This is a genomic window from Micromonospora sp. NPDC049359, assembly GCF_044466585.1.
Lineage (GTDB): Bacteria > Actinomycetota > Actinomycetes > Mycobacteriales > Micromonosporaceae > Micromonospora.
Genome location: NZ_JBITMW010000010.1, coordinates 57,672 through 169,842, shown reverse-complemented (window position 1 = coordinate 169,842; position 112,171 = coordinate 57,672). Strand labels below are relative to the sequence as shown.

General features: G+C 72.5%; 106 protein-coding genes and 1 pseudogene (1 of these 107 running past the window's edge). 36 read left to right on the top strand and 71 right to left on the bottom strand.

The window, feature by feature from the left end; genetic code table 11:
• The 4 genes in view from ACIBTX_RS22955 to ACIBTX_RS22940 are tightly spaced (at most 23 nt apart) and all read left to right on the top strand, a layout consistent with a single transcriptional unit that may run on beyond the window.
• Positions 1 to 945 carry the 3' portion of a FecCD family ABC transporter permease gene (locus ACIBTX_RS22955; RefSeq protein ID WP_396832982.1) on the top strand. It extends 87 nt beyond the left edge of the window, so only the last 945 of its 1,032 coding nucleotides appear in the window; its start codon lies beyond the left edge, outside the window; its stop codon occupies positions 943 to 945.
• A gap of 23 nt (positions 946 to 968) precedes the next feature.
• Entirely contained in the window at positions 969 to 1,772 is an 804-nt protein-coding gene (locus tag ACIBTX_RS22950; RefSeq protein WP_357117854.1) for an ABC transporter ATP-binding protein, read from the top strand.
• The gene (locus ACIBTX_RS22945) at positions 1,769 to 3,823 is read left to right on the top strand and encodes a penicillin acylase family protein (RefSeq protein ID WP_396832981.1); all 2,055 of its coding nucleotides are present in this window, start codon (positions 1,769 to 1,771) and stop codon (positions 3,821 to 3,823) included. Before ACIBTX_RS22950 ends, ACIBTX_RS22945 begins: the two co-directional genes overlap by 4 nt.
• Positions 3,813 to 4,403, top strand: a complete 591-nt coding sequence (locus ACIBTX_RS22940; RefSeq protein ID WP_357117848.1) for a GNAT family N-acetyltransferase — start codon at positions 3,813 to 3,815, stop codon at positions 4,401 to 4,403. Before ACIBTX_RS22945 ends, ACIBTX_RS22940 begins: the two co-directional genes overlap by 11 nt.
• A gap of 64 nt (positions 4,404 to 4,467) precedes the next feature.
• On the opposite strand, the gene ACIBTX_RS22935 is transcribed toward ACIBTX_RS22940, so the two are convergent.
• From ACIBTX_RS22935 to ACIBTX_RS22910, 6 genes are all read right to left on the bottom strand, one after another.
• Complete coding sequence (locus ACIBTX_RS22935; protein ID WP_396832980.1) at positions 4,468 to 7,680, bottom strand: S8 family serine peptidase; 3,213 nt, start codon at positions 7,678 to 7,680, stop codon at positions 4,468 to 4,470.
• Positions 7,662 to 8,180 carry a hypothetical protein gene (locus ACIBTX_RS22930; RefSeq protein WP_396832979.1) on the bottom strand — a complete coding sequence of 173 codons (519 nt, stop codon included), beginning with the start codon at positions 8,178 to 8,180 and terminating at the stop codon, positions 7,662 to 7,664. The genes ACIBTX_RS22935 and ACIBTX_RS22930 overlap by 19 nt, the downstream gene beginning before the upstream one ends.
• A 290-nt stretch (positions 8,181 to 8,470) precedes the next feature.
• On the bottom strand, positions 8,471 to 9,076 hold the full coding sequence (locus ACIBTX_RS22925; protein ID WP_357117841.1) for a bifunctional 4-hydroxy-2-oxoglutarate aldolase/2-dehydro-3-deoxy-phosphogluconate aldolase: 606 nt from the start codon (positions 9,074 to 9,076) through the stop codon (positions 8,471 to 8,473).
• Complete coding sequence (locus ACIBTX_RS22920) at positions 9,073 to 9,816, bottom strand: IclR family transcriptional regulator (protein WP_396832978.1); 744 nt, start codon at positions 9,814 to 9,816, stop codon at positions 9,073 to 9,075. The genes ACIBTX_RS22925 and ACIBTX_RS22920 overlap by 4 nt, the downstream gene beginning before the upstream one ends.
• Positions 9,817 to 9,819: 3 nt before the next feature.
• Positions 9,820 to 10,836: a sugar kinase gene (locus ACIBTX_RS22915; RefSeq protein WP_357117834.1), complete on the bottom strand. Its 1,017-nt coding sequence runs from the start codon at positions 10,834 to 10,836 to the stop codon at positions 9,820 to 9,822.
• A 94-nt stretch (positions 10,837 to 10,930) separates the two neighbouring features.
• On the bottom strand, positions 10,931 to 11,782 hold the full coding sequence (locus ACIBTX_RS22910) for a S1 family peptidase (RefSeq protein WP_357117831.1): 852 nt from the start codon (positions 11,780 to 11,782) through the stop codon (positions 10,931 to 10,933).
• 170 nt (positions 11,783 to 11,952) lie between these two features.
• Between ACIBTX_RS22910 and ACIBTX_RS22905 the strand changes: the two genes are divergently transcribed.
• Positions 11,953 to 13,140 carry a low temperature requirement protein A gene (locus ACIBTX_RS22905; RefSeq protein WP_396832977.1) on the top strand — a complete coding sequence of 396 codons (1,188 nt, stop codon included), beginning with the start codon at positions 11,953 to 11,955 and terminating at the stop codon, positions 13,138 to 13,140.
• Between the two features lie 10 nt (positions 13,141 to 13,150).
• Here ACIBTX_RS22905 and ACIBTX_RS22900 read toward each other — a convergent pair whose 3' ends face one another.
• Positions 13,151 to 13,723 (bottom strand): nucleosidase, encoded by a 573-nt coding sequence (locus ACIBTX_RS22900; protein ID WP_357117825.1) that lies wholly within the window; start codon positions 13,721 to 13,723, stop codon positions 13,151 to 13,153.
• A gap of 68 nt (positions 13,724 to 13,791) precedes the next feature.
• Complete coding sequence (locus tag ACIBTX_RS22895) at positions 13,792 to 16,584, bottom strand: Hsp70 family protein (protein ID WP_396832976.1); 2,793 nt, start codon at positions 16,582 to 16,584, stop codon at positions 13,792 to 13,794.
• A gap of 203 nt (positions 16,585 to 16,787) precedes the next feature.
• On the opposite strand from ACIBTX_RS22895, the gene ACIBTX_RS22890 reads away from it, so the two are divergent.
• Together ACIBTX_RS22890 and ACIBTX_RS22885 are read left to right on the top strand one after the other, a co-directional pair.
• Positions 16,788 to 17,480 (top strand): response regulator transcription factor, encoded by a 693-nt coding sequence (locus tag ACIBTX_RS22890; protein WP_357117819.1) that lies wholly within the window; start codon positions 16,788 to 16,790, stop codon positions 17,478 to 17,480.
• Complete coding sequence (locus tag ACIBTX_RS22885) at positions 17,473 to 18,486, top strand: HAMP domain-containing sensor histidine kinase (protein WP_357117816.1); 1,014 nt, start codon at positions 17,473 to 17,475, stop codon at positions 18,484 to 18,486. Before ACIBTX_RS22890 ends, ACIBTX_RS22885 begins: the two co-directional genes overlap by 8 nt.
• Before the next feature lie 11 nt (positions 18,487 to 18,497).
• Here the strand turns inward: ACIBTX_RS22885 and ACIBTX_RS22880 are convergent, their stop codons facing one another.
• From ACIBTX_RS22880 to ACIBTX_RS22870, 3 genes are read right to left on the bottom strand one after another with little or no spacing between them, the layout of a single operon-like run.
• On the bottom strand, positions 18,498 to 19,232 hold the full coding sequence (locus ACIBTX_RS22880; protein ID WP_396832975.1) for a class I SAM-dependent methyltransferase: 735 nt from the start codon (positions 19,230 to 19,232) through the stop codon (positions 18,498 to 18,500).
• Positions 19,229 to 19,909 (bottom strand): DUF2064 domain-containing protein, encoded by a 681-nt coding sequence (locus ACIBTX_RS22875; protein WP_396832974.1) that lies wholly within the window; start codon positions 19,907 to 19,909, stop codon positions 19,229 to 19,231. The genes ACIBTX_RS22880 and ACIBTX_RS22875 overlap by 4 nt, the downstream gene beginning before the upstream one ends.
• Positions 19,906 to 20,580 (bottom strand): glycosyltransferase family 2 protein, encoded by a 675-nt coding sequence (locus ACIBTX_RS22870; protein ID WP_357117810.1) that lies wholly within the window; start codon positions 20,578 to 20,580, stop codon positions 19,906 to 19,908. Before ACIBTX_RS22870 ends, ACIBTX_RS22875 begins: the two co-directional genes overlap by 4 nt.
• A 145-nt stretch (positions 20,581 to 20,725) precedes the next feature.
• Between ACIBTX_RS22870 and ACIBTX_RS22865 the strand changes: the two genes are divergently transcribed.
• A complete protein-coding gene (locus ACIBTX_RS22865) occupies positions 20,726 to 22,114 on the top strand; it encodes a hypothetical protein (RefSeq protein ID WP_396832973.1) in 1,389 nt (462 codons plus the stop codon).
• 317 nt (positions 22,115 to 22,431) lie between these two features.
• Here the strand turns inward: ACIBTX_RS22865 and ACIBTX_RS22860 are convergent, their stop codons facing one another.
• Positions 22,432 to 23,496: an NAD-dependent epimerase/dehydratase family protein gene (locus tag ACIBTX_RS22860; RefSeq protein ID WP_357117807.1), complete on the bottom strand. Its 1,065-nt coding sequence runs from the start codon at positions 23,494 to 23,496 to the stop codon at positions 22,432 to 22,434.
• Between the two features lie 226 nt (positions 23,497 to 23,722).
• On the opposite strand from ACIBTX_RS22860, the gene ACIBTX_RS22855 reads away from it, so the two are divergent.
• Both ACIBTX_RS22855 and ACIBTX_RS22850 read left to right on the top strand, forming a co-directional pair.
• Entirely contained in the window at positions 23,723 to 25,090 is a 1,368-nt protein-coding gene (locus tag ACIBTX_RS22855) for a molybdopterin-dependent oxidoreductase (RefSeq protein ID WP_396832972.1), read from the top strand.
• The gene (locus ACIBTX_RS22850) at positions 25,083 to 25,556 is read left to right on the top strand and encodes a hypothetical protein (RefSeq protein ID WP_357169604.1); all 474 of its coding nucleotides are present in this window, start codon (positions 25,083 to 25,085) and stop codon (positions 25,554 to 25,556) included. Before ACIBTX_RS22855 ends, ACIBTX_RS22850 begins: the two co-directional genes overlap by 8 nt.
• Here the strand turns inward: ACIBTX_RS22850 and ACIBTX_RS22845 are convergent.
• The 7 genes from ACIBTX_RS22845 to ACIBTX_RS22815 all read right to left on the bottom strand — a co-directional run bounded on the left by ACIBTX_RS22845 (position 25,523) and on the right by ACIBTX_RS22815 (position 31,288).
• Positions 25,523 to 26,230, bottom strand: a complete 708-nt coding sequence (locus ACIBTX_RS22845; RefSeq protein WP_357169601.1) for a dihydrofolate reductase family protein — start codon at positions 26,228 to 26,230, stop codon at positions 25,523 to 25,525. The two genes, ACIBTX_RS22850 and ACIBTX_RS22845, sit on opposite strands and share 34 nt — an antisense overlap.
• Positions 26,227 to 26,937 (bottom strand): GTP cyclohydrolase II, encoded by a 711-nt coding sequence (gene ribA / locus ACIBTX_RS22840; protein ID WP_357117794.1) that lies wholly within the window; start codon positions 26,935 to 26,937, stop codon positions 26,227 to 26,229. Before ribA ends, ACIBTX_RS22845 begins: the two co-directional genes overlap by 4 nt.
• 58 nt (positions 26,938 to 26,995) lie before the next feature.
• Positions 26,996 to 27,934: a lysylphosphatidylglycerol synthase transmembrane domain-containing protein gene (locus ACIBTX_RS22835; protein ID WP_357119382.1), complete on the bottom strand. Its 939-nt coding sequence runs from the start codon at positions 27,932 to 27,934 to the stop codon at positions 26,996 to 26,998.
• Between the two features lie 63 nt (positions 27,935 to 27,997).
• A complete protein-coding gene (locus ACIBTX_RS22830; RefSeq protein ID WP_357169598.1) occupies positions 27,998 to 28,822 on the bottom strand; it encodes a class I SAM-dependent methyltransferase in 825 nt (274 codons plus the stop codon).
• The gene (locus ACIBTX_RS22825; protein WP_357169595.1) at positions 28,819 to 29,907 is read right to left on the bottom strand and encodes a glycosyltransferase family 4 protein; all 1,089 of its coding nucleotides are present in this window, start codon (positions 29,905 to 29,907) and stop codon (positions 28,819 to 28,821) included. The genes ACIBTX_RS22830 and ACIBTX_RS22825 overlap by 4 nt, the downstream gene beginning before the upstream one ends.
• The gene (locus ACIBTX_RS22820; protein WP_357169592.1) at positions 29,904 to 30,302 is read right to left on the bottom strand and encodes a 6-carboxytetrahydropterin synthase; all 399 of its coding nucleotides are present in this window, start codon (positions 30,300 to 30,302) and stop codon (positions 29,904 to 29,906) included. The genes ACIBTX_RS22825 and ACIBTX_RS22820 overlap by 4 nt, the downstream gene beginning before the upstream one ends.
• Positions 30,303 to 30,304: 2 nt before the next feature.
• Positions 30,305 to 31,288, bottom strand: a complete 984-nt coding sequence (locus ACIBTX_RS22815; protein ID WP_357169589.1) for a dehydrogenase — start codon at positions 31,286 to 31,288, stop codon at positions 30,305 to 30,307.
• Positions 31,289 to 31,381: 93 nt separating this feature from the next.
• Here ACIBTX_RS22815 and ACIBTX_RS22810 point away from each other — a divergent pair, with 93 nt between their 5' ends.
• The gene (locus ACIBTX_RS22810; protein WP_396832971.1) at positions 31,382 to 32,185 is read left to right on the top strand and encodes a CDP-alcohol phosphatidyltransferase family protein; all 804 of its coding nucleotides are present in this window, start codon (positions 31,382 to 31,384) and stop codon (positions 32,183 to 32,185) included.
• Entirely contained in the window at positions 32,182 to 33,924 is a 1,743-nt protein-coding gene (locus ACIBTX_RS22805) for a sulfatase-like hydrolase/transferase (protein ID WP_396832970.1), read from the top strand. The genes ACIBTX_RS22810 and ACIBTX_RS22805 overlap by 4 nt, the downstream gene beginning before the upstream one ends.
• 92 nt (positions 33,925 to 34,016) lie before the next feature.
• On the opposite strand, the gene ACIBTX_RS22800 is transcribed toward ACIBTX_RS22805, so the two are convergent.
• The gene (locus tag ACIBTX_RS22800) at positions 34,017 to 34,610 is read right to left on the bottom strand and encodes an XRE family transcriptional regulator (protein WP_357117773.1); all 594 of its coding nucleotides are present in this window, start codon (positions 34,608 to 34,610) and stop codon (positions 34,017 to 34,019) included.
• 74 nt (positions 34,611 to 34,684) lie between these two features.
• On the opposite strand from ACIBTX_RS22800, the gene ACIBTX_RS22795 reads away from it, so the two are divergent.
• The 4 genes from ACIBTX_RS22795 to ACIBTX_RS22780 all read left to right on the top strand — a co-directional run bounded on the left by ACIBTX_RS22795 (position 34,685) and on the right by ACIBTX_RS22780 (position 40,563).
• Entirely contained in the window at positions 34,685 to 36,247 is a 1,563-nt protein-coding gene (locus ACIBTX_RS22795; RefSeq protein WP_396832969.1) for an FAD-dependent oxidoreductase, read from the top strand.
• A gap of 206 nt (positions 36,248 to 36,453) precedes the next feature.
• The gene (locus ACIBTX_RS22790; RefSeq protein WP_396832968.1) at positions 36,454 to 38,121 is read left to right on the top strand and encodes a hypothetical protein; all 1,668 of its coding nucleotides are present in this window, start codon (positions 36,454 to 36,456) and stop codon (positions 38,119 to 38,121) included.
• A gap of 123 nt (positions 38,122 to 38,244) precedes the next feature.
• Positions 38,245 to 39,006 carry a methyltransferase domain-containing protein gene (locus tag ACIBTX_RS22785; RefSeq protein ID WP_396832967.1) on the top strand — a complete coding sequence of 254 codons (762 nt, stop codon included), beginning with the start codon at positions 38,245 to 38,247 and terminating at the stop codon, positions 39,004 to 39,006.
• A gap of 162 nt (positions 39,007 to 39,168) precedes the next feature.
• Positions 39,169 to 40,563, top strand: coding sequence for a dihydrolipoyl dehydrogenase family protein (locus ACIBTX_RS22780; RefSeq protein ID WP_396832966.1), 1,395 nt, complete (start codon positions 39,169 to 39,171; stop codon positions 40,561 to 40,563).
• A gap of 5 nt (positions 40,564 to 40,568) precedes the next feature.
• On the opposite strand, the gene ACIBTX_RS22775 is transcribed toward ACIBTX_RS22780, so the two are convergent.
• The 3 genes from ACIBTX_RS22775 to ACIBTX_RS22765 form a co-directional block, all read right to left on the bottom strand.
• On the bottom strand, positions 40,569 to 41,336 hold the full coding sequence (locus tag ACIBTX_RS22775; protein WP_396832965.1) for a nucleotidyltransferase domain-containing protein: 768 nt from the start codon (positions 41,334 to 41,336) through the stop codon (positions 40,569 to 40,571).
• A 370-nt stretch (positions 41,337 to 41,706) separates the two neighbouring features.
• Positions 41,707 to 43,062 carry a hypothetical protein gene (locus ACIBTX_RS22770; RefSeq protein ID WP_357117753.1) on the bottom strand — a complete coding sequence of 452 codons (1,356 nt, stop codon included), beginning with the start codon at positions 43,060 to 43,062 and terminating at the stop codon, positions 41,707 to 41,709.
• A gap of 6 nt (positions 43,063 to 43,068) precedes the next feature.
• On the bottom strand, positions 43,069 to 43,563 hold the full coding sequence (locus ACIBTX_RS22765) for a hypothetical protein (protein ID WP_396832964.1): 495 nt from the start codon (positions 43,561 to 43,563) through the stop codon (positions 43,069 to 43,071).
• Between the two features lie 103 nt (positions 43,564 to 43,666).
• Here ACIBTX_RS22765 and ACIBTX_RS22760 point away from each other — a divergent pair, with 103 nt between their 5' ends.
• Positions 43,667 to 44,503 (top strand): copper resistance protein CopC, encoded by an 837-nt coding sequence (locus tag ACIBTX_RS22760; protein ID WP_357117746.1) that lies wholly within the window; start codon positions 43,667 to 43,669, stop codon positions 44,501 to 44,503.
• 51 nt (positions 44,504 to 44,554) lie between these two features.
• On the opposite strand, the gene ACIBTX_RS22755 is transcribed toward ACIBTX_RS22760, so the two are convergent.
• Both ACIBTX_RS22755 and ACIBTX_RS22750 read right to left on the bottom strand, forming a co-directional pair.
• On the bottom strand, positions 44,555 to 45,517 hold the full coding sequence (locus ACIBTX_RS22755; protein WP_357119380.1) for a hypothetical protein: 963 nt from the start codon (positions 45,515 to 45,517) through the stop codon (positions 44,555 to 44,557).
• A gap of 161 nt (positions 45,518 to 45,678) precedes the next feature.
• Positions 45,679 to 46,065 (bottom strand): DUF2267 domain-containing protein, encoded by a 387-nt coding sequence (locus tag ACIBTX_RS22750; protein WP_357117743.1) that lies wholly within the window; start codon positions 46,063 to 46,065, stop codon positions 45,679 to 45,681.
• 185 nt (positions 46,066 to 46,250) lie between these two features.
• Between ACIBTX_RS22750 and ACIBTX_RS22745 the strand changes: the two genes are divergently transcribed.
• From ACIBTX_RS22745 to ACIBTX_RS22735, 3 genes are all read left to right on the top strand, one after another.
• Complete coding sequence (locus ACIBTX_RS22745; protein WP_357117740.1) at positions 46,251 to 46,583, top strand: nuclear transport factor 2 family protein; 333 nt, start codon at positions 46,251 to 46,253, stop codon at positions 46,581 to 46,583.
• Between the two features lie 186 nt (positions 46,584 to 46,769).
• Complete coding sequence (locus ACIBTX_RS22740) at positions 46,770 to 47,102, top strand: STAS domain-containing protein (RefSeq protein ID WP_357117736.1); 333 nt, start codon at positions 46,770 to 46,772, stop codon at positions 47,100 to 47,102.
• Positions 47,102 to 47,527 carry an ATP-binding protein gene (locus tag ACIBTX_RS22735; RefSeq protein WP_357117733.1) on the top strand — a complete coding sequence of 142 codons (426 nt, stop codon included), beginning with the start codon at positions 47,102 to 47,104 and terminating at the stop codon, positions 47,525 to 47,527. The genes ACIBTX_RS22740 and ACIBTX_RS22735 overlap by 1 nt, the downstream gene beginning before the upstream one ends.
• Positions 47,528 to 47,539: 12 nt before the next feature.
• Here ACIBTX_RS22735 and ACIBTX_RS22730 read toward each other — a convergent pair whose 3' ends face one another.
• On the bottom strand, positions 47,540 to 49,084 hold the full coding sequence (locus tag ACIBTX_RS22730; protein ID WP_357169572.1) for a SpoIIE family protein phosphatase: 1,545 nt from the start codon (positions 49,082 to 49,084) through the stop codon (positions 47,540 to 47,542).
• A gap of 32 nt (positions 49,085 to 49,116) precedes the next feature.
• Positions 49,117 to 49,863: an alpha/beta hydrolase gene (locus ACIBTX_RS22725; protein ID WP_357169569.1), complete on the bottom strand. Its 747-nt coding sequence runs from the start codon at positions 49,861 to 49,863 to the stop codon at positions 49,117 to 49,119.
• Positions 49,864 to 50,044: 181 nt separating this feature from the next.
• On the opposite strand from ACIBTX_RS22725, the gene ACIBTX_RS22720 reads away from it, so the two are divergent.
• Entirely contained in the window at positions 50,045 to 50,422 is a 378-nt protein-coding gene (locus ACIBTX_RS22720) for a nuclear transport factor 2 family protein (protein WP_357117724.1), read from the top strand.
• 7 nt (positions 50,423 to 50,429) lie between these two features.
• Here ACIBTX_RS22720 and ACIBTX_RS22715 read toward each other — a convergent pair whose 3' ends face one another.
• From ACIBTX_RS22715 to ACIBTX_RS22685, 7 genes are all read right to left on the bottom strand, one after another.
• Positions 50,430 to 50,900 carry a molybdenum cofactor biosysynthesis protein gene (locus ACIBTX_RS22715; protein WP_357169566.1) on the bottom strand — a complete coding sequence of 157 codons (471 nt, stop codon included), beginning with the start codon at positions 50,898 to 50,900 and terminating at the stop codon, positions 50,430 to 50,432.
• 57 nt (positions 50,901 to 50,957) lie between these two features.
• The gene (gene urtE, locus ACIBTX_RS22710; protein ID WP_396832963.1) at positions 50,958 to 51,650 is read right to left on the bottom strand and encodes an urea ABC transporter ATP-binding subunit UrtE; all 693 of its coding nucleotides are present in this window, start codon (positions 51,648 to 51,650) and stop codon (positions 50,958 to 50,960) included.
• Positions 51,650 to 52,426, bottom strand: a complete 777-nt coding sequence (gene urtD / locus ACIBTX_RS22705) for an urea ABC transporter ATP-binding protein UrtD (RefSeq protein ID WP_357117715.1) — start codon at positions 52,424 to 52,426, stop codon at positions 51,650 to 51,652. Before urtD ends, urtE begins: the two co-directional genes overlap by 1 nt.
• Entirely contained in the window at positions 52,423 to 53,610 is a 1,188-nt protein-coding gene (gene urtC / locus ACIBTX_RS22700) for an urea ABC transporter permease subunit UrtC (protein WP_357117712.1), read from the bottom strand. The genes urtD and urtC overlap by 4 nt, the downstream gene beginning before the upstream one ends.
• Entirely contained in the window at positions 53,607 to 54,494 is an 888-nt protein-coding gene (urtB, locus tag ACIBTX_RS22695) for an urea ABC transporter permease subunit UrtB (RefSeq protein ID WP_357117709.1), read from the bottom strand. The genes urtC and urtB overlap by 4 nt, the downstream gene beginning before the upstream one ends.
• Positions 54,495 to 54,570: 76 nt before the next feature.
• Positions 54,571 to 55,815 carry an urea ABC transporter substrate-binding protein gene (gene urtA, locus ACIBTX_RS22690; RefSeq protein ID WP_357117706.1) on the bottom strand — a complete coding sequence of 415 codons (1,245 nt, stop codon included), beginning with the start codon at positions 55,813 to 55,815 and terminating at the stop codon, positions 54,571 to 54,573.
• 407 nt (positions 55,816 to 56,222) lie between these two features.
• Entirely contained in the window at positions 56,223 to 57,305 is a 1,083-nt protein-coding gene (locus tag ACIBTX_RS22685; RefSeq protein ID WP_357169560.1) for a substrate-binding domain-containing protein, read from the bottom strand.
• Positions 57,306 to 57,402: 97 nt separating this feature from the next.
• Between ACIBTX_RS22685 and ACIBTX_RS22680 the strand changes: the two genes are divergently transcribed.
• Positions 57,403 to 57,867: a MarR family winged helix-turn-helix transcriptional regulator gene (locus ACIBTX_RS22680; RefSeq protein ID WP_396832962.1), complete on the top strand. Its 465-nt coding sequence runs from the start codon at positions 57,403 to 57,405 to the stop codon at positions 57,865 to 57,867.
• Positions 57,868 to 57,875: 8 nt separating this feature from the next.
• On the opposite strand, the gene ACIBTX_RS22675 is transcribed toward ACIBTX_RS22680, so the two are convergent.
• The 8 genes from ACIBTX_RS22675 to ACIBTX_RS22640 form a co-directional block, all read right to left on the bottom strand.
• Positions 57,876 to 58,250: a cupin domain-containing protein gene (locus ACIBTX_RS22675; protein WP_357117699.1), complete on the bottom strand. Its 375-nt coding sequence runs from the start codon at positions 58,248 to 58,250 to the stop codon at positions 57,876 to 57,878.
• A gap of 180 nt (positions 58,251 to 58,430) precedes the next feature.
• Positions 58,431 to 59,171, bottom strand: a complete 741-nt coding sequence (locus tag ACIBTX_RS22670) for an urease accessory protein UreD (RefSeq protein ID WP_396832961.1) — start codon at positions 59,169 to 59,171, stop codon at positions 58,431 to 58,433.
• A complete protein-coding gene (ureG, locus tag ACIBTX_RS22665; RefSeq protein WP_357117692.1) occupies positions 59,171 to 59,929 on the bottom strand; it encodes an urease accessory protein UreG in 759 nt (252 codons plus the stop codon). The genes ACIBTX_RS22670 and ureG overlap by 1 nt, the downstream gene beginning before the upstream one ends.
• Positions 59,919 to 60,740, bottom strand: coding sequence for an urease accessory protein UreF (locus ACIBTX_RS22660; RefSeq protein ID WP_396832960.1), 822 nt, complete (start codon positions 60,738 to 60,740; stop codon positions 59,919 to 59,921). The genes ureG and ACIBTX_RS22660 overlap by 11 nt, the downstream gene beginning before the upstream one ends.
• Positions 60,740 to 62,443: an urease subunit alpha gene (locus ACIBTX_RS22655; RefSeq protein WP_396832959.1), complete on the bottom strand. Its 1,704-nt coding sequence runs from the start codon at positions 62,441 to 62,443 to the stop codon at positions 60,740 to 60,742. Before ACIBTX_RS22655 ends, ACIBTX_RS22660 begins: the two co-directional genes overlap by 1 nt.
• Positions 62,440 to 62,790, bottom strand: coding sequence for an urease subunit beta (locus ACIBTX_RS22650; RefSeq protein WP_357394704.1), 351 nt, complete (start codon positions 62,788 to 62,790; stop codon positions 62,440 to 62,442). Before ACIBTX_RS22650 ends, ACIBTX_RS22655 begins: the two co-directional genes overlap by 4 nt.
• Entirely contained in the window at positions 62,787 to 63,089 is a 303-nt protein-coding gene (locus tag ACIBTX_RS22645; protein ID WP_222957358.1) for an urease subunit gamma, read from the bottom strand. The genes ACIBTX_RS22650 and ACIBTX_RS22645 overlap by 4 nt, the downstream gene beginning before the upstream one ends.
• Positions 63,090 to 63,181: 92 nt before the next feature.
• Entirely contained in the window at positions 63,182 to 63,319 is a 138-nt protein-coding gene (locus tag ACIBTX_RS22640; RefSeq protein WP_357117672.1) for a hypothetical protein, read from the bottom strand.
• Between the two features lie 162 nt (positions 63,320 to 63,481).
• Here ACIBTX_RS22640 and ACIBTX_RS22635 point away from each other — a divergent pair, with 162 nt between their 5' ends.
• Entirely contained in the window at positions 63,482 to 64,303 is an 822-nt protein-coding gene (locus ACIBTX_RS22635; protein WP_357117669.1) for a hypothetical protein, read from the top strand.
• A gap of 54 nt (positions 64,304 to 64,357) precedes the next feature.
• On the opposite strand, the gene ACIBTX_RS22630 is transcribed toward ACIBTX_RS22635, so the two are convergent.
• The 4 genes from ACIBTX_RS22630 to ACIBTX_RS22615 form a co-directional block, all read right to left on the bottom strand.
• Positions 64,358 to 64,792 carry a hypothetical protein gene (locus ACIBTX_RS22630; RefSeq protein WP_396832958.1) on the bottom strand — a complete coding sequence of 145 codons (435 nt, stop codon included), beginning with the start codon at positions 64,790 to 64,792 and terminating at the stop codon, positions 64,358 to 64,360.
• 207 nt (positions 64,793 to 64,999) lie between these two features.
• Positions 65,000 to 65,572 (bottom strand): CbrC family protein, encoded by a 573-nt coding sequence (locus tag ACIBTX_RS22625; protein WP_396832957.1) that lies wholly within the window; start codon positions 65,570 to 65,572, stop codon positions 65,000 to 65,002.
• A 375-nt stretch (positions 65,573 to 65,947) separates the two neighbouring features.
• Positions 65,948 to 66,595, bottom strand: coding sequence for a hypothetical protein (locus tag ACIBTX_RS22620; protein WP_396832956.1), 648 nt, complete (start codon positions 66,593 to 66,595; stop codon positions 65,948 to 65,950).
• A gap of 74 nt (positions 66,596 to 66,669) precedes the next feature.
• The gene (locus ACIBTX_RS22615) at positions 66,670 to 67,860 is read right to left on the bottom strand and encodes an LLM class flavin-dependent oxidoreductase (RefSeq protein WP_396832955.1); all 1,191 of its coding nucleotides are present in this window, start codon (positions 67,858 to 67,860) and stop codon (positions 66,670 to 66,672) included.
• A 147-nt stretch (positions 67,861 to 68,007) separates the two neighbouring features.
• On the opposite strand from ACIBTX_RS22615, the gene ACIBTX_RS22610 reads away from it, so the two are divergent.
• The 5 genes from ACIBTX_RS22610 to ACIBTX_RS22590 are packed head-to-tail and all read left to right on the top strand — an operon-like array spanning position 68,008 to position 72,566.
• On the top strand, positions 68,008 to 68,973 hold the full coding sequence (locus tag ACIBTX_RS22610; protein WP_396832954.1) for an aliphatic sulfonate ABC transporter substrate-binding protein: 966 nt from the start codon (positions 68,008 to 68,010) through the stop codon (positions 68,971 to 68,973).
• Positions 68,970 to 69,800: an ABC transporter permease gene (locus tag ACIBTX_RS22605; RefSeq protein ID WP_357117652.1), complete on the top strand. Its 831-nt coding sequence runs from the start codon at positions 68,970 to 68,972 to the stop codon at positions 69,798 to 69,800. The genes ACIBTX_RS22610 and ACIBTX_RS22605 overlap by 4 nt, the downstream gene beginning before the upstream one ends.
• Positions 69,773 to 70,504 carry an ABC transporter ATP-binding protein gene (locus tag ACIBTX_RS22600; protein ID WP_396832953.1) on the top strand — a complete coding sequence of 244 codons (732 nt, stop codon included), beginning with the start codon at positions 69,773 to 69,775 and terminating at the stop codon, positions 70,502 to 70,504. Before ACIBTX_RS22605 ends, ACIBTX_RS22600 begins: the two co-directional genes overlap by 28 nt.
• Before the next feature lie 29 nt (positions 70,505 to 70,533).
• Positions 70,534 to 71,940, top strand: coding sequence for a selenium-binding family protein (locus tag ACIBTX_RS22595; RefSeq protein ID WP_396832952.1), 1,407 nt, complete (start codon positions 70,534 to 70,536; stop codon positions 71,938 to 71,940).
• Entirely contained in the window at positions 71,937 to 72,566 is a 630-nt protein-coding gene (locus ACIBTX_RS22590) for a hypothetical protein (protein WP_396832951.1), read from the top strand. Before ACIBTX_RS22595 ends, ACIBTX_RS22590 begins: the two co-directional genes overlap by 4 nt.
• A 92-nt stretch (positions 72,567 to 72,658) precedes the next feature.
• Here the strand turns inward: ACIBTX_RS22590 and ACIBTX_RS22585 are convergent, their stop codons facing one another.
• Positions 72,659 to 73,510 carry an alpha/beta fold hydrolase gene (locus tag ACIBTX_RS22585; RefSeq protein WP_396832950.1) on the bottom strand — a complete coding sequence of 284 codons (852 nt, stop codon included), beginning with the start codon at positions 73,508 to 73,510 and terminating at the stop codon, positions 72,659 to 72,661.
• Between the two features lie 168 nt (positions 73,511 to 73,678).
• On the opposite strand from ACIBTX_RS22585, the gene ACIBTX_RS22580 reads away from it, so the two are divergent.
• Positions 73,679 to 74,545, top strand: a complete 867-nt coding sequence (locus ACIBTX_RS22580; RefSeq protein ID WP_357117636.1) for a metallophosphoesterase — start codon at positions 73,679 to 73,681, stop codon at positions 74,543 to 74,545.
• A 147-nt stretch (positions 74,546 to 74,692) separates the two neighbouring features.
• On the opposite strand, the gene ACIBTX_RS22575 is transcribed toward ACIBTX_RS22580, so the two are convergent.
• Positions 74,693 to 75,181 carry a MarR family transcriptional regulator gene (locus ACIBTX_RS22575; RefSeq protein ID WP_357117633.1) on the bottom strand — a complete coding sequence of 163 codons (489 nt, stop codon included), beginning with the start codon at positions 75,179 to 75,181 and terminating at the stop codon, positions 74,693 to 74,695.
• Positions 75,182 to 75,244: 63 nt separating this feature from the next.
• Here ACIBTX_RS22575 and ACIBTX_RS22570 point away from each other — a divergent pair, with 63 nt between their 5' ends.
• On the top strand, positions 75,245 to 75,631 hold the full coding sequence (locus ACIBTX_RS22570) for a MerR family transcriptional regulator (RefSeq protein ID WP_357117631.1): 387 nt from the start codon (positions 75,245 to 75,247) through the stop codon (positions 75,629 to 75,631).
• A gap of 109 nt (positions 75,632 to 75,740) precedes the next feature.
• Positions 75,741 to 75,923, top strand: a pseudogene (locus tag ACIBTX_RS22565) (metallophosphoesterase); the annotation flags it as partial.
• Between the two features lie 239 nt (positions 75,924 to 76,162).
• On the opposite strand, the gene ACIBTX_RS22560 reads toward ACIBTX_RS22565, so the two are convergent.
• The 4 genes from ACIBTX_RS22560 to ACIBTX_RS22545 all read right to left on the bottom strand — a co-directional run bounded on the left by ACIBTX_RS22560 (position 76,163) and on the right by ACIBTX_RS22545 (position 79,871).
• The gene (locus ACIBTX_RS22560) at positions 76,163 to 77,374 is read right to left on the bottom strand and encodes a DUF262 domain-containing protein (RefSeq protein ID WP_357117628.1); all 1,212 of its coding nucleotides are present in this window, start codon (positions 77,372 to 77,374) and stop codon (positions 76,163 to 76,165) included.
• Between the two features lie 92 nt (positions 77,375 to 77,466).
• Positions 77,467 to 78,111: a hypothetical protein gene (locus ACIBTX_RS22555; RefSeq protein ID WP_357117625.1), complete on the bottom strand. Its 645-nt coding sequence runs from the start codon at positions 78,109 to 78,111 to the stop codon at positions 77,467 to 77,469.
• Positions 78,108 to 79,307 carry an AAA family ATPase gene (locus ACIBTX_RS22550; protein ID WP_357117621.1) on the bottom strand — a complete coding sequence of 400 codons (1,200 nt, stop codon included), beginning with the start codon at positions 79,305 to 79,307 and terminating at the stop codon, positions 78,108 to 78,110. Before ACIBTX_RS22550 ends, ACIBTX_RS22555 begins: the two co-directional genes overlap by 4 nt.
• Positions 79,308 to 79,316: 9 nt before the next feature.
• The gene (locus ACIBTX_RS22545) at positions 79,317 to 79,871 is read right to left on the bottom strand and encodes a hypothetical protein (protein WP_396832948.1); all 555 of its coding nucleotides are present in this window, start codon (positions 79,869 to 79,871) and stop codon (positions 79,317 to 79,319) included.
• A gap of 725 nt (positions 79,872 to 80,596) precedes the next feature.
• On the opposite strand from ACIBTX_RS22545, the gene ACIBTX_RS22540 reads away from it, so the two are divergent.
• Positions 80,597 to 81,745, top strand: a complete 1,149-nt coding sequence (locus tag ACIBTX_RS22540; protein WP_396832947.1) for a hypothetical protein — start codon at positions 80,597 to 80,599, stop codon at positions 81,743 to 81,745.
• 221 nt (positions 81,746 to 81,966) lie between these two features.
• Complete coding sequence (locus tag ACIBTX_RS22535; RefSeq protein WP_357169530.1) at positions 81,967 to 82,809, top strand: hypothetical protein; 843 nt, start codon at positions 81,967 to 81,969, stop codon at positions 82,807 to 82,809.
• Between the two features lie 189 nt (positions 82,810 to 82,998).
• Here the strand turns inward: ACIBTX_RS22535 and ACIBTX_RS22530 are convergent, their stop codons facing one another.
• The 7 genes from ACIBTX_RS22530 to ACIBTX_RS22500 all read right to left on the bottom strand — a co-directional run bounded on the left by ACIBTX_RS22530 (position 82,999) and on the right by ACIBTX_RS22500 (position 91,235).
• Complete coding sequence (locus ACIBTX_RS22530; RefSeq protein ID WP_357394728.1) at positions 82,999 to 84,285, bottom strand: helix-turn-helix domain-containing protein; 1,287 nt, start codon at positions 84,283 to 84,285, stop codon at positions 82,999 to 83,001.
• Entirely contained in the window at positions 84,272 to 84,451 is a 180-nt protein-coding gene (locus ACIBTX_RS22525) for a hypothetical protein (RefSeq protein ID WP_357117606.1), read from the bottom strand. Before ACIBTX_RS22525 ends, ACIBTX_RS22530 begins: the two co-directional genes overlap by 14 nt.
• A 135-nt stretch (positions 84,452 to 84,586) precedes the next feature.
• Positions 84,587 to 85,906, bottom strand: a complete 1,320-nt coding sequence (locus ACIBTX_RS22520; protein WP_363660421.1) for a helix-turn-helix transcriptional regulator — start codon at positions 85,904 to 85,906, stop codon at positions 84,587 to 84,589.
• Between the two features lie 156 nt (positions 85,907 to 86,062).
• Positions 86,063 to 86,617, bottom strand: coding sequence for an HDIG domain-containing metalloprotein (locus ACIBTX_RS22515; RefSeq protein WP_357117600.1), 555 nt, complete (start codon positions 86,615 to 86,617; stop codon positions 86,063 to 86,065).
• A 276-nt stretch (positions 86,618 to 86,893) separates the two neighbouring features.
• Positions 86,894 to 87,559 carry a hypothetical protein gene (locus tag ACIBTX_RS22510; RefSeq protein ID WP_357117597.1) on the bottom strand — a complete coding sequence of 222 codons (666 nt, stop codon included), beginning with the start codon at positions 87,557 to 87,559 and terminating at the stop codon, positions 86,894 to 86,896.
• Between the two features lie 558 nt (positions 87,560 to 88,117).
• Positions 88,118 to 90,496 (bottom strand): discoidin domain-containing protein, encoded by a 2,379-nt coding sequence (locus ACIBTX_RS22505; RefSeq protein WP_363660448.1) that lies wholly within the window; start codon positions 90,494 to 90,496, stop codon positions 88,118 to 88,120.
• A 151-nt stretch (positions 90,497 to 90,647) separates the two neighbouring features.
• Complete coding sequence (locus ACIBTX_RS22500; RefSeq protein WP_363660422.1) at positions 90,648 to 91,235, bottom strand: TetR/AcrR family transcriptional regulator; 588 nt, start codon at positions 91,233 to 91,235, stop codon at positions 90,648 to 90,650.
• Between the two features lie 117 nt (positions 91,236 to 91,352).
• Here ACIBTX_RS22500 and ACIBTX_RS22495 point away from each other — a divergent pair, with 117 nt between their 5' ends.
• The gene (locus ACIBTX_RS22495) at positions 91,353 to 92,552 is read left to right on the top strand and encodes an FAD-dependent monooxygenase (protein ID WP_357117588.1); all 1,200 of its coding nucleotides are present in this window, start codon (positions 91,353 to 91,355) and stop codon (positions 92,550 to 92,552) included.
• Between the two features lie 72 nt (positions 92,553 to 92,624).
• Here the strand turns inward: ACIBTX_RS22495 and ACIBTX_RS22490 are convergent, their stop codons facing one another.
• The 3 genes from ACIBTX_RS22490 to ACIBTX_RS22480 form a co-directional block, all read right to left on the bottom strand.
• The gene (locus ACIBTX_RS22490) at positions 92,625 to 94,478 is read right to left on the bottom strand and encodes an adenylyl cyclase (protein WP_357169509.1); all 1,854 of its coding nucleotides are present in this window, start codon (positions 94,476 to 94,478) and stop codon (positions 92,625 to 92,627) included.
• A gap of 234 nt (positions 94,479 to 94,712) precedes the next feature.
• Positions 94,713 to 95,387 (bottom strand): maleylpyruvate isomerase family mycothiol-dependent enzyme, encoded by a 675-nt coding sequence (locus ACIBTX_RS22485; protein ID WP_363660423.1) that lies wholly within the window; start codon positions 95,385 to 95,387, stop codon positions 94,713 to 94,715.
• Entirely contained in the window at positions 95,380 to 95,976 is a 597-nt protein-coding gene (locus tag ACIBTX_RS22480; protein WP_363660424.1) for a DJ-1/PfpI family protein, read from the bottom strand. Before ACIBTX_RS22480 ends, ACIBTX_RS22485 begins: the two co-directional genes overlap by 8 nt.
• A 53-nt stretch (positions 95,977 to 96,029) precedes the next feature.
• Here ACIBTX_RS22480 and ACIBTX_RS22475 point away from each other — a divergent pair, with 53 nt between their 5' ends.
• A complete protein-coding gene (locus tag ACIBTX_RS22475; RefSeq protein WP_357169500.1) occupies positions 96,030 to 96,971 on the top strand; it encodes a helix-turn-helix domain-containing protein in 942 nt (313 codons plus the stop codon).
• 140 nt (positions 96,972 to 97,111) lie between these two features.
• On the opposite strand, the gene ACIBTX_RS22470 is transcribed toward ACIBTX_RS22475, so the two are convergent.
• Positions 97,112 to 97,879, bottom strand: a complete 768-nt coding sequence (locus tag ACIBTX_RS22470; RefSeq protein WP_396832945.1) for an alpha/beta fold hydrolase — start codon at positions 97,877 to 97,879, stop codon at positions 97,112 to 97,114.
• A 110-nt stretch (positions 97,880 to 97,989) separates the two neighbouring features.
• On the opposite strand from ACIBTX_RS22470, the gene ACIBTX_RS22465 reads away from it, so the two are divergent.
• Positions 97,990 to 101,031: a BTAD domain-containing putative transcriptional regulator gene (locus ACIBTX_RS22465; protein ID WP_396832944.1), complete on the top strand. Its 3,042-nt coding sequence runs from the start codon at positions 97,990 to 97,992 to the stop codon at positions 101,029 to 101,031.
• Between the two features lie 19 nt (positions 101,032 to 101,050).
• Here ACIBTX_RS22465 and ACIBTX_RS22460 read toward each other — a convergent pair whose 3' ends face one another.
• The 8 genes from ACIBTX_RS22460 to ACIBTX_RS22425 form a co-directional block, all read right to left on the bottom strand.
• Complete coding sequence (locus ACIBTX_RS22460; protein ID WP_363660427.1) at positions 101,051 to 101,605, bottom strand: dihydrofolate reductase family protein; 555 nt, start codon at positions 101,603 to 101,605, stop codon at positions 101,051 to 101,053.
• 73 nt (positions 101,606 to 101,678) lie between these two features.
• Complete coding sequence (locus ACIBTX_RS22455; protein WP_363660428.1) at positions 101,679 to 102,245, bottom strand: hypothetical protein; 567 nt, start codon at positions 102,243 to 102,245, stop codon at positions 101,679 to 101,681.
• A 17-nt stretch (positions 102,246 to 102,262) separates the two neighbouring features.
• Positions 102,263 to 104,098, bottom strand: a complete 1,836-nt coding sequence (locus ACIBTX_RS22450; protein WP_357117562.1) for a prolyl oligopeptidase family serine peptidase — start codon at positions 104,096 to 104,098, stop codon at positions 102,263 to 102,265.
• Positions 104,099 to 105,877, bottom strand: coding sequence for an N-acetylglutaminylglutamine amidotransferase (locus tag ACIBTX_RS22445; protein ID WP_357117559.1), 1,779 nt, complete (start codon positions 105,875 to 105,877; stop codon positions 104,099 to 104,101).
• 98 nt (positions 105,878 to 105,975) lie between these two features.
• Entirely contained in the window at positions 105,976 to 108,642 is a 2,667-nt protein-coding gene (locus ACIBTX_RS22440) for a glutamate--cysteine ligase (protein ID WP_396833027.1), read from the bottom strand.
• Positions 108,643 to 108,918: 276 nt separating this feature from the next.
• The gene (locus ACIBTX_RS22435; protein ID WP_396832943.1) at positions 108,919 to 110,304 is read right to left on the bottom strand and encodes a cellulase family glycosylhydrolase; all 1,386 of its coding nucleotides are present in this window, start codon (positions 110,302 to 110,304) and stop codon (positions 108,919 to 108,921) included.
• 101 nt (positions 110,305 to 110,405) lie between these two features.
• Positions 110,406 to 111,269, bottom strand: coding sequence for a hypothetical protein (locus ACIBTX_RS22430; RefSeq protein WP_396832942.1), 864 nt, complete (start codon positions 111,267 to 111,269; stop codon positions 110,406 to 110,408).
• Positions 111,270 to 111,460: 191 nt separating this feature from the next.
• Positions 111,461 to 112,063, bottom strand: coding sequence for a dihydrofolate reductase family protein (locus ACIBTX_RS22425; RefSeq protein ID WP_357117550.1), 603 nt, complete (start codon positions 112,061 to 112,063; stop codon positions 111,461 to 111,463).
• Positions 112,064 to 112,171 lie beyond the last annotated feature (108 nt).

The following is a 112,171-nucleotide window of genomic DNA, read 5'->3' as shown; positions in this document are numbered from 1 at the left end:
GCCGCCGGGCTCTCGCTGGTCGCGATGGGCAGCGGCGACTACCCGATGGGCCCGACCGACGTGCTGCGCGCCCTGACCGGCGGCGGCAGCGTGGCGGAGCAGTTCATAGTGACCGAGCTGCGCCTGCCCCGGCTGGTCACGGCCCTGCTGGTCGGCGCCGCGCTGGCGCTGGGCGGCACGCTGTTCCAGTCGCTGGTCCGCAACCCGCTGGGCAGCCCGGACATCCTGGGCTTCACCCAGGGCGCGTCGACCGGCGCGCTGGTGGTGGTCGTCCTGGGCGGCGGCAGCCTGGCCCTGGCCGGGGCGGCGGCCGGCGGCGGGCTCGCCACCGGCCTGCTGATCTACGCGCTCGCGTGGCGGCGGGGCGTGCACGGCTACCGCCTCGTCCTGGTCGGCATCGGCGTCGCGGCGATCCTCACCGGCGTGAACGGGTACCTGCTGACCCGCGCTCCGCTGATGGACGCCGCCCGCGCGGTGCTGTGGCTCACCGGCAGCCTGGACGGGCGGGGTTGGGCCAACGCCGGGCCGCTGTTGGCCGTCACCGCCGTGCTCACGCCGCTGGTGCTCGTCGGCTGCGCGCCGGCGCTGCGGATGATGGAACTCGGCGACGACACGGCCAGCGCGCTCGGCGTGCCGGTACGGCGGACGCGCCTGATGCTGCTCGCCGCGGCGGTGCTGCTCGTGTCGTTCGCGGCGGCGGCGGCCGGCCCGGTGTCGTTCGTGGCGCTCGTCGCGCCGCACGTCGCCAAGCGGCTGACCCGCGCGCCCGGGCCGAACCTGCTGCCCTCGATGGCGGTCGGCGCGGCCCTGCTGGTCGGCGCCGATCTGGTGGCCCAGCGGGCGTTCGCCGGGCATCAGCTTCCGGTCGGCGTGGTGACCGGTGTGCTCGGCGGCGGCTACCTGGTCTGGCTGCTGGCCGTCGAACGCCGGGCGGGCCGGCTGTGACCAACTGTGAACAAGGAGCACCCATGACCTCCCGTCTTGGCGGCAGCGCGCTGACCCTCGCCTACGACCGGCGCACCATCTCCGAGAACCTCACCGTGGCGGTGCCCGACGGGTCGTTCACGGTGATCATCGGGCCGAACGCGTGCGGCAAGTCGACGCTGCTGCGCGCGCTGTCGCGGATGCTGCGCCCGAGCGCGGGCACGGTGCTGCTGGACGGTCGGGACATCCACGACCAGCCCGCCCGCAAGGTCGCCCGGACCCTCGGCCTGCTGCCACAGACGTCGATCGCGCCGGACGGGATCGGCGTCGCCGAACTGGTCGCCCGGGGGCGCTACCCGCACCAGGGGCTGCTGCGGCAGTGGTCGCGTGAGGACGAGCGGATCGTCGACGAGTCGATGGCCGCGACCGGGGTCGCCGACCTCGCCGACCGGCCGGTGGACGAGCTGTCCGGCGGCCAACGGCAGCGCGTCTGGATCGCGATGGCGCTGGCGCAGCAGACGCCGCTGCTGCTGCTCGACGAGCCGACGACCTACCTCGACATCGCCCACCAGATCGACATCCTGGACCTGTGCGCCCGGCTGCATGAGGAGCAGGGCCGTACGCTGGTCGCGGTGCTACACGACCTCAACCACGCCGCCCGGTACGCCACCCACCTCATCGCCATGCGCGACGGTCGGGTGGTGGCCGCCGGCGACCCGCGCGAGGTGGTGACCGCCGACCTGGTGGCCGAGGTGTTCGGGCTGCCCTGCCGGGTGATCGACGACCCGGAGACCGGCACCCCGCTGGTCGTACCGGCCGCCCGCCGACGCACGGCCGAACCGGCATGACGGCACGACGGTTCCGCGACCCGTGGGGCGTGCCGCACGTCCGCGCCGACGACCCGCTCGCTCTCGCGGCGGCGCAGGGTCGGGTGACCGCGTACGACCGGGCGTGGCAGATCGAGGTCGAGCGGCACCGGTCGCAGGGCACCAGCGCCGCCTTCCTCGGCGTCGACGCGCTCGGTTGGGACCGGTTCGCCCGGCAGGTCCGGCTGGACGACACCGCCCGCCGTTGTCACGCCAACCTGGACGCGGCGACCGCCGAGTGGGTGGGCGCGTACGTGGCCGGGGTGAACGTCGGCCTCGCCGCCGGGGCGGCCCGCGCGCCGGAGTTCGCCGCCGTCGGGCTCGCCCCGGGCCGGTGGGAGCCGTGGACGCCGCTCGCGGTGTGGCTGGGGCATCACATCCTGTTCGCGGGGTTCCCGGGCAAGCTCTGGCGCGAGCACGTCGCGCGGTGTCTCGGCCCGGCCGCGGTCGAGGCGTTCAACACCGACGGGCCGGCGATCGCGGGCAGCAACGGGTGGTTGCTCGCCGGTTCCCGCACGGCCAGCGGCGCGGCGCTGCTGGCCGGCGACCCGCACCGGATCCTCGAGGACCCGGGCGTCTACCAGCAGATCCGGCTGGCCTGCCCGGAGTACGACGTGGTCGGCCTGGCCGTGCCCGGTGTGCCGGGCATCGCACACTTCGGCCACGCCGGCCCGGTGGCCTGGGCCATCACCAACGCGATGGCCGACTACCAGGACGTCTACGTCGAGCGGCTGCGCCGGCACGACACGGGTGTACGGGCGCTCGGCCCGGACGGCTGGCGGGAGGCGTCCGTCCACGTGGAGACGATCGAGGTGGCCGGCGCGGACCCGGTCGACGTGGAGGTGGTGGAGACCGACCGGGGCCCGGTGATCGCCGGCGGACCGGACGACGACACGGCGCTGAGCCTGCGCTATCCGCCCCGGGTCAGCGGCGAGCTGGGCTTCGCGGCGATACCGGAGCTGCTGCGGGCCAGTAGCGTGTCCGACGTGGACACCGCCCTGCGGCACTGGGTGGAGCCGGTCAACGTGGTGCAGGCGGCCGACACCGCCGGTGGCCTGCTGCACCGGGTCGCCGGTGCGGTGCCCGTGCGGCACCCGGACAACGGCCGCCGGCCGGTCCCGGCGTGGGAGACGGCGTACGCCTGGCAGGGCTGGTACGCGCCGATGCCTCGGGCCGAGGTGGCCGACCGGGCGGTGATGGCCAACGAACGCGGGCTGTCCGCGCCGCTCGGCGTCGAGTTCGCCGCACCGCACCGCGCGCGCCGGATCGCCGACCTGCTCGACGCCGGCCGCGACTTTACCGCCGTAGACATGACGGCGATCCACACCGACACGTACCTCGGTTCCGCCGGGGCGCTGCTGGGGGTGCTCGACGCTCTGACCGGGCTCGGTCCGGCCGCCGCCGCCCTGCGCGATCGGCTGCTGCGCTGGGACCGGCGGATGCACGCCGACAGCGTCGACGCCGCCGACTTCGCTCTCCTGCGCGCCGCCGTCGTACGCCGGATCGCCGACCACCCGGCGCTGGCCGCGCTGGCCGAGCCGCCCGCGTACCCCGAGGTGTTCGCGCCCTGGTTGGCGCTGAGGGCGCGGGTCGGTTACGCGCTGGAGCATTTGCTCGACGCGGCCCCGCTGCCCGGCGTGGACGTCGCGGCGGTGGTGCGCGCGGCGGCTGAGGAGGTCGCGGCCGCGACGGACGGCACGGTGCGCTGGGGTGACCTGCACCGGCTGACGGCCTGGCGGGCGCTGCCCGACCCGGACGCCGCGCCCGGCCCCCGCCTCGACGGCGACCACGACTGCGTGCTGGCCACGTCGAGCGTGCCCGGGGTCACCCACGGATGCTTCCGGGGGCCGGCCGCGCGGTACGTCTGGGACCTGGGCCGGCGCCAGGACAGCCGGTGGATTGTCCCGTCCGGCGTCAGCGGAGTGCCGGGCGACGAGCACCACCACGACCAGCGGTCCGCGTGGCTGGCCGGTGAGCTGCTGCCGGTGACGACCGACTGGGACCGCCTCACCGAGGAGCCGGATGAGCACTGACCGACAGCACCACCGACGCGACGTCCCCGGATTCGGTGTGGTCACCATCCGGCCGGTACGCCCCGACGACGACGCCGACCTGCTGCACGGTTGGGTCACGATGGACCGGGCCCGGTTCTGGGGGATGCGCGACGCCAGCCGCGAGCGGGTGCGGGAGATCTACGCGTACCTGGATTCGCTGACCACCCACCACGCGTACCTGGTGCACCGCGACGGCGTGCCGGCGGCGCTGGCGCAGACGTACGAGCCCGGGGCCGACCCGGTCGGCGACTGCTACGAGGTACGTCCCGGCGACGTGGGCGTCCACCTGCTCATCGGGCCCCCGGTGAGCGCCGAGCCCGGTTTCACCGGCGCGCTGTTCGGGACGATCCTGAACTTCGTCTTCGCCGACCCGGGGCGGCTGCGGGTCGTCATGGAGCCGGACGTGCGCAACGACCGGATGCTCCGGCGGCTGCGGCGCAGCGGGTTCCGCGCCGGCCCGGTGATCGAGCTGCCGGAGAAGCAGGCGCGGCTGCACTTCCTCGACCGGCCCGAGCGCGTCGGCCTCGCCAACGGCCGAGCCCACGACGACGCCGGCTGAGCCCACCACGGCGACGGCCGCCGGTCGGGATGCGCGCGCACCCCGACCGGCGGCCGGTCCGGCACTACCGCAGGCCGAACGCCCGCGTGATGCTCTGGCTCACGGTGTTGCCGGCCGTGTCCCGTGCGGTCGTCCGCAGGCTCACGAAACTGGCCTTCGCCGGCGCGTCCAGCGCGGCGCTCCAGCCGTCACCGTGCCGGGTGAGCCGCGGCTTCTGCCACGTCCTGCCGTCGTCGTAGGACACCTCGACGGTGACCGGACCCACCGTCGCCGAGACGCCGGCCAGGTGGGAAGCGACCACGGTGAGCGGCGCCCGCCGGGACGCCGTGCCGTCGCGGTCGATGGCCACCTGGTAGTCGAGCTGGATCATCGGCAACACCTCGGCCGACTCCGCGCCGGTGGCCGCCGAGCTGAAGCCCCACTCGGTGCGGGTCTGCCGGGAGTACGGGTTGGTCCAGGCCGCCCGGTCGTTCTCCACCACCAGGCGGTACGGCAGCCGCTGCGCGGACAGGCCGCCCACCTGGAGGTACTCGGCGTTACCCCAGTTCAGCTCCTTGTCCCCCTGGTAGAGGGTGGTCCGGTTGACCATGTCGAAGTTGGCGTACGCCTCACCGACGTGCCCGCCGCCGTCGCCCCACCCGGGCGCGGGCAGGTAGACGATGTCCAGGTAGCGCACGGGAACGTAGCTCCCACCCATGCGGGGGCGCTGGATGGGCCCGAACCAGGTGACCGTGCTCGGCTTGTTCGCCGCGTAGGTGGCCACCGCCATCGGGTGCTGCCCGGTCTCCCCGGGGATGAACGCGTCGTCGAGCCAGCGCTGGTCGGCGCTCACCCAGTCGGTGCGTCGGCCCTGCGCCGGTGCGATCTCCTGGTTGCCGGACGCGAAGCCCTTCCAGATGTCGTTGCGGAACTCCAGCGCCCGGCCCTGCCGGTAGTTGCGGAACTCCACGTCCACCCGGGCCAGTTGCCGCTTCGTGAACCGGTAGGTCGGGTCGACCGGCACCGCGCCGCTCCAGTGGTGGACCACGTCGTACAGGTAGGTCGTCTCCGGGTGCGACTCGACGGTCAGCCGCACCGGGCCGCGCTCCAACGCCGCGACGAGTTGGTCACCCTCGTCGGCGGTGAGGGTCGCCACGGTCAGCGGGGCCGGGATCTCCGGGCTCCACAACGACTCGTCCCACGGCTGGAGCCGGCCGACGCCGTCGTTGACCACCAGCAGCAACTTCGCCCCGGCCGCCGCGGCGGCCTGCGCCTGGGTGGCGACGTCCACGGTGTCACTGCGCCGGACCACCACCGCCCGGTCCCGGACCGGCCGCTTCGCCAGCCCGGCCGCCGACGCGTCGGCGACGTAGACCGCGTCGAGCTGGCGACGACCCGCCGGCAACGCCGGGGTCGAGCGCTTCACCAGCAGATCGTCGTACGACCGGCCGCCGGCCGCCACGGTCAGCGCCGGCTGTTCCAGCCGCCACCGCGCGCCGAACTCGAACTCGCCGTCGGTGACCGCCCGGCCCGTCGGCAACGCCCACATGCTGTCGTACGAGTCGTCGGGCAGCACCTGACTCTCGGTGAGGCTGTTGCCGGTGGACCGGTGGATGTCCATCCGCAGCGAGGTGGCGGTGGCCTCCTGCGGCACCTCGGCCCGCACCTGCCGGGCCTTGCGCGCGTCGAGGACGACGGTGCGGTCGGCGCTCAGGTCGACGTCGACGAAGCTGAGCATCGCCATGCCCTTGGAGCGCGGCCCGTGCACACCGCGCACGTCGGCGGTGATCCAACCGGACCAGCTCGCCACCGGCAGCCGCAGCGTCGCGGTGCCGCTCTCGGGCAGGTCGACGGCGGTGAACAGGCCATCGGTGGTGAGCAGGACCTTGCCGGCGAGCGGCTTGCCGTCCCGGTCCTTCGCGACCAGCGTCAGGTTCTGCCGCTGACCCTCCCGGCTCGCCCCGATCAGGGTGCGACCGCGGACCGTACCGGCGGCGTCGGTGGCGACAATCATGCCGCTGACCTGCTTCTCGACCGGAAGCTTGTCGTACGCGGCGGTGAGGGTGACGGTGGCGGTGCCGTTCGCGGGCACGGTCACCGTGTCGGCGGCGAGGGCGAAGAGACCGGGCGGGGCGCTCGGCGCGTCGAGGGCGAGCTTCAGGGTGACCGGCGCGGCGCCGACGTTGGTGTAGGTGACCGTCCGGTCGACCGTCGTACCCGGCTGCTGCGGCCAGGCCTGGAAGCCGGAGTAGGCGCTCGGGGTGGCGAAGACGGTGGCGTGTACGGCGGCGACCGCGTCCACCCGCCCGGCACCGGCCTGGTACGGGGTGTAGTCCGGGGTGGCCTTGACGGTGCTGACCAGCGCCTCCTTGATGCGCTGCCCGGTCCAGTCGGGGTGCGCGGCGGCGACCAGCGCGGCCGTGCCGGCCACGTGCGGAGTCGCCATCGAGGTGCCGCTCATCAGCGTGTAGTCCCCGGAGCCGCCGCGCACCAGGTGCGAGCGCGCGGCCAGGATGTCCACGCCGGGTGCGGTGATCTCGGGTTTGAGGCCGCCGTCGCCGGCGCGCGGGCCCTGGCTGGAGAAGTCGGCGAGGTGGTCGGTCGAGTCGACGGCGCCCACGGTGAGCGCGGAGTTCGCCGCGCCGGGGCTGCCGATGCTCGCCGGGCCGCTGTTGCCGGCGGCGACCACGAAGAGCGCGCCGGTCTCGGCGCTGAGCCGGTCGACGGCCTGGCTCAGCGGGTCGCTGCCGTCGGTGGACTCACCACCCAGGCTCATGCTGATGATCCGGGCCTTCTGCTCCCGGGCCGCCCACTCCATGCCGGCGATGATCCACGAGTCCTGCCCGCCGCCCTCGCTGTTGAGCACCTTGCCGACGTGCAGCCGCGCGCCGGGGGCGACACCCCGCTCGACGCCCCCGGACGCGGCGCCGGTGCCGGCGATCGTCGAGGCGGTGTGCGTGCCGTGTCCCTGGTAGTCGAGGATGTCGGGCTCGTCCGGCACGAAACTGCTGGACGCGGCGATCTGGCCGGCGAGGTCCGGGTGCTCGGCGTCCGCCCCCGTGTCGAGGACGGCGACGTCCACACCGGCGGCGGTGTTGCCCTCGGCCCACAGCTTCGGCGCGCCGATCTGCGCGGTCGACTCGGCGAGGTCTCCCCGGACCCGGCCGTCCAGCCAGACCTTGGCGATGCCGCTCGCGAGCGTCGGGGTTCCGCCGGTCCGGCGGGCCGGGTCGGCGGTCAGCGCGCCCCAGAACTTCTCGGCGCTCTCGCGCGGGCGGGTCAGCGCCGCGCCCCGCACGCTGTCCAGGGCCGCACCAGCTCGGAGCCGTCCACAGTGGGGCGGGTACGGGCGCGGGCCGCGGCGTCGGTCAGGGTGACGATCAGCGGCAGCGCGTTCGTGTGCGCGTCGTCGTACCCGTCGGCGATCAGATCCGTGACGTTGAACAGCCGCTTGTCGACCAGGCCGCTCGTGACGTACGGCAGCGCGGCGTCCGGGTAGACGTAGGTGTCGCCGTCCAGCACGGTGCGGTGGAAGGTCGGCGTGCTGCCGTCGGGCCGGCGAACGGCCGTGACGGTGCTGCCGTCGGCCGCCGTGGTGACCGTGACGAGGTCCCCGGTGATCAGGGTGACGGTGGACGCCCGACCCGGGGCCGCGGGCGGTTGGCCGGTCGGGCGGGTGGGATTGCCGGGCGGGGCGGCGGACGCCCCCGTGCCGGGTGGGGTGAACCCGGCGGTCAGAGCGAGGGCGGTACCGAGGGCGATCAGCCCGGATCGGCGACGCCTGGGAGACAGAGCCACGATGACCTCTTTGTGTCGAGGAGCGGTACGCAGCACAGCATCAAGGCAACGCCCCGCTGTCCCACCCCGCCGACCCCCGGCGCGTTCACGCCATGGCACAAACCCGCCACCCCCCCACCCCACCCGCCCCCCGCCCCCGCTCCCGCCCCGCTCCCGCCCCGCTCCCGCCCCCGCTCCCGTCGATCAAGGAGTTGTGGTGCCCGATGTCGAGTGAAAGGCGGCTTTCGCGCCCCCACCACAAGTCCATGATCGACGGCGCAGACCGGCGGGCGGGGCGGGGGCGGGGCGGGTCAGGCTTGGGTGGTTAGTTTGGCTAGGTGGTCTAGCTGGGTGGGGTCGGTTAGGGCTGAGCCGACTGCTACCACGCGTACGCCGGCGTCCAGGAACGCGGCGGCGTTTGTGGCGTCCAGGCCGCCTGTCGCGACGAAGCGGAGCTGCGGGAAGGGGCCGGCGATGGCCTTGAACCAGGCTGGGCCGAGGGAGATGGCGGGGAACGCCTTGAGCCAGGTGAGGCCGTGCCGCAGCGCCGCCTGCGCCTCGGTGGGGGTGGCCACGCCGGGCAGGTGCGGCAGACCGCGCGCGGCGGCGGCGTCGGCCACCGCGAGGTCCAGGCCGGGCGCGACGGTGAACGCGGCGCCCGCGTCGGCGGCGGCCGCGACCGTCTCGTCGTCGAGCACCGTGCCGGCCCCGACGATCCGGCCCCGCGCCGCGCCCGCCTTGATGGCGGCGCGCAGGGCGGGCACCGCGTCGGCGGTGGCGACCGGCACCTCCACCACCTCGATGCCGAGGTCCCAGGCGCGCTCGGCGAGCCGGACCGTCTCGGCGACCGGCAGGCCGCGCAGGATCGCCATCACCCGGGCGCCGCCGAAGAGGTGCGCGAAGTCCGTTGTGGTCATGGTCCACTCCATCCGAGGTCGCGGGAGATCTGCTGGGTGGTGGCCAGCAGTCGGGGTAGTAGGGCGCGCAGGTCGGCGAGGGTGGCCACCACCGTCGGCGCGGTCACCGACACCGCGGCCGTGACCGCGCCGTCGGCCTGTCGGACCGGTGCCGCCACACAGTTGATCAGCGGCTCGAACTCGCCGTCGTCGGCGGCCCAGCCCTGCGCGGCGACGGCCACCAGCTCCGTGCGCAGCTCCGCCGGGTCGCAGATGGTGCCCGGGGTGTACGCCGGCAGCGTGCCGCCGTCGACCAGCTGGGACACCCGGGACGTCGGACCGTACGCGAGCACCACCTTGCCCACCCCGCTGGCGTGCAGCGGCGCGGTGCGGCCGATCCGGGAGTACATGCGGACCTGACCCCGGGCCTCGATCTTGTCGACGTAGACGAGGTCGTCGTCGACCACCTGCGCGAGGTGGATGGTGTGCCCGCAGTCGCGGCCCAGCGCCGCCAGGTGGGGGCGGGCCACCGCGCGGACGTCCAGCGAGTCCAGGGCCTGCTGGGCGAGGTCGATCAGCCGCAGACCCACCGTCCAGCCGCCGTCGGCGCGGCGCGCGAAGCCACCCGCCTCGAGCGACTGCAGCAGGCGCAGCGCGGTGGACTTGTGCACGCCCAGGTGGGTGGCCACGCCGCCGAGCTGCGCCGGCTCGCGGGCCAGGAGTTCGAGCGCGCGCATCGCCCGGTCGACGCCCTCGGACACCCCTCAGCCCTCTGCTCGGGCGGCGGTCAGGTCGGGTGGCGACCAGGGACCGTCGATCAGCCGTTCGAACCACGACCAGGGCGGCAGCGGCGCGTCGTCACCGGTGCTGCCCAGCGCCTGCGCGGCGACGAGGTGACCGAGGCGCAGCCGTCGCGTCGGGTCGAGGTCGCGCAGCAGTCCGGCCAGGTAGCCGGCGGCGAAGGCGTCACCCGCGCCCACCGGTTCCACCACCGACACGCGGGGGGCCGGGACGACGACCGGCTCGGCGTCGCGGAACAGGACGGTGGCACAGACCGCACCGTCCTTGACGACCACCGCCTGGGGGCCGGGCAGCAGTCGGCGTACGGCGGCCGGATCGCTCGTGCCCCAGAGGGCGTACGCCTCGTCCTGCCCGACGAAGACCAGGTCGCTGCGGTCGGCGAGGTCGCGCAGCACGGGCGCGGCCCGTTCGGCGGGCCAGAGCCGGGCCCGGTGGTTGACGTCGAAGCTGACCAGCGCGCCCGGTAGTGGCCGGTCGGTCACCGCGCGCTCGACCAGCGCCCGGCAGGAGGCCGAGAGCGCCGGGGTGATCCCGGACAGGTGCAGCACCCGTGCGCCGGCCAGCCGTGGGTCGGCCAGCGTGTCGCCGTCCATTCGGGACGCGGCCGAGCCGGCCCGGTAGTAGTGCACGGCGGTGGCCGTGGGGCCGGGGTCCTTGGCGTAGAGGCCGGTGGGTGCGGCCGGGTCCACCGCCACCAGGTCGACGTCGACACCGGTGTCGGCGACGTGCCGCACGACGAGCCGGCCGAAGGGGTCGTCGCCGACCCGGCCCACCCAGGTCGCCCGGTGGCCGAGCCGGGCCAGGTAGCCGGCCACGTTGGACTCCGCGCCGCCGACCGAGACGGTGACGCGTTCGGCGCGCTCCAGCGGCTCGCCCGCGGGCGGGCACAGCATCACCATGGTCTCGCCCACCGTGACCACCTCGGCCGGCGGCGGGCCGGTCGAGGTGGCCGTGCGGTCGGGTCGGGGCTCGCTCGGCATCGCGGCGCACGTCCTCGGGGAGGGGTCCGGGGTCCCGCCGAGCCTAGGCGCGTTGTGCCACGTGAGCAACCCGTTGCGCTGAGCGCAACAGCGATCAGGGCAGGGTCAGTCCGTACGCCGCCAGCACCTCCGCGATGGGCTGGTAGTAGGTCGTTCCACCGGACGTGCAGTTGCCGCTGCCCCCGGACAGGATGCCGATGATGGTGCCGGTGGACGCCACGTACAGCGGCCCGCCGCTGTCCCCCGGCTCGGCGCAGATGTTGGTGCGGATCAGGCCGTAGACCACGCCGGTGGCGTAGTTGACGGTCTGGTTGAGCCCGGTGACCGTGCCGCAGCGCACGCCGGTGGTAACGCCGCTGCGGCACACCGCCTGACCCACGTACGCGGTGCCGGGTCCGTTGATGGTCAGCAGCCCGGGATAGGTGTAGACGGCGCTCGGATGCGCGATCCGGCCCGTGTAGCGGATCAGCCCGTAGTCGTTGCCCGGGTAGCTGGTGCCGGTGCGGGTGCCCAGGACGGTGGTCTGCGCGCTGTCGGCGTACCAGGTGCTGACGGTCCCGGTGCAGTGCCCGGCGGTAACCACGTAGTAGGTACTGCCACTGCGCACGTTCGCGCCCAGCGAGCAACGACTACCGCCACCGTAGATGCCCTGGCCGGCGGCGATCAGGGTGCGCAGCGTGCCGGGCTCCCGGCGCAGCAGCGCGCCGGCGCGATCGGCCACCGCCCGCAGCCTCGCCAGGTCGGCGGGCGTCACCGTGTCGTCGACGGTGACGGTCATCCGGCCGGTGGCCGGGTCGGCGCCCCAGGCGACGCCCGGCGTGCGTACCCCGGACAGGGCACCGGCCGCGTCGGGCGCGGCATGAGCGGGGAGGGCGGCCTGTGCCGCGCCCGGCGCGACGAGCAGCAGGGCGGTCAGGACGAGGGCGGCGAGCGGCGAACGACGCATCCGAACCTCCGACGGAGATCGAGATCGATGGATGCCGACAAGCGTCACCCGGGGGGCCCGCCGTGGCAACCTCCGGTCGCCCTCTTCCCCGCTCAGCGGGAATCGCCGAACCGGGGACGTGCCGCGCCCCCGCCGCCGATAATCCTCGAAGACACGGCGGGAGGCCGGGCATGACCACCGGAGGCACCGCGGCGCTGGTACGCCGGCCGGACGGGTCGACCCGGGCGACGCTGCTCGAACTGCTCTTCGACGTGGTCTTCGTGGCCGCGCTCGCGCAGACCTCGACGCTGCTCGCCGACGAGCATTCCTGGCGCCGCAGCACGGCGGTGGCGCTGATGCTGACCGCGATCTGGTGGACGTGGTCGGTCACCACGACCACCACCGAGTTCTACGATCCGCAGCAGCGCCCGATCCAGCTCATCCTCATGGTGGCCATGGTCGGGTCGGTCGGGATGGCGGCGGCGCTGCCGATGATCACCAGAGGGCAGGCCACGGTCTTCGCGCTCGCCTACGTCGGCACCCACGTGGTGCGCGGCATTGTCCTGGTCAGCACGTTGTACCGGCAGCGGCACCGAGCGGCCATGGCGCGAGCCACCCGGTTCCTGTTCTGGTTCCTGGTCTCCGGTGTCCTCTGGATCATCGGCGTGCTGGTCGACTCGGAGCGGTTGTGGATCTGGACCACCGCGATCGCGATCGACGTGCTCGCCGCGGCGGCGCGCTACCCCACCCCGTGGCTCGGCCGGGTGCCTCTCGACCAGTACGACCGGACCACCGCGCACCTGGGCGAGCGGTACCAGCAGTTCGTCATCCTGGCCCTCGGCGACATCATCCTGATACCCACCCTGGAGCTCAGCCGCAGCGAATTCGACCGCCTCCGGATCGCTGCCCTGCTCTGCGCGTTCGCCATCATGCTGCTGCTCTGGCAGATCTACGTGTTTCGCGCCGGCGAGTTGCTCGAGACCGCGGCGGCCTCCGCGCCCGGCCGGTCCACCCGGATCGCCCCGTACACCCACCTGGTGCTGCTGGGCGGCGTGACCATCACGGCGGCCTCCGTCGACCTGGTCGTCAACCGTCCGAGCGGCACGACCCCGGCCTGGTGGCTGATGCTGATCATCGGCGGGCCGCTGGTGTTCGTGCTCGGCCGGGCGCTGTTCACCTACCTGCTGTCCACCCGCGTGCCGTGGCGGCGGGTGGCGACGCAACTGCTCCCGTTACTGGTGCTGCCCTGGGCCGGCGGTTGGCCACCGGTGCTGGTCACCGCGATCGTGGCGCTCGCACTGGCCGGGCACGTCCTGATCCCCGGCTCCGGCGACCGGGAGACCACGCGCGGACTCCGACCGCGCGGGCCCGCCGGGTGACCCAGCGCGGTCAGCCGAGGTGGCGCCCGACCCACTCGGCGAGATCGCGGGCGCAGGCGTCCACCGACTCCCGCCAGGTCCGGGCCGCGCCCTCCCCCGCCTCGTCACTGACCTGCTTGACCAGCCGACACGGCACCCCGGCCTGCGCGGCGGCCCAGGCCACCGCGTACCCCTCCATGTCCACCAGGTCGGCGCGCTGCGCCAGCCGGTCCCGCGCGTCGTCGTCGGCCACGAAGGTGTCACCGGTGGCCAGCACCGCGCCCTCGGCGGCCAGCGCGAGCGGCGCGCCGTAGGTCTGACCGGTGAGGGTACGCAGCAGAGCCGTGTCCAGGTCGTGCTGGAGCACGGTGGCGACCTCGTGGATACCCGTCCAGCCGGGGCGCAGCGCGCCGGCCGTACCCAGGTTGAGCAGCAGGCTGGGACGCGGGCCGGCCGCCAGCACCGCCGCGACCGCGCTGGCGGCGTTGACCTTGCCCATGCCGGTGAGCAGCACCGGCAGCTCGGCCGGCAGGTAGCGGGCCTCCTCCCCCACGGCGAGCACCACCAGCGGACGATCGGCGCGGACCGTACCCCGAAGATTCACCGGAGCATCCTACGGGCCGCCCGCCACGGATCCGTCGCGCACTCCACCGGCATCTGTCCGGCCGGCGGTCAGTCGTCGGCGAACCGGTACAGCACGAAGTTCTTGTCTGCGCCGCACGCGATCACCCGCGTGTTCCACGAGCAGGACGCGCTGCGCACGTCGACGAGCTGGCCCAACTCGTCGACGTCGCCCGACTCGGCCCACACGCCGGCCACGCTCCGGTTGTCCGCCACCGTGCTGGTCGGCTCGGCGAAGACGAGCAGGTTGCCGGCGTCCAGTCGGGCCGCCACGCCGGGGCGGTCGGCCAGCAACGCCTTGCCGGCCGTGTCGAAGAGGGTGACCGTCGCCTTCGGGTACTCCCGTTGGGTGAGCACCTGCTCGCCGACCGGCACCAGGCCGGTCGCGCCCGGCGCCGACCAGGAGATCGCCGACTTCCCCTCGGTCGCCGCCACCACCTCGGTGTGCTCGGCGTCGCTGTTGCGTACCTGCACCAGACAGGCCCGCCGCTCGCCGCAGGCCACCAGCGCCTTCGGCCGGTACTCCGCGTTCTCGGCCCGGTAGACGACCACCGGCGCCGCGTCGGAACCCAGGTCGTACGCCAGCACCTGGTACCCGCCGTCGGTGGGGGCCACGAAGAGGCGGTCCTCGTGCGCCACCACCAGGTCGTCGAGGTCGGCCACGTTGCCCCACTCGCGCAGCACCGAGCCGGAGGACATGTCGACTAGCCGCGCCGAGCGGTCCGCCCCGATCTGCACGAGTCGTCGCCCCTTGCCCGTCCACGGGTCGCGGGCAGCGCCGCCGAGGAAGGCCGGCCCGCCCGCCGCCGCGTCGGTGCCCACCGGCTCGACGACGGTACGCGCCCCGCCGTACTGGTCACGCGGGTTGGGCCTGCTCCACTTGTCGGTGCCGTCGCCCAGCTTCAGGCCGACCAGCCGCCCGGCGGCCCGGTCCACCAGCACGGCGGTGTCGTCGGAGAAGTAGACGTCGTCGTCGCCGCGGACCGTCCGGTGCCAGCGCTGGGCGCCGGACCGGGCGTCCAGGACGGCCAGTTCGCGCGGAGTGCTGTCGCCCGGCGCGTCCGCGAGGACGGCAACCGCCCCCGGCACGGCGACGAGGCCGGTCCAGTCGTCGGCGGTGACGCCGGTCTGCCTGCGCCACAGCTCGTCGCCGGTGCCGGTGTCGACGGCGACCACCTCCAGCCGGTCGTCCGGCAGCGGGTACCCGAGATAGGCCCGGTCGCCGAGCACCGCGGTCCACATGCCGCTGGGCCGCTCGGCGCCGGCCGATGGCCTCGACAGCTCGCGCAGCGGCCCGAACTCCAGGTCCGGATAGCGGTCCCGCAGCAGGTAGAGCGTCGCCGCGGTGGCCACCCCGGCCAGGGCGAGCACGGCCCCGAGCACCACCCACCGGGCCCGCCGCCAAGTCGTACCGCCGCTCGGGATGGGCGGGGTGGGCGTCGGGGTGGCTCCCGCCCCGCCGACCAGGGTGCCCGCGACGCCCGGCGGCGCCGGCTGCCAACCCGAGCCGCCCGCCCCGGCTGATCCGCTCGGCCTGGCCGACGCCGGCCCGGGTTGCGACGGCACGGTCGGCGCGTTCTCCGCCGCAGCCGGCACGCCCGGCGGACCGGCCGGGGCCGGCACGGTCGACGCCGCAGCCGGCGCGGGCGGCCCGGCCGGCGAAGCCTGCGGGACGGCCTGCGGTCCCGCGTGCGCCGGCAGGGCTCGGCGCAGCGGAAGGTCCGTCAGCGCGCCCTCGGCCACCGGCAGCTCCGGCTGGTCCAGCACCGTCGGGGCCACGCCCAGCTCGGCGTGCAGCATTCGTGCCACCAGCGGAATCCGCGAGGAGCCGCCCACCAGGAACAGCCCGGCGAGCTGGTCGGGGCGCAGGCCGGCCGCGGCGATCACCTCCCGGGCGCGCTCCACGGCACGACGCAACAGCGGCGCCGCCACCCGCTCGACGTCGTCGCGCGTCAACCGCACCGCCTCGGCCACCCCGGGCACCGCGACCGGCGCCACAGCGGAACGGGACAGCGTCTCCTTCGCGCCGCGTACCTCGTCCCACAGTCGGACCTGGTCGCGGCGCTGCGCCGGGTCTGACGGGCGGACCAGGCGCGCCCACCGTCGGGCGTGCCGCTCGCCCAGCAGCTCGCCGACCCGCTGCACCAGCGCCGCGTCCAGGTCGAGGCCGCCCAGGTCGGGCAGACCGCCGTCGGCGACCACCAGGAACCCGGAGTCACCCCACGGGTCGGCGCCCTCGTTGCGCAACACCGCGACGTCGAGCGTCCCGCCACCGAAGTCGAACACCGCGATCGCGCCACCGACCGGCACCGGCCGGTGCAGGACCTGGGTGTAGTAGCGGGCAGCGGCCACCGGCTCACGCAGCAGACGTGTGCCCGGTGGCGTCGGCCCGGCGAGCGTGTGCTCGGCGGCCTGCGGCCATCCGGCCCGCAACAGCGCGTCGGCGAGCACCTGCCGCCGTGACTCGTCCCAGGCCGCCGGGCAGGTGAGCACGGCCGGAGGCAGGAAGCCGACCGCACCCACCGCGGCCCGCGCGACCGCCGCCAGCACCGCGGCGAGCAACTCCGCCGGCGGGTACGACCGGTCACCGAGCAGCACGGTCGGCTCGTCCACCCGACGCTTCGGGTTCGCCTCGAACCGGGCCGGATCGGCCTGCGCCAGCCGCCGGGCGTCCCAGCCGACGTGCAACGTGCCGTCCGGGTCGGCGTACACGGCCGACGGGCTGACCGGCTGACCGTCCATCAGCACCGGCCGGGTCCGACCGTCCGGCCAGCGCAGCACGGCCACCGTGTTGGACGTACCGAGGTCGACGCCGAGGGCGAAACCCTCGTGCTGGCCTGCCATCTGCCCGATACCTCCGCCGCGACGAGGGAACTCAGCCCCGCATCGTACGCAGCCCACTGCGCACCCCAGGCCTCGCCGTCACCAGGCGGACCGGCCAGTCGGTGCGTCGGGACGATTGGGGTACGGAACGTAAGGAGACCACAAGGTCTGCGAAATCGCCGGCCGCATCGGTGCTGGCTAGGCTGGCCGCGGGGAGGTGACCGGTGGCGCAGCGGGTGCTCGTGGTCGACGACGACCGGACGGTCAGCGACGTGGTCTGCCGCTACCTGGAACACGCCGGGTACGAGGTGAGTCACGTCGCGGACGGGCTGGCCGCCCTGGAGGCCGTCCAGGACCGGCCGCCGCACCTGGTCGTGCTGGACCTGATGCTTCCCGGGCTGGACGGGTTGCAGGTGTGCCGGCGCCTACGGGAGCGGCCGGACGGCGTACCCATCATCATGCTGACGGCGCGCGGCGACGAGGCGGACCGGGTGCTCGGGCTGCAACTCGGCGCCGACGACTACCTGAGTAAGCCCTTCTCGCCGCGGGAGCTGGTGCTGCGGGTCGGTTCGGTGCTGCGCCGGGCCGGTGAGCCGGCCGCGCCGGCGGCCGAACTGCTGGCCGACGCGGGGCTGGAGGTGGCCACTGGGCCACGGATCGCCCGCCTGCACGGCCGCGAGCTGGCCCTGACGCTGCGCGAGTTCGATCTGCTGGCGCACCTGATGCGACACCCGACACGGGCGTTCAAGCGCACCGAGCTGCTGGAACGCGTGTGGGGGTGGAACTTCGGCGACCAGTCCACGGTGACGGTGCACGTCCGCCGGTTGCGGGAGAAGATCGAGGACGACCCGGCCGAGCCACGACGCATCGTCACGGTCTGGGGCGTCGGCTACCGCTACGAGCCGGCCGATGCGTGACCTGGCGCTGATCTTCGGGGCGGCGCTCGCGGCCGCGCTCGGCGTGGGTCTGCTGGGCGCGCTGACCCTGCGACTGCTGCGGCACCGGTCGATCACCGTGCACGTGTGCGTCCTGCTCACCATCGCCGTGGTCGCCGTGGTGGCCGGCGTGGTGGTGGTCGCCCAGGCGATGTTCCTGTCCCCGCACGACCTCCAGGTCGTCCTGCTCACGGTCGCCGCGGCGGCGGTGGTGAGCCTCGGCGTGGGCTGGTACTTCGGGCGTCGACTGGCCGTGGCGGCGGTCTGGGCGGCCCAGGCCCGGGAGCGGGAACGGCGGGTCGAGAAGGGCCGCCGGGACCTGGTCGCCTGGGTGTCGCACGACCTGCGGACGCCGCTGGCCGGCCTGCGGGCGATGGCCGAGGCGCTGGAGGACCGGGTGGTCGACGACCCGGCGACGGTCGCCGAGTATCACCGGCGGATCCGTGTGCAGACCGATCGGATGACCCGACTCGTCGACGACCTGTTCGAGCTGTCCCGGATCAACGCCGGCGCGCTGCGACTGACCCTGTCGGCGGTGCCGCTGGGTGAGGTCGTCTCCGACGCCCTCGCCGGCACCGCGCCCCTGGCGAAGGCCCGGCGCATCCGACTGGAGGCCGCCGAGTCGGGCTGGCCCACCGTGCTGGCCAGTGAACCCGAGCTGGCCCGGGTGGTGGGCAACCTGCTGCTCAACGCGGTGCACTACACGCCGAGCGACGGCACGGTGCGGGTGGACGCCGGATCTGAACGCGACGCCGCCTGGCTGGCGATCGCCGACACCTGCGGCGGCATCCCCGAGGACGACCTGCCCCGACTGTTCGACGTCGCGTTCCGGGGCGAGCCGGCCCGTACGCCCCGCCCCGGTGGCGAGGGTTCCGGCGGGCTGGGGCTGGCGATCGTACGCGGACTGGTCGAGGCGCACGGCGGTCGGGTGGACGTGCAGAACGTCGGCGGTGGGTGCCGGTTCGTGGTGCGCCTGCCGGCGGCCTGACGCCCGCCCTCTCAGCGGTTCGCCCGCAGCTCACCGAACCAGCGCCGCCCCTGCCGGAACACGTCCTGGACCGCCAGGCCGGCGGCGTCGGCGACCGCGGGCACCGCACGCGCGTCAACCCGGGCCCAGCGGAACACCGGGCCCAGCAGCACCCGGCCGGTCCGCTGCTCCGCGGCCACCCGGGCCTGGCCCTGCCACGACCCCGCGCCGGGCCGCTCCAGCTCGACCAGGACCGTGCCACCCGGCGCGAGCAGGTCCCGGCAACGGCGCAGCAGCGCCACCGGCTCGCCGCCGATGCCGATGTTCCCGTCGATCAGCACCGCGTGCGCCCACCGACCCTCGGCGGGTAGCGGCCCGAACAGGTCGCCGTGCACCGCGACCGCGCCACGGGCGCGGGTGAGCCGCACCGCCGTCGGCGAGACGTCCACGCCGACCGCGGTCCGGCCGGCCCGGGTCAGCGCCACGGTGAGCCGGCCCGGCCCGCACCCGAGGTCGAGCGTCGGACCGCCACAGCGGGCGACGAGGCCGGTGACCGCCGACTCGGCCGTGCCGTGCCAGCGGTCCACCGGGAGCCGGCTACGGACCCCGTCGCCGTGCACCAGCCACCGCCGCAGGGCCACCCGGTCGGCGGCGAGCGCGGCGGCGAAGGGGTCGCCGGATCCGTCGTACCCCCGGCGCGGCGTCGGCCCGGACGGCGACCGTACCGGCGGCGCGGCCTCGACCGGGGCGGTGTCGACGGGGTTCACCGCCGGCCCTCCGGCAGCAGGGTGAGGCGGACCGCCGCGACCTGGCGGGCGAAGCGTCCGCCGGGAACCTCGACGGCCACCGCGAGGGCGTCGGACCACTTGTCGACGTCCCGCAGGACCGGCAGCGGCGCGGTCCGCAGGCCACGCCCGGTCAGGGCCGCCCACGTGTCGCGACCGGTGTCGGGCGTCGACATGGGAACGTCCCGCAACACCCGGGCCTGCCGGGGGTCGCGCAGCCCCAACGACCACCAGCCGCCGTCGTGCGCCCGACCGAGCACCGCGTCGGAGGCGCGCAGCCCCGCCACCGCCGCGGCCAGCCGGCCCGGCGTCACCTGCGGCGTGTCCATCCCGATCTGCACCACCGGCCGCCCGGGGTACGCGGCAGCGACCTCGGCGTACGCGTTGGCGAGCCGCTCGCCGAGCCCGGTGCCGCGCTGCTCCAGCACCGACCAGCCGTCCAGCGCGGCGGTCAACGCGTCGGCGTCCTCCGCCTCGGCCAGCCGACCCGACCAGGCCAGCACGGGCGTGACACCGGGGGTGGCGCGGACGGCGTCGAGGGTGTCGCGCAGCGCGGCGGCGGCGATCCGGGCCGCCTGGGCCGGCGTGACCGGTGGGCAGAGCCGCGTCTTCACCGCCCCGGCGACCGGCGCCTTGGCGACCACCAGCAGGACGGTCACCGAGGGCCGTCCACGGTCCGCAGCACACCGGCGAAGTCGCGGGTGGCACGCAGGGTGCCCCGCACCGAACCGGAAACCTTGGACCGCGTGCCGGCGGCCCGCGGCGCGTAGGTGACGTCCGTCTCGTGGATGCGCCAGCCGGCGGCGGCGGCCCGGATCAGCAGTTCGAGGGGGTAGCCGAAGGCCCGGTCGGTGACACCGAGGTCGAGCAGCGCCTGGCGGCGGGCCACCCGAATCGGGCTGAGGTCCCGCAGCGGTACGCCCCGACGGCGCAGCAACGCGGCGACCAGCGCCGTGCCGGCACGGGCGTGCCACGGCCACACTCCCGCCCCGACCGGCCGACGCCGACCCACGCTGAGGTCGGCCGTACCGGCGGACACGGGTGCCACCAGGGCCGGCAGCTCGGCGGGGTCGAACGACCCGTCGGCGTCGAGGACGCACACCAGCTCGGCGTCGGCGGCCTCCAGGCCGGCGTGCACCGCCGCGCCGTACCCGCGTCGGGGTTCGTGCACCACCCGGGCGCCGTGCCGGACGGCCACCTCGGGCGAGCCGTCCCGGGAGCCGTTGTCCACCACGATGGCCCGGTAGCCGGGCGGCAGCGCGGTGAGCACACCCGGCAGGGCGGCTGCCTCGTCCAGGCAGGGCAGCACCACGTCGATCTCAGTCGCCATACCGCCGACGCTAGGGCGACGCGCGCGCGGCGGAGGCCGAAATGTGCTTACCGAACCCTTACCGCCCGGGCATTTCTTACCGTCCGGTGACGGGCCGCCGATTGGCGAGCGCGAGGGTGGGCTGTCGCCGTACCGTCCGGTGGTCATGGCCTCGACCACCGCTTACGCCACCGCCCCCGGGCGGACCCCGCCTCGCCGCCCCGGCGGAGACCTCCTCGTGTTGGGGGTGGAAGCGGCGCTGCTCGGCGTCGCCGTGCTGGTCGGGGCCCTGCTCAACGCGCGCGGCGGCGGCCTGCACGCGGACGCCGCTCCGCTGTACGCGACGTGGCGGCCACACGTCGGCTGGGGCAGCCCGGCCGCGCTGGTGGTGGCGGTCGCGGTGGTGGGCTGGGGCGCCCGGTGGGCCCGCACCGCCCGGTGGGGCCGCCTGTTGGCTGCCGCGTGGCTGACGGCGGTGGCCTGGACCATGTCGTTGGCCCTGGTCGACGGCGCGTCGGCGGGGCTGACCCGACGGCTCACCCCGCAGGCCGAGTACCTGCACGAGGTTCCCGGCGTGACCGACATCCCGACGATGCTGGCCGGATTCACCAGCCGGATCGTTGACTTCCAACCCGACTCCTGGTCCACCCACACCGCCGGCCATCCGCCGGGCGCGCTGCTCATCTTCGTCTGGCTGGACCGCGTCGGCCTCGGCGGAGGCACCGCAGCCGCGCTGGCCTGCGTCCTGCTCGGCGCCACGATCGCGGTGTCGGTGCCGGTGACGCTGCGCGCGCTCGGCGCGTCCGACGCGGCCCGCGCGGTCGTGCCCTTCCTGGTGCTGCTGCCGGGGGCCGTCTGGGTGGGCGCCTCGGCCGACGGCATCTTCGCCGCCGTGGTCGCGGCCGGTCTGGCGCTGCTGGCGGTCCGGGGCCGCGTGGCCGCCCTGGCCGGTGGGGCGGTGCTCGGCTTCGCGCTGCACCTGTCGTACGGGTTCCTGCTGGTGGGTGTGCTCGCGCTGGCCGTGGTCGCGCTGCGCCGTACCCACCGACTGGGCGCGCTGCTCGCCGCCGCCGTCGGCGTCGCCGCCGTGACGGCGGTGTTCGTCGCGGCGGGGTTTCACTGGTGGGACGGCTACCACCTCGTCGTCCAGCGGTACTACCAGGGCTGGGCCGCCGACCGCCCGTACGCCTACTGGGTGTGGGCCAACCTGGCCGCGCTGCTGCTCAGCGCCGGTCCGGTCCTGGGGCCGGCCCTGCGCCGCGCGCTGGCGGCCGCGCCCGGCTGGCGGGCCGCCGGGCGGCTGGCCCTGCCTACGGCAGCAGGAGTACGCGCAGCCGGCCCCACGGTGCTGCTACCGCTGGCGGCCCTGGTGGCGGTCCTCGGCGCGGACCTGTCCGGGCTGAGCAAGGCCGAGGTGGAGCGGATCTGGCTGCCGTTCGTCGGCTGGCTGCTGGTCGCCACCGCCCATCTCCCGGCGACCTCGCGGCGCTGGTGGCTGGCCGCGCAGGCGCTCACCGCGCTGGCCGTCAACCACCTGCTCTGGACGGTCTCCTGACCACCCCCGCCGCACGCCACACCGGGCCCGCGGCTTGCCGGGCGCAGGCGCACGCCAGGCGTAGGCGGGCGGTGGCCCGGCGCGCCGGGCCACGGCCAACGCGGGACCGGCCACTCCTGTGGGCGTGATGACTGTGAGGCATCAAGATGCCCCACAGTCATCACGCCCATAGGAGCGACAACGCGCTCCCCGCCCCCTTGACGCGTCGATCTTGCGGTTTCGGTTGTCGATATGGACTATGTGCCCACATCTGTCGCAGCAGAAAGTGCAAGATCGGCGCACGCCGGGCGGGGCGGGGGTGGGGGTTAGGGGCGGGGTCAGCCTGCTATGGCGGCTGGTTCGCGGAGCGGGTCGGTGGCGAAGCCGGCCACGCCGTCGGCGAAGCCGACCCGGGCGGTGTAGCCGAGCAGTTCCGCGGCACGGCGCGGGTCGGCGACCACGTGCCGCACGTCGGCCGCGCGTGCCCCGCCCACGACCTGCGGGGCCGGTCCGCCCATCGCCTCGGCCAGGGCGACCGCCAGCTCCCCAACGGTGTGCGGCTCGCCCGAGCACACGTTCACCGGTACGAGGGTGGCCGGTGGCAGGTCGCGGGTGAGCGCCAGCAGGTTGGCCCGCGCCACGTCGGTGACGTGCACGAAGTCCCGCCGTTGCCGGCCGTCCTCCAGCACGCGCGGGGCCATGCCGGCCGCCAGCGCCGACCGGAAGATGGACGCTACTCCGGCGTACGGGGTGTCGCGGGGCATCCGAGGGCCGTAGACGTTGTGGTAGCGCAGCGCCCACACCGTCCCACCGGTCTGTCGGGCCCAGGCGGCGGCCAGGTGTTCCTGCGCGAGCTTGCTGGCGGCGTACGTGCTGCGCGGCTCCAGCGGCGCGTCCTCGGGCACGAGCACCGGGTCGAGGCCCCGACCACAGCGGGGGCAGGTCGGGTCGTACCGGCCGGCCGCCACGTCCTCGGGTCGCCGTGGCGCGGGGCGCACCGTGGCGTGCTCGGGGCAGGCGTAGCGCCCCTCGCCGTACACCACCATCGAGCTGGCCAGCACCAGCCGGCCGATTCCCGCCCGGTGCAGGGCGGCCAGCAGCACGGCCGTGCCGTAGTCGTTGTGCGTGACGTAGTCGGGGCCGTCCGACGGGTCCAGGCCGTGGCCGACCATCGCCGCCTGGTGACAGACCACGTCCACACCGGGCAGCAGGCGATCCAGCAGGGCGCCATCCCGGACGTCGCCGCGCACCACCTGGTGCTCACGTGACCAGGCAGGCAGCTCCCCGCCGTGCGCCTGGGGCAGCAGCGCGTCCAGCGCCACCACCTCGTGGCCCTGCTCGACGAGCAGGTCGACGACCTGCGACCCGATGAACCCGGCCGCGCCGGTGACCAGTACGCGCATGTCGGACACGGTAGGGCCGGTCGGGCGTCCGACGGGCCGGTTCGGCGCAGCCGTAAGGAGTTCGCAACAGCTCGGCCGGCCACGATGGCCCGGTAAGCGTTCGGTAATGCGGTAAACCCCGCTGCGTCGTACCCCTGCGGTCTAACCTGCCGGCAGTGCCCGCCACCGGCGCTCGCGCCCGGCGGGCCGACGACGGCGGGATGTGAGGACCAGGAGGGAACAGCGAGTGCCAGGAGCAAGGCCCGGCCCGGGCGACAGCGGGGCCCCGGTGTCGGACGCGGACGGCTACGGCGCGCCGCGCGGGCTCTGGCGGGGACTGGCCCGGCATCGTCCGCCGGGTGTGGACGCGGCCGAACGCGCCTGGCGCAGTCCGTTGCGCGGTCCCTGGCTCACCGCCGTCTACGGTTCGGCGCTGCTGGTGGCGCTACCACTGGTGATCATCACGGGGCTGCTCGACTACGCCGCCTACGGCCCCCGCTTCGACCAGGCGTTCCCGCAGGACGTCGGCTGGCTGCGGCTGCCGGTCTTCGACTGGCCCACGCGGCCGTCCTGGCTGTTCCGGGTCACCCAGGGCCTGCACGTGACGCTCGGGATCGTGCTCGTCCCGGTGGTGCTGGGCAAGCTGTGGTCGGTGCTGCCGAAGCTGTTCGCCTGGCCGCCGGCCCGCTCGGTGGCGCAGGTGCTGGAACGGCTCACCCTGCTGCTGCTGGTCGGCGGGATCCTGTTCCAGATCGCCACCGGCCTGCTCAACATCCAGTACTCGTACGTGTTCGGCTTCGACTTCTACACCGCCCACTACTTCGGCGCGTGGATCTTCACGGCGGCCTTCGTGGCGCACGTGATCATCAAGTTTCCCCGGTTGGTGACCGCGCTACGGTCCCGCCCGCCGGGCACCGAGCTGCGGACCACGCGCGCCGACACGCGACCCGAACCACCCGACCCGGACGGCCTGGTCGCGACCGAACCGGGCCCGGCCACGGTCAGCCGGCGTGGGGCGGTGGCCCTGGTGGGCGGCGGCGCGCTGCTGCTGGCCGTACTGACCATCGGGGAGAGCCTGGACGGTCCACTGCGGCGTACCGCGCTGCTGCTGCCTCGGGGGCGACAGCCCGGCACCGGGCCGAACGGCTTCCCGGTCAACCGCACCGTCGCCGCCGCCGGCGTACGTCCCGAGCAGACCGACGCGAGCTGGCGACTGACGCTGCGCGGCGGTGGGCGAACGGTGACCCTGGACCGGCCCGGCCTGCTGGCCCTGACCCAGCACACGGCCGCGCTGCCCATCGCCTGCGTGGAGGGCTGGTCGACCCGGCAGAGGTGGACCGGCGTACGTCTTCGTGACCTGGCCGCGCTCGCCGGCGTTCCCGACCCGGTCTCGGCGCGGGTGTCGTCGCTGGAGCAGGCCGGGCTGTTCCGCACGGCGGTGCTCGCGGCCAACCAGGTCCTCGATCCCGACTCGCTGCTGGCGTTGCGGGTCAACGACGTCGACCTCTCCCCCGACCACGGCTATCCGGCCCGGGTCATCGTGCCCGCCCTGCCCGGCGTGCACTGCACCAAGTGGGTCGCCGAGATCGACTTCCGGGAGCGGACCGATGACTGAGCGCACCGCTCGGCCGCGGGCGGCCTACGGCGCGGCGCCCTGGCATCTCGCCCTGGTGACGGCGGTGATCGTGCTCGCCGGCTGGGTGGCGCTACGCCTCGCCGACGAGGCGACGTTCGGCCGGATGCTGCTCTGGTTCGTCGGCGCGGTCGTCGCGCACGACCTGGTGCTGTTCCCGGTGTACGCGAGCGTCGACCGCGTGCTGCGCGCGGCGGCACGCGGTCGCGTCGTGCTGCTCAACCACCTGCGGGTGCCGGCGCTCGGCACGGCGCTGCTGTTCCTGGTCTACGCACCCGGCATCCTGCGCTGGGGCGAGACGACCCACGAGGCGGCCACCGGCCAGACGCAGCGGCCGTACCTGCTGCGCTGGCTGGCGCTCAGCGGGGCGCTCTTCCTGCTCAGCGCGCTCGCGTACGCGCTGCGGCGTCGCCGTCAGTCGTCGGGGCAGCGCTCGGAGAGCGCGTAGCGCAGCAACACCACGTCGCCGATCTGGCGCGTCTCGGCCAGTCGGGCCCGGCGGCCCGGATGCCAGGGGAAGCGGCCCTCGTCGACGAAGCGTGGCGCCCGACGGTCGCCGACGAAGAACGGGGCGACGACCAGGTGCAGCTCGTCGGCGAGGCCGGCGGTGAGGAACTGGGCGTGGACCGTCCCGCCACCCTCGACCATCAGGCGGCGCACCCCCCGCGCCGCCAGGTCGGCCAGGACCCAGCCGAGGTCGACCGGCTCTCCCCCGTCGATGACGGTGGCCAGCTCGCCGACCCGCTCCCGGGTCTTGTCCAGGGCGCCGCTGGCGCAGTAGACCAGCCGGGTGGAGTCGCCCGCGGTGAAGAACCGCGCGGTCGGGTCGAGGTCCCCGCGCGCCGTCAGCGTCACCTTGACCGGCGAGGCGGGCTGGCCGCACGCCACCCGTTCGGTCCGCCGCGCCGCCGATCGCACCAGCAGGCGGGGGTCGTCACGGCGGACGGTGGCGGCACCGACCAGGATCGCGTCACAGCCGGCCCGGACCGCGTCGACGCGGTCGAGGTCGTCCTCGTTGGACAGCAACAGACGCTGGTCGGAGGTGTCGTCGATGTATCCGTCGATGGAGGTGGCGCAGCTCAGCAGCACGTAGGGCCGTGGCGACGCCGGCCGGCAGCTCACCGGGAGACGGGCCGGTCAGGGGTGCGGCCCGCCCGCTCCTCGGCCGCTGCGGCCTCGGCCGCTGCCTCGGCCGCCTCTGCCTCGGCCGCCTTGGCGGCCTTCGCCGCCAGGTAGTCGGCGTTGGCCGGGGAGAGGAAGACGCTGGTGGGGACGCGTTCCACGACGTCGACACCCAGCCGGGTCAACTGTTCGGCCTTGTCGGGGTTGCTGCTGAGCAGGCGTACGCGCGGCACGTCGAGCGTGGCCAGCATCTGCGCGGCGGCGGTGTAGTCGCGTTCGTCCTCGCCTCGGCCCAGCGCCACGTTGGCCTGGTAGGTGTCCAGGCCGGCATCCTGAAGGGCGTACGCGTCGAGCTTCGCGTACAGGCCGATGCCCCGGCCCTCCTGACGCAGGTAGAGCAGGAACCCGCCGGTCTCGGCGATCCGCTGCACCGCCTCCCGCAGTTGCGGCCCGCAGTCGCAGCGCTGGCTGCCGAACACGTCCCCGGTCAGGCACTCGCTGTGCGGGCGGACCAGCGGCGGCTCCCCACCGGCGGTGAGCCGGTCCAGCGCGCCGGCCCAGTCGCCCAGGCCGAGGGCGAGGTGTTCGCGACCGTCGACCAGACCTTTGAACGTGAACACCCGGACGGTGGTGGTGTAGCCGTCGGGGAACGCCAACGGCACCGTGACCTGCGTACGGACCGTGGCGACGGGCAGTGCTTCGGGCATGGGACTCCTTCGTCCGGCGCCGCGGGACGGCGGCGACGCGTACCGTTTCACCACTGAATCAACAGCCGCCGGGCGAGGCGGCTTCCCGAGCGGCGGTGGGTTCACGGGCCCGTCGGGCGAGCAGCACGGCCGCGCCGGGCAGGCTGGCCACCAGCACGAGCGCGCCGTAGACGGTGGCGGTGGCGACACCCTCGGAGGCGCTGAGACCGGCCGCGCCGAACACCCAGGCGGCCACCCCCTCGCGGGGGCCGAAGCCCGCGACGTTCAGGGGCAGGCCCATGGCCAGCAGGGCGAGCAGGGTCAGGGGCAGCAACCTCGTCAGCGGCGCGTCGGATCCGGCGGTCCGGGCCGCCACCAGGAAGGTGGCCAGGTGACCGGCGACCATCACGGCGGAGGCGACCAGCACGCCGAGCCAGGTCCGCCGGCCCAGCAGTCCGGTCCGCACGTCGGCGACGGCGGTTCGCACGCCACGCGCCCACCGGGACCGGCCGGTACCGGGCAACAACCGAGCCAGGAGTACGGCGGCCAGTCCGACCGCCACGAGCAGCGCGGCGGTGGCCGGCAGGTACGGACGCACCGGGGACGGGAACGCCGCGAGCACGACCAGGGCGACGCCCACCAGCACCACCTGACCGGCGGCACGTTCCCAGACCACCGCGCGGATACCCCGGCTGACGTCGCCGGCGTCGCGGCCGTGGCGCACCGCCCGGTGCACGTCCCCGAGCATCCCGCCGGGCAGGGTGGCGTTGAGGAACACGGCCCGGTAGCAGTGCGCCACCGCGGTCGCCAGCGGCAGCCGCACGCCCAGGCCACCGGCGACGAGACTCCACCGCCACGCGGCGCAGACCGTGGTGAGCGCGCCGATGAGCAGGGCCGCGGCCAGCGCCGGGGCGTCGATCAGCCGTACGCCGGCGAGGAACGCGCCGCCGCCCACCTGCCACAGCAGGACGGCGAGCAGGCCCACCCCGCCGACCACTCGTGCCCAGGCCCACACCATCGACGCCGGTCCTCCCTGAAGATCGTCCACTCTCTTAGTGCACGTACCCAGGGTGTGGATGGTTCATCCACCGGCCAGCAGGTCCCGGTGCTCGACCACCACGCCCAGCCGGCCGGCCGCCGCCTCGGCCAGCCGACGTCGGGCGTACGCGTCGGCCGGGCCGGCCAGGTCGGGCCGCTGCTCGCAGGCCGCGCCCAGCCAGCCCCGGAACCACTCGGCGGCCAGGTCGGCCTGCTGGGGGCCGAGTCGCCACGGGCTGGGCCGCTCGACCACGGGCACGCCCCGCCGGGCGAATGCGGCGGCGGTGACGGCGGCGGCGTCCGGGCCGAGCAACCGACGGCCGTCGACGGTACGCCGCTGGTGCGCGTTGAACGCCTCCTCGACCGCGGCGTCGAGCGGGTCCTCGGGAGTGAGCCGGACCCGTCCGGTCACCGAGACCGCGAACAGGGCGGGGCGGCCGGCGTCCACACAGGCCGTGACCACCCGCTCGACCTCCTCGGCGGTCAACATGTCCAGCAGCGCGGACGCGGTGACCAGCGCGCCGTCGGACAGGTCGGCGGCGGTGAGCCGGGTCAGGTCGCCGCAGCGGGTGTGCACGGTGACCGGCGCTCCGTCGGCGGCGGTCACCCCGGCCATGCTGTCGGCGGCGCGGGCCAGCAGGTCGGCGTCCCGGTCGTGCAGCACCCACCGCTGCGGTCCGCTGAGCCGGGCGGCGAGCCAGCGGCTCATCGAACCGGTGCCGCTGCCCAGGTCGTGGATCACGACCGGGTCGTGGCCGGCCAGTCGGGGTCGGACGGCGTCCAGCAGGTCGTCGGCGCGGGCCGCCGCGTCGGCCGGCTCCCGCAGACGCAGCCAGTCGGCGAAGGGCAGGGTCTCCTCGACGGTCACCCCGTCACCTCCTCCAGCACGGTGGCCAGGCGCGCGGTCGTCACCGGCCAGTCGGACAGGGTGTCGCGGCGGGCGAGCGCGGCGCGCCGCAGCCGGGACCGCAGTTCGTCGTCGCCCAGCCACCGGCTCAGCGCGCCGGCCAGGGCGGCCGGATCGTCCGGCGGGACCAGCAGACCGGGCACGACGCCGTCGGGGGCGCGACCCAGCGCCTCGGGCAGGCCCCCCACGTCGGTGCCCAGCACCGGTACGCCACGCGCGAGGGCCTCGGTGACGACCATCCCGTACGTCTCGCCCCGCGAGGGCAGGACCAGCAGGTCGGCGGCGGCGTACGCGGCGTCGAGCGCCGGGCCGGTCAGCGGGCCGGCCAGTCGGACCCGTTCCGCCAGGCCGGCGCCGGCGAGCCGGTCGCGCAGCTGGCACACCAGCTCGGGTTCCCGGGTCAGGGTGCCGGCGCAGACCAGCGTCCACGGCGTCTCGGCCAGCACGCACAGGGCGTCGACCAGCAGGTCGTGACCCTTGTGACGGGTGACCGCGGCGACGCAGAGCAACCGGTCACCGGTTGCGCTGCCGGGATTCGTCACCGGAGCGGGCGTCACCCCGGGCGGCGCGACGTGGACGCGCTCGGCGGGCAACGCATGGCGGGCCAGCAGCCGGCGGCGGGTCCACCCGCTGGTGGTGACGACGGCGCTGGCGGTGGCCAGCGCACGACCCTCGGCCTCGTCGTCGAGCGGCATGTGCACCAGCGGGACGAGGCGCAGCCGGGTCGCGTGCGGGGCGAGCAGCTCCGGCACCGTCGAGGCGATCAGGCCGTCGACGAGCACCACGGCGTCGTCCGCCGTGGTGGCGAGCAGCCGGGCCAGCGCTGCCCGGTCGGCCGGGTCGGGGTGCGGCCACGCGCCGGGTACCGGGTGCTCGTGCACCGTCCACCCACGCTCGGCGAGCCCGGCGCAGACCCGCCGGTCGTACGTGTTGCCACCGCTGGGCGTGCCCGGGTCGTCGATGTCCCCCGGCAGGACGACGTGCACCGTACGTCGGCGCGCGGCGTCGGGGGCGTGGGCCGGCGGCGGCCGGCCCGCGTCGGTCACAGCGACCGCTCGTAGCTGGCCCAGGCGACGTGTGACTCGTGCAGGGTGACGGTGATACCGGCCAGCTCCCGGGCACCGGCCCCCAGGTCGCCGGCGTGTACCCGCTCGGCCAGTCGGTCGGCGACGGTACGGGCGAGCACCTCCGTGGTGGTGTTCATGCCGGCGAAGGCGGGCTCGTCGTCGAGGTTGCGGTAGGACAGCTCCCCCACCACGGCCCGGAGCTGCTCGGTGGCGAGGCCGATGTCCACGACGATGCCGTCGGCGTCCAGGTCGGGCCGGCGGAACGTCGCGTCCACCACGAACGTCGCCCCGTGCAGGCGCTGAGCCGGGCCGAACACCTCGCCCCGGAAACTGTGGGCGATCATCATGTGATCCCGAACGGTCACGCTGAACATGGTCACTCCCCGTCGTCGTAGGTGATGAGGTGGCAGAGCGCGGGCAGGTCACCCGAACTCAGTCGGGCGAGTACGTCGGGTAGCTCCGTGAACCGGGACGCGCCGGTGATCAGCGCGTCGAACGCCGGGTCGTCGAGCAGATCCAGGGCCAGCGCCAACCGGTCGGTGTAACTGCGACGACCGCGCCGCGCGGGCGCGACCATGCCGACCTGGCTGCTGCGCACGGTGAGCCGTCCGGAGTGGAACGCCCCACCGAGGGACACCTGCACCTGGCGGTCGCCGTACCAGCTCAGCTCGACCACCGTGCCCTCGGGCGCGAGCAGGTCCAGCGCCTGTTGCAGGCCGGCGGACGTGGCGCTGGCGTGCACCACCAGGTCCCGGTCGCCGGTCGCGTCGGCGGGTCGGGCGAACCGGACGCCGAGCGCCCCGGCCACCCCGGCCCGGCGGGCGTCGGTGTCGACCAGCTCGACGTCCACACCGGGGAACCGCGCCACCAGCGCCGCGACGCAGCAGCCCACCATGCCCGCGCCGATCACGCTGACCCGGTCGCCGAGCAGGGGCGCGGCGTCCCACAGGGCGTTCACGGCGGTCTCCACCGTGCCGGCGAGCACGGCGCGGGCGGGCGGCACGTCGTCGGGCACCGGCACCACGGCGGTCGCCGGAACGACGTACGCGCTCTGGTGCGGGTGCAGGCAGAACACCGTACGCCCGAGCAGTTCCGGCGGGCCCTGTTCGACCACGCCGACGCTGAGGTAGCCGTACTTGACCGGGCCGGGGAAGTCGCCCTCCTGGAACGGGGCGCGCATCGCCGCGTACTGGTCGGCGGGCACCCGACCGGCGAACACCAGCGTCTCGGTGCCCCGGCTGACCCCGGAGTAGCGCGCGCGGACCAGCACGTCGTCGGGGCCCGGGGCGGGCAGTGGCACCGGCCGGATCTCCGCCGCGCCGGGCTCGCGCACCCAGCAGGCGTACGCCTCGCGGTTCACCCTCGTACACCTCACCTTTTGTCCCGGTCGAACCGAACGGCCCTGATTTCCGTGTTCCCTGTCGGGGTCGTCGATCATAAACACGGAGGTACGGTGCCCACAGTTCGAAGCGGTCCGGTGATCGGGCTCACCGCACAACTGGTCGTGCTGGCGACGCTGGCCGCCACCGTGGGTCTGGACACGGCGGGTTGGCTGGCCGGCGTCGGCTACGCGGCGGTCACCTGTCTCGCGTTGAGCCGGGGCCTGCACCTGTCCGGCGCGTCCCGCCTCGGCCCCGCCGACCGGGTGACGTTGGCCCGGGGCGTCCTGGTCGGCGCGGTCACCGCGCTGGTCGTGGACTCGTTCGACCGCCCGACGCCGGTGGGGCTGCTGGTCGCGTTGAGCGCGGTGGCCCTGCTGCTGGACGCCGTGGACGGCCAGGTCGCCCGGCGCACCGGCACCGCCAGCGCCCTGGGGGCGCGCTTCGACATGGAGGTCGACGCGTTCCTCATCCTGGTCCTCAGCGTCTACGTCGCCCCGGCGGCCGGAAGTTGGGTGCTGGCCATCGGCGCGATGCGGTACGCCTTCGTCGCGGCGAGCGCGGTCCTGCCCTGGCTGCGGGGCACGTTGCCGCCGCGCTTCTGGCGCAAGGTGGTGGCCGCCGCCCAGGGAGTGCTGTTGACGGTGGCGGCCGCGCGGGCGCTGCCGGAGCCGTGGACCACGCTGGTCCTGGTGGCGGCGTTGGCGCTGCTGGTCGAGTCGTTCGGCCGGGACGTGGCCTGGCTGTGGCGTCGCCGCCCGGCGCCCCGGCCGGCTCGCCCGCTGCTGCCGGTGCCCACGCCGACGCTCCCGGTGCCCCGGCCCGCGCTGGCGGCGCGCTCCGGCGGTACGGTCCACTCCGACTGGAGGCCCCGATGACCCTCGCACCTCGGCGACGCCGGCTCGCCGACCGGTTGCGCGGGCGCTCCGCGTCGACCGGCGACGCCGCTGGTCGTACTCCCGTGGTGTCGCCCGCGTCGCGCGGCCCGGCGCGGCGGGCGCTGCGGGGGGCGGGCACGGTGCTGGCGGTCCTGCTGGTGTACGTGGTCCTGGTCGGACCGGACCGCCTCGGTGAGCTGACCCCCGGCGCGCTCGTGCGGATCCCGTTGGAGGGTCTGCTGGTGGCCGCGCTGCTGCTGGCGCTGCCGGCGCGACCACGACGGATGGTGGTGGCCGTGCTCGGGCCGCTGCTCGGCCTGCTGGCCATCGTGAAACTCGCCGACCTGGGGTTCCGCACGGCCCTCGACCGCCCGTTCGACCTGGTGCTGGACTGGCTGTTGCTGGACGACGCGTTCGGCTTCGTCCGGGACTCGGCGGGGCGGGTCGGCGCGCTCGGCGCGCTGGTCGGCGTCGTGCTGCTGATCGGAGCGCTGCTGGTCGTGGTGACCGTGGCACTGCGGCGGCTGGCGTCGCTGCTGGTGGACCACGAGCGGACGGCGACGCGGGCGGTGGCCGCGCTGACGGTCGTCTGGGTGGTCTGCGCCGTCGCCGGGGCGCGGATCGTCCCGGGTGTGCCGGTGGCCGACGCCGGGACCACCGCGCTGGTGGGCGCGCACGCCGAGCAGGTGGACGCGCGGCTGCACGACGGGAGCCGGTTCACCGCCCAGATCGACGCCGACCCGTTCCAGGACGCCCCGGGCGAGCAGTTGCTGACCGGGTTGCGCGGCAAGGACGTCGTCCTGGCCTTCGTGGAGAGCTATGGGCGCGACGCCGTCGAGGACCCGGAGTTGGCGCCGCAGGTCAACGAGGTGCTGGACGCCGGGACCGCGAGCCTGCGCGCTGCCGGGTACGGCTCACGCAGCGGCTTTCTCACCTCCCCCACGTTCGGCGGCGGTAGTTGGTTGGCGCACGACACCCTGCTGTCGGGTCTGTGGACGGACAACGAGCAGCGGCACCGCAGTCTGCTGGCCAGCGACCGGCTCACCCTCAACGGCGCGTTCCGCCGGGCCGGCTGGCAGACCGTCGGGGTGCTGCCGGCGGCGACCCAACCCTGGCTGGAGAAGGACTTCTTCTCGTACGACCGCTACTACGACACCGAGGCGCTCGGCTACCGGGGCCCGAAGTTCGCCTACGCGCCGATGCCCGACCAGTACACGCTGTCCTTCTTCCAGCGGCACGTGCGCGCCGACGCGGACCGTCCGATCATGGCGGAGATCCCGCTGATCTCCAGCCACTCGCCGTGGACGGCGGTGCCCCGCATGATCGGCTGGGACGCGGTCGGCGACGGCTCGGTCTACCACGGCGACGCCGGGGCGAAGGACGGCGGTAAGGACGACCGGGACACCGGCCGGGTACGGGCCGGCTACCGGCAGGCGATCGCCTACTCGCTCCAGTCGCTGATCTCCTACGTGCAGACCTACGGCGACGACGATCTGGTGCTGGTCTTCCTGGGCGACCACCAGCCCGCTCCGGTGGTGACCGGCGAGGGCGCGAGCCGGGACGTGCCGATCACGATCGTCGCCCGGGACCCGAAGGTCCTCGAACAGATCACCGGGTGGGGCTGGCAGGACGGCCTGCGGCCGGGTCCACAGGCGCCGGTGTGGCCGATGGACTCCTTCCGCGACCGGTTCCTGACCGCCTTCGGGTCGTCGACGCCGCCGTTGGCCGCACCCCGCTGAGCTGTTCGGACCTACGCATGATCGACCCGAGGTCGCCGATGTCGGGGTGTTCAGCTGGCAGGGAAACCGCGACATCGCCGATGTCGTGATGATCATCGTTCGTCGGACGCGGCGGGGCGGGCGCGGACGTGCAGCCGCTCCCCCTGCGGCCCGAAGAGGCTGAGCGCCTCGGCGGTGCCCGGCCCGGGGTTCATGATCAGGTGCGGGATGCGGGTGTCGAACTCGGCGACCTCCCCGTGCGTCAGGATCAGGTCGCGGTCACCGAGCACCAGGCGCAGTCGACCCGAGAGCACGTACAGCCACTCGTACCCCTCGTGGACCTGCGGGGTTCGTCCCCCGGCGGTCGGATCCGGCGGGAAGATCTGCTTGAACGCCTGCAGGCCGCCCGGACGGCGGGTCAGCGGCAGGTGCGTCACGCCGTGGATCACGATCGGCTTGGGGCGAACGCGGGGGTCGCCGGTGGCCGGGGCGTCCACCAGCTCGTCCAGGGCCACCTGGTAGGCGCGGGCCAGCGGAAGCAGCAGCTCCAGGGTGGGCCGCCGGCTGCCGGACTCGAGCCGGGACAGGGTGCTCACCGAGATGCCGGTCAGGTCGGCGAGCTGGGTCAGCGTGGTGCCGCGCTGGTGGCGCAGAGCCCGCAACCGGGGGCCGACGGCGGCCAGCGCGGCGTTGTCGTCGTTTGCCATAACGGCAACGATACTTGCCATCCTGGTGGCGGCGACGGATGGTGGGCTCAACCGACGAAGAGGGAGACATTCCGGTGGACGAGACGTACGACGTGGTGGTGGTGGGCGGTGGCGCGGCCGGGCTCAGCGGCGCTCTGGCGCTGAGCCGCGCGCGGCGGTCGGTGCTGGTGATCGACTCGGGGGAGCCGCGCAACGCGCCCGCCGACCGCGTGCACAACTACCTGGGCCGGGAGGGGACGCCGCCGGCCGAGCTGATCGCCGCCGGACGCGACGAGGTGGCCGGGTACGGCGGGCAGTTCCGCGACGGCCGGGTCCGTACCGTGACAAGGGAGGACGACGGCTTCCGGCTCGCCCTCGACGACGGCGACGCGGTGCGGGCCCGCCGGCTCCTGGTGGCCACCGGGCTCACCGACGAGCTGCCCGACGTGCCCGGGGTGGCCGAGCGGTGGGGTCGCGACGTGCTGCACTGCCCGTACTGCCACGGCTGGGAGGTCCGGGACCGGCGGATCGGCATCCTGGCGACCGGGCCGATGGCCGTGCACCAGGCCGAGATGTGGCGGCAGTGGTCCTCCGACGTGCTGCTCCTGCTGCACGACGCGCCAACCCCGGACGAGGAGACGGCCGAACGGCTCGCCGCCCGGAGCATCCCGGTGGTACCCGGTCCGATCGCCGCGCTCGAGGTGACCGGGGACGCGCTCAGCGGTGTCCGGCTCGCCGACGGCCGCGTCGTGGCGCTCGACGTCGTCGTGGTCGCCACCCGCACGTCGCCCCGCGCCGACCTGCTCGTGGGGCTGGGTCTCGCTCCGGAGGAGGTGACGATGGGCGGGCACGTGGTGGGCACCCAGATCCCCGCCGACGCCACCGGCGCGACGACCGTGCCGGGCGTCTGGGTCGCCGGCAACGTGGCCGACCTGCGTGGTCAGGTCATCACGTCCGCCGCCGCCGGGCTCATGGCCGGGGCGGCGATCAACGCCGACCTCATCGCCGAGGAGACCCGGGACGCGGTGACCGCGTACCGGCAGTTGGTCGCCACGACCTTCGAGGAGCCGGCCTGGGAGGAGCGGTACCTGTCGAAGCCGGCGGTGTGGAGTGGCCGCCCGAACCCGCAACTGGTCGCCGAGACCGCCGATCTCAGCCCCGGGCGGGCACTGGACGTGGGCAGCGGTGAGGGCGCCGACGCGGTGTGGCTGGCCGAGCGGGGTTGGCAGGTGACGGCCGTGGACATCTCGACCACCGCCCTGGGTCGGGCCGCCGAGCACGCCGAGGCCGCCGGAGTCGGTCACCGGATCGAGTTCCTCCACGCCGACCTGCGCGACAAGCCGCCCGCCGAGGAGGCCTACGACCTGGTGACCGCGCAGTACATGCACCTGCCCCCGACGCAGCGGCGGGAGTTGTTCGCCCACCTGGCCGCCGCGGTGGCCCCGGGCGGCGCACTGCTGATCGTGGGCCACCACCCGATGGACCTGTGGACGTCGAGCCACCGGATGCACATGCCGGACATGATGTACACCGCCGAGGACGTCGCCGCCGACCTGGACCCAACCCACTGGCAAGTCCAAACCACCGCAACCCGCTCCCGCCCCGGCCCGCACGACATGGTCCACCACGACGCGGTCCTGCTGGCCCGCCGCCGCTAACCCACCCCCCAACCCGTCACCGTCGATCATGGAGTCGTGGTGAATGACAAGAGCCGCCAATCAGGGCCTTCCGGGCACCACGACTCCATGATCGGCGAATGAGGGGTGCGTGCCTTCGCACGGGGGTGGGCTCGGCGGTAGCGTTGCGCCACACTCACGGCCCGCAGGGCGGTTGACCTTGCGCCCGACCGTACGGAGGATGGTGCATGTCCATCGGCGCTGAGCCGCTCGCAACACGCGACGATGCGGCCTCGCGGCCGAGCTTCGAGCTCGCCCTGCGCGGCTACGACAAACGCCAGGTGGACCGGCACCTGGAGCAGCTCGACGGGCAGATCGCCATGCTCAGCGGCGAGCACGGGCGGTCGGCGGTACGGGTGCGTGAGCTGACCGCCGAGGTGCAGCGGCTGCGGGCCGAGCTGGCCGAGATGCACGAGCAGCCGGTTCAGGTGGACCGCGCCTCGTTCCAGGATCTGGGCCCGATGGTGGGCGAGATACTGACCCTCGCCGAGAAGCAGGCCGCCCTCATCACCGAGTCGGCCGCCGACCGCGCCAACGAGCTGCGCACCGAGGCGGAGCGAATCCTCGCCGACACCCGTGAGCGGGCCGCGCAGGCACGACAGGACCTGTCCGAGGAGGTGGCCGCGCGGCGCAGCGAGCAGGAGCAGGCGTACGAGGAGCGCCGCGCCGTGGCCGAGGCCGAGTTGACGGCGGTCCGGGAACGCGCCGAGCAGTTGCGCGCCGACGGTGAGGCCGCGCACGAACGCGCCCAGCACGAGGCGAAGCGCATCACCGAGCAGAGCGCGCAGCAGCTCAACCAGACCCGGGTGGCTGCCGACGCGCTGATGAAGTCGGCGCGTACGCAGATCCAGCAGGAGGTCCAGGCGGCCCGCGCCAAGAACCAGCAGGAGATGGCGCAGTGGCAGGCCGGCGTGGAGCGCGAGGTCGCCGAGTGGCGCAGCGCCGCCGAGCAGGAGATCGCCGAGTTGCAGGCGGCCTCGCAGGAGGAGCTGGCCGAGCAGCGCAGCTCCACCGAGCAGCAGATCGCCGCGCTGCTCGCCGAGGCGCAGCAGCACGTGACCGAGCTGCGGAACCGGGCCGACGAGCAGGCCGCCAGCCACCAGGAGCAGTTGACCGCGCTCCAGCAGGAGATCGAGGAGCGCCGGGAGGAGTCGGCCCAACTGCACGCCGAGTTGGAGACCGCCCAGCAGCAGCTCGCCGAGGTCCGCCAGGAGGGTGAGACCCTGGAGAACGAGCTGTCCCGGATGCAGCAACGGCTGAGCGAGGTGCGTCGCGACCTGACCGCCGAGGCGACCCGGCTCGACGAGGCCCGGCGGGCCGGCGACTCCGCCGAGCGGCACGCCAAGGAGGTCCGTGCCCGGGTGCAGCGGGAGGCGAAGCGGGTGGCCGACCTGGCCGCCGCCGCCGTGATGGCCGCCGCTGCCGGTGGTACGGAGACGGCCGAGTATCCGATGGTCGGTCCACGGTCGAGTCGCGCCGCCGCCGACCCGATCCCGGTCGACCGGGGCGCGGGCGACGGCGCCGAGACCGGGCGGGCCGACGTCGAGGGCGCCGGTGACGACGAGGCCGAGCAGGCGCGCGTCGAGGCGGACCGGGCCGGTACCGACGAGACCGGCGACGAGGCGGTCCACGCCGATGCCGCGCACGCCGATGCCGCGCACGCCGACGACGACCGGGCCGACGACGACCGGGCCGATGGCGAGCGTCCGGCAGGCACGCCGCTGCGATACCCGGTGGGGCCGGCCGACCGCACGCCCACCCACGAGCCCATCTTCACCCGGCCCGACGCTCCGACGCCCGTACCGTTCCTGGCCTTCGGGCAGCCGGTCAGCGACAACGGCACCGCCCGGCACTGACCGGTCGTCCGGGCCCGGGGCGCGTAAGTTCTCCGGGCCCGGTACGACCAGGGTTCGACGATCTTCACCGAACCCACGCACCGGCTGCGCCGCACGCCCACGAGTCGATGGTGGGATGGGCGGATGAGCCAGCTCACGAGTGCGGACCGGATCGCGTACCTGGACACGGCCGCGGCCACCCCGATCGGTCGCGACTACAAGAGGCGTGCCGTCGACGCTCTCGACCTGCGGCCGGGGCACTGCGTGGTGGACGTCGGCTGCGGGCCGGGCACCGACCTGGGGCGGTTGGCCGATGCGGTCCGGGCCGACGGCCTGGTGGTCGGCGTCGACCGTGACCCGAGGATGCTCGCGGAGGCGGGTCGGCGGCTGGCCGACCGGCCGCGGATCGACCTGCGCGTGGGCGACGCCCACACGCTTCCGTTGGACGACATCAGCATGGACAGGGCCCGGATCGATCGCGTCCTGATGCACGTGGAGGATCCCGCGGCGGCGTTGGCCGAGGTCCGCCGGGTGCTGCGCCCGGCGGGTGTGCTCGTGGTGACCGAGCCGGACTGGGACACCCTGGCCGTCGCCGACGAGGACGTGGCCACGAGCCGCCGCTTCGCCCGGTTCGTGGCGGGGCGGGTGCGGAATCCGACCGTCGGTCGAGAGCTGGTCCGGTTGTCGGCGCGAGTTGGCCTGCGGGTGCGATCGGTCGAGGCGATCGCCGTCGTCTTCGAGGACTTCGGCACGGCCGATCAAATCCTGGGGCTGCGGCGCAACTCCGCCCGTGCGGTGGCGGCTGGCGAGATGGTCGACCGGGAGGTCCGGCCGTGGCTTCGCCGTCTCGCCGCCGGTCCGCTGCTGGCGAGCTTCACCCTCTACCTGGTCACGGCCGAGGCCTGACGACCAACGGCCACCCCTCGCCGCCCTGGTACGCCACCTGCATTCGCCGGGAACCGCCCCGGACGTCCCGTCGGAGCTGGCAGGCTGGGCTGGCCGACACGCACCGACGACCGCCGGCCCGGGTGGCGACGACGAGCACCCCGTGGCCGCGAAGGAGCGCCCGTGACCGACCAACCGGAGGACTTCGACCTGCTCGTCGTGGGCGGCGGCAAGGCCGGCAAGACGCTGAGCATGGACGTGGCCCGCTCCGGACGCCGGGTGGCGATGGTGGAGCGCGGCATGATCGGCGGGAGCTGCATCAACGTCGCGTGCATCCCCACCAAGGCGCTGGTGACGAGCGCGCGGGCGGCCCACCAGCTACGGCACGCCGCCGCGCTCGGCCTCGCCGTCGAGGGTGGCCGGGTCAACATCGACCTGCTGCGGGCGCACAAGCAGGACGTCGTCGAGGGAATGGTCGCCGCCAACCGGCAGCAGTTCCTCGACTCGGGTCTGCACCTGGTGATCGGTGCGGCCCGGTTCGTCGCCGATCGGACCGTTCGGGTGCAGCTGGCCGACGGGGGTGAACGACTGCTGCGGGGCACCGACGTGGTCATCAACACGGGCACCCGCCCGCATCTGCCGTCCGTGCCCGGGATGGCCGAGGCCGGAGTGCTGACCAGCAACGACCTTCTCCGGCTGGATCGGCTGCCGGCACGGCTGGTGGTGCTCGGCGGCGGGACCGTCGGGGTCGAGTTCGCGCAGATGTTCGCCTCGTTCGGCAGCGCGGTGACCGTGATCGAGGGCGGCCCGCAACTACTCAGCCGCGAGGACCCCGATGTCGCCGACGCGCTGATGCGGGTCTTCCTCGCGGACGACATCGACGTCCGCGTCGGCGTGGCCGTCGCCCGGGTCGACCGCGACCCCGACGGGACGCTCCGGGTCACCCTCGACGACGGCAGCGTGGTGACCGGTGACGAGGTGCTGGTGGCGGCCGGCCGGGCGCCGGTCACCGACGGACTGGGGCTGGACGCGGCCGGTGTCCGGCTCGATGAGCGTGGCTTCGTGCTGGTCGACGAGTATCTGCGCACCAGCGCCGAGCGGACGTGGGCGGCCGGGGACGTCGCGGGCAGCCCGCAGTTCACGCACGTGTCGCTCGACGACTACCGGATCATCCGGGCGAACCTGGCCGGCGAGCGGCGCAGTACGTCCGGGCGGCTCGTTCCGTACACCGTCTTCACCACCCCGGAGCTGGCGCGGGTCGGTCTCAGCGAGAGCGACGCGCGCCTTGCCGGATACGACATCGAGGTGGCCCACCTGCCGGTCGCCGCGATCCCCCGCGCCCGCACTCTGCGCGAGACCCGGGGCATGTGGAAGGCGGTGATCGACACCCGCACCGACCTGATCCTGGGCGCGGCGCTGCTCGGCCCGGAGTCGGGTGAGGTGATCACCTCGGTGCAGTTGGCCATGCTCGCGCGGATGCCATGGACCGCGCTGCGGGACGCGATCATCACGCATCCGACCATGGCCGAGGGCCTCAACCTGCTCTTCGCGTCACTGCAGAGCCGACCGGTGCGCTGAGCAGGTCAGCCGGCGATCTCGGCGCGTACCCGTTGCTGGAAGGCGCGGGCCTCGGCGCCGGTGGGCGGTGGACCGCCGTGCCGGGCGGCGATCGCCCGACGGATGACCTCCGCGGGATAGCCGGTGTCGACGAGCCGCCGACCGGCGTCCACCTTGGACAGCCACACGCCGTCGCGGTGCCGCACCAGCGAGCGGCAGGCGCCGAGCACGGCGTCCTCGGTGCCGGGCGCGGGCCGGTCGTCCGGCGGCGTTGGCAGGGCCAGCCACCAGGTCAGCGCCTCGATCAACAGCCGACGCAGGTCGGCCGGGGCGAGGTCGGCGAAGACCTCGGCCACCGGCGGACCGAGCAACGCCAGTCCGCTCTGGCGCAGGATGCTGCGGTCCAGCCCGTACCAGAAGCGGCCGTCGGCGCTCGGCCGGTCGGCCGGGTCGAGGGTGCGGCGGAACGGCATGGCGCGTCCAGTGTTCAGCTCGACCTCGAAGCCGGGTTCGGGGCTGCCGGCCGCCGCCACCGCCCGCCGGTACACGACCAGTTCCAGCCCGCGCGCCGGACAGGGCAGGGACTCGTGACGAAGCCGCGCCACCAGCGTCCGCTTGACGGCCTCGGGGAGCGGGCTGGCGCAGACCAGCGCCACGTCCACGTCGCTGCGGCCGGGCTCGTACGCGCCGAGCCCCACCGAACCGGCCGCGTACGCGCCGACGAGATCGTCGCCGAGGACCTCCCGGGCGGTGGCCACGAGATCGTCGAGGTAGCGCGTCAGAGCGGAGTCCACGCGCCCATCCTCGTCTGCGGGCGCGGACGCGCCCAGGCCGGGTGGTCAAGGTCCTCGGTCGAGCCGAGGCGGAGTCCAGGCGGTGGGCCGGCGGTGGGCCGCGCCCCTGCGGGTCGACGGCGGACGGCGCGGACGGCGCGGCCGACGGCCGACGGCGCGGCCGACGGCCGACGGCGCGGCCGACGGCGGACACCACATTGAGCGTGATGCCTGTGAGTCATCAAGATGACTCACCGGCATCACGCTCATTGGAGCGGGTGGCTCCGATCCGGCCGGACCACGGGCCCGCGAGCGACGCGCCACCAGCGGCCGAAGCGGCCGGTCGCCGTCCGGACCCTCGGCAGGCCGGCCAGGGGCTTTGACCCTCGGCCTAACCGGCGTAGAGCAGCAGCAGGCCGGCGACGGTGTAGGCGACCATCAGCGCGAGCAGCGGAAGCTGACCGGCGACCGCCCGCGCCCGGGGGAACAGGTACAGGGCGCGGTCGTGGGCGAGCAGCGTGCCGAGCAGGTGCCCGACGACGATGACGGTGATCTGAAGATTGGCCACCCCGGACGGGGTCACCAACGCAGTGTGCGGTTCCCAGCCGGCGGTGCCGAAGACGTCCGCGCCGGTGTGGCGGGGGTCGGAGAGCAGGGCGAGGGTGCGCTGACCCTCCAGGATCAACAGCGAGTAGTAGTGCGCCACCACGTAACCCACCGCGATGGGGACGATCGAGTGCGCGATCTCGCCCGGTACGCGCCGCGCCCCGACCGCGCCGGCGTCCGCCGGCTCGGTGCGGCCGACGCGGGCCGCGACGCCCGTGGCGGCGAGGTACGCCACGGCGACCGCCCCGATCACCAGGACCAGTCCCGCGCTGCCGGTGACCACCGGAGGCAGCCCGTTCTCCTGGGCGAAGCGCAGCCAGACCGGCGCGTTGGAGAGGCTGTCGAACATCGTCGAGCCGAGCAGCACGATCACCACGGCGACCAGCCCGGGGCGGGGCCGCAGCCCGGCGATCCCGTCGAGCGGGTTGCGCCACACCAGCACACCGTCGGCGGCCCGGCCGATCGGAGCGAGCTGGCCGACGAGCGCGCTGTAGACCTCGAACGGGTCGGCCCGGTCGAACCACGCCGCGCCGAACACCACGGCGCCGGCCAGCATCACCACGGCGTACCCGGCCAGCCACGCGGTGATGACCGGCAGCGTGGCCCGGTCCGGCGCGACCAGTTCGAGCCAGACGAACCCGAAGAGGGTGAGCGCGGCGGGCCAGAGGCCCAGACCGGCCGGCAGTTCACGGACGCCGCGCGCCGGGTCGCGCCGGGCCGCCAGCGCGCCGAGCAGATGCACGGTACGCAGCGGGTTAACCGCCCGCCACACCGGACCGAACAGCAGCGATACGGGCACCAGACCGACCCAGAGGAGCACGTAGAGCACTCCGGCCGTCGGGTTCTCCGGGGTGTCCGGCCCGGCGAGCAGGCCGACACCGAACCAGCCGGCGCCGAGCAGGCCCAGTACGCGCAGCGCCCACCGGAACGTGGGGGCGTCGACGAGGCGGGCCAGCCGGTCCGGCACCGGCCGACCACCTGAGGCATCACGGTCCAGGCGTGGCTCCCGCCAGAGCACGCCCAGCGCGACGAACGTGACGACCAGGGTCAGAGCGGCGGCAACGACGAGCTCGGGCAGCGTGATCGGGAGGTCCTGACGGCCGCCGACGCCGTGCGCCAGCAGCGTGGGTGCGGCGGACATCGGAGATCAGCGGACGACGAGCTGGAACAGCACCAGCTCGGTCTCGTGCGTCTCGACCTCGAACAACCCGGTCTTGTCGGCCCGGAACTCCACCGAGCCCGGTGTGCCGGCCGGGAGGCGGGCGCCCAGGTCGTAGCCGTGCACGTGCAGCTCGTCGGCGACGTCCGAGGTGACCGTGATCCGGACCGACTGGCCCTTGTTCACGGTCACCCGGCCCGTCGGCGGGGTGATCCGTCGCTTGGCGATGGTCACGGTGATCTCCCGGTCGACGGCGGCGGGGGTACTGGCCGCGGGGGTGGGAGTGGGGCTGCCCGCCATGGTCGGCGTGACGGAGGGGGTCGGCGCGACGGCGGATGTCGGGGCCGTCGAGGGGGCGGCCACGGACGGGTCGCCGTTCTGGCCACAGCCCGCGGCGAGCACGGCGGTGAGCAGACCGGTGACCAGCAGGGCGGCGGGGCGGGCGGTGAGGCGGGCGGTGGGGCGCGAACCGGGGACGGACACGGGTGAACTCCGAACGACGCGAGGGGGACGGGGTGTCGAGGTGATCGTCGGAGGGTGAACTCTACGTCTTGTTCGGCGGCGGGGAAATGACCATGATGAACGAATGCGATCGAGGCTGGTCACTGTCGGTAATGTCGTACGTCGCGCCCTGGCGGTGCTGGCCGTGCTCGTGGTCGCGTCGCTGGCGCTGCCCGCCGCCCCGGCGTCCGCGCACGGCCAGTTGGCGACCTCCACTCCGCTGACCGGCACCGTGGTGCGCCAGCCCCTCGAGAGGGTCGGGCTGTACTTCACGGAGAAGCCGGCCGCCAACGCGCACTTCACCCTCACCGGCCCGAACGGGTCACGGGTGGACAGCGGCTGGTCGTACGGCGAGCCGAAGCGGTTGGACAAGCCGGTCCAGGAGTACTTCATGGTCAACGGCACCTTCGAGCCCCGGCTGTACCACACCGGCTTTCCCGCGATGGTGACCGTCGCGCACTGGCCGGCGAAGGGCCGCTACACCGCCAGTTACCTCACGGTCGCGTCCGACGGTGAGGCCGTGAAGGGCACCGTCACCTTCGACTACCAGGGGCCGAGCACGGCGGCCCCGGCCGGTTGGGCGGCGCCGACGAACGGCCCCGATCCCGCCCTGCTGGCCCAGGCCGAGGGCACCGCGTCGGCGTCCGCCGTGCCGGCCGCGACCCTCGACCCGGCCGTGACGCCCGCCGCCGCGCCGCCGTCGTCCTCGAAGGAGCGCGGGCTCCCGTCCTGGGTGATCCCCGTCGTCATCGTCGCCGTGGTGGGCACGCTCATCGTCGTGGCGGCCCGCCGTCGCCCGGCGGCACGGCCGACCGGCGGAGCGGCCCGCCCGCGCGGCGGCGCCGCACGTCCACACGGCGGCGGCGCCCCGCGGCAACGCGGCGGAGCCAACCGCCGGCCGGCTCGTCGCGGCCGCCGCTGACGCCCGGGTAGTCAGGCCACGCCCGCACGTCCACAGCGCGAAGATCTCCGCTCAGCGGAACAGCACCGGCCGGTTCCCCCGGGCGCCGACGAGCTGGCCCCGGATGTTGATGTCCTCGATCCAGTCGGTCTCCCCCACGCCCCGGGTGGTCAGGTCGGTCATCAACCCGTTGCGCCAGAGGAACGGGTGCCACGCGGCGGTGGTGGTGGCGCTCTGGCCCACCACCTCACCGCGGTCGTTTATCGCGGTGGCGCGGCTCCAGTCGCCGCCGAGCGTGCCGAGGTCGGTGAGTGTCCCGTTCTGCCAGCGGAACGCCCGCCCGTTCGCCGCCCCCACCACCTGACCCCGGTTGTTGACCCCGAGCGCCTCGCTGCCGATCTGGGTGAAGACGCCGTCGCGCAGCCGGCCACCGACGCAGGTGCACGGGTAGTCCTGCGGCGGCACGTTGAACCCGCCCACCACGTCGCCCGCGTTGTTGAAGTCGGCGGTGAACTCGTAGAAGTACTCCCGACCCAGGTCGGTGAAGACGCCGTCGCGCCACAGGAAACGGTGCGGCATGTCGCCGGCCGGTTCGCTGGTGCCGAGCACCTGCCGCCGGTCGTTGACGCCGATCGCCACGCTGTTCTCCCCGCCCAGGGTGCCCAGGTCACGGAGGTGGCCGTCGCGCCAGAGCACCGCGCGGGTCAGGTAGTCCGAGCCGAACGAGGTGATCGCCACGTCACCGAACTCGTTGACGTCCACGGCGCTGGAATCGGTGTCACCGGGCAGCACGCCCAGGTCGGTGATGACGCCGTGTCGCCACAGCACGGCGTGCCGGGCGCCGCCGGCGACGGTGCTCCAGCCGACGATGTCGCCGCGATCGTTCATCGCCGTCGCAGCGCCGTCACCCCCGCTCAGGGTGCCGAGGTCGACGACCCGATAGCTGTGCGGGGACGCCACGGCGGGAGCGGGAGCGAGGGTGATCAGCGCGACGACTGTCGTCACTGCGGTCAGCAGGGGACGCGGGGACACCATGGACGCCAAGGGGACGCTCCTCGGATCGGAGCGGCGACGACCCGGCGGACGGGCGCGGGGACAACCGCCACTGCGCGTTCGATCGGTTACGCACAGTAGATCCGGTGTCGTGGCGACACGCCAGGGACCGAACGGTCACCGACGCATCGGGCGCGCGTCGGTCAGGGGCCGTGCGGCAGCGGCTGCGCCAGTGCCCGCAGTTCCGCCGGGAGCTGGGACAAGGCATCGGAGAACTCCCGGTGCCCGACCACCCGGTGCATCGTCTCGAAGACCGCCCGTACGCCCCGCTCGGCCCCGGCCCGGTCCGTGCCGGCGCGATCGGCGACGCGGCGCAGGAACTCGTCGTACCCGAATGTCTCGGGCGGTTCGGCGGCCTTGACCAGCAGCGGACTCAGCTCGTCGGCCACGTGCGGGGCGAGCGCGGTGGCCTCGCCCCCGCTGAGACGCTCGGTGAGCGTGCGCAGCACGGCCTCGGTCAGCGGGCGTGCCTCGGCCGGCGGAATACCCGCCCGTGCCGCCACCTTGTCGACGAACGCCAGTTCGGCCATGGACCCGCCCCTTCCGTCGCCGGAACGCGTGGCTACCCGGGCCGGACGGCGACAAACCCCGGGAGGCGCTGGCCCGGCGGTTCTGCCGGTTGCGCCGCGCCCCACCCGCCGTGTCTCGTACCGTGAGGTCGGACCGGGACCACGGCGGCCGCCCCGACGGGCGGCCCGGGCCGCAGGAGGAGCAGATGGCGGTCGACCTGCCCGACGTGATCGACAGGTACTTCCGGGCCGTCGGCGACGGGGACGTGGACGCCTTCGTCGCCTGCTTCGCGGACACGGCGAGCGTGGCCGACGAGGACCGGCTGTACGACGGCCGTCCGTCCATCCGCTCCTGGCGGGAGCGCTCGATGGCGCAGTACTCGTACACCGCCGAACCGGTGCGGGTCACGCCCCAGGCGGGCGACTCCTACCTGGTTCTCACACGGCTGTCGGGCGACTTCCCGGGCAGCCCGGTCGAGCTGCGGTACCGGTTCACCCTGCGCGACGACCTGATCGGCGCACTGGACATCCGCCCGTAGCGGGACGCGCGGTGACGCGAGCTGAGCGGGTCCGTCGCGGACGACTCGGGGTCCTGACCCGTCCGCCGTCGCACAGTGGCCGCACCTTCTTGATCAACCGCCGAACGGAGGACACGGCCGACCGGCCATCGGATGACATGATGTCCCGACAACGGCCGACGCGACGAGAAAGGGTGCTGCTGTCCGATGGCGCACTTCGAGGCCCGCACGTCCACGGCAGCCGGGCGAATCGTGGTCACGCTGACCGGTGAGTGCGACCTGGCGGCCCAGCCCGAGCTGACGACCGTGCTGTCCGCGGCGGTACGCGCCGCCGCGGTGGTGGTGGTCGACGTCGGCGGGCTGCGGTTCCTCGACTCCACCGGCCTGCACGGCCTGGTGACCGCCCACCAGGCGGCGCGCGCCGACGGCCGGCACCTGTACGCGGTCAACGCCTCCGGTCCGGTCGCGGCGGTCCTCGACATCACCGGCGTGGGCAACCTGCTGCGTCCGCCCGCCGACGACCCGCGGCTGGCGGGCTGATGGCGGCCGACCGACCCAACGCGCACGCGGTGGCCGAGGAGCCGCCGTCGGCCCCGCGCACCGACACGATGGCGTACGAGGTGGCGGCCGACCTGCGGGCGCTGCGCACGTTCGTCTGCCAGGGCGCCACGGCGCGGGGCCTGTCGGCCGAGCGGGTGGAGTTGCTGGCGCTCGCGGTCAGCGAGCTGGCGACCAACACGTTGCAGCACACCACCGGTGGCGGCCGGGTCCGGCTCTGGGCCGAGGGCGACCAGGTGTTCTGCGACGTCGTCGACCAGGGCCCGGCGCGGACGCTCGGCCGGGAGATGCCCGCCGCCAACGCGGTACGCGGTCGCGGGCTGGCCATCGTCGAGCGGATCTGCGACGAGGTACGGGTGTTCACCGCCGGTGCGGGCACCGTGGTCCGGATCCGGCTGTCGCGGTGAGCCGGGCGCGGATCAGGGCAGCACGCGGACGGCCAGGGTGCACGTGTCGTCGTCCGGGCTGGGGTGGTGCAGCAGATTCCGCAGCCGGGCGAGGGTCTGCTCCCCCGGCGTCGCGCTGAGCGCGGACAGGGTGGCGCTCACCTGCCGCAACCGGTCCTGCCCGGGCTCCCGGCGCTCGACCAGGCCGTCGGTGTAGAACAGCACGAGGTCGTCGGGGCGCAGTCGCGCGGTGAGCACCGGGTACGTCGAGTCGACCATGGCGCCCAGCAGCAGACCCGGCGGGCTTTCGAGCGGGTCGGTCCGACCGGCTCGGGACAGCAGCGGCGCCATGTGCCCGGCCCGGCCCCAGCAGAGCGCCCGGGTGGCCGGGTCGTACACGGCGACCACCGCGGTGGCGGTGATCGAGAGCTGACCGCAGAGCCGGTTGAGGTGCCCGAGCAGCACCGACGGGTCCCCGATGCCGATCGACAGCCAGGAAACCAGGGCGAAGCGCAGGTGCGCCATTCCGCTCGCCGCGTCCAGGCCGTGACCGGCGACGTCGCCGACGGCGAGCACGACCGTGCCGTCCGGCTGGGCCTGCGCGTGGTACCAGTCACCGCCGACCTGCGCGGTGCTCTCGGCCGGCAGGTAGTTGACCACCGCCTCGATGCCGGGCAGGGCGAACGTCTCGCGGGGCACCGGCTGGATGAGGTTCTGCAACTGCCCGGCGAGCCGGTGCTCGGCCAGCGCGGTCAGCTCCCGCGTCCGCAACTGGTCGTTGAGCCGTTCGATGGCGGTACGCGAGTTCACCCGGGCGGTCACGTCCTGCACCACGGCGTGAATCTTCAGCGGTACGCCGTCCGCGTCCCGGGACACGTCGGAGAGGATCCGCAGGTGCCGCACCCCGCCGGTCGTCTGGAACCGGACCGTCACGTCGGAGGACTCCCCGCCGTCCAACGTCTGCCACGCCGCCTCGCGCAGCAGGTAGTCGTCGGGTAACAGGGCGGCTGCCTGCTCGGCGCGCGACAGCGGCCCGAGCGCGGGATCCCGGTCGAAGACGCGGTACATGCCGGGTGACCATTGACTGATCCCGCTGGCCAGGTCGTACTCGGCCCAGCCGAGGCTGCCCAGCAGCTCGGTGCGGTCCAGGCGACGACGGTCCTCGTCGAGCCGCTGCCAGGACACCAGCAGGCCGCCGAGGACCCGGTGCACCTCGACGTCGAACAGCGAGTCGGCGACGACCCCGGTACGACTCTGGACGTACCGGAAGTCGGCCAGGCGGCCCGACGGCCCGGTGCTGAACACCCGTTCGTAGAGCTGCCAGAGCGGCCCGCCGACCATGGTGGGGTACAACTCGCTGAGGCAGGCGCCGACGCGGTCGACGCCCCGACCGTAGATGTCCTGGCTCTGCCCACTGGTGGCCGCGATCCGCCAGTCGGCGACGGCTCGGTGGGCGTCGGGCACCGGCACCAGCCAGGTGCACCCGGCCGGGACCACCGCGAGGATCTCCCGGACGACCGTCTCGACCGGTCGCGTCGCTCCGGTGGCGTGCGCGCCCGGACCGTCCTGGTCCGCCATGGCACGAAGCCTAGTACGCACCGCCGTCCGAGCTAGCCCATGGTGGCGCGGGCGGCGGTGTCGATGAAGTCGGCGACCGGGCCTGGTTGCGAGACCGCCACGGCGTGCGACCCGTCGACCTCGACCACGGTGGACCCGGCCCGCTGGGCCAGGAAGCGTTGCAGGTCCGGCGGGATGCCCTGGTCCTGCGTGCTGATCAGGGTCCACGACGGGATGGTCTTCCAGGCCGCCTTTTTCACGGACCCGGTCTGGGCCATCGCGGAGGCCGGCCGCTGGGTGACCGCCATCAGCTCGGCGAGCTCGGGGTCGACGTCGGCGGCGAACACCTCCGGGAACACGTCCTGCTTGATGTACTGGTCCATGGCCGTCCCACCGTCGGGCAGGGGGTAGGGCACCATCTCGATGGACGTGACGAGCTGACTGCCGGGGTACTTCATGACCAGGTCGACCACGCTCTCGCCGACGTCCGGGCTGATGCTGGCGACGTACACCAGGGCTTTCACGTTGGCCGCGCCGTCCGCGGCCTCGGTGATCACCAGTCCGCCGTACGAGTGCGCGACCATCACGACCGGACCGTCGACGTTGTCCACGACGGAGCGGGCGTACGCCGCGTCCCCCTGCACATCGCGCAGCGGGTTGGCGACGGCGATGGCCGGATAGCCCCGGCGCTTGAGGTTGGCGATCACCCCGTTCCAGCTCGACGAGTCGGCGAAGGCCCCGTGCACGAGCACGATGGTGGGCAGCCCCGCCTGCTGGCCGGACGTGTCAGAGGCAGTCATGCGGCATCACCTTCCGTGGCATAAAGCCAGTATTCGGGATGAATCAGGCTGCTGTCGGCGATTCCCCGACACGGGCGGGCGCGCCGCCGCGCCGATGCCCCACGTCCCGACGGGTCGGCCTGCCACAATGCGGTCAGTCCGGACGGTGACGCCGGGAGTGGGAGACCGGGAGGACGGCGCCATGCCGGACAGCGCACGCGAGGCGGAGCTACTCGACGCTGAACGCACCCTGCAGGCCGCGCAGCGGGCCGGTGACGCCGCCGCCCTCGACCAGTTGCTGGTCGACCAACTGATCGCGATCGGCCCCGACGGCCGGAAGCACACCAAGGCCGAAGATCTCGCCGCGTACCGGGACCGGACCTCGGTCGTCGAGGAGCTGACCGAGGAGGAGTTGGACCTGCTCGTCGTCGGGTCGACCGGGGTGACGTTCTGCCTGGCCCGGGTCGCCGGGATGTTCGACGGCGCGCCGTTCAGCGCGCGCCTGCGCTACACCCGCACCTGGGTGCACGACGACCCGCACGGATGGCGGGTGCTCGCCGCGCACATCAGCCAGGTCTGAGCGTCGGTCAGCTCACGGTGGCGGTGACCGGGCCGATCCGCAGCACGCCGTCGTGCAGGGGGGTGCAGCGGACGCCGCCCGTGGTGCGCAGCGCCTTCCAGGTGCCCGGGCCGACCGTGACGTCCATCCAGGCGCAGGGGCGCGCGGCCCGGTTCACCCGCAGGCCGACCGGGCCGTCGCCGGAGTCGAGGACCAGCACCCGGCCGATCAGCTCGTCCACGGCGAGGCCGGCGGTGAGGATGTTGCGGCGGACCTGCGCCAGCCCGATGCCGGCCGGCAGCGACTCCTGGGCGATCACCGTGACGCTGGCGTCGCGGTGTGCCGCTTTGCCGAAGTAGCGGTCGCCGACGATGCCAAGGCCGGCCCGGATCTGGACGGCGTCGACCAGCTCGCCGGGGGGCGCGGGTGCCGGACCGTCGCTGGGCCGGCCCAGGAAGCGGTGCACGGGCGAGGCCAGTAACTCGACGATCTGCGCCATGGCAGGGATTCTACGAACCGGAGGGTGCCGCCGGGGCACGCTCCGGCCCGAGCCGGCTCAGACCGCCAGGGCCGCGCGTACCTCCCGCTCCGCCGTGACTCCCCCGTCGCCGTGCGAGGTGACCCGGCCGGATTCGAGGACGTGGTAGCGGTTCGCCACCCGCAGCGCGAAGCCGAGGTGCTGCTCGACGAGCAGCACACTGAAGCCGGACTGCCGGGTCAGCTCGACGATCCGCTCCTGGATCTCGGCGACCACCGACGGCTGGATGCCCTCGGTCGGCTCGTCGAGCATGAGCAGCCGCGGCCGGGTGATCAACGCGCGGGCGATGGCGAGCTGCTGACGCTGTCCGCCGGAGAGCAGCCCCGCCCGCCGCCGCAGCAACGGGCGCAGCGCCGGGAAGAGGTCCAGCACCTCCGCCGTGGCCACCGCGCCGTCGCGCCGGCCGTCGGCGACCAGGCGCAGGTTCTCCGCCGCCGTGAGGTGCGGGAAGCACTGCTGGCCCTGCGGCACGTACGCCATCCCGCGCGCCACCCGCTCGTGCGGCGCGAGCCGGGTGACGTCCTCGCCGTCCAGCTCGACCACCCCGGCGGTCGGGCGCAGCAGGCCCGCCGCGACCCGCAGCAGGGTGCTCTTGCCGGCGCCGTTGTGCCCGAGCACCGCGGCCACCCCGTCCGGCGGGACGGCGAGGTCCACCCCGTGCAGCACCCGGGAACGTCCGTAACCGGCGTGCACCCCACGCAGGGTCAGCATCATGCCTCCGAAGGACTGGGGACCGACCCGGCGTCGACCGAGTGGCCAAGGTAGACCTCCTGCACGCGCGGGTCCGCCTGGACCTGCGCCACCGTGCCCTCACTGAGCACCTTGCCCGCGTGCAGCACGGTCACGCTGCGCGCGAAGCGCCGCAGGAAGTCCATGTCGTGCTCGATCACCACGACCGTGCGGTCGCGGCTCACCGTCTCCAACAGGGCGCCGGTGGCGTCGCGCTCCTCGTGGCTCATCCCGGCGACCGGCTCGTCGAGCAGCAGCAGCCGGGCGTCCTGCACCAGCAGCATGCCGATCTCCAACCACTGCTTCTGGCCGTGCGCGAGCGTGCCGGCGAGCTGGTCGGCCCGGCCGGTCAGCCCGATGGTGTCCAGCGCGGCGGCCACCTCGTCGGGGATGCCCCGCCGTCGCCGGGCCAGGGTGGCCCAGCTCCGGCGCGCGCCGGCCGCGATGTCGAGGTTCTGCACGACCGACAGCTCCTCGAAGATCGTCGACGTCTGGAACGTCCGTCCGACACCGAGGCGGCTGATCCGGTGCACGGGCCGACCCAGCAGCTCCTGATCCCCGAAGCACACCGATCCGGTGGCCCGCACCAGGCCGGTGATCGCGTCCACGAGGGTGGTCTTGCCCGCGCCGTTCGGCCCGATCAGGAACCGGATGTCCCCGGCGGGCACCTCCAGCGAGACGCCGTCGACCGCGGTGAAACCGTCGAAGCTGACCCGCACGTCACGGACGGACAACCCGTCCAGTCGGTCGTCGCTCATGCCACTTCCACCTCCGCCCGGTCGGCGCGTCGCCGGGCCAGCGGGAACCACCCGCGCCGGCTCGACGCGGGGTCCGCGTCGCGGCGACGGGCCAGCGCCCACAGCGACGCCAGGCCGCCGGGAAGGAACGCCACCACCACCACGAAGAGCAGACCCTGGAGGTACGTCCAGGTGCCCGGGAACCGTTCGGAGAGGGCGGTACGCGCCCAGGCCACCGCGACCGCGCCGAGCACCGGCCCGAGCAGCGTGGCGCGACCGCCCACCGCGACCCCGATGACGAACTCGATCGACGGGACGATGCCGATCAGGGCGGGCGAGATGATGCCCACCGCCGGCACGAACAGCGCGCCGGCGAGGCCTGCCATGCCGGCCGCCACCACGTAGGCGACGAGTTTGACCGACGCCGGGTCGTAGCCGAGGAAGCGGACCCGCTCCTCGCCGTCGCGCACCGCCACCAGCAGTTCGCCGTAGCGGCTGTGCATGAGCTGGCGGGCCAGGGCGAGCAGCGCCAACAGAATGCCGGCGATGATGAAGTAGACCATCCGCTGGTTGACCGGGTCGTCGAGGTCGTAACCGAAGAAGCCCTGGATGTCGGTGAGCCCGTTGGTGCCGCCCGTGGTCCCCTGCTGACCGATCAGCAGGATCACCATGGCGGCGGCGAGGGCCTGGCTGAGGATGGCGAAGTACGCGCCCCGCACGCGGCGACGGAACACCAGCGAGCCGAGCCCGAAGGCGACGGCCATCGGCAGCAGCACCGTGGCGGGCAACGCGAACCAGGGGCTGGCGAACGGCCGCCACCACACGGGCAGTTCGTCGAGCTGCCCGTACAGCTGCATGAAGTCGGGCATCCCACCGGGACCCGCGTCGGCGAGCTTGAGGTGCATGGCCATCGCGTAGCCGCCGAGGCCGAAGAAGACGCCCTGGCCGAGGGTGAGCATGCCGCCCCGACCCCAGGCGATGCCGATGCCGACGGCCACCATGGCGACGCAGAGGTACTTGGCGAGCAGGGCCAGCCGGAAGTCCGACAGCGCCAGCGGCGCGACGGCGAACAGCAGCGCCGCGCCGAACGCGAACCCGGCCAGCGTGCGCAGCCGCGAGCGGCCACCGGGCCGTCTCGGTGGCACGGCGTCGGCCGGGGCCGGTGTGCCGACGGTGCTCGGCGGCGCGGGTGTCACGGCGGTCATGCGAGGCTCCTGGTCCGCAGGGTGAACAGGCCCTGTGGCCGCCACTGGAGGAACGCGACGATCGCCACGAAGACGATCACCTTGGCGACGCTGAGGGTGGTGAGGTACTCCCCGGTGGCCTGGAGCACGCCGAGGGCGAAGGCGACGATCACGCTGCCCTTGAGCTGGCCGATCCCGCCGACCACGACGACCAGGAAGGCGTCGATGATCAGGTTGGTGCCCATGGTCGGGCCGATCGGGCCGAGGAGGGTGAGCGCCACCCCGGCGAGCCCGGCCAGGCCGGAGCCGACGAAGAACGTCGTCCGGTCGACCCGGGCGGTGGGGATACCGGACACCGCGGCGAGGTCGCGGTTCTGCACCACCGCGCGGATCCGACGCCCCAACGGGGTGAGCCGCAGCGCCAGGGTGAGCGCGGCGACGGCGGCCAGCGCCAGGGCCAGGATGAACAGCCGGTTGTTGGCGACGGTCAGCCCGCCGGGCAACGCCACGTTGCCGGTGAGCAGGTCCGGCGCGCGGGTCTGCACGTTCGGGCTGCCGAAGACGTCCCGCGCGAGTTGCTGCAGCATCAGGGACACGCCCCAGGTGACCAGCAGGGTGTCCAGCGGGCGGGCGTAGAGCCGACGGATCAGCAGGATCTCCAGCAGCACACCCATCGTGCCGGCGACCACGAACGCCACCGGCAACGCCACCAGCAGGGAGACACCGGCCCCGCTGATGCTCTGTTGCAACACGTACGTGGTGTAGGCGCCGGCCATGATGAACTCGCCGTGGGCCATGTTGATCACGTTCATCTGGCCGAAGGTCAGCGCCAGCCCGAGCGCGATGAGCAGCAGCACCGCGCCGATGCTGATGCCGGTGAAGAGTTGACCGAAGAGGACTGTCACGGTGGGTACTCCGTACTGCTGGTCGGGGGGCCCGGGGGGGGGCGCGTCGTCGCGCCACCCGCCCGGGCCGGCGTCGTCAGCTCAGGCCGCTCGCCCACGGGTAGGTCTTGAGGTACGGGTCCGGCGCGACCGGCTTGCCGGAGTTCCACACCTCGGTGATCAGGCCGTCCGCGCCGATCTTGCCGATGCGGGCGGTCTTGGCGATGTGCTGGGTCTTGCCGTCGACGGTGACCAGGCCCTCCGGCGCGTCGAAGGTGATCCCGTCGGACGCGCCGCGGACCTTCTCGACGTCGAACGCGCCGGCCTTCTCGACCATCGCCTTCCACAGGTAGACGCTGACGTAGGCGGCTTCCATCGGGTCGCTCGTCGGCTTGTCCGCGCCGTACTTCGCCTTGTACGCGGCCACGAACTTGCTGTTCGCCGCGCCGGGCGTGGTCTGGTAGTAGTTCCAGGCGGTCAGCTGACCCTCCAGGTACTGGGTGCCGATGCCCTTGACCTCCTCCTCGGCGATGGACACCGACACCACCGGCATGGCGGCGGCGGTCAGCCCGGCCGACTTGTACTCCTTGAAGAAGGCCACGTTGCTGTCACCGTTGAGGGTGTTGAAGACCGCCTTCGCGCCGGACGACTTGACCTTGTTGACGATCGTGCCGAATTCGGTGGACCCGAGCGGCGCGTAATCCTCGCCGACCACGGTCATCCCGTTCGCCGCCGCGTACGCCTTGATGATTTTGTTGGCCGTTCGCGGGAACACGTAGTCGCTGCCGACCAAGTAGACCGACTTCGTTCCCTGGGACTTGAGGTAGTCGAGCCCGGGGACGATCTGCTGGTTGGTCGTCGCGCCCGTGTAGAAGATGTAGGGCGACTGTTCCAGGCCCTCGTACTGCACCGGATAGAACAGCAGCGCCTTGTTCTTCTCGAACACCGGCTTGACCGCCTTGCGGCTGGCCGACGTCCAGCAGCCGAAGACGGCGGCGACCCGGTCCTCGGAGATGAGCTTCTCGGCCTTCTCGGCGAAGGTGGGCCAGTCCGACGCGCCGTCCTCGCCGACCGGCTGGATCTTCTTGCCGAGTACCCCACCGGCCGCGTTGATCTCCTCGACGGCGAGCATGATCGAGTCGCGGACGGTGACCTCGCTGATCGCCATGGTGCCGGAGAGCGAGTTGAGCAGGCCCACCTTGACGGTGTCGCCGGAGACGTCGGCGGTGACGCCGGCCGTGCCGCCCTCGTCATTGGTCTTGCTGCCGCACGCGGTCATGGCGGCCGCGGCGACGAGGGTCATGGCACCCGCCAGGATGCGGCGGCCCCAAAGAAGTGACATCTAATCTCCCTGCGGTGCACTCAAGTGGCGAAAGGACGGTCGGTGCGGTCCGGTGGAGCTGAACTTGGCGATGCCGAGGTCGACGGGTGGACGTCGCCGGTGGTCATCGCATCGGGTACGGGCACGCAAAGCGTCGACCGGCATGATTGCGTGAGTGTTTCCCAGTCCTTAATTGACTGTTTCCCCGGCACCTGGAGAGGGCGCACGCCACAATGGCCGACATCGCCTTCACACGACGATGCCGGCACTGATTAATTCGGCTGAGGAAAGGGCCACCACAATGGTCGGCGGACAGATTTCCGCCGACGGTGGACACAATCGCGGTATCCGGCCCCGAGCCAGATACTTCACGCAGGAAGTATCTTAGGGTCGGGCCGGGTGGACCTGTCAAGGGTCCGGACGGTCGGTCAGAGCTGGGCGAGCACGGTGAAGTCGAGACCGTCGGCCTCGGCGAGGTAGATCCGCTGGCGCACGTGCCGCCGACGCAGCCGCAGCCGACCGCGCGGCCCGTGGTACGCCACCGAGTCGGCAGCCGTCTCGATCGCCCGTACGTCGAGGGTGCGGGCCTGCGCGATCAGGGCGGCGAGCAGCATCACACCCTCGTAGCAGGACTCCCCCAGACTGCCCAGCGGCGGCGCCTCCACCCCGAACCGGCGGGCGAACTCGCCGTGGAAGTCCAGGTTCTCCTGCGTCACGAGACCGGCGAAGAAGCCCGCCGTGCTGTAGAGCCGCCGCGTCGCGCCCACGCCACTGGCCAGCAGCATGTTCTCGTCCATCAACGTGCTCAGGCGCAGGCAACGCTGGTCCATCCCGGCCCGCCCGAACGCCCGGTTGAACCGCACCGCGTCCGCGCCGACGAGCAGCATCACCACCGCGTCGGCCTCGCTGCGCTCGATCTGGCGCAGCACCTCGTCGAAGTCGTGCGTCTCCAACGGCAGGAACGCCTGCCCCACCACCCGACCGCCGCCGCGCACCGCGTACCGCTGGGCCGCCCGCGCGGTACGCCGGGGCCACACGTAGTCGTTGCCGACCACGAACCAACGGCGCACACCCTGCTCGCCCGCGAGCAGCCGCATGGCGGGCCACAACTGGGCGTCCGGCGTCTCGCTGGTCAGATAGACCCCCTCGGTACGCTCACCGCCCTCGTACAGCGCGGTGTAGACGTACGGCACGCGGTGGGCGACCCGGGGCGCGAGCGCCTGCCGTACCGAGGAGATGTGCCAACCGGTCACGCCCTGCACGGCCCCCACCGACACCAGCGCCTCGACCTCGGCGGCCACCTCGGCGGGCGGGGCGCCACCGTCGACCGGCACCAGCCGTACCTCCCGGCCCAGCACCCCGCCGCAGGCGTTGATCTCCTCGACCGCGAGCTGGGCGCAGAGTTCGCAGGTCGGGCCGAACATTCCCGCCGGCCCGCGCATCGGGTACACCAGCGCGATGCTGACCACGGCCCGATCGACGGTGAGCCACGGCGGTGCCGGCGCGGACATGAGCACATGATTGCCCGGCCCAGGTCGGAAGACCAGAGTTCACCACGGACCGGGACGACTCGCTACCATGACAGGGCCCACCGGCCCAGGGAGTTCCATGTCAGACGTGCCCGGGGCGCCAGCCGACCTGCTGCGCTCGCTCACCCGCGCCGAACGGCTGCTCTCCCGCCGGTTGGCCGCCGTCCTGGCCGACGACGAGCTGACCACCGAGGCGTGGCGGGTGCTCTGCCTGCTCGCCGACGGTCAGGGCCACCCGATGAGCGAGGTGTCCGCCGAAGCCTCGCTGCCGCCGGGCACGCTCACCAAGCTTGTCGACCAACTCGTCGACCGTAACCTCGTGTTCCGGCGGATCGACGTGCTGGACCGCCGACGGATCCGGGCCTACCTGACTGCCCGCGGCCGCCGCGAGCACGCCCGCCTCGACGAGCGGGTCCGGGCCAGCCTCGCCGAGGTGGGCGTACCGGCCGACAGCGCCCTGCTCGACGACCTCGCCGAGCTGATCGCCCGCCTCGACCCGGCCGGTCGCCGCGACCACGCCGAGGCGACCGGGCCGCGCCGCTGACGTCGGGCTCACTCCACCTTGGTGAGCAGCGGCTTGCCCTTCTCGACGACGTACGTGGCCAACTCGACGGCCACCCCGTCGCCGACGTTGCGGGCCTGGTGGTGGACCCCGTACGGCACGGTCAGGGCGTCACCGACGTTGCACACCACCGGCGGCTGACCGTCGAGGGTGTACTCCAGCGACCCCTGGAGCACACAGATGATCTCCTCGCCGGGGTGGAAGTGCTTGAACGGCGGCGAGTCCGGCGTGAACTCCACCCGGCTCTGCACGACCTCCCGGCCCTCGATGCTGAGATCGTGCCGCTGAAGGTCGACGCGCCACAGCCCGGGAGCGCCCTCCACGGCTGTCGGACTGATGCCCTCGGGTCGAGCATTTCCACTCATCACGGCCTCCTGTGAGCCCTCCGGCGACCGACGATCGCACCTTCGGAGACTAGGAGCATTCCGATCCGGCGGGGCCGAGATGCCGCATAACAACGTCGGGGTTCAGGCCATGACCAGAGGGTTCAAGGAAGGGCCCCCTCCTAACGCCTGGTGTATAAGAAGGGGCCCTTCCTAACGGGATCAGCCCTGGACGCTCGCGCCCACCCCCGCCTCGAGGTGGGCGCGCAGGGTGTGTGCGTCGGGCGCGGTGGCGCTCCACAGCGTCGCCGGACCACCGGCCAGGGGCAGCCGCGCGAGCGTGCCCTCGACCATCGCGGGCTCGGCGGGGCGCGACGGGTCCACCACCAGCAGCGACCCGGTGGCCGACACGCCGCCGAGCACCGCCGGGCCGGCCCAGCCGGGCGCACCCGGCCCCACCGCCAGGGACTGGCGCAGCAGCGGCCGGCCGTCGTAGTCGACCCGGGTGTGCACGACGGCGGCGCCCGGCGTTTCGCCGTACCGGCCGCAGATCACCTCGTCCCGCCAGGTCAGCCGCGCGTCTGCGGCCAGCTCGATGCGGGACTCGGCGAGGTGCGCGCAGCCGGCCGCCGCGACCAGTTGCTCGGGCAGCCAGTGCAGTGCGCCGCCGTCGTGCACCACGGCGCGTACCGCCATCCGCGACACGGCGCCGGGCCGGCCGGGCAGGGCCACCGAGGCGGCGACGCTGTGCACCCGCACCGCCGCGCCCGGCCCCACGTCGATCTCCAGCCGCAGGTCGTCGCCGGCGAGCGGGCCGGCCGCCCCGCCCACCACGTACACGGTCACGACGCGACCGTCCCCGGGCGTCTGGCGCAGCAGCAGCGGCGTCTCGCCGCGCAGCTCCGTCAGGGTCGTGCCGCCCCGGCCGTCGGCGCGGGCCACCACCCGGGCGAACGCGCGCATCAGACCGGGCCGGCCTGCGCGGCGATCGGGTGCAGGGCCGCGTGGTGGGCCAGCTCGTGGCGGATCCAGTCGGCGACCCGACCGGCCGTCGGGTCCCCGACGATCGACAGGAACACGGTCGGCAGGTCGCCGCGCCGGGCCCGCGCGTCCCGGTCCATGACGGCCAGGTCCGCGCCGACCATGGGCGCCAGGTCGGTCTTGTTGATCACGAGCAGGTCGGCGGAGGTGACCCCGGGGCCGCCCTTGCGGGGCACCTTGTCCCCGCCGGCCACGTCGACCACGAAGATCTGCCGGTCCACCAGGCCCCGGCTGAACGTGGCGGTCAGGTTGTCCCCGCCGCTCTCGACCAGCACCAGGTCCAACGGGCCAACCGCCTCGGCCAGCTCGTCCACGGCGTCGAGGTTGGCCCCGATGTCGTCGCGGATGGCGGTGTGCGGGCAGCACCCGGTCTCCACCGCGCGGATCCTGCTCGGGTCCAGCACGCCGGCCCGCTTGAGGAAGTCCGCGTCCTCGGTCGTGTAGATGTCGTTGGTGACCACACCGAGGCGCAGCTCGTCGGCGAACGCCCGGCACAGCGCCGCCACCAGGGCGGTCTTGCCGGACCCGACCGGCCCGCCGATGCCGACGCGCAGCGCCCGGCCGGCCCGCGCGAGCGGCGGATGCGGGTCCACCCCCGGCTCGGGGTGGGTGTGCGGAACAGTCTCGTCGTGCGGGTCGGCAGTGGGCGCAGCGATCGGCGAAACGGTGTCAGGACGCAAAGAGACGCACCTCCCAGGTGGCATGAGCTTCGGCGTAGATGTCGGCAAGGGGCGCGGCGGCCGCGGGCAGCCGTTCGGGTGGATCGTCGGCGGCCCGCGCCGCGTCGGCGGCGGTGCCGTCGCAGAGGTCGGTGAGACCGACCAGCAGGGCCTGCACCTGGTACGGGTCGAGACCGAGCAGGCGTACGCCGGCACTGGCCGCGCCGGTCACCGTCCCGTAGGCGGCGACCGTCGCGGTCTCGGCGCGGTTCAGGCCGGCGGCGGCGCAGAGCAGCCCGAGCACCAACGGCTGGTGCGCTCCCTGCGGTGTCGCGGGCAGATCGTCGAACGGGCCAGCCGACCAGATGGCCCGTCCGGCACGCAGCAGGGCCCGGCCCTGGCGGCGGGACACCCCCCGCAGCGCCGGTGACGCGGTACGGGCGTCCAACTCCGCGTCGAGCCGCGCCAGCGCGTTCCGGCACGGGCTGGCGTCGGCCGGCGCCTCCCCGCGTACGGCCGAATCAGCCGCCACCGCCGGGCGTACGCCGGGATCGGTCGGCGTGGTCGCCCGCCGCGCGGGATGGCCGAGGCCGACCGGGCGCGCGCCGGGGCCGACGCTGGCCGGCGTGACCGCCGCCCGGTGCGCCGCCGCCGCGAACGCCGCGCCGACCAGACCGGCGGTGGCCAGCCGGCCGACGAGGAACGCCTCCAACGAGGCCAGGTCGGTGACCCGGCCGGCGGCGACGGCGGCCTCCAGACCACCGGAGTGCGCGTGCGCGCCGGCCGGGAAGCGACCGTCGGCGAGCAACAGGAGCAGGCTCGACGTCGGCATCAGAACAGGAAGTACCGCTGGGTCATCGGCAGGCGGGGCACCGGGTCCGGTTCCACCACCTCCCCGTCGATCCGCACGGTGAAGGTGTCCGGGTCCACCTCGATCCGGGGCATCGCGTTGTTCTCCGGCAGGTCGGCCTTGCCCCGCGAGCGCACATCGGCGACCGGCACCACCCGTCGCCGCACGTCCAGGCGCAGCCCGGCGTCGAGGGCGGCCGGCGCGACGAACGCCAGGCTGGTGGCCGCCGCCGCGACGCCGTACGCCCCGAACATCGGTCGCGGCAGCATCGGCTGCGGCGTCGGGATGGACGCGTTGGCGTCACCCATCTGGGCGTACGCGATCATGCCGCCCTTGATCACCAGGTGTGGTCGTACGCCGAAGAACGCCGGGTCCCACAGCACCAGGTCGGCGAGCTTGCCCGGCTCGACCGAGCCGACCTCGCCGTCCAGCCCGTTCGCCATCGCCGCGCAGATGGTGTATTTCGCCACGTACCGCCGGGCCCGGTGGTTGTCGGCGGCCCCGTCGCCGGGCAGCGCGCCCACCCGCTCCTTCATGACGTGCGCGCTCTGCCAGGTCCGCAGGATCACCTCGCCCACCCGGCCCATCGCCTGCGCGTCGGAGCCGATGATGGAGATCGCGCCGAGGTCGTGCAGCAGGTCCTCGGCGGCCATCGTGGACGGTCGGATGCGGCTTTCGGCGAAGGCCAGGTCCTCGGGCACGGACGGGTTGAGATGGTGGCAGACCATCAGCATGTCCAGGTGCTCGGCGAGGGTGTTGGCGGTGTACGGCCGGGTCGGGTTGGTCGACGACGGCAGCACGTTGGGCTCGCTGGCCACCGTGATGATGTCCGGCGCGTGCCCGCCGCCCGCGCCCTCGGTGTGGTACGAGTGGATGGCCCGACCGCTGATCGCCCGCAGCGTGTCGGCCACGAACCCGGCCTCGTTGAGGGTGTCGGTGTGGATCGACACCTGCACGCCGGAGGCGTCCGCCACCCGCAGACAGGCGTCGATCGCCGCCGGGGTGGTGCCCCAGTCCTCGTGCAGCTTGAAACCGCCCGCGCCGGCGCGCAACTGCTCCCACAGCGCCTCTGGCGAGACGGTGTTGCCCTTGCCGAGCAGCAGGACGTTGACCGGCAGCGTGTCCAGCGCCTCGTGCATGCGCGCCAGGTGCCAGGCGTTCGGGGTGACGGTGGTGGCCCTGGTGCCCTCGGCGGGGCCGGTGCCGCCGCCGACGAGCGTGGTGACGCCGCTGGCGAGCGCCTCGGTGACGATCTCCGGGCAGATGAAGTGCACGTGGGTGTCGACGGCGCCGGCGGTGAGGATCCGGCCGTTGCCGGCGATCACCTCGGTGGCCGGGCCGATGACCAGGTCGGGGTGGACGCCGGGCATGGTGTCCGGGTTGCCGGCCCGGCCGAGGGCGACGATCCGCCCGTCCCGCAGGCCCACATCGGCCTTGACGATCCCCCAGTGGTCGAGCACCACCGCGCCGGTGATGACGGTGTCGAGGGCGCCCTCGGCACGGGTGGCCCGTGACTGGCCCATCGACTCGCGGATCACCTTGCCACCGCCGAAGACCGCCTCGTCGCCGCCCACGCAGTGGTCGGTCTCGACCTCGATCAGCAGGCTCGTGTCGGCCAGCCGGATGCGGTCGCCGGTGGTGGGCCCGTACAAATCGATGTAGCGGTCCCGCCGCACGGCGCTCACCGCGCCGGCCCGTCGGTCGTCGGTCTGGCTGGTGACGCGGTGTCCAGGGGCCCGGCGCACTCGCCGCGCAGGCCCGGCACGACGCGCGCGCCGCCGAGCGGCACCAGGTCGACGCTGCGGCTCACGCCCGGTTCGAACCGGACCGAGGTACCCGCCGGGACGGCGAGACGCTGCCCCCAGGCGACGTCCCGGTCGAACGCCAGGGCCGGGTTGGCCTCGGCGAAGTGGTAGTGCGAACCGACCTGCACCGGACGGTCGGCGGTGTTGACCACGACCAGCGTGGTGACCGGCCGACCCACGTTGATCTCCACCGGGCTGTCCGCCGGCAGGATCTCCCCGGGGATCACGGGATCGGGTGGTGCACCGTCACGAGCTTGGTGCCGTCCGGGAACGTGGCCTCCACCTGCACCTCCCTCAGCAGCTCGGGGATGCCGTCCTGGACGTCGTCGCGGCCGAGCACGGTCCGGCCGGCCGACATGAGGTCCACCACCGAACGCCCGTCCCGGGCCCCTTCGAGCAGGAAGGCGGTGATGATCGCGACGGCTTCGGGATAGTTGAGTCGCAGGCCGCGCTCGCGGCGGCGGCGGGCGACATCGGCCGCGACGTGGACGAGCAGGCGGTCCTGCTCGTGCGGGCTGAGGAACACGGGATTCTCCGGTGGGGTTCGGCGTGGTCGGCTCGCCGTCGGCTCCGCGCTGAGCCACGCCCGGACAGCACCACCCGGGGTACGAGCTGGGATCACACGACCGCCGTGACGACCGTCGACGGGGTGGCCCGGGACTCCACCATCCCGGCCCGCACGACGGGCACCCGGCGGTGTCGGTCGGATGCGGACCGCACCGCCCACCGCTTCAGCAGACCGTAGAGGATCGTCACCGGCGGCGGCAACAGTGTGCCCGGGATGAGAGATCACGCTGGGACGTCGGACAGTTGACTCGATCCGCGCCGCAAGGCGGTCCGCCGACGAGCGCGCTGATGGGATCATGACGGGGGCGGTACAGTCCGCTCCGGCACGGCTATCCACAGTGGAGGTAACCGTTGGGTGAGTCCCCGCCCCCCGCACCGGCCGGCGGCAACAGCGACGACCGCCGGATCAGGACCCTCGCCGTGATCGGCGTGGCGGCGAACGTCCTCGGCGTGGTGACCGCGGTGGAGAGCTGGCTCAAACAGGACGTACTGTTGTTCGCGCTCACCCTGACGGCGGTCCTGGTGCTCGGGGCGTTCTGGCTCTGGCGGCGGCGGACCCGCGTCGCGATCGCGTTGCTGGCACTGGGTTGCCTGCTGCTCGGCGGTGTCCTGGCGAGCCAGCTCCGCGATTCGTCGACGCCGCCACCCACCGCCGGCTCCTCGTCGACGTCACCGCCCGCCGCCGGAGGGCCGACGGCGGCCGCGACGCCGAGCGCCAGCACGGCCGCGCCGCCCGCCGGCCAGACCACCCCGACCCCCGGGGGTACGACGGACCCCGACGCGCCCCGCACCCTCGTCGAGCAGACCGTGGTGCTGCCCCGGGAGGCCGCCGTCGACGTCGACAAGCGGGATCAGCCGGTCGTGCCGCACCACTCCGACGGGGCCACGGACGGGCTCGACCTCTACCACGATTGGGGCGATCTGCGTTCGGACAACATCCAGGTCGCCAACGCGCCGAGCGTGTACCAGTACTCCGGCGGCAACCCCGGCCAGGCGTACGCGGGGTGCGTCGCATCCGCCACCGGCTCGGCGCGGGCCTTGTTCACGCCCGGCGCCGACTGGTGCTTCCGCACCTCGGAGGGACGCCTCGGGTTCGCCACCATCACCAACGACAGCCGCGCGGACAAGGCGTTCGTCGTGCGCGTCGTGGTCTGGGACGCAACGGGCGGCTGACGCTGCGCCGCATCGCGTCGCGGAGCCCGCTTCTGCCGAGCAGCGGGTAGGAGATCATGCGCGATGATCCGGTGCGGCATGGGAGGCGTCACTGTTCGGTGCTGAGCTGAACTTTCGTGTATCGCCACGTGCCAGTACTTGTTTGATCATCGGGCGGGTGTAGGCCTTCTCCGGATCCTCCGAAGCATCGCCGCCGTGGTAATACTCGCCTTCGTCGAAGGCCTCGAACACGTCAAGAAACACCTCGGGTGGCGCGGTGTCGAAGGTGGCCGTGTGGTGACCATAAAACCAGTTGACAATCTCGTCGCACGTCCCAAACGGCAATCGGCCCTGGTCATAGCGGGTGGCCAGTTCCATGGCCAGACCATCCAGGAAGGCGTCGTAGTCGAGCCGGGTCCACGCCGTCCATCGTTCGATGTCCTCTCTTCCCGTGATAATTTCCTCGCCGCGCGCGTCCCGGCTGACGAGTTCTGTCAGCACCTCGCTCATCCGCATACGGAATTCCACCATGTACACGACCGCCCGACGACTCTCTTGTCGATCATCCAGTAGCTCCCTGCCTCGACGGTGAGCCGGCAGAGGTCATACACGCTTCTGCTGCGCCCTGCGCGTCACGGAGCGCAGCCAGATGACGCCCGGGTGCGGCATCCGGACGTGCCGAAGAGAGTGGGTCTGCGTCTCGGCGATAAGCCGCGGTCAGCCGATATCCCAGGACGCGAGGTGAGTCCCGCAATGCAGGCACTGGAACAGATACGCGGTGGGCTCACCGTTGCTATCGAGCCGGTGCAGGAACTCTTCGGTTTCCTCGGGTGACCAGCCCAGTTGCCGGTGGCTTGCCCGAAGCATGTTCACGGCGTCCGGATGCGGTTCGACATCGCGGTAGCCAGCCGGGCCGAGAAAGGCCGCGCCATCGCCGCAGTGGTATAGCCATGACTCTTGCTGCCATCCGGTGAAGCCAGGGGTCCGGCGAGTGATCTCCTCGATGACGTGGTGCGGCACGTCATCAGGCACGTCGACCGCGTCGCTGAACTCGGCAGGCATGTCCAGGATGTCGCTGCCATCAGTGGCGACGGCAACGACGCCGAGTGCCCTGGAAGCCTCCCCGGAGTAGATGCAGTGCAGGCAAAGAGTCTCGGGTTGTCCGCCGCAGATCGGTCCCCGGTAGCGAACTTGCCGAAGTTGACCGCAGACGCTGCATTCGTGCTCAATCTGCATCGCCGAGCCCGTGGCCAAGGGATCAGGGTGGTATCGAAACACCGGCTCGGTCACGAGCCCCATCATGCCAACTGTTGGTCACAGCCCCGACGGGGCTGCTGGTCCCTACCACGTCGCGCCCAGCGGCACCCTTCTGCCGCAGACAGCTTGCGCTGCGGCAATGCGGACACGCCGCTGTCCGCCCAGGCTAGGGCTTGGGACGCCCCGCGAACGGCGAGGCGCCCCCGGACTCGGCCCGGCTCGAACGGGCTGCCACCCTCTCCTGGCGCATCAAGGGCGCGGGTCATCCGGAGCCACCGCACCGTGGGCGAGGACAGAGAGAGCTTAGCCGCACCAAGACGCACGGACATGCCGCTGATCACGCGTGGTGCATAGCCCAACGTGCATAGGCGCTTCGTGCTCCGCCTTGGTAATGTCGCCCGGCTCGTCTCAGGAAGGCCCGGCGGTCCAGGGCGCGTCCGGCCCGGTTCGGTAGGCGCTCTCGCCGGGGCCGAGGTCGAGGACGTCGAGCAGCGTGAGGTCATGTTCCACGGCGTGGTGAAGGTGGCTGAGCTTGCCCGTCGCGGGGTCGGCGTCGCTCGCGCCGATGAGTTGCCAGAGTCCGTCGTCGGCGTCGTGGCTGACGTACAGGATCGGCTCTTTCTGCTCGAAAACCTCGCTGGTCTGGATGCTGTTGGTCTCCAGCAGCCAGTGTTTCATCCACCGCGCGCGCCGGTCACGCTCCATGACGAGGTCCACCACCCACCAGATGAACGGCAGATCGTCGTGTGCGCGGGCCGCGGTCGCGGTGAGGTCCGGGCCGCCCTCGGGGACTCGCTCGAACGGCTCGTCGACGAGCGAGCAGGCGTAGCTGTTCTCGCTGTCGAAGATGATCGCGTGGAAGCTGGCGCCGCCGGGGTTTCCGGCCCCGATCCCTACCGTCAGCCGGGCGACGTGCTGCTCGGAGTTGGTCGTCCAGCCGAACGCGTACGAGGCGAGTTCGCCGTGGGGCCCGACGAACTCACCGAAAGCGCGCCGTTCCACACCCGAGCCGGCCTGCGTCTCGGTCAACCGGCCCTCGATCACCTTCGGATTCACGCGGCGAGACTACCGGCACGGACGAAACGGGAGGTAGGCAGCGGGGCGTCGCTGGGCGCTGGCGCGCCGCCTACTCAACGACCAACGATCGCGGGCTCCGGCGTCGGGCGGGGTGTCGTCGTGCCGGCGAAGGGGACGTCGACCTGATCCGCCACCGAGGGCTGGGCGTCGGGGTGTTGCCACAGGCCGCGCTGGCGCAGGATCGGTAGCACCCCCTCGCCGAACCAGTACGCCTCCTCCAGGTGGGGGTAGCCGGAGAGGATGAACTCGTCGATGCCGAGAGCGTGGTACTCGGCGATCCGGTCGGCGATCTCGCGGTGGCTGCCCACCAGGGCGGTGCCGGCCCCACCGCGTACCAGGCCGACGCCGGCCCACAGGTTGGGTGCGACCTCGAGGCTGTCGCGAGAGCCGCCGTGCAGGTCGAGCATCCGGCGCTGCCCCTCCGACTCGCTGCGACGCAGCCCTTCCTGCACCGCCTTGATGTCGGCCTCGGCGATGCCGTTGAGCAGCCGGCGGGCCTGTGCCCACGCCTCGTCGGCGGTGTCGCGGGCGATGACGTGCAGCCGGATGCCGAAGCGCAGCTCCCGACCGGCCTGGGCGGCCAGGGCCCGTACCCGGTCGATTTTGTCGGCGACCTGGGCCGGCGGCTCGCCCCAGGTGAGGTAGACGTCGCTGTTCCGCACGGCCACGGGCAGGGCGGCGGCGGACGAGCCACCGAAGTAGACCGGCGGCGTGGGGTCGGGCAGCCGGTGCAGTCGCGCCTGCTCGACACGCAGGTGGTCGCCCGCGTGGTCGACGGTCTCCCCCCGCCACAGCGCGCGGACGACGTGCAGGAACTCGTCCGTGCGCGCGTACCGGGCGTCCTTGTCCAGGAAGTCGCCGTACGCCCGCTGCTCGGTCGACTCGCCGCCGGTGACCACGTTGAGCAGCAGTCGGCCCCGGGACAGCCGCTGGAAGGTGGAGGCCATCTGCGCGGCCAGGGTGGGTGAGGTCAGGCCGGGCCGGAACGCCACCAGGAACTTGAGGCGTTCGGTGACCTCGGTGAGCATCGCGGTGCTGAGCCAGGCGTCCTCGCACCACGCGCCGGTCGGGGTGAGCGCGCCGACGAAGCCGAGTTGCTCGGCGGTGCGGGCGATCTGACCCAGGTAGGCCACGCTCGGCGGGCGGGCGCCCCCGGCCGTGCCGGTGGGTACGCCGTGTCCACCGCCGACGACGTCCCGGCTGTCGCCGTTGGTGGGCAGGAACCAGTGGAAGGTGAGGGTCATCGGGACTCTTTCCGTGTGTGCGCGCGGCGCTCCTGAGGGGTGGGACGAACCCGCCGACAGCCTACCCATAAAACCTATCGGGTTAGTAGGCTACCGCCCACGCCGGTCGACGCGGCCCGGCTCATCCGCTCATGTCAAGGAGCCGCCATGCGTACCCCCTCACCTGTTCGTCCCCTGCTCACAGCGGCGTTCACCGCCCTCGTCCTGCTCGCTGCGGGCGGCGTGAGCGCCTGCGGCGGGTCCGCCGACGCCGGTGACGACGGGGGCAAGCTGCGGATCGGCTACCAGCGCTTCGGCGGGCTCAGCCTGGTCAAGGCGCGCGGCGCGGCCGCCGACGTCGAGTGGTCGCTGTTCGAGAGCGGGCCGGCGCTCACCGAGGCGCTCAAGGCCGGGTCGATCGACATCGGACAGGTGGGCGAGGCCCCGCCGGTCTTCGCCGCCGCCGGCAAGATCCCGTTCTCCATCATCGGCACCTCCGCGCCGATCCCGCAGGGTGAGGCCGTGCTGGTCAAGGCCGACAGCGGCTACCGCAGCTTCGCCGACCTCAAGGGCCGGACGGTCGCCCTCAACAAGGGCTCCAACGTGCACTGGCTGCTGGTCCGGCTGCTGGAGGCCAACAGGATGACGCTGCGCGACATCAACGTGAAGTACCTCAAGCCGGCCGAGGGACGGCCCGCCTTCGACAGCGGGCAGGTCGACGCGTGGGTGATCTGGGACCCGTACTTCGCCCTGGCCGAGCAGCCGGGCGTACGGGTGCTCGCCGACGCGACCGGCCTGGCCAGCAACCGCGAGTACGTGCTGGCCGCCCCGGATGCGGTCACCAGGCGCACGGACGACGTCCGGGCGTTCCTTGCGAAGTACCGCGAGGTGACCGACTGGGGCATCGCCAACCCGCAGGAGCGGGCCCGCACCCTCGCGCCGGAGTTGAAGATTCCGGAGGACGTGACCAGCCGCGCCCTGGCCCGCAGCGCCAGGCCGCTCGCCCCGGTCAGCCCGGCCATCGGCGACGAACTTCAGGCGATCACCGACAGCTTCATCGCGCTGGACCTCATCCCGGGACCGGTCGACATCAGGAGCCGGGTGGACGACCGGTTCAGCGCGGTGTTCCAGTGAGTCGTACCCCTCTGCTGGAGACGCCGCCGGAGGTGGCGGCCGAGGCGACGCCCGAAGCGCGCCCCCGGCGGACCCGGCGGTGGCGGCGGCTGCTCAGCCCGGTCGCGCTGGTGCTGGGCTGGGAGCTGGCGGCCCGGACCGGCGTGCTGGCGCCGGAGAAGCTGCCCGCTCCCAGCGACATCCTCGCGACCGGCTGGCGACTGTCCCGCGACGGCACGCTCGCCGTGCACCTGGTGGACTCCCTCACCCGGGCCGGCGCGGGGCTGCTCATCGGCGGCGTGCTGGCGCTCCTCCTGGGCACGGTGGCCGGGTTGTTGCGCCTCGGCGACGATCTCGTCGACCCGCCGGTGCAGATGGCCCGCATGTTGCCGCACCTGGGCCTGGTGCCTCTGCTGATCATCTGGGTCGGCATCGGCGAGTCGCTGAAGATCAGCCTGGTGGCGCTCGGCGCGTTCTTCCCCGTCTACTTCAACACGTACGCCGGCATTCGGGACATCGACGAGCGGCTGGTGGAGGCGGCGCGGGCCTGCGGGCTCGGGCCGGCCGCCCGGCTGCGTCACGTGGTGCTGCCCGGGGCGCTGCCGTCGCTCTTTCTCGGCCTGCGCCTCGCGATCGGCGCGGCCTGGCTCAGCCTCGTGGTCGGCGAACAGGTCAACGCCCAGACCGGCATCGGCTTCCTGATGATGGAGGCCCGCGAGTTCAGCCAGACCGACGTGGTGCTCCTCGGCCTGCTCGTCTACGCGCTGCTCGGGCTGATATCCGACCTTGCCCTACGCGTGGCGGAGAGGAGGATGTTGACATGGCGACGCGGACTGCGAGCCACCTGATCGGCGCGACCCCGGTGCTGACCGCGACTGCGATCCGCCGGTCCTTCGGGCCGACGGTCGTGCTGGCCGGGGTCGACCTGCGCATCGCCCGGGGCGAGGTCGTGGCCCTGCTCGGCGGCAGCGGTTCGGGCAAGAGCACTCTCCTGCGCATCCTCGCCGGCCTGGACGGTGAGGCGACCGGTGAGACCGCCGTGCACGGCACCGCCGCCGTGGTCTTTCAGGAGCACCGGCTCCTGCCCTGGAAGCGGGTGGCGGCCAACGTCGGGCTCGGCCTGACCGGCCCGGACACCGCCGGCCGCATCGAGCGGGCGTTGACCGAGGTCGGGTTGGCCGAGCGGCACCGGGCCTGGCCGGCCGAGCTGTCCGGCGGGCAGGCACAGCGGGTCGCCGTCGCCCGGGCACTGGTCCGCGAACCGGACCTGCTGCTGCTCGACGAGCCGTTCGGCGCTCTCGACGCGCTCACCCGGCTGCGGATGCAGGTGCTGCTGCGCCGGCTGCGCGCCGAACACGGCTTCGCCGCCCTGCTGGTCACCCACGACGTGGAGGAGGCGCTGCTGCTCGCCGATCGGATCCTGCTCCTCGACGAGGGACGCATCGCCGCGGACCTGCTCGTCGACCTGGCCCCCACCCGCACGCCGGACGACCCGGGCTTCGGCGCGCTGCGCCGTCTCCTGCTCGACCGGCTCGGCGTTCCCACCACCTGAGGCCCACCAGCTTACGAAGCGGAGATGCGATGACCCGCTGGACGCCCGACCCCACCTTCTACCCGTCACCCCGCGAGGCGGCCACCGCGCCGGCCGAGAAGCTCGCCTACGTGGCGGCCTTCGACCGTACGGCGAGCCGCCCGGACGCCATCGTGGTGCTCGACACGGACCCGGACTCCCCCGACTACGGCCGGGTCGTCGGCTGGACCGACCTGCCGCACCTCGGCGACGAGCTGCACCACTTCGGCTGGAACGCGTGCAGCAGCGCGCTCTGCCCGACCGCCCCGCATCCGCACGTGGAGCGGCGCTACCTGATCGTGCCGGGCCTGCGCTCCTCGCGTATCCACGTGATCGACACCCAACCCGATCCCCGCCAGCCGCAGGTGGTCAAGGTGATCGGCCCGGAGGAGCTGGCGAAACGGGCCGGCTACTCCCGGCCGCACACGGTGCACTGTGGCCCGGACGGCATCTACCTGTCCGCGCTCGGCGGCGCGGACGGCGCGGAGGGTCCGGGTGGCGTCGCGATCCTCGACCACACCACCTTCGAGGTACGCGGGGCGTGGGAGGCCGACCGGGGGCCGCAGTTCCTCGCGTACGACGTGTGGTGGCACCTCAACCAGGACGTGCTGGTCACCAGCGAGTGGGGCACCCCGTCGATGATCGAGGACGGCATCATCGGGGAGCTGCTGCTGGGCCGCCGCTACGGTCACGCCATCCACTTCTGGGATCTCGCCAAGCGCCGGCACGTGCAGCGGGTCGACCTGGGCGATCAGTACCAGATGCCGCTGGAGCTGCGCCCGGCGCACGATCCGACGAAGTCGTACGGGTTCGTGGGGGTGGTGATCAGCGTCGAGGACCTGTCCGCCTCGGTGTGGCTGTGGCACCGCGACGGGGACGCCTGGGCGGTCACCAAGGTGATCGACATCCCGGCCGAGCCGGCCGACCCGGCGGACCTGCCCGACCTGCTCAAGCCGTTCGGCGCGGTGCCGCCACTGGTGACCGACATCGACCTGTCCGTCGACGACCGGTTCCTCTACGTGTCGTGCTGGGGCACCGGCGAGCTACGCCAGTACGACGTCAGCGACCCGCTGCACCCGGTGCAGACCGGCTCGGTGCACCTGGGCGGCATCGTCCGTCGTACCGCCCACCCGTCCGCCCCGGACGAGGCCCTCGCGGGCGGCCCGCAGATGGTGGAGGTCAGCCGGGACGGCCGGCGGGTCTACGTCAGCAACTCCCTCTACGGCGCGTGGGACGACCAGTTCTACCCCGACGGGGTGGGCGCGTGGCTCGCCAAGCTCGACGTGGACGTCGAAGCCGGCGGGCTCGCCCCGGACGAGCGGTTCTTTCCGCACGGGGACGAGTTCCGGGGGCTGCGCGTGCACCAGACGCGCCTACAGGGCGGGGACGCGTCCTCCGACTCGTACTGTTTCCCGTGACCGTCGCCACCCTGGTGACGCTCGCCGCGCTCGGCGCGTTCCACGGCCTGAACCCGGCGATGGGCTGGCTGTTCGCGGTGGCGCGGGGCCTTCAGGAGCGCAGCCGTTCGGCGCTGCTGGGGGCCCTGCCACCGATCGCGGCCGGGCACCTGGCCTCGGTGGGGATCGTCGCCGCCCTGGTCACGGCGACCCGCTCGGTGACGGCGAGCACCGTCCTGACGGTGGTCGGCGGGGTGCTGCTGGTCGGCTTCGGACTGTGGCGGCTGCTCTCCGAGCGGCACTTCCGCTGGGCGGGCATGCGCCTGTCGGCGGCACAGCTCGCCGGCTGGTCGTTCCTCATGTCGTCGGCGCACGGCGCGGGGCTGATGCTGCTGCCGGTGCTGGTGGCCGAGCCGGTGTCCGGGGGCCATTCCGGGCACCTGGCCGCCGCGCCGATGGGCGCGCTGCCGGGGTTGGCCGCCGCGGGCGTGCACACCGTGGCGATGTTCGGCACCGCCCTGGTCGTGGCGGTGCTGGTCTACGAGGTGCTCGGGGTGGGGGTGCTCCGCAAGGCGTGGTTCAACGTCGACCGACTCTGGGCCGGCGTGCTGGTGGCGGCGGGGCTGGTGACGCTGATCCGGGCGTGACCGACGCCGACACCCGGCCCCGGTGCGAAACCCTGGGGCCGGGTGCCGCAGCGCCGTTACGGCGCTGGCGTCCGATCGGCTACCGGTACGGGTCAGGCGCGCGCCTTCGCGGGCTGCTTCATGAAGTCCATGATCGCCTTGTTGACCTCGTCGGCGTGCGTCCACGGGATACCGTGCGGCGCGCCCTTGAGCGTGACGAGCGTGCCGGTCGGCATCATCGGGCCGAGCCGCTGACCGGTCACCGGGTACGGCAGCACCCGGTCCTGGTCACCCTGCACGATCAACACCGGAATGTCGATCTTCGGCAGGTCCTGGCGGAAGTCCTCCTGCCAGGAGTCCACACTGTCGTGGGTGGCCTTGCCGGAGGCCATCGCACCGATCTGCCAGTGCGCCCGGTACGCCTCTTCGCTGACCCGCTTGCCCATGTTCTGGTCCGGGTTGAAGAACGCGTCGCAGAAGGACGTCAGGTAGGCGAAGCGGTCCTTGATGATGGCGTCCTGGAAGCCCTTGAAGAGCTTGCGGTCGACGCCCTCGGGGTTGTCGTCCGCCTTGGCCAGCATCGGTTGCAGCGGGCTGAGCACCACGGCCCGGCTCACCCGTCGAGAGCCGTAGTTGCCAAGGTAGCGAATCACCTCGCCGGTGCCCATCGAGTGCCCCACGAGGGTGACGTCGCTGAGGTCCAGCTCGGTCATCAGCACGTCGAGATCCGCCGCGAACGTGTTGTAGTCGTACCCGAACGCCGGCTGCGCCGAGTTTCCGTAACCGCGACGGTCGTAGGTGATCGTCCGGTATCCGGCGTTCAGCAGCGCCCTGGTCTCCTTCTCCCACGTTGCCCCGTTGAACGGGAAGCCGTGGATCAGCACCACCGGCTTACCGGAACCGTGGTCCTCGTAGTACAGGTCGATGGGTGCGGAGTTTTCCGTCCCCACGGTGATGAAAGGCATGTTTCGTCTCCTGCTCCGGTTTCGGGCTCTCGGACGCCCCGCGCTTTCCCGCCGGGTCACCGGATATGCCGGCCAGCCGGCACGTCCCGTGGTAGCCCACGGCGAGCGGAGGAGAACACGAGCGGATCGGAGTGTGCCGATCGGGCCACCGCCGCCTAGCCTCAAGGCGTGAGCGCTTCCCCCCGGCTGCGGGCCGTCAGCGACCTGCACATCAGCTACGCGGAGAACCGCGCCTTCGTCGAAGACCTGCGCCCGGACCACCCCGGCGACTGGCTGCTCGTCGCCGGCGACGTGGCCGACCGGTTCGCCGACATCGAGTGGGCGCTCGAGCTGCTGAGTAGCCGCTTCGCGAAGGTCGTCTGGGCACCGGGCAACCACGAGCTGTGGACGCCGCCCGGCGACCCCCAGCATCTGCGCGGCGAGACCCGCTACCGCGAGCTGGTGGCGATGTGCCGCCGCCTGGGCGTCGTCACGCCCGAGGACCCGTATCCGGTCTGGGACGGCGAGGGCGGCCCCGCCACCATCGCCCCGCTCTTCGTGCTCTACGACTACACGTTCCGGGTGCCCCAGGCGAGCACCAAACAGGAGTCGCTGGACATCGCGTACGCGGCCGGCGTGGTTTGCACGGACGAGGCGCTGCTGCACCCCGACCCGTACCCGAGCCGCGAGGCCTGGTGCGACGCCCGCGTCACCGAGACCGAGCGCCGGCTCACCGACCGCGACCCGGACCTGCCGACCGTGCTGGTCAACCACTACCCGCTGGTGCGCGAACCCACCGACATCCTGTGGTTCCCGGAGTTCGCCCAGTGGTGCGGCACCGTCCGCACCCGCGACTGGCACCTGCGCTTCGGCGCGTCCACGATGGTCTACGGGCACCTGCACATCCCCCGCACGACCTTCTACGACGGCGTGCGCTTCGAGGAGGTGTCGCTCGGCTACCCCCGCGAGTGGCGGCGACGCGGCCCGGTCCCGAACCCGGTCCGCACCATCAACCCCGCCGACGACGTACGCCGCCGCGAATCCGTCACCGGGTAAGCCCCACCAGCGTCGCCAGCCGCGCCACGCCGGCCGGCGCCGGCTTGGCACGGGCGACATCGGCGATGAGGGTACGCGCCAGAGGCCGCCCCCGAACCTCAGCCGGCGCGATGGCCAGGGCAGGCCCGAGTACTTCTCACGCAAGTCTCAGGCTTCCGCCTCTGGCACCGGGGTGGTGTTGGCGATGAGTTTCTGCAGCACCGTCAGCGCCGCGACGTAGTCCGCGTCATCGATACCTCGATGGATCAGCGAACGGATCTCGGGAGCTGACTGCCCCATCTGCAGTCGAGCTGCCTCGCCGGCGTCGGTGAGTCGTAGGTTGCCGTCGTCATCCGCGTGGACCCATCCTCGGCTGACGAGCACCTCGGCTTCGCTCGCGAGGTCGTCGTCGGGGCGGATGTACTCGGTCATGGCTTGCTGAAGTTGGGAAATGGTCCTGGTTGCGCCGTCATGAGGCGCGAGGTCGTGAGGAGACAGGTGGCGCAGGATCCAGAACTGCGGCTGCGTGAAGCCGCGCTTGGCCTGCTCGTCCCGGGTGAACCGGACGATGGATTCGTACGCCAACCGCGTCCAGTACGCGGCCACCTGGTTGGCGTCGGCCTGCATCGGGGCATCACTGCTTCCTGGGATCTGCATACGGCTGATGCTGGGGGTTCAAGGACTGTTGAAGTCAAGAGGGTGTTGCAGCATGTTGGGGACATGACCGTCAGTCCGCAGGCCCCGACATCTTTCGTGTTCACCGTCAAAGACGTTGCACACGCGAGCCACGTCGCTCCGTCGGCGGTGCGCTTCTACGAAGAACAAGGTCTGATCCAAGCGCGCCGAACCACTGGAAACCAGCGCCGGTTCGACGAGAACGCGGCCTGTCGCATCCGGTTCGCCCGACTCGCTCAGCGGGTCGGGCTGACAGTTCGGGAGATCGCCACCATCTTCCAGGCTTTACCCGAGAAGCCGTCGGCGCAGGACTGGGCGCGGGTCTCCGACTCGCTGGTCGCCGAGGCCGAAGCCCGCGTGGCGCACCTGCGCCACGACCTCGACGCCCTCCAGACCGTCACCACCAGGTGCACTGCCGGAGTCCTACGGTGAGGAACGGGGCGGTCCTCCTGCTACCGGCAGCGGCACGCCGATCGATCAACAACAATCAAGCACACCCTTGGACACGATGCCACGCTCGCCTGGTCGCGCGAGCGTCGGCGCGTTCACGATGACCTACGGGCACCTGCGTATCCCCCGCACGACCTTCTACGACGGCGTCCGCTTCGAGGAGGTGTCGCTCGGCTACCCCCGCGAGTGGCGGCGACGCGGCCCAACGCCGAACCCGGTCCGCACCATCAACCCCACCGACGACGTGCGCCGCCGCGCGTCCGTCGCCGAATAAGCCCCACCAGCGTCGCCAGCCGCGCCACGCCGGCCGGCGCCGGCATGGCACGGGCAACCTCGGCGATGAGAGTATGCGCCAGAGGCCGCCCCCGAACCTCACCCGGCGCGACACCCGAACCAACTGCGCGCCTAGCGCGCGTGCTGATTGGTTAACCGACCAGGGTGAGCCCTTCGACCATAAACCCCACGGACGACCCGCGTAGGCGTGCGTCCGTCATCGGGTAACGCCCTACTCGACTACGCGCCGGCTGTCCGGAACATCTCATCAATAGCGGAGAATCTGCGCCGAACTTTCGCCGGATCACCCGTGCCCTGCGAGATAGCCGACATGAAGTCGACGTCCGACATGAGGCTGAGGAATTGCTTTTCGACCCGCCGGTAGCGCTTGACAAGGACGGCGATCTCCGGATCACCAAGGGTGGCGAGGTTGACCGCGATGGCCTCGAACAACGCCTTATTGATGGGGAATCGCCGGCTACCGCCCTTGCGATCGACCTTACGGAAGGCCCAGCCACCGAAGATATCATACGCAGCATTCAAGGCCTTATCGAACTCTTCCCGCAGCACCTGAACCTCTGTCGGGCCCAGCCGATCGAGCGTTCGCATGGACTTACGCAGGAAAGCGTCGAAATCGTCCTCGCTGTAGGTGAATGGATCCGTTAGCCGGAACGCGAGGAACCGTAGGATCATCTCCCGATCAGCCATCCGGTCGCTGCGCACGCCGTAGCCGGTCGCCTCCTTGAACAACTCGGAGTCCGCCCACTGTCGGAGGATGTCGCGCCCAGCACCCGGCATCAGGGCGTGTCGCAGTTCCTGACGCGTCAGCGGTAGTCCACCGGTATTGAGCCGAGCGAAGATGTTGAACTTGACTTCCTCGGGAGTGTCCCGGCGAATGACATGAACGATCAGCTCGGTCTCCCGCAGCCGCTCCTGGAGCCGGTCGGGCAGGTCGGCGAACGTCGCCTGGTCGTAGTCGTGGCCGAGGTATTCCAGGTCACGCAGGCGCAGAGGTTCGGCACCGATCGCCTCGGGCTCGATGAACTCGGCGATCGTCGTAAGCCGCTGAATGCCGTCGACCATTGCCCAGACCTCGTCATCATTCTCCGCCGCGTAGAAGGTCGGCAGGGGAATCCGCAGCAACAGCGATTCGATGAGGCGGCTCTTCTGTTTGCTTCGCCAGATTCCAGCTTGGCGCTGGAAGTCGGGTTGCAGGTCGACCCGGTGAGTGCGGATGCGGGACAGCAGGAGGTCCACCGTTGTGTTCTTGGTTATTACGTCGATCAGCTCGGGATCGAACGGAGCCCGGATGAAGTGGTCGGAGTCGTGGTCCTCGCCGTCGACGATGTTTTCTTCCTCGACGCCGCTTGAGTGGCCCGAGGAGTCCGGCTCCTCCGTCGCGATCTCGTGGTCAGCCAACTCCTCATCAACCATCTCGGTCGACTCCGTCATCCGTCACCTCTACTCATCGCGTGGCCCCAGTCCCACGGCACACTAGGGGCGTCCTTGAATGAGCGCGACGCTATGTCGGATAACAGACTCGCCTACAGGGAGTCAACAACGTCGAGGAAGGCGAGCCAGCTCTTGCTGCGGGCGAACCAGGGTGGTGCGAGCTGTCCGAGAGCAACGATCCGATCGGCGATCTGCACGCTATCTGCCTCGCAGTAGGTACGGAATGTCGACTTCCTCGCGCCCGCCGGGGTGAGCGCACGTGTCAACTCCTGCTTGGCGTCGCGGATCTGGCCGACGTCCCTGCCCTCGTACGACGAGAGTGGCCGCCACCCTGCGCAGACCTGACGGACCGCTTCGGGGAAGAGGAACCACCAGGTCTCGATCTCCCACGCTGGCACGACCGGATACACCGGCCAGGGCAGCGAGCGAAAAGTTTGCTCGATCTTTCGGCCGACCGCCTCATGGGCCGGCTCGACCTCGTCGGCGTCCTCGTGCATGAGGACAGCGCGGATGGGCGTCGAGACCGCGAAGGCCTTGAGCACGCCCCGGACCTTTTCAGCATGTCTTGGTAGCCGGTCCGGCGGTACATTGCGCACCAGCGCAGGAGGAACTCGCAGCGGCTTCAGACCACCCCGCCCGATGTCGCGACGGAGTGCGGCCACGAGGATGCGGATCGCCTGCCGGTCGTTGTCATCCTCACCGAGTACGACGACAACCGGACGCGGTCGCTGCTTCATTCCAGGCCCCCACCGAGCGCGCCGGAGAACCATAGCTCGCCCAAACCAATCTCACCCCGCAGTTCCCGCTCCATCGCTCGAACGGTGTCGGGGTCGATGGCCGGGATGTGGGACGAGGAGTCCTCGCCCCGCTCGCAGACGATGAGCTCATCTGGCTTGAGCCGGTTGACCAGCGCCGGTGAGTGCGTGGCGATTAGAAACTGCGTCTGGTCAGAGGCTTGTCGCAGCAACTCCACTATGCGGTCCAGGATGTGCGGGTGCAGTCCGTGGTCGATTTCCTCAATGCAAGTGAGCTGCGGTGGCGCCGGGTCATACAGCAGCGCCAGGAGTGCCAGAGCACGAATCGAGCCGAAGGACGCCTCCCGCAACCGGGTGGACCCACGTAGCCCCGCCTCAACCAAATTGAGCACGACTCCGCTACCGGCCCCGCCAATGGGTGTGAACTCCAGGCTCTCCACGCCGGGGATGAAGGCGCGCACGTCACGGTGTAGCTCGGCAAAGCGGTCGGGGTGGTTCCGGGCGAGGTAGAACAAGAACGCGGCGAGATTGCTCGCATCGTCGGACAGCCGGTCGCTGATTTCCTCCTGCGCTGGTTGACGCGCGGCTGCGACATCTACATCGAAAACGCGGAAACTGGCAAATAGGTCGGCGAGAGCTTCCACCCGCTCGCCGCCACGCTCGGGGCTGAGCCGAGGCAGCAGGGACAGGCCTAGCGACTCCTCCCGAACGTTCACGCTGTCCGCGTCGGCACCATGGAACTGGATACGTCCTCCGGTAATACTGATGTGCCGAGCCTCCCCCGTTCCCTCGGTCAGCCAGAAGTCTTCCTTCCGTCGGATGGTCGAGCGACGGGGGTCAACGGGTGACCGGACGGAGGTGAAGGAGAGCGCGTAGGCGTTGGCCCCTTCACCCGTGGGTCCGCTGGTCGTCTCCACCTCGATTCGGACCGGGCTGTTGGCGTCGGGGTCCCCGCGGAAATGAAGCCGTGCGAAACCCCCACGCTTCGCGAGAGCAGGTTCCAGATCGCCCCGAGTAGCGTCGCCGAGGAACGCGATCACGTCGAGCAAGTTCGACTTGCCCGCTCCGTTGGGTCCGACTAGGACGTTCAGCGGAGCGAGGTGAACCTCGACCGCCCGCAGGCTGCGAAAATTCTCCACCGCGAGCCTGCGGAGAAACAGCGAGTGCCGGTCAGTCACGGACGCAGCCTACCGCGTAGATGGAACGCCACACTCCGCCACACCAATCGCGGCTGGCGGGCAAACTTCAGATTGTCCTTCCCGGCTGGACCCGCTGCCTCGTCGGCAGAGTTGATCTTCACCAACCTCGGCTCCATCGTTAGCGAGTGAGGCCGAGGAGCGTCGCCAGTCGTGCCAGGCCGGGCGGTGCCGGCTTCGTACGGGCAAGATCAGCGATGCGAGTACACACCAGAACCGCCCCCGAACCTCAGCCGGCGCGACACTGTCCGCGTCGACCAACGCCAGCGCCGCCCCGCGCAGGTAGGCGCCCTGATACTCGGCCGGCAGCCGCCGCCACACCTCCCGTCGAACGACCGTCACATGCCGGGCCAGTGCGCCGTCGGTGTCACCCCGCTGCGCCGCGAGGAGCACCCGCGCCATCTCCACGGTGACCGGCCCGAAGCTGGTGCCATGCAGGTCGTCGTACCCCCTGAGGTCGGCGGCAACGCCGACGGCCCGGTCGATCAGCTCGGCGGCGCGGCGGTGCTCGCCGCAGCCCGCGGCAGCGAGGGCGGCCTGGACCACCAACGTTCCACCCACCGCCCACGCTCGACGCTGCTCCCGGCGAGGCTGCACGGGCAAGGCCGACCTTGGGAACTGCCACTTTGGACAGTAACGCCGCCATCGTCGCCCGATTCATAGGAAACATACGCCGGACTTCGCGGCAGGATTCCCAACAGTTCTTGATCACGGCATGGAGATGACCGTGGAACTTCAGCAGATCTCCGACCGCGTCAACACACGAACTACCGATGGCGCGATCAGCGCCCTGCCGCTCAGTCACTCCCCGTACACACTGATGGCATCGGCGATGGACGCTCATGGCCGCAGGTAGTCGTCGAGGCGACGTGTTCGGGACTGTTCCGGACAGCTCAGACCCTTCCCCGCATCACCCGTCGCCGGCCAGGCTTACCGCCAGAACACTTACGCGGCGTGGTGCTCGGGAGCACCACGCGCGCGGTTCTACCGCGACTCAGGACGTGTTTTCGGAGGTTGGCACCGGAGGGCAGTTGGCTGCACACACTGACTGACCACGCGGCCGGATTACCGCACCTGCCAACCGCCGTAGCCGGTCCATCCGCCCTTGATGACCCCACCGCCTGAGCATCGACCGTCACCGAAGAAAACGGCACGCTACGGGCCGGATCAGAGCATGACCAACCCGCAGTCCTTACCGCTGTTCCTGGTCTGGAAACTGCGGGGCTCCGATCGCGTTGGGCAGGCCAGCGCGAGTGATGTAGGGAGGCTTTGTGCTGAAGGAGAAATGGGGCCGGCTCCGCCGGTCAGCGGTGGCGATTGGGTTGATCGCCGCACTTGCGACACCGGTCGTGGTTCTGCCAGCCAATCCGGCAAACGCCGCGTCCACAGTGGTGTGTGTCGGCGATGGTGTCAGCGGGCGCCGGGTCCAACTCGTGTACGTCCGCCCGACCGGCGGCACCAACCGCTATCCCGAGATGGATCCGAAAATCCAGGATTGGGCGACGAAGATCGACGCGGCATATCTGGAGGCCGCACAGCGCGGCGGCGGTGTGCGCCACGTCATTTTCGTCCATTCTGTTGCCTGCAACCCGATTGTCGCGTATGTCGAGGTGCCGGCCAGCGAGATCAACAACCCCGAGAAGGTGGCCGCCGCGATGAAGGCTCGCGGCTACAACCGGACTGACCGGATCTACCTCACGTTCTACCAGGGCACCCACGAGTGCGGGTTGGGCTGGAACGACGCCGGTGGCAGCGACAGCCCGAGCTCGGGCAGTCCCTACAACTCCGGGCCCGGCTGGGCGATGATCGACGAGGGCTGCTGGGCCTGGAACAACGCCGGGCACGAACTGCTGCACGCGATGGGCGCGGTCCAGGCGAGCGCACCGCATGCCACCGCGTTCGGTCACTGCTGGGACGACCAGGACATCCTCTGCTACGACGACGGCGGGCTGCCGTCGGGAGGCCTGAAGAACGAGTGCCCGAGCGCGGTCGGCGACATCATCGACTGCAACAATGACGACTACTTCAACTACGCCCCGGCGGCCGGCACCTACTTGGCCAGCCACTGGAACGTCGCCAACAGCTACTACCTGACCGGCTTCGGACCGGGCGCCCCCGTCTACACGGGGACCAAGACGGTCGCCACCGCACGGGCCGGCGCTAATGCCTACGTGACGAAGTACCAGCTTCCGGACGGCCGGTGGACCCTCAAGGCCAAGGTAGTCACCAACACGAGCAGTCCGTTCTACTCCGCCGTCCTCGCCGTACGCACACCCTCCGGGGTGCGCTACATCCCGCCGTCGGGCGTTCCCCGGGGGAGCGCAGAGTACGTGACGGTAGAGGCGAACACCTCCGTTGAGGTCAAGCTGTGCGAGGGCAACGCCGCAGCAAAGGGCGGCTGCACCGCAACCTGGTGGTGACAGTGCCGCCGCCTCGGCGGCCGCAGTCCGGATCCGTCGTCTGGGCGTAAGCCAGGCGGCGACGACACCAGAGAGCACGCCCGTGGCCCGGGTCGACAACGTTCCGGGCCACTGGCGTGCCGCCCGTTCCTGCCACACGCCAGCGTGCCGGCATTCCGGAAAATCGACTCGGTTCCAGCCGCGGGCGCCACGTCTGGGATCCGCCTGTATAACCTGTGCGGATGCCTTCAGCGAAGCAGCTTCTGCTGCTCGTCGGGGCCGCGCTGCTCGCCGTCGTGGGCGCGCTGTTCGGATCCCCCTGGGCGACCGGGGCCGGCGTCGTCGTCGTGCTGAGCGTTCTTGCCGTCCACCCCGCGGTGACCGGTCCCGCGGTGCCTCGGTCGACACGTCTGCTGCTGCAGGGTGGCCTGCTTCTCCTCACCCTCGCGGGCGTCGTGCAGATGTGGGGATGGGCGGCCTCGTCATTCGCCGACGCTCCGCCGAGCGCGAGCGAGCTGATCGCGCTGGTGACCGACCCGGTACGGCAGCGGACGCAGTTCCTGCGACAGCTGGCCGTGGCAAGTTGTCTGATCCTGGCCTGCGCCTGCTTCGGCATCGCTGTCGGGCGGCTGCCGCGGGATCGGCTACGCCGGATCGGCCGGGCCGCGCCGGCCGTGGGCGTGCTCACGCTGGTCACCCTGGCATTCGTCGCCCTCCTCCCGTCGGGGCTGACCGCCCTGCTCGGCTCGTTCACCAATGTGGCCGTGGCGGTGTTGCTCGTGCTCGGGGGGTATGCCTGGGTCGTGAGCCGCGCGGTCCGGCGCCATGGCACCGGCCCGATCGCCGTAATAGGTGCCACGCTGCTGGCCGCGGTGGCCTGGCTCGCGGTGGACGATGCCTTGCGGAGTCGGCCGGAGCCGCGCGGCAGCGACGCCTTCCACCAGCCGGGCGTCAGTGTGTCCGTGGCGGTCGAGACCGGGCCCGACGTTGAGACCGCCGTCGCCGTCGCGGCGCTGCTGCTCGGAGCCGCCCTGACCGTGCTGGCCTGCGCGAGGCTCAGCACGACCCACAGCGAGACGCGCTGAGCCGGATCGGGTGACTGTGCCATCCGCGTTGGCATCGTTGATGACGAGGATGTGGAGCACGTCGAAGAGGCAGTCTCAGCAGAGTGCGCACCGCTGAAGGTCTTTGGGCTTGGCGTTGTCTCACCGCCGCGTGACGGGCGGCCGCTCCACAGTGAGGCATCCGTATCGGTGACCAGCACAAGCGTCGGCCTACGAGAGCGCGGTGGGTGGCGGCCGCCGGTCGGCGTCCGGCGGCCGAATAAGCCCAACCAGCGTCGCCAGCCGCGCCACGCCCGCCGGCGCCGGCTTGGCACGCGCAACCTCAGCGATGAGAGTACGCGCCAGAGGCCGCCCCCGAACCTCGGCCGGCGCGACACTGTCCGCGTCGACCAGGGCCCGCGCCGCCCCACGCAGGTCACCGGCATGCAGGTACACCCGCGCGGCGTCGAGCAGGTAGGCACCCCGACACTCGGCCGGCAACCGCCGCCACCCCTCCCGCCGAACGACGCTCACATGCCGTGTCAGTGCGCCGTCGACGTCACCCCGCTGCGCCGCGACGAGCACCCGCGCCATCTCCACGGCGACCGTCCCGAAGCCGATGGAGTGCGGTTCGTCGTACCCCCGGAGGTTGGCGGCAGTGCCCGCAGCCCGGTCGATCAGCTCGGTGGCCCGGCGGTGCTCGCCGCAGCCGGCGGCCGCGAGGGCGGCCTGGACCAGCAGGGTCCCACCCACCGCCCACCCACGACGGTCGCCCGGCCCCGCGTGCTCGCCCTGTCCCCGGTGATCAAGAGGTTTGCGTCGACTTTGATCTCCAAACGTGCCGCAAACCTCTTGATCACCGGGGCGGAGTGTCGGTGGCAGAGTTCGGTCGGCCGCTGCGAGGGTCGCCGACAGGGCCAGGCGGTCCCGGCCCGACGCGCGTAGGGCCTGGGCCACCGCGATCGCCGCCGTCGCCGCGAGGACTGGATCGTCTTGGGCAGCGCCCATGGCCCGGTCGGCGGCGAGCCAGGCGAGGTCAGCCTCGCCGAGTTTGATCAGCAGCAGCGCGGTGATCCGGTACGCCTGTACCAGCACCTCCGGCGACCGCGCGCCCTGGGCGGCGTCGAGCAGGCTCGGCACCGCCCGCACCAACTGCGGGTAGTGCGCGTGCTGGTACGTCAACCAGGCATGCCCGACCTGACGCCGCAGCTCGTGCAGGTGTGGTGAGGTCGGCGGGGTGTCATAGCGGGCGAGCGCGGCCCGGATGTCGTCCACGCCGTCCGGGGTGCTCGCCGGGGTGCTGGGCGGTTGGCCGAGCAGCACCTCCGGGTCGACCCGCAGGACGCGGGAGAGTTCCTGGATGACCGAGTACCGGTCCAGGGGGCGAACGCCGCGTTCGATCTTGTCGACCCAGCTCTTCGACCTGCGCAGGCGGTCGGCCAGCATCTGCTGGGTCATCGACCGCCGCACCCGCCAGCCGGCGACGCGTCGGCCGATGGGGAGGTCATCGCTGCTCACGCCGCCACCGCCGGTCGGGGACCGCACGGGTCGTGTCGTCCACGGGCACGCGTTCGGCCTCGGCCTGAGCCAGGATGCGCTGCTTGGCAGCCTCCCGCTCGGCCGCCTCAGCCTGTTCACCCTTGCTCGCCGTCTCGTCGCCTTGCCCATGATGCCTGCCGCTCATTCCCCCACCTCACGGGTCGGGGCGCGACGTGCACATGACGGAGTTGGCCGCCGCGCCCGATCGGGCAACCACTCAGCGATGCATAGGTGACAGCCTGTGACGATCATTGATTGCGATCCAGACGGATCGCGTCCGCTACTGTCCTTCGAGGTGTCCGCCTGGATCGGCGGACATGCCAGCGGACAGCTCTAGGAACTCGTCAGCAGCGCTCGTTCTGCCCTCGACAGCGGCGATCATGTGACGCAGCTCGGCGACACGGTCAACGGCACGTTGCGACCGCGCCGAGCGCGCGAGAGTCGCGGAACGTCCGGCCACGGCGACGGCCTGCTCAACCTCCCCGGCTTGCAGCAGCGCTTGGGTGAGCCAACCGAGATACAAGGAGGTCTCGCGGGGCGAGTCGTCGCCGTAGCGACGGACGGCGTCTTCCAAGATGGGTACCGCTCTGAGCGGTCGGCGCAATTCAGTCCACACACGCCCCGCCATTACCTGAACCTCATCCTGGGTCAGCCAGTACGCCCAGGGAGGCGCATCGCCCAGGTCGACGTGCTGATAAATCTCCGCGACGTTGCCCAGGGCCCGCTCGGCGAGACTTGCCTCGCCCATGCGGGCGTGGGCCCAGGCAACGCGCTCAAGCAGCAGAGCTTGGCCGGTGGCCTCGGCCGCGTGCTTGCCACCCACGTAGGCCGATCGAGCCAACGTGGCCGCCTCGCGTCGGTCGCCAAGATTCGCCTCAAGGTAGGAGAGGCTACTGAGACAGTTGGCCGCACTCGCAGCGTCGCCGCCAGTGTGTGCTGCGCGCATCCCGGTCAGGTAATAATGGCGAGCCTCAGCGACCCGGCCAGAATCCTCGGCGACGAATCCCGCCAACTGACACAGATCGGCGATGACGACGAGCAGCCGCCGACTCACGGCTTCTCGATAGCTACCCTCGCGAAGCAGGTCGGCGGTGGCGGCCAACTCGGCAGAAACCATCGCGTAGGTCTCGGCACCACCCACGTGGTCGTCCAGCCGTCGGAGCTGACGAACCCGGTCCTCGATCCGAGCCACCGTCTCGTCCCCGACCCGGCGGCCCGCGCTCAGCTCATACCGCTGAGGTGGCTCAGTGATCAACCACTGATGGGCCAGCGCGGCAGCGTTCTCGGTCGTGGGCGTCTGCGTTACGAGCAGTCCGGCGAGCCGTTCCGCGTCGCACCGCAAAGATTGCGCCCCACCGCTGGCCGTGCGCTCCTCGTCGACACCAGGGACCGGAGCGAGCGCGACCAGCGTCCCGCCCGCCGCCAAGGCAGTGTCCAGGCGCTGAGCAGTGTTCAGGGCCGGCATCTTCCGACCGCAAGCCAGGTCATGCAGGTAGCTCTTGCTGTAGAAGGTCTGGCGCGCCAACGCGCGATAGCTGATCCCACGATTCGTGATCAAAGCGCGGAGCCGTTCGGCGAAAGACGAGGCGGACTCCGGCATCATTGCTCCCTACGGATTACAGGCTGGGCCGACCTTGGTAACTGCCACTTCGGACAGTACCGCCGCCATCGTCGCCCGAGCTATAGCCAAACGCACACGGCCTTCCCAGCAGGATTGACATCAGTTTGATCACGCCTTCGGTCAGCGCCGCGACCGTCACATCGGATGAGCGGAAATGCGATGCTGAGTCCTGCGTATGGCGCCTAGGAGCATAGGCTCAGCCTTCTGCCAGAACCGAGTCACCACGTCATCCGGCCCATAGCGCTGCCGGATCTCTGCCAGCCTCTCATCGACGCTGAGATCCTGGCCGTCCGGCCCAGTCGTCATGTCCGCGTACCAGAGAGCATCCGAAGTGGCTGACTCCTCACGCGGGAACTCGCTAACCAGAGCCTGCCGCAGACCACGCTCCTCTGCTTCGTAAACAGCGCAGGAGTGATGGGCGACCAGAGCAGCGACGCGACCTGCGAAGCCGTGACGCTGAAGCCACCGCCCGCCGTCCAATGCGTGGAAGCCCGTGTCGGCGACGTCAGGGGCGTACCCGATGTCATGCAGCCACGCCGCCGCCGACAGCAACTCCGCATCGTCCCCGACCAGGTGCGCAAGCTGCTTGGCTTTGGCCGCCACCGCCTGCACGTGCAGCCAGCGTCGGGGTATCGCGTTTCTCAGATGACGTTGTGAGGTTGCCGCGGCCAGTTGGGAGGGAGGACCCACGCGCGAATTCTAAAGCCCGAGCCCAGCTAGAACCGGCCGCCAGCGCCACCGAGGCGACTTGGAGGGAGCCCCCCACCTGGTACCCAAACCTGCCTTCCTTTCACGACGCCGCAGCGGCGTTCATCACCAACCCGGAGGTCGACGTGCTGCGCGCCGAACCGAACTACCGCGACCACTGGGCCTTCTCCGGTGGTTAGGGCTACGTCGATGAGGGCGAATACCCGCACGACGCCTGCGCCCGCGAATTCCGAGAAAGGATTCCGGCGAGGCGCTCGCCTACGGCTCGGTAGACAGCTCGCCAGCCCTCTGCTGGCTGGCCCGAACATCGAGCGGTCGGGTCGGTGGCTGCACTTCAGCGCTGTGCGACGAGGACGACTGCAACGGCGATTGCGGAACTAGACCTACACCTGTTGGCTGCGGCGATGCGTATGCCGGAAAGCTGACGGGCGGCAGCGAGAGCTCTAACCGCGCGGCGGCCAAGAAGGCGTGTTCAGCTGTCCATACCTTCTTGATGCGCTCCTGCGCGATGTCGCCCACGCCGCTGCTCGCACGATCAGCGGCCAGTTGACGCGCTTGCTGGACTGCTTGAGCGAGCGCGTCCAAGGTCTCCTGAGACTGAGCGACGAGGCGCACCTTGGTCTTGGCGGCTTCCATTCGTTCTTTGTAATCGGTGCCTTCGTTATCAAATATCGGCATTAAGTGCCCCGGCGAGTACGCGTCCGGCACGGCGTCTATCTTGGCACTCGGGTTCAAGGCAAAGGCAATGTAGGAGCGAAAGGCTGACAGGAAGTCGTCGAAGGCGCTAAGCCGGATATCACGCCAATGGCGAAGGTGATCTCGATCCCAGTGTCTGCGTTGAGCCCGGGTGGAGAGGTAGCCGCCAAGGGCTACGGATAGCAGGGCCACAAGAGCGGTCAAGCCGTTCGCTAGAAGATCCACCATGCGTCACCTTCCGCCTACCTTGCGCTCAAAGCTATTCGCGGCGTCAAGCGCTGCGGGGCTCGTGCGGTGACCACCTGGCTGGAAAGATGGGCGGATGGGGTCGAGGCTGCGCATGCTCCACATCGACGGTCGGAGTTCACCTGGCACGCCGACATGCGGTCCGCATATGGCCCGGACGGTCGTCTTTACCGCTGCATAAGGCTTCGCGTGTGGGGTGCTGGAGAGACCGGGCGCGCCCTACAGGTCGACTTGGCCGAGCGGCCCACCGTTGCCTCTAACGGTAGGTACGTCCAGACGGACGTGCACGACAGAGGGGAGACGTATCCCTACCCGACAGCCGAGGATGTACGCGATCTTGTCCACTTCGCCCTCGGCGCTGGATGGACGCCGCAGGCGTTGGGGGGTGGGACGTTCAGAATCGCGCCACCGGCCGAACTTGAGCTACCGCGATTTGTCATCACCGAGCTTGTGTCAAACATCGACCAGCACCGTTAGATCCTGGGTGCTCGACGGGAGGGGCGGCCGCCGGTCGGCGTCCGGCGGCCGCCCCACGTCCGGTCAGCTCGCGTACACCTCCAGTGCCGCCAGCTGCCCGGCCGGCCAGCCGGTGTTACCGGTAACGGTGATCCGCACATAACGAGCCTGCGCGGCACTGAACGTCAGCGACACCGAGTTGCCCGTCGAAGGATCGAACGTCCGCCCCGCCGCCCCAACGAGCGTCCCGAAGCTCGAACCGTCCGTGCTGCCGGCAACGGCGACCGTCTGCGTCCGAGCACCCCAGGCCGACGACGGCGGCAGCTTCAGCACCACCCGTCCGACCGTGCGCGCAGCGCCCAGGTCGACCTGCACCCACTGGGGGAAGGCGTTGTTGGCGCTCTCCCAGTAGCTGTTGGCGTCGCCGTCGACCACGTTGCCCGAGCTGTAGCTCTGCACGTGGCTGCTCTCCGAGGTGGACCGGCCGCGGGCCAGGTCGGAGTTGGCGGCGGCGTCGGTGGTCACGGTGACGGCGTTCGACGCGGCAGAGGTGTTGCCGCCGGCATCGCGCGCCACGACCGTGAAGGTGTACGAGGTGGACGCTGCCAGGCCGCTCACGGTCGCCGTGGTGCCCGTGACCGTGGCGACGACCGTGCCGCCCTGGCGTACCTGGTAACCGGTCACCCCCTTGTCGTCGGTCGACGCCGTCCAGGCCAGGGACACGCTGCTCGACGTCTTAGCGGTCACCGCAAGATTGCTCGGGGCGGTCGGCGGGTTGTCCGTGGTGCTGCTGGATCCGTACACCTCGACCTTGGCGAGCTGGCCCGCCGGCCAGCCGGTGTTGCCGGCGATGCTCAGCCGGACGTGGCGGGCCGTGGTGGTCGTCAGCGTGCGGCTGACGGTGTTGCCGGTCGCCGGGTCGAAGGCGAACGCCGAGGCCCCGGCGATGGTCGAGAAGGAGCTGCCGTCGACGCTGCCCTGCACGGTGATGGTCTGGGTCCGCGCCTCCCAGCCGGCGGGGAGCCGCACCACGAGCCGGCTGACCTGCTGGCTGGCGCCCAGGTCGACCTGCCACCAGTGCGGGAACGAGCCGCCGCCGCTCTCCCAGTAGCTGCCGGCGTCGGAGTCCACCGCGTTCGCGGCCACGAAGGAGCCGTTCTGGCTGCTGGCTGAGGTGGACCGGCCGGCCGCGAGGTCGCCGGTGGTCGGGGGCGGGGTGCCGACCATGGGCGGGGTGGGTCGGGTGGCGGTGAGGGCGAGCTGTCCCTTGAGCATGCGGCCGCCGTCGGCGGTGATGCGCAGGTAGTAGTCGGCGGAGCAGGCCACGCCGTCCTCGTCCAGGGCGCGGATGTTCGCGCCGGCCGGGGTGGTCGCCTGTGTCTCGGAGGTCTTGGCGATCTGGTTGCCCTCGTTGTACTCGTCGAACATGGACACGTAGAGGCCCTGGGAGCCGAGCCGGACCATGTTGTAGATGTGTCGCCAGTAGAAGTCGCCGTGGCGGCGGTGCCCGCCGGCCAGGTCGCCGGGCATCACGCAGGGCAGGTAGTCGATGCCACGTGCCGCGCAGTCGGCCATGTCGCCGATGTTGACGTTGTTGTAGTACGAGTCGAGGCCTTCGAGGGTGTCGGTCCGGTAGACCATCCACGGCGAGATCGCGTTGAAGGCGTGGTAGACGTCGAGGAAGCCGGCGCGGGAATCCTCCCGACCCTCCCGCCACCAGGTGGGTACGCCGCCGATGACGTAGCAGCCTTGCGCCTTGAACCAGTTGATGACCTCCAGGCAGGGCCCGGGGGTAAAGGGGCGGCTGGATTCGCTGAAGCCGAAACCCCAGATGCAGACGACGGGCTTGCCGTTCTGGCGGGCGTACGCGCTGGACGCGGTGTGCGTCGACATCTTGTTCAGCCAGTCGGTCTTGATGTCCGTCTGCATGGTGAGCCAGTCGGTGACGTCGTACATGATGTAGAACTTGCGGTTGTAGCGCTCGGCCGCCGCGCGGACCTTGAGCGTCATGGCGTCGCGGGTCGGCCCCTCGTCGCCCGTCGGGTTGAAGCGTTGCAGGGCGGCGGTGTCGCAGCCGTACTCCTGCATCCAGCGGAAGTGGGTGTCCACGGTCTGCTGGTCGTAGGAGGAGAAGAGGGTGGCCGGCGAGCCGTTGCCGAGGTTCGGGTACGCGGTGGGGTAGCTGCGCGTGTACTCGCGCATGTCCGGCCAGGACACGATTGTGGTGTTGCTGGGCGACGGCGGCTGGAAGCGGTCGCGGCTCCAGTGCCACCAGCCGCCGATCGGCGCGGAGTCGCCGGGTGCGCTGAACCAGCCCTGGTAGCCGACGGTGACCTTGCCGACCACGTCGCCGGGAGGGCTGGCGGCCTGGGCGGGGCTGGCGAGGAGCTTCGTGGTGGAGGCGGCGGCGAGGGCGGAGCCCGCCAACACGGACGTGACGAACCTGCGGCGGGTTACCGCCATGACGACCACTCCTTCGGGACGGAAGGCATTGACGGCCATCGTGGCAGCATCGAATGCCACCCCGCAAGAGTACGACTGATCGATGAAATTTTGAGTCAGTCCGGCGGAAGGGTCGGAGGGCGCGCGACGGCGCGGCCACCCGGAGCCGGGTTCAGGGCTGCTCCGGCTGCGGTCGGAGCCCGTCCAGGATCACCGCGAGATAGGCCTCGGAGAGACTTTGTGAGGCGGACGCCGACCGCGCGATCGCGTAGGTCAACTCGTTGATCAGCACGGCGACGACAGCCACGTCGAGGTCGGTACGGATCACCCCCTCGTCGCGGGCCCTGGTGATCAGATCGAGTCCGACCCCGTCGAGGGCCGCCCGCTGCGCGGCGGTGGCGGGCAACTCCATCACCCCGAGCCGCTCGCCCATGACCCAGTGAGCGGACTGGAACGCCATCGCCTCGACCAGGAACCCGCGAAGAGCCTGCTCGGCGTCCGGCTCGGACAGCGCGGCCCGACCTCGTCGGATGAGCGGTTCGAGCAGGTCGGCCACGGCGGCGTCGACGAGCGCCTCCTTGCTGCCGAAGGTGCGAACGACGGTGGCGGCACCGACGCCCGCCCGCTGCGAGATCACGGTGACGGTGATGGCGTTGCCCCCCTCGGCGAGGAGCGCCTTGGTCGCCTCCAGCACGAGGTGGCGGTTGCGGACGGCGTCCGTCCTACGTCGAGGCACACCGCTCTCGGAAGGGGTTGACATCTGAAACGTCCATTCCATATCGTCAAGTGGAACGAGCATTTCACTTAGCCTACGAGACCCGCCCGGACGGCGCAAACCCGTCCGCGTACCCCTCCACAGCCCAGAGAGCAGGAGCCGATGAACCGGCGGATTCTCATCTCCGGCGCCAGTATCGCCGGGCCGGCCCTCGCGTTCTGGTTGGCCCGGTTCGGGTTCTCTCCCACCGTGGTCGAGCGTGCGCCCCGGCTGCGCGAGGGCGGCAACGGCGTCGACGTACGCGGGCAGGCCGTACACGTCGCCGAGCGGATGGGCATCCTGCCGCTGGTCCGCGCGGCGGCGGCGGACGTCGTCGGCCTGTCGTTCGTGGACGGGGCCAACCGGAGTGTGGCGCGCCTCGACCTGCGGGCCATCCAACGTCGAGCCGGCGACGCCGATGTCGAGATCATGCGGGGCGACCTTGCCGCGATCCTGCACGAGGCGACGAGGAACGACGTCGAGTACGTCTTCGACGACTCCATCCGACGGATGGACCAGGACGACGATGGAGTCACGGTCACCTTCGAGCGCGGGCCGACCCGGCGCTTCGACCTGGTGGTGGGCGCCGACGGCACCCACTCCACCGTGCGGCGTCTGGCCTTCGGCCCGGAGTCGGGATTCCTCACCTACCTGGGCCACCACTTCGCATTCGCCGAGGCCGACCCCGGGCTGGGCGAGAAGCGGTGGGTGACGCTCTACAACCTGCCGGGCCGGGCCGTCTCGATCTACCGCTCCGGCAACCATCCCGGCGCGAAGGTCCACTTCATGTTCCGCAGCAGGCCCCTGACGTACGACCACCGGGACGTCGAGCGGCAGAAGCGGTTGCTCACCGAGGCGTTCACGGATGTTCCGTGGCTCGTGCCGGAGCTGCTGGCGGGAGCGCTCGCCGATCCCGACTTCTACTTCGATTCGCTGAGCCAGGTGCGGATGCCGTCGTGGTCGTCGGGGCGGGTGGTGCTCGCCGGGGACGCCGCCCACTGCGCGTCACCGGCGGCGGGTGCCGGGGCGACGCTGTCGCTCGTCGGCGCCTACCGCCTCGCCGGAGAACTCTCGTCGGCCGCCGGGGATCATCGGGTCGCGTTTCACCGGTACGAGCAGGGCTATCGCAAGACGGTGGAGCGGCATCAGTCGAACCTGTTTCTCGGCCTGCTCGCCCCGAAAAGCCGCCCCGGCATCTGGGCGCGCAACACGATGGCCCGACTGCCGGTTCTTGGCGCGCTGGCGGGGGTGGAAGGTCGCCTACAGCCCCGGACCCCGGCGCTGCCGGACTACGGGCCGGCTGTGGGCTCGTCCCGGACCTGACAACGACCCTCGGCCTGCCGCGACGCACCGACGGGGACCGGAAGCGCCTCGGCTCCGGCCCCCGTCGGGACGCTACGAAGCCGGGTACTGCGCGAGGTAGACCGGCACGCCGACCTTCGTCATGTCGGCCGCGTCGCCGACGCCGTTGACGACGTGGTCGATCGTGCCGGCGCTCAGGTTGACGGTCATGATGTGGTGCAGCCGCACACCCGGCCGGTTCGGCACCTCGAACCCGTTCTCGGTGTGGATCGACGGGTTGTTCTGGTTGAACACGTACACCCCGCCGCCGTAGAGGTCGTGGTGGCGTACCCGGTCGCCGACCTTGTAGCCGGCGTAGCCCTCGACCGGGCCGTTCATCCAGTCGGCCTGCGTCGGCGGGTCGTACGGCAGCTCGTTCTGGTAGAGGACCGTGGTGCCGTGCTCGCCGTTCCAGACGGTGTTGTAGCGCTGGAAGTGCTCGACGAACAGCCCGGTGGCGGTCACGTGGTCGCCGTTGATGACCGCGCCGTACCGACCGGTGTTGGTGCGCCACCGGTCGGTGTCACCGTTGACGCCCTCGGTGAAGCCCTCGACGCCGTGGTCGCCGCGCCACACCCAGGTGTGGTCGATGAGCACGTTGTCGCTGTTGACCTCCAGCGCGGTGTTCGTCCGGCCGATGTGCGGGCCGCCGACCCGGAAGTACACGTCGGACAACGTGGTGGGGTTGGCCGCGCTGCTGGCGTCGTGGCCGTGCTGCCGGCCCACCCGCAGCAGCACCGGCGACTCGACCGTGCCGGCGTCGATCGTGACGCCCGCGACGATGACACCGGGCACTCCGGCGACGTCCAGCGGGACCGCGCCGTTCACGGCCGTGAGGGTGGCGTGGCCGATGCCGAGCACCACCGTGTTGGCCCGCCGGATCTCGATGCTGCGGGCGATGTCGTAGACGCCGGGGGTGAGCAGCAGGTGCTTGCCGCGCGCGAGCTGCGCGTTGATCAATCGGACCGGGTCGGACGGCTTCGCGATGAAGAAGTCGTCGATGCCGATGGTCCGTCCGGGGGTCATGCCGTTCGCCCACGAGATGCCCCGGCTGTCGCGCTGCGCCGCCGGCACCCGCACGTTGTAGTGGCCTTTGGCGTCCACGAACAGGTACGGCTTCTCCCGGCTTACCGGGGTCGTGTCGAGGGTGGTGTACGGCGGGTCGGGGAAGGTCGCGTCGTCCGGGGCGCCCTCGACGCCCGCGAACACCTGGTTCCACACCGCGTTGGACCACCCGGCGACCTCGCTGTTGCGGGTGAGCCACTGCTGCTGCGAGCCGTTGGTGGTGGCCGGCAGCCGGGAGTCGGCGATGAAGCCGCCGCTGGCGTACTGCGGGCCGGCCGTGCAGTAGTCCATCAGGGACAATCCGCCGCCGGTGATGTTGAGCCGGCGCATCGAGACCGCCTGGGACACCGCCCAGAAGTTCGCCGTCGAGCGGCAGCCGTCCTGGCCGGCGGCGTTGACGGTGAGCGAGAGGTTCGACAGGGTGCGCCAGAAGTTGACAAGCGCGAGGCAGTTGCCGGTGCCGCCGTCGGCGAGGCAACGGTTGTAGACCTCGATCTTGCCGTTGACGGCGACGTCGGTCGGGGACGCGCCGAGGCCGGCGACCTCGGTGTAGTAGCCGACCTTCGTCTGCAACGGCTGCTCGGCCGTGCCGTAGCTGCCCGGCGTGAAGAGGTACGCGTGCCGCTCGGTGCCCATCTCGTTGTCGACCTGGCGGGCGTGCGCGGCGTCGAGGGTCTGCTGGATCTCCCCGACCGGCATGGACGGGTCGAAGATGGTCACGTTCGGCCCGAAATCGGGTGCGCTGTGCGTCGGGCGGCCGGCGCTGGCCGCGGTGCCGCTCACGGTGACGGCGGCGGTCACCAGCAGGGCAAGGGTGAAGGTACGTCGGGACGGGCTCGTCATGTGGTTCGTCCTATCGACTGGGCGGACCATGGGCGCGCTCGACAGTGAGAGCGCTCTCTGACCCCGTTTCTACCCGCTCGACGCCCCGTACGCCATCGCCCCGGCCACCTCCCCCGCGATCTTGCACTTTGTGTCGACGATTCGCGCCCTTGGATGGGTTATGTCGCCACCGAAAGTGCAAGATCGCGGAGCGGGGCGGGGCGGGGGTGGGGTGGGGCGGAGGCCCGGTGGGGGTCAGCCCAGGGTCAGGGGGCGCAGGCCCAGGTGGTCCAGGGCGCGGCGGTCGTTGACGGTGGCGGGGGCGCGTCCGGTTGCCTTGCGGAGGAGGGTGATCGGGTCTCCGGTGGCGTCGACCGCGACCCGCCACTGTGGGCCGAAGAGCAGGCGCAGCAGGTGTTCGGTGGCGGCCGGGGTGAGCCACGGCTCGCGGGGTAGCGCGTCGGCGACGTCGAGGCCGTGCAGGACCACCTCGACCAGGCGGGTGGTCAGGAAGTCCGACAGCAGCATGGGGTCGCCGTGCCGGGTCCGGACCACCCGGTCGGCGGGCTCGTCGCGGCACACCTCGACCACGGTCCGCCCGGTGTCCGCGAGATCCCGCACGAGTGTCGCCGCGTCCGGGTCGGCCGCGCGGCGCTGCGCCGTCCGTACCCGCTCGTCGTTCGTGTCGTCGCTGAACCGCCCGTCCGCGCGGTAGTACTGCGCCGCCGTGGTCCCGGCCCGCCCGGGAGCGGGCGCGGCCACCATGTCCGGCACCCGCGAGAGTACGACGATGACGTGCCCCACCACGTCGCGTACCCGCCACGGGTCGCAGCGCGAAGGCCGCTCCCACTCCGGCGGCGGCACCTCGACCAGGGCACCGGTGAACGCGTCGATCTCGCGGCCCAGAACGGACAGGACATGGTCAGTCATCGTCCACCATTCTGCCACCGACGGATCCGGCCGCCCGCCGGTACTCGATCGTCGCGGCGACCCGGTCGGCGGTGGCGACGTCCACCTCGCGTTCCGTGATCCACAGGGCCAGGTCCAGCCCGGCGGAGAGCGCGCCCGCGGTGATGCGGTCCCCGTCGTCGACCACCCGCTCGTCGAGGACGGTGACCCCGTACGCCCGCAACTCCTCGTACGCGTTGCGGTTGGTGGTCGCTCGCCGTCCGGTGAGCAGCCCGGCGGCGGCGAGCAGGAGGCTGCCCGTGCACACCGACGCCAGCCAGCGCGTCGCGGGTGCCAGCGCGGCCAGTCGGGCAGGCAGCACCCCGTGCTGCGCCTGCGCCCACGACCCCGCGGCGGCCCGGTTCAGCCAACCCCCACCCGGTACGACGATGCCGTCGGCCGGCCCGAGCACCGTCGGCACGTGCAGGGTCACGCCCCGCATGCTGCGTACCGGCCCTGGCCGCTCGACCGCGACCAGCTCGACGGCGAATCCCGCCATCGCCAGCACCTCGAAGGGACCGAACACGTCAAGTTCGTCGAAGCCGTCGAAGACCACGATCTGTATCCGCACCCGGCCAGGATCTCGTCCGGCCGCCGGCTCTGACGAGTGGCATTCTTGCCACTGTGCACAAGCAATCCGCCACGCACCGGGTCGCCGTCCTCGCCCTGCCGCCCGTCGTCGCCTTCGACCTGACCATCGCGACACACGTCTTCGGACACGAGGGCCAGGGCCGGTACGCGACCACCATCTGCGCCCCGGATATCGGCGGGCTGCCGACCACCACGGCCGGCCTCGGCATGAGCGTCGAGGCCGACCTTGAGGCCCTGCGCGACGCGGACACCGTCATCGTGCCCGGCTTCCGGCGCGGACCCGCGCCGGCCCGAGCGCTCGACGCCCTGGTCGCCGCCTACGACCGGGGTGCCCGGGTGGCGTCGATCTGCACCGGCGCGTTCGCGCTGGCCCAGGCCGGGCTGCTCGACGGCCGGCGGGCCACCACCCACTGGGTCCACGCCGAGGCGCTGGCCCGGGAGCACCCCACGGTCACCGTCGACGCGAACGCGCTGTACGTCGACGAGGGACAGGTGCTGACCAGCGCAGGGCTGGCCGCCGGCCTCGACCTGTGCCTCTACCTGGTCGGCCGGGACCACGGCCAGGCGGCGGCCATCGAGCGCGCCCGGGTCATGGTCACTCCGCTGCACCGGGCCGGCGGGCAGGCGCAGTTCATTCCGCTGCAACCCACCGACGACACCGCCCTGGCCGTGGTCACCGAATGGGCGACCGCCCACCTGCACCTGCCGCTGACCGTCGCGGACCTGGCCCGACGCGGCCACCAGTCCACCCGTACGCTGCACCGCGCCTTCCGGCACCGCTTCGGCATGAGCCCGCAGGCGTGGCTCACGCAGCAGCGCCTACGCGCCGCGTGTGGCCTGCTCGAAGACGGCACGGTCACCGTCGACGAGGTCGCCCGCCGAACCGGCCTGGGCACCGCCACCAACCTGCGGGCCCACTTCCGCCGCGCCTTCGCCGCCACCCCCACCGCCTACCGCCGAGCCTTCAACCCCTGACCCCACCCACCCCTCCCGCCCCCGCCCCCGCCCCGCCGATCATGTAGTTGTGGTGGTGCACAAAAGGGACTTTGATGGCTAAGATGGCCACCACAAGTCCATGATCGACGCCGCAGAGCCCGGGCTGCGGGGCGGGTGGGTCACCGGGCCGGCACCGGGTCGTCGAGGAACTCGTCGATCATGGGGGCCAGCCAGTCGGCGCGGTGCGGGATCGTGGTGTGGGTGGTGCCGGGGAGGATGGCCAGGCGGCAGGACGGTAGGCCGGTCAGGTCGCCGGGCACCGCGCCGCCGAGCAGCCGGAACATCCGTACCGCGTGTTCGGGCTGGACGATGTCCGCGTCGGCCAGCACGAGCATGGCGGGTACGGCCAGGGCCGCGATCTGCTCGGGCGTCCACCGGGGCAGGTTCGCGTCCAGCACCTTCATCTTGGTGACCAGGTTGGCCCAGCCGGCCGGGTCCGGTGCGGTCCGCAGGTACTCGTCGTGGAACTCCGAACCGTGCAGGTGCTCCGGTTGCAGATCCTGGATGCCGTCGAGCAGCCCGGGGTGCAGGCCCGCGTCGTCGAAGCTCACCGAGGCGAGCACCAGCCGCCCCACCCGGTCGGCGTGGTGGGTGCCGAGGCGCAGCGCCACCGCCGCGCCCATGCTCCACCCGTACACGTCGGCCCGGTCGACGCCGAGGCGGTCGAGCAGCTCGACCACGTCGGCGGCGAAGTGCTCGACGGTCAGTGGACGGTCGACGTCCGGGGTGTGGCCGTGCGCCTGCAACTCCACGGCGATCACCCGCCGGGACCGGGCGAGCAGCGGCAGGATCGTGCCGAACGAGGTGCCGATGCCGGAGAGCGCGCCGTGGATGAGCAGCAGTGGCCGGCCCTCGCCGGTGCCGTGGGTCTCGTGGTAGATGTCCATGCCCACACGGTGCGCCGGCCCGCTTACGGTCCGCTTCAGGTCGGCTTACCGGCGTTCGGAACTGTGCCGAACCCTTCGGTCCGACCGGGGACGTCGATACAGGCCATAAGATGACCGCCGTGCAGTTCGGGGTGCTCGGGCCGCTCGCCGTCACCACGGACGCCGGCGAGCCGGTGGTGGTGCCCGGCGCCAAGGTCCGCGTCCTCCTGGCCGACCTGCTCACCAACCGCAACCAGGTCGTCTCCGCCGACCGGCTCATCGACGACCTGTGGGGTGACGACTCCCCCGCCAACCCCACCGGGGCGCTCCAGGTGCGGGTGTCGCAGCTGCGCAAGGCGCTCAACGACGCCGAGCCGGGTGCCCGCGACCTGGTCGAGTCCCGCGCGCCCGGCTACCTGTTGCGGGCCGGGACGGTCGACGCTGACCGGTTCGCCGAACTGGCCCGGCACACCGACGTCGGCCGGCTGACCGAGGCGCTGGCGTTGTGGCGGGGCGAGGCGTACGCCGACGTGGCCGACGCCGAGTTCGTCCGCGCCGAGGCGACCCGACTCGCCGAGCAGCGTCTCGCCGTGCACGAGCGGTTGGCCGAGGCGCGGGTGGCCCGGGGCGAGCACGACCTGGCCGCCGCCGACCTGGCCGAGCTGGTGGCCCGCAATCCCCTGCACGAGGGGCTGCGGGCGGTGCAGCTCCGCGCGCTGTACGCGGCCGGTCGCCAGTCCGAGGCGCTGGACAGCTACGCCGAGCTGCGGGACCGGCTCGCCGACGAGCTGGGCCTCGACCCGAGCCCCGAACTGGTCGCCCTGCACCGCCGCATCCTCGAACAGGACGCCGGTCTGAGCGCGCCGCCGAAGGCCGCGATCATCCGCAACAGCCTGCCGGCGCAGCTCGACGAGCTGGTCGGCCGGGCCGAGGCGTTGACCGAGCTGCGAGCCCTGTTGCCCGGGCAGCGCCTGGTCACGCTGGTCGGGCCGGGTGGTGTCGGCAAGACCCGGCTGGCCACCGAGGCCGCCCGTACCCAGTCTCCGCCGGACGGCGTGCTGCTGGTCGAGCTGGCGCCGCTGCCGGCGGGCGACCCGGGCGTCGCCGAGCAGGTGCTCGGCGCGCTGGACGTTCGCGAGGCCGCCGGCGCCAGCCGGTCCCCCACCGACCGGCTCGTCACGGCGCTGCGCCAACGGCACCTGCTGCTGGTGCTGGACAACTGCGAACACGTCGTCGAGCCGGTCGCCGCGCTGGTCGCCCGGCTGCTGCGCGACGCGCCCGGCGTGCACGTGCTCGCCACCAGCCGGGAGCCGCTCGGTCTGACCGGCGAACTGCTCTGGGACGTACCCCCGTTGTCGTTGCCGCCGTCGGACGGTGACCCGGACGCGGTCCGGCGCTCGGCGGCGGCCCGGTTGTTCGCCGCCCGCGCCGCCGCCCAGCAGCGCGGTTTCCGCCTCGACGAGCGCACCGCGCCGGCCGTCGCCCAGCTCTGCCGTCGTCTGGACGGTCTGCCGCTGGCCCTGGAGCTGGCCGCGACCCGGGTGCGCGCGCTGGGTGTGCAGGGCGTGGTGGAACGCCTCGACGACCGGTTCCGGCTGCTCAGCACCCCGCAACGCGACGTGCCGCCGCGCCAGCGGACGCTGACCGCGGTGATCGGTTGGAGTTGGGACCTGCTCGACGAGACCGACCGGCAGGTGCTCGCCCGGCTCGCGGTGTTCCGCGACGGCTGCACGCCGGAGGCCGCCGAGCTGGTCTGCCGCACCGACCTGGACGCCCTCGCCCGGCTGGTGGACCGGTCGCTGGTGGTGTTGGACGACGCACCGGACGGGCCGCGGTACCGGCTGCTCGAATCGGTCGCCGCGTTCTGCCTGGAGCGTTTGGACGACGCCGACGAGGTCCGGACGCGGCACGCCGGCTACTACACCGAGCTGGCCGAGCGGGCCGACCCGGAGTTGCGCGGGCCCGAGCAGCGGCGGTGGCTGGCGCTGCTGGACGCCGAGACGGCGAACCAGCGCGCCGCGCTGGCCCACGGGGGCGGGTTGCGACTGGCGGTCGCGCTGAGCTGGTACTGGTATCTGCGCGGCCGGCTCACCGAGGCGTGTCGGGCCCTGGCCGTCAGCGGCGACCCGGAACAGGAGCGCAGAGCGGCCCCCTGGCGGGTCGGGTTCGCGCTGCTGCGGGGCGCGGCGGTCGCGCCGGCCGACGTCCGGGCGGCGGTCGCCGGCGACCCCGGCGGCCGGGGCGCGTGGTTCGCGGCGAACACGCTGATCGAGCACAGTGATCTCGCACTGGCCGTGGAGCTGATGCCGGCGGACGTCGACACGTGGACCGAGGCGGCCGTGCTCGCCTCGCAAGCCAAGATCGCGCACGTCGCGGGCGACCAGGCGACCCTGGAGCGGACGGCGACCCGCAGCGCGACGCTCTTCGCCGAGATCGGCGACCGGTGGGGCCGGCTCCAGGCCACCGAGTGGGTGGGCGGGCTCGCCGAGATGCGCGGCGACCACGAACGCGCCGCCGCGCTGCACACCGAGGGGCTGCGCTGGGCCGAGGAGTTGCGGCTGTGGCCGCAGGTGTGCACCGAACTGTCCTGGCTGGCCTGGTTGGCCGTGCAGACCCGGGACTATTCGCAGGCCCGGGAGCTGGCCGAACGCGCGTACCACCTGGCGGTGCAGCAGGACGCCCCGGGCGCGCTGGTCTTCGCGGAGCTGAGCCTCGGGTTGGCCGCCCGCCGCGACGGCAAGCTCGACCTGGCCGTCACCCACCTCGGCAACCTCGCCGAGCGGGGGCGCGCGGAGGCGCAGACCGCGCTGTACCTGCCACCGGTCCTGGTCGAGCTGGGGCACGCGATCGAGCAGGGTGGCGACCCGGACGCCGCGCTGGCCCTGCACGTCGAGGCGTTCGAGGCCGCCGAGGCGATGGCCGCGCCCCGGGACGCGATCTTCGCGCTGGAGGGGATGGCGTCGGCGGTACGCGTGCCGGAGGTCGCGGCCCGGCTGCTCGGCGCGGCGACGGCCGCCCGCCTGGCCACCCGGTCGCCGTGCGCGCCGGCCGAACGTGACGAGGTCGACCGGGTGACCGCGCGGGTCCGGGCCGCCCTCGGGCCGGACCGCTTCGACGCGCTGGTCGACGAGGGCACGAAGCTGAGCCCGGGCGAGGCCCGGGCCCAGCTCTGAAGCGACCGTCGGGGGACGGTCAGGCGGCGCTCTTCGGCCGGTACGTCGCGACGATCACGCCGCTCTTGTGCACCCGGGTGTCGACCAGGTCGAACGACGCCGTGAAGTCGCTCAGCGGCGTCGTCACGCTGGACGCGCCCTGCAACACGGGGTGGATCCAGAAGCGGACCTCGTCCACCAGGCCCGCGTCGACGAGCTGGGCGGTGACCGAGCCGAAGCCGTACTGGATGATGTTCCTGCCGTCCTGGGCCTTGAGCGTGCGGACCGCCTCGACCAGGTCGCCCTGGAGCACCTCCGTGTTGTTCCAGGTGGGGTCGGTGAGGGTGGTCGAGGCGACGTACTTCTTGACGTTGTTGAAGTAGGCCGCGCCGGTGGTCGGGTCGCTCTCGTCCTGCTGCGGCCAGGCGACGGACATGCCGTCGTAGGTGGCCCGGCCCATCAGCATCGCGTCGGCGGCGTCGGTCAGCTCGCCGGCGAGGCCCCTGGCCTCCTCGTCGAAGTACGGCGCGGTCCACATCGGGTTCTCGATGACGCCGTCGAGGGTGATGTAGGTCGAGTTGACGAGCTTGCGCATCGGTATCTCCTGGGTGTCGGTCGTGTTCTCCGGTGACACCCAGGACACTGCCCGGCCCCGCTTACGATTCGCTTCAGGTGCCCTTGCCAGGGTCCGAAAGCGGGTCGACCAGCGGCTCGACCAGCGGGATCGGCAGCGCCTGCGCGGCTGCCGTGCCGCCGCCGGCAGAATGCTCCGGCGCGGGCCGGTCGTCGACGCGGCTGTGCAGGCGTCCACGCCCGGCCGGCCCGGGGCGTCGGGTGACCTCGACGGTCACCATCGCCACCGGTGGTGGCGGGACGGTGAACCGGCCGACGCCCCAGCGCACCCAGATGGGGATGCGCCCGGCGTCCGCCTCCGCGGTCAGCTTCTGGACCGTCCGGGCCCGGTCGGTGTGGTCGACCTCCACCACCACCGGCGGCCCGTCCGGGCGGGCGCACGCCACGTCGAGGACCGAGTGCCGCTGCTGCATCGGCGGCGGCAACGGCAGCACGCTGGGCGCCCGCCGGTAGACCCGCCAGCCCTGCGCGCTGGCCCACCGCACCACCGCGTCGATCACCCGCGCCGTGACCTCGTCCGTGTCCAGGTCGACGAAGGTCAGCTCGGCGAGGGACCGGCCCAGGTCGGCGGCCAGCCGCTCACCCTGCGCCGTGACGTCCACCGGCGCAGGATAACGCCTCAGCCGAGGGTGATCACCGTCGTGGCGAGGTGCCGGTTCAGCCAGGAGGTGGTGGCCGTACGCGCCGCCTCGGCGTTGTCGCGGGCCAGGAAGTCGTGCCCCTCACCCGCGAGCACGAGGTGCCCGTGCGGCACGTCCCGGGCGGCGAGCGCCCGCGCCACCTGCGCCGACTCCCCGGCCGGCACGTTGGTGTCGTTCGCGCCGTGGATGAGCAGCACCGGCACGTCGAGCTGGTCGATACGGGTCATCGGCGACAGGTCGCGCAGCAGCTCTGCGTCGCGCGCCGGATCGCCGTACTTGCTGACGGCGGCGGCGGCGATCCACGGCTCGGTGCCGGCGTAGAAGGTGCGGAAGTCGGAGATGCCGCACTCGGCCACACCCGCGGCGAACAGGCCGGGGAAGTTCACCAGCACCGCGAGTACCAGGTAGCCGCCGTAGGAGCGGCCCAGGCAGCCCAGGTGGCCCGGGATCGCGACACCGCTGTCGACGAGGTGCTCGGCGCACGCCGCCACGTCGGCGATGGCGCCGTACCGGCCGGCGAGGTTGTCGGCGGTGACGAAGGAACGGCCGAAGCCGGACGAGCCGCGCACGTTCGGCGCGAACACCGCGACGCCCTGCGCCACCAGGGCCTGGAACAGCGGGTTGTAGCCGGGACGCTCCTGCGCCTCCGGGCCGCCGTGCAGGCTGATCGCCGTCGGCCAGGGGCCCGGACCGGCCGGGCGGTAGAGCCAACCGGACAGCGGCAACCCGTCGTGGGCACGCAGGTCGACCAACTGCGGCGCGACACCCGGGCCACCCGTACGCGCGGCGTCGGTGTCCGGCCGCAGCGCGCGCGGATCGCCCGTCGCCGGGTCGACCAGCCACACCTCACGGGGCTGCACCGGTCCCTGCGCGGTGAGGCAGAGCAGGTCACCGCCGGCCGCGAAGACCGCGTCGCCGAGCACCTCGCCGGGGGCGGTCACCGCCCGTTGGACGCCGCTGGTCAGGTCGAACAGGCTCAGCTCGCTGCGCCCGCCGTAGGTGTTCCACAGCAGCGCGGCCCGCTCCCGCCGGGTGTCGAGCGCGACGTGCTCCAGCTCCGCGTCCGGCCGCGCCGCGACGCGCGTCGGGGCCGACGTCGGTCGCGCGAGGTCGACGCGCACCAGCGCCGCCAGCTCCGAGAACGCGTCGGTACGCGCCAGCACGCTCGTCCCGTCGGGGCCGAACCAGCCCTGGTCGGTGCTGCCCCGGCCGGTGTCCGGCAGCAGGCGTACCCGGTCGCCGGTGGTCACGTTGAGCAGTTCCAGCCAGCGGGCGTTACGGGGGCCACGCCGCAGCAGGGCGGACCCGCCGTCGTCGGTGACGTCCAGGAGGGTGAGCAGGTCGTCCTCGGCGAGCACCCGCCGGTGCCCGGTCTCGGCGTCGATGAGCACGGCGGCGCTCCGCTCGGCGCTCTCGGTGACCGCCATCAGCGCGCCGCCGGGCAGCCACCGGGACAGGCTCGCGCTGCGGCGGCCGAAGCCGGCGACCTGGCGGAGTCCCGTACCGTCCGGGCGCAGCACCCACAGCTCGGTGCGGGGCGCGCCGCCGGGCGCGACGACGCAGGCCAGCCACTGCCCGTCCGAGGACCAGCTCACCGAGAGGACCGGCTCGTCACCGCCGGGCAGCGCGACGGCCTCGACGGCGTCCACGTCCCGGACCCAGACGGCCGGGGTGCCCGCCCGGTCGGACACGTACGCCACCCGCCGGCCGTCCGGCGACGGCGCGGGCGCGAAATCCTCGCCGGGAGGCGGGGTCACCGCCGGCCGGTGCCGCGCGGGGCGGGTCCGGTGCGGCGCCTCGGTCCGTACGCTCATCTAAACCCCGATCCGCTGCAACCAGAGCTCCAGCAGCCCGAGCTGCCAGAGCGCGTTGGAACCCAACGTGGTCCGCTGGGCGTTCGGCGTGTCCAGCAACTCCTCCAGGTAGTCCTTGCGGAACAGGCCGCGCTCGCGCGCCGGGCGCGCGGTCAGCGCGTCCCGGACGTCGTCCAGCAGCGGGCCGGAGAGGTGCCGGATCGCCGGCACCGGGAAGTAGCCCTTGGGCCGGTCGATCACCTCGTCGGGGACGATGCCCCGGCTCGCGGCCTTCAGCACGCCCTTGCCGCCCAGGGCCAGCTTGAGCGCCGGTGGGCAGGCGGCGGCCAGCTCGACGACCTCGTGGTCGAGGAACGGCACGCGGGCCTCCAGCCCCCACGCCATCGTCATGTTGTCGACCCGCTTGACCGGGTCGTCGACAAGCATCACCAGGCTGTCCTGGCGCAGCGCCGCGTCGAGCGCGGTGTCCGCGCCCGGCGCGCCGAAGTGGGCGGTGACGAACTCCAGGCTCGCGTCGTGGTCGAGCATCCACTCGGGCGCCAGGTGGCCGGCCAGCGCGTCGTGGCGACGATCGAAGAACACCCGGGCGTACGCCTCGACGGCGTCCTCGCGGGAGACGTTGGCCATCGGCGGATACCAGTCGTAGCCGGCGAAGATCTCGTCCGCGCCCTGGCCCGACTGGACCACGGTGATCCGCTTCGAGACCTCCTCGGAGAGCAGGTGGAACGCCACGCAGTCGTGGCTGACCATCGGCTCGCTCATCGCGGCGATGGCGTCGTGCACGGCCGGCACGAAGCGGGCGGCGTCGATGCGGATCTGCTGGTGGTCGGTGTCGAAGTGGCGGGCGATCAGGTCGGAGTAGTCGAACTCGTCGCCGGTCTCCCCCGCCGCCGCCTCGAAGCCGATGCTGAAGGTGGCCAGTCCGGTCTGGCCCTGTTCGGCGAGCAGGGCGACGATCAGGCTGGAGTCGAGCCCCCCGGAGAGCAGCACGCCGACCGGCACGTCGGCGACCATCCGCCGCCGTACGGCGGTCCGCAACGCCGCCATGATCCGTTCCTGCCACTCCTCGGCGGACATGGCCGGCGCGGCGGCGCGGTTGAACTCGGGCTGCCAGTAGACGGTGTCGGTGCTGCGGCCGTCGGCGGTGATCACCCGTACGGTGGCGGGCGGGAGTTTGCGGACGCCGGCCAGGATGGTGCGCGGCGGCGGCACCACCGAGTGGAAGCTCATGTAGTGGTGCAGCGCCACCGGGTCCAGGTCGGTGTCCACGTCACCGGCGGCGAGCAGCGCCGGCAGCGTCGACGCGAAGCGGATGCGGCCCGGCGTCTCGGCCAGGTAGAGGGGTTTGATGCCGAGCCGGTCGCGGGCCAGCACGAGGGTGTGCGTGGCCAGCTCGACCAGGGCGAACGCGAACATCCCGAACAGCCGCTCGACGCACGCCGTCCCCCACCGGTGGTACGCCTTGAGGATCACCTCGGTGTCCGAGGTGGACCGGAAGGAGTAGCCGGCGGCGGTCAGCTCGTCGCGCAGCTCCCGGTAGTTGTAGATGCAGCCGTTGAAGACCAGGGCGAGGCCCAGCTCAGCATCGACCATCGGCTGGGCGCCGGTGTCGGACAGGTCGATGATGCGCAGCCGGCGGTGCACCAGCGCCGCCGGACCGTGCTGCCACCGCCCCTCACCGTCCGGGCCGCGGGACGACAGGACGGGGAGCATCCGCTCCAGGGCCGCCAGGTCCGGTGACGCCCCGTCGAGGCGGAACTCGCCTCCGATACCGCACATGGCACACACCTCTCATCGGCTCGGTCCGCTCGGGCCGCTGACCGGTCCAGGCTTGGTGGGCCCGGTTGCGTCCCGATGACATCCGCATCAAGCGTGGGTTACACCGAGGGCTCTCCGGCTCCGCCGAGCAGCCAGGTGTCCTTCGACCCACCTCCCCGCGACGAGTTGACGATCATGCTGCCGGCCGGCGCGACCCGGGTCAGGGCCACCGGCGCCACCTCCGCAGTCTCGCCGAGGAACACGAAGGCCCGCAGGTCAACGTGGCGAGGCGCGAGCGCCGTACCGTCGAAGACCGGGTGGGTGGTGAGCGTGACCATCTCCTGGGCGATCCACCGGTGTGGGGCGGCGAGGATCTGCTCCCGGACGGCGTCCAGCTCCTCGGCCTCGGCGCGCGGGCCGATCACCACCCGGTCGCCGCCGTACCCGTCGACCGGCTTGAGCACCAGCTCGCCGAGCCGGCCCAGCACCTCGGCGCGCTGCTCGGGCACCCCGCACAGGTACGTCGGCACGTCGCCGAGCAGCGCCTTCTCCCCGAGGTAGTACTCGATCAGCCGGGGCACGTACGCGTACAGCGCCTTGTCGTCCCCGACGCCGTTGCCGAGCGCGTTGGCCAGCGTGAGCCGCCCGGCGTGCACCGCCGCGAGCAGCGGCCAGCCCAGCGGCACCCCGTCCGCGCCCGGGGCGTGCAGCAGGGCCTCCTCGTCCATCCGCAGGTAGATCACGTCCACCGGGCTGCGGTGGCCCTCGGTGACCATGTGCACCCGGCCGTCCTGGACCAGCAGGTCACCGCTCTCGGTCAGCGGCACGCCCATTTCGTCGGCGAGCAGCCGGTGCTCGAACCAGGCCGGGTCACCCGGGCCGCTGCTGAGCACCACCACGGCGGGGTCGTCGGCGGCGGCCGGCGCGGCGGCGACCAGCGCCCGGCGCAGCATCGCCGGCGTCTCGTCGGCGGGCAGCAGGTCGGCGGGCACCGGCAGCTCGGGCAGCACCGCCTGGGTGAGCCGGCGGTTCTGCACGGCGTAGCCGATGCCCGAGGGCACCCGCAGGTTGTCCTCCAGTACGTACCAGCCGCCGTCGGGGTCGCGCACGAGATCAGTTCCGGACACCTGGGCGCGCGTGCCGTGTCGGCCCATGAGCGCGCCGGTCGGGCGCAGCCCCGGCGAGGACTCCACCACCCAGGCCGGTACGACACCGTCGGCCACCACCGCCCGGTCGGCGTAGACGTCGCGCAGGAACGCGTCGAGCGCGCGGGCGCGCTGCACCAGGCCGGCGCGCAGCGTCCGCCAGTCGTCGGCGGGCACCACCCGGGGCACCAGGTCCACCGGGAAGAGGCGGGTGCTGGCCTCGCCGGCCACGCTGAAGGTCACGCCCCGGGCGCGTTGCTCCTCGTCCCGGTCGTGCTCGCGGTGGCGCAGGCCGACGGCCCCGAGGGCGCGCAGGGCGGTGAGCAGCGGACGGTACGCGGGTGTCGGCCCGGCCGGGCCGAAGACCTCGTCGCCGGCGTCCGCGTACGTGGACAGCGCGGGCGGGGGCGTCGCACCGGGCAGGGGGGCGCGCACCCGACCCCGGGTCTCGTCGAGCAGCAGGTCGACCACGTCGGCCAGCCGGCCCCGCCGCTCGTAGGCCCGTCGCTGTCGGGCGGCGGAACTGCCCCGGTCGATGGCGTACCGGGTCAGCTCGCGGACCTGCTCCCAGTCGCCGGTCGCCTCCAACTGGGGGCGCAGGTCGGCCACGAGGCGGCGGACCGCCTCGGCGGCGGGCACCGGCCGCGCCGAGCGGGGCAGGTCGAGCAGGTCGCCTTCGAGGCCGGAGCGGGCGGCCCGCCACACGGCGGCGCGCAGCACCGGCGGCCGGACGGCGGTGCGCTCGACACCGGCGCGCAGGGCGGCCACCTCCCGCCGCACGAGCGCCCGGAACAGGCCGGTGAGCAGGACGATCGTCTCGACGTCGGCGTTGGCGTCGGTGATGCGCAGCTCGACGGTGGGCACGTGCGCCGACGGCCGGACGTCGAAGTAGATCATGGCGGGGTCGGTGATGGTCTCGGACGAGATCAGCTCGGCGACCAGGGCCTCGTGGTCGGCCGCGCTGGTCACCTCGCCCGGGTCGCCGGCCGTGGGCCAGCGCTGCCAGACCAGCGAGCGGACGCTGGCGTAGCCGCTGTCCTGGCCCATCCAGTACGGCGAGCTGGTAGAGAGGGCGAGCAGCACCGGCAGCCACGGCTGGACGCGACGGGTGACGGCCACCGCCAGGTCCCGGTCGGAGACGCCCACGTGCACCTGCGCGCCGCAGATCAACTGCTCGCGGGCGAGCAACTGGTACTCGTCGACCATCCGCCGGTACCGCGAGGTGGGGGTGACGCTCGGGTCGCCGTCGGCGCGCAGCGGCACCGTACCGGCCGCCACGATGCCCAGCCCGGCCCGGTCGGCGACCTGGATCGCCGACTGCCGCAGCCGGGTCAGCTCGGCGCGGATCTCGTCCAGGGTGCGACAGACGGCGGTGTTGGTCTCCACCACGCTGCGGTGCAGTTCGGCGGTGAACGACGTGGCCGGCAGCCGGTCGAGCAGTTCGCCGGCCCGGGGCACCAGCTCCCGGGTGTGCAGGTCGACGACGTGGAACTCCTCCTCCACGCCGAGGGTGGCGAGGTCCGCCGGGTCGTCGTGACCCGGTGGGGCCGGAGCCGGACGGGACGCGGGCACGGCTCGTCCGTTGCCGGACCGGCCCACCGGCCCGTCGAACGTTGCCGCGTTCGTGGTGTTGTCGACCATGGTCACCCCGGTTCGCGTGTCGGTGGTCTCGACTGTCCGACGAGCGTTCCCAGGCTTGGTACCGAGGGTGTTTCCGGCACGTTAAGGTGACGCGCTGTTCCGCCTCGTGGTCACCGGTCCTCTGATCACCTTCGGACACCGAGCCGCAAGCCTCAGGTGCCGCCCCGGCGAAGGCCGCGGGTGGGTGATCGACACGTGATCGCCGATGTCGGGGCATCCCACTGGCTCGGATACCCCGACATCGGCGATCTGGAGTCGATCAAGCGCGCGGCGAGGTCACCTCATGTTGGCCACCACGAACAGCGCGTGACCGTGCAGGTAGTTGTTCCATCCGCCGGTCACCGGCGCGCCGGGGCTGAGCAGGTTGGTGGTGTCGGTGCCGACGTCGAGCTTCCAGGCGGTCCAGGAGATGCCGTTCGCCCTCATCCAGTCGATCCAGGACTGCGCCTCCGGCAGGCAGGCGCGACCGTCGAGGCCGCCGTCGGCGTTGCTGGCCCCCCACTCGGTGACGAACAGCGCCAGACCGGCCCGGATCGCCGCGTCGCCCTTGGCGCGCAGCGACGCGCCGTGGGTGCAGGAGTAGAAGTGCAATGTGTACATGAGGTTGGTGCCGGAGAGCGGGCTGGCCGCCGCGGCGTCCACGTCCTGCGACCACGTCGGCGTGCCGAGCACCACGATGTTGTCCGGGTCGGCGGCGCGGATCGCGGAGACGACCGCCTGGTGGTACGGCTTGATGACGCCGGTCCAGCTGAACTGCAACGGCTCGTTCCACGTCTCCCAGATGACGTTGGGCAGGTGGCCGTAGCGGCGTGCCAGGTCACCGAAGAACGCCACCGCCTGGGACTGGTTGTTCTGCGCCTCGTGGGCGTGCCAGTCGACGATCACGTAGACCCCGGCGCTGACGGCGTTGTTGATGATGGTCTCCACCTGCGCCCGCGCCCTGCCCGGATCGCTCAGGTACGCCCCGGCCGGCTCGACGCCCATCGCCGCGCGGATCACCTGGAGGTTCCAGTTGTCCCGCATCCAGCGCAGCGCGGACAGGTTCTCGGCGTAGGGAGCGGTCTCCCAGTTGAGCCACATGCTGCTGACGCCGCGCAGCTGCACCCGCGCGCCGGACCTGTCGCACATCGTCGTGCCGCAGACCCGGAGCTGCCCGTACCGCTCGACCGGCGTACCGGCGGTCGGCGGCGGCGTGGTGGGCGGCGGGGTGGTGGGCGGTGGGGTCGTGGGTGGCGGAGTGGTCGGCGGTGGCGTGGTGGGCGGCGTTCCGCCGGAGCAGGAGACGCCGTTGCCGTTGATGGTGCAGTTCACCGGGGTGCCGGTGCCGTCGACGAGGAAGCCGAACGACGTCGACGCGCCAGCGCCCAGGGTGCCGTTCCACGACACGTTGCTGAAGGTGTAGTGGCTGCCGGCGGTCACCTGCTGGGCGTTCCACGACTGGCTGATGCGCGACCCGGCCGGTAGGTCGAACTCGACCCGCCAGCCGCTGATCGGCGCGGAGGTGTCGTTGGTGACCGTGACCTGGCCCTGATAGCCACTGCCCCAGCTGTTGGTCACGGAGAACGCGGCTGTCGCCGCGCTGGCCGGCGTGGCGATCGTCGCCACCGCGCCGGCGAGCAGGCCGGCGACGGCCAGCGACGTGACAAGTCTCAGTGTGCGCATGCGGAACCCGCTTCGGATCGACGGTGATGGTCTGCGGCGGGGCGGCGCCTTCGCGCACAATATCGATGGCCGACGATTCCATGCAAGCCGGGTCAGTCGGCTCAGCGCCGCCGGCCCCAGCGACGTGAACCGGCCCCGCCCCGCGACCCACCCTTCTCCCGGGCCAACATCTCGGCCGCGACCCGCAACTTCTGGGCCGGCTCGGCGGCGGCCGGGCCCAGCGTCTCGACGAACCGGTTGCCCATCGACAGCACGATGGCCGCCCGGTCCAGGTCACCGATCAGGACCAGACACTGGGCGTACACCCCGTAGGTGTTGGCCATCTCCCAGAACGACAGTGGACGCGCCATGTCCAGCAGACCCTGTCGCAGCTCACAGGCCCGCGACGCCGCCAGCGCCGCCTCCTGGGCGCCCTCGGTCGGCGACGGCCGGGTGAGGTGCCGATGCAGCAGCGCGACCGCCTGGTTGTGGTAGGCCGTCCCCATCGCCTCCCGGGTCCGCGGCCCGGCGGACGGGGGCGACCCGGCGGAGGTCAGACCCGTCGTCACGGCACGCTCCAACAGGTCCCGTCGGGTGGCGGGCTGACCAGCGGCGAACGAGACCTCGGCCAGATCGACGAGCGCGGTGATCAGTTCGGCCAGGGCCTCGTCCCGGGGCGTGGCGAGCACGCTCGCAAACTCGGCCGCCACGGCGTCGTACACCCGCTCGAAGACGACGACCGCCTCACCGCCGGGCGCCATCGCGTCGGCGGCCCGGCCCCGCGCGGACAGCAGCATGCTGTGTCGCCACAGCGCCCGGGCCAACTGCTGCTGGTCCTCCCGCGCGGCCCGGCCCGGCCCCCGCACGGCCTCCCGGTACGCCTCGATCACCCGGCTCCAGAGCCGGTCGGCTTCCGCCCACGTCTCCTGTCGCGTCGAGCGCTCCCGCGCCTGCTCGAACAACCGTCGCCGCTCGTCCGGCCCCATGCCACACACCGCCCTTCGTGGTAGCCCCAGCCCACGCCGCACGGAACAGTGAGCCCTGTCGATTCTAGGCCGGACCGATGACCACCACCCGCGCGGTCGCGTCGACCGCTGACCGCCCGGGATATCGCCGCCACCTCGAGCAGCGCGCTGCCGCGCCTCGGGGCCGCCCGCGCGGGCCGGCCCCGACGCGGTCAGGCCGCCGGCCGTACGCGGTAGGCGAGGTGCGTGACGCCGTCGCCCTCGACGACGCGGAAGGGACCGTCGAGCTGAAGTGGTGCGATCTTCAGGTCGGCGAAGAGCGGGACGCCGGCACCGAGCACGACCGGGACCAGGTCGACGTGCACCTCGTCGAGCAGGCCAGCCTCGACGACCTGGGCCGCGATGGTGCCGCCGTTGACCCCTACCTCCTTGTCACCGGCGAGCGCCTTCGCGCGGTCGATGGCGCTGGCGACGCCGTCGGTGACGAAGACGAAGGAGTCGTTCTCCGGTGCCCAGCCCTCCGGCACGGTGTGCGTGACGACCACGACGGGCACGTCCATCGGGTGCCGGCCACCCCACCCGCCGGTCATGTCGAACAGCCTCCGGCCGACGACCAGCGCTCCGGTCCGCTGGTTGAGGTCCCGCAGGTGCTGGGCGCTCGCGGCGGACGTCCGGAACGTCATCTCGGGGTGGGCGGTCGGCGTCTCGACGTCACCGCTGCCGTACCACTGGAAGAGGTGCTCGAAGCCGCCGTGGGAGGCGTCCGCGATGTAGCCGTCCAACGACATCGTCGCCCCGGTCGTCACCTTCGTCATCGGTCCACTCCTTGGTCGCTGCGGTGTCAGCCCGCCGGTGGGACCGGTCGTGTCCGGCCCTCATCCTGTGGTCGAAGCAGGCGGTGCCGTTCTCGACACAGCCGCCGA

Coding starts and splice junctions, on each gene's coding strand:
- ACIBTX_RS22950 (WP_357117854.1), top strand. CDS start 969: ATGACCTCCCGTCTTGGCGGCAGCGCGCTGACCCTCGCCTACGACCGG.
- ACIBTX_RS22945 (WP_396832981.1), top strand. CDS start 1,769: ATGACGGCACGACGGTTCCGCGACCCGTGGGGCGTGCCGCACGTCCGC.
- ACIBTX_RS22940 (WP_357117848.1), top strand. CDS start 3,813: ATGAGCACTGACCGACAGCACCACCGACGCGACGTCCCCGGATTCGGT.
- ACIBTX_RS22925 (WP_357117841.1), bottom strand. CDS start 9,076: ATGACCACAACGGACTTCGCGCACCTCTTCGGCGGCGCCCGGGTGATG.
- ACIBTX_RS22915 (WP_357117834.1), bottom strand. CDS start 10,836: ATGCCGAGCGAGCCCCGACCCGACCGCACGGCCACCTCGACCGGCCCG.
- ACIBTX_RS22910 (WP_357117831.1), bottom strand. CDS start 11,782: ATGCGTCGTTCGCCGCTCGCCGCCCTCGTCCTGACCGCCCTGCTGCTC.
- ACIBTX_RS22905 (WP_396832977.1), top strand. CDS start 11,953: ATGACCACCGGAGGCACCGCGGCGCTGGTACGCCGGCCGGACGGGTCG.
- ACIBTX_RS22895 (WP_396832976.1), bottom strand. CDS start 16,584: ATGGCAGGCCAGCACGAGGGTTTCGCCCTCGGCGTCGACCTCGGTACG.
- ACIBTX_RS22885 (WP_357117816.1), top strand. CDS start 17,473: ATGCGTGACCTGGCGCTGATCTTCGGGGCGGCGCTCGCGGCCGCGCTC.
- ACIBTX_RS22870 (WP_357117810.1), bottom strand. CDS start 20,580: ATGGCGACTGAGATCGACGTGGTGCTGCCCTGCCTGGACGAGGCAGCC.
- ACIBTX_RS22865 (WP_396832973.1), top strand. CDS start 20,726: ATGGCCTCGACCACCGCTTACGCCACCGCCCCCGGGCGGACCCCGCCT.
- ACIBTX_RS22860 (WP_357117807.1), bottom strand. CDS start 23,496: ATGCGCGTACTGGTCACCGGCGCGGCCGGGTTCATCGGGTCGCAGGTC.
- ACIBTX_RS22850 (WP_357169604.1), top strand. CDS start 25,083: ATGACTGAGCGCACCGCTCGGCCGCGGGCGGCCTACGGCGCGGCGCCC.
- ribA (WP_357117794.1), bottom strand. CDS start 26,937: ATGCCCGAAGCACTGCCCGTCGCCACGGTCCGTACGCAGGTCACGGTG.
- ACIBTX_RS22835 (WP_357119382.1), bottom strand. CDS start 27,934: ATGGTGTGGGCCTGGGCACGAGTGGTCGGCGGGGTGGGCCTGCTCGCC.
- ACIBTX_RS22820 (WP_357169592.1), bottom strand. CDS start 30,302: ATGTTCAGCGTGACCGTTCGGGATCACATGATGATCGCCCACAGTTTC.
- ACIBTX_RS22805 (WP_396832970.1), top strand. CDS start 32,182: ATGACCCTCGCACCTCGGCGACGCCGGCTCGCCGACCGGTTGCGCGGG.
- ACIBTX_RS22800 (WP_357117773.1), bottom strand. CDS start 34,610: ATGGCAAACGACGACAACGCCGCGCTGGCCGCCGTCGGCCCCCGGTTG.
- ACIBTX_RS22790 (WP_396832968.1), top strand. CDS start 36,454: ATGTCCATCGGCGCTGAGCCGCTCGCAACACGCGACGATGCGGCCTCG.
- ACIBTX_RS22785 (WP_396832967.1), top strand. CDS start 38,245: ATGAGCCAGCTCACGAGTGCGGACCGGATCGCGTACCTGGACACGGCC.
- ACIBTX_RS22770 (WP_357117753.1), bottom strand. CDS start 43,062: ATGTCCGCCGCACCCACGCTGCTGGCGCACGGCGTCGGCGGCCGTCAG.
- ACIBTX_RS22760 (WP_357117746.1), top strand. CDS start 43,667: ATGCGATCGAGGCTGGTCACTGTCGGTAATGTCGTACGTCGCGCCCTG.
- ACIBTX_RS22755 (WP_357119380.1), bottom strand. CDS start 45,517: ATGGTGTCCCCGCGTCCCCTGCTGACCGCAGTGACGACAGTCGTCGCG.
- ACIBTX_RS22750 (WP_357117743.1), bottom strand. CDS start 46,065: ATGGCCGAACTGGCGTTCGTCGACAAGGTGGCGGCACGGGCGGGTATT.
- ACIBTX_RS22745 (WP_357117740.1), top strand. CDS start 46,251: ATGGCGGTCGACCTGCCCGACGTGATCGACAGGTACTTCCGGGCCGTC.
- ACIBTX_RS22740 (WP_357117736.1), top strand. CDS start 46,770: ATGGCGCACTTCGAGGCCCGCACGTCCACGGCAGCCGGGCGAATCGTG.
- ACIBTX_RS22735 (WP_357117733.1), top strand. CDS start 47,102: ATGGCGGCCGACCGACCCAACGCGCACGCGGTGGCCGAGGAGCCGCCG.
- ACIBTX_RS22730 (WP_357169572.1), bottom strand. CDS start 49,084: ATGGCGGACCAGGACGGTCCGGGCGCGCACGCCACCGGAGCGACGCGA.
- ACIBTX_RS22725 (WP_357169569.1), bottom strand. CDS start 49,863: ATGACTGCCTCTGACACGTCCGGCCAGCAGGCGGGGCTGCCCACCATC.
- ACIBTX_RS22720 (WP_357117724.1), top strand. CDS start 50,045: ATGCCGGACAGCGCACGCGAGGCGGAGCTACTCGACGCTGAACGCACC.
- ACIBTX_RS22715 (WP_357169566.1), bottom strand. CDS start 50,900: ATGGCGCAGATCGTCGAGTTACTGGCCTCGCCCGTGCACCGCTTCCTG.
- urtE (WP_396832963.1), bottom strand. CDS start 51,650: ATGCTGACCCTGCGTGGGGTGCACGCCGGTTACGGACGTTCCCGGGTG.
- urtD (WP_357117715.1), bottom strand. CDS start 52,426: ATGAGCGACGACCGACTGGACGGGTTGTCCGTCCGTGACGTGCGGGTC.
- urtC (WP_357117712.1), bottom strand. CDS start 53,610: ATGACCGCCGTGACACCCGCGCCGCCGAGCACCGTCGGCACACCGGCC.
- urtA (WP_357117706.1), bottom strand. CDS start 55,815: ATGTCACTTCTTTGGGGCCGCCGCATCCTGGCGGGTGCCATGACCCTC.
- ACIBTX_RS22685 (WP_357169560.1), bottom strand. CDS start 57,305: ATGTCCGCGCCGGCACCGCCGTGGCTCACCGTCGATCGGGCCGTGGTC.
- ACIBTX_RS22680 (WP_396832962.1), top strand. CDS start 57,403: ATGTCAGACGTGCCCGGGGCGCCAGCCGACCTGCTGCGCTCGCTCACC.
- ACIBTX_RS22675 (WP_357117699.1), bottom strand. CDS start 58,250: ATGAGTGGAAATGCTCGACCCGAGGGCATCAGTCCGACAGCCGTGGAG.
- ACIBTX_RS22670 (WP_396832961.1), bottom strand. CDS start 59,171: ATGCGCGCGTTCGCCCGGGTGGTGGCCCGCGCCGACGGCCGGGGCGGC.
- ACIBTX_RS22660 (WP_396832960.1), bottom strand. CDS start 60,740: ATGCCGACGTCGAGCCTGCTCCTGTTGCTCGCCGACGGTCGCTTCCCG.
- ACIBTX_RS22630 (WP_396832958.1), bottom strand. CDS start 64,792: ATGAGCGAGGTGCTGACAGAACTCGTCAGCCGGGACGCGCGCGGCGAG.
- ACIBTX_RS22615 (WP_396832955.1), bottom strand. CDS start 67,860: ATGACCCTCACCTTCCACTGGTTCCTGCCCACCAACGGCGACAGCCGG.
- ACIBTX_RS22610 (WP_396832954.1), top strand. CDS start 68,008: ATGCGTACCCCCTCACCTGTTCGTCCCCTGCTCACAGCGGCGTTCACC.
- ACIBTX_RS22600 (WP_396832953.1), top strand. CDS start 69,773: ATGGCGACGCGGACTGCGAGCCACCTGATCGGCGCGACCCCGGTGCTG.
- ACIBTX_RS22595 (WP_396832952.1), top strand. CDS start 70,534: ATGACCCGCTGGACGCCCGACCCCACCTTCTACCCGTCACCCCGCGAG.
- ACIBTX_RS22585 (WP_396832950.1), bottom strand. CDS start 73,510: ATGCCTTTCATCACCGTGGGGACGGAAAACTCCGCACCCATCGACCTG.
- ACIBTX_RS22575 (WP_357117633.1), bottom strand. CDS start 75,181: ATGCAGATCCCAGGAAGCAGTGATGCCCCGATGCAGGCCGACGCCAAC.
- ACIBTX_RS22570 (WP_357117631.1), top strand. CDS start 75,245: ATGACCGTCAGTCCGCAGGCCCCGACATCTTTCGTGTTCACCGTCAAA.
- ACIBTX_RS22560 (WP_357117628.1), bottom strand. CDS start 77,374: ATGACGGAGTCGACCGAGATGGTTGATGAGGAGTTGGCTGACCACGAG.
- ACIBTX_RS22555 (WP_357117625.1), bottom strand. CDS start 78,111: ATGAAGCAGCGACCGCGTCCGGTTGTCGTCGTACTCGGTGAGGATGAC.
- ACIBTX_RS22535 (WP_357169530.1), top strand. CDS start 81,967: ATGCCTTCAGCGAAGCAGCTTCTGCTGCTCGTCGGGGCCGCGCTGCTC.
- ACIBTX_RS22525 (WP_357117606.1), bottom strand. CDS start 84,451: ATGAGCGGCAGGCATCATGGGCAAGGCGACGAGACGGCGAGCAAGGGT.
- ACIBTX_RS22520 (WP_363660421.1), bottom strand. CDS start 85,906: ATGCCGGAGTCCGCCTCGTCTTTCGCCGAACGGCTCCGCGCTTTGATC.
- ACIBTX_RS22510 (WP_357117597.1), bottom strand. CDS start 87,559: ATGGTGGATCTTCTAGCGAACGGCTTGACCGCTCTTGTGGCCCTGCTA.
- ACIBTX_RS22505 (WP_363660448.1), bottom strand. CDS start 90,496: ATGGCGGTAACCCGCCGCAGGTTCGTCACGTCCGTGTTGGCGGGCTCC.
- ACIBTX_RS22500 (WP_363660422.1), bottom strand. CDS start 91,235: ATGTCAACCCCTTCCGAGAGCGGTGTGCCTCGACGTAGGACGGACGCC.
- ACIBTX_RS22495 (WP_357117588.1), top strand. CDS start 91,353: ATGAACCGGCGGATTCTCATCTCCGGCGCCAGTATCGCCGGGCCGGCC.
- ACIBTX_RS22490 (WP_357169509.1), bottom strand. CDS start 94,478: ATGACGAGCCCGTCCCGACGTACCTTCACCCTTGCCCTGCTGGTGACC.
- ACIBTX_RS22485 (WP_363660423.1), bottom strand. CDS start 95,387: ATGACTGACCATGTCCTGTCCGTTCTGGGCCGCGAGATCGACGCGTTC.
- ACIBTX_RS22470 (WP_396832945.1), bottom strand. CDS start 97,879: ATGGACATCTACCACGAGACCCACGGCACCGGCGAGGGCCGGCCACTG.
- ACIBTX_RS22465 (WP_396832944.1), top strand. CDS start 97,990: ATGACCGCCGTGCAGTTCGGGGTGCTCGGGCCGCTCGCCGTCACCACG.
- ACIBTX_RS22460 (WP_363660427.1), bottom strand. CDS start 101,605: ATGCGCAAGCTCGTCAACTCGACCTACATCACCCTCGACGGCGTCATC.
- ACIBTX_RS22450 (WP_357117562.1), bottom strand. CDS start 104,098: ATGAGCGTACGGACCGAGGCGCCGCACCGGACCCGCCCCGCGCGGCAC.
- ACIBTX_RS22445 (WP_357117559.1), bottom strand. CDS start 105,877: ATGTGCGGTATCGGAGGCGAGTTCCGCCTCGACGGGGCGTCACCGGAC.
- ACIBTX_RS22440 (WP_396833027.1), bottom strand. CDS start 108,642: ATGGTCGACAACACCACGAACGCGGCAACGTTCGACGGGCCGGTGGGC.
- ACIBTX_RS22435 (WP_396832943.1), bottom strand. CDS start 110,304: ATGCGCACACTGAGACTTGTCACGTCGCTGGCCGTCGCCGGCCTGCTC.
- ACIBTX_RS22430 (WP_396832942.1), bottom strand. CDS start 111,269: ATGGGGCCGGACGAGCGGCGACGGTTGTTCGAGCAGGCGCGGGAGCGC.
- ACIBTX_RS22425 (WP_357117550.1), bottom strand. CDS start 112,063: ATGACGAAGGTGACGACCGGGGCGACGATGTCGTTGGACGGCTACATC.